The 112,206-nt window shown below is 67.6% G+C and carries 105 protein-coding genes and 1 pseudogene (1 of these 106 running past the window's edge); 62 read left to right on the plus strand and 44 right to left on the minus strand.

Features of this window, described 5'->3' with window-relative positions; genetic code table 11:
* Positions 1–88 precede the first annotated feature (88 nt).
* Positions 89–673 carry a glutathione peroxidase gene (locus QTH97_RS13975; protein WP_286568806.1) on the minus strand — a complete coding sequence of 195 codons (585 nt, stop codon included), beginning with the start codon at positions 671–673 and terminating at the stop codon, positions 89–91.
* 129 nt (positions 674–802) lie between these two features.
* Between QTH97_RS13975 and QTH97_RS13980 the strand changes: the two genes are divergently transcribed.
* On the plus strand, positions 803–1,660 hold the full coding sequence (locus tag QTH97_RS13980; protein WP_286568807.1) for a ferritin family protein: 858 nt from the start codon (positions 803–805) through the stop codon (positions 1,658–1,660).
* A 133-nt stretch (positions 1,661–1,793) separates the two neighbouring features.
* On the opposite strand, the gene QTH97_RS13985 is transcribed toward QTH97_RS13980, so the two are convergent.
* Positions 1,794–2,846: a septal ring lytic transglycosylase RlpA family protein gene (locus QTH97_RS13985; RefSeq protein ID WP_286568808.1), complete on the minus strand. Its 1,053-nt coding sequence runs from the start codon at positions 2,844–2,846 to the stop codon at positions 1,794–1,796.
* Positions 2,839–5,625: a bifunctional [glutamate--ammonia ligase]-adenylyl-L-tyrosine phosphorylase/[glutamate--ammonia-ligase] adenylyltransferase gene (gene glnE, locus QTH97_RS13990; RefSeq protein ID WP_286568809.1), complete on the minus strand. Its 2,787-nt coding sequence runs from the start codon at positions 5,623–5,625 to the stop codon at positions 2,839–2,841. The genes QTH97_RS13985 and glnE overlap by 8 nt, the downstream gene beginning before the upstream one ends.
* A gap of 25 nt (positions 5,626–5,650) precedes the next feature.
* On the opposite strand from glnE, the gene QTH97_RS13995 reads away from it, so the two are divergent.
* The 4 genes from QTH97_RS13995 to QTH97_RS14010 are packed head-to-tail and all read left to right on the plus strand — an operon-like array spanning position 5,651 to position 13,363.
* Positions 5,651–9,796 carry a YhdP family protein gene (locus QTH97_RS13995; RefSeq protein WP_286568810.1) on the plus strand — a complete coding sequence of 1,382 codons (4,146 nt, stop codon included), beginning with the start codon at positions 5,651–5,653 and terminating at the stop codon, positions 9,794–9,796.
* 34 nt (positions 9,797–9,830) lie between these two features.
* Positions 9,831–10,646, plus strand: a complete 816-nt coding sequence (locus QTH97_RS14000) for a carbon-nitrogen hydrolase family protein (protein ID WP_286568811.1) — start codon at positions 9,831–9,833, stop codon at positions 10,644–10,646.
* Positions 10,634–12,718 (plus strand): two-component system sensor histidine kinase NtrB, encoded by a 2,085-nt coding sequence (locus QTH97_RS14005; RefSeq protein WP_444813435.1) that lies wholly within the window; start codon positions 10,634–10,636, stop codon positions 12,716–12,718. Before QTH97_RS14000 ends, QTH97_RS14005 begins: the two co-directional genes overlap by 13 nt.
* Positions 12,719–12,736: 18 nt before the next feature.
* Entirely contained in the window at positions 12,737–13,363 is a 627-nt protein-coding gene (locus QTH97_RS14010) for a response regulator transcription factor (RefSeq protein ID WP_286568813.1), read from the plus strand.
* A 127-nt stretch (positions 13,364–13,490) separates the two neighbouring features.
* Here the strand turns inward: QTH97_RS14010 and QTH97_RS14015 are convergent, their stop codons facing one another.
* Together QTH97_RS14015 and QTH97_RS14020 are read right to left on the minus strand one after the other, a co-directional pair.
* Positions 13,491–14,138 carry a YiaD family glycine zipper/OmpA-like lipoprotein gene (locus QTH97_RS14015; RefSeq protein ID WP_286568814.1) on the minus strand — a complete coding sequence of 216 codons (648 nt, stop codon included), beginning with the start codon at positions 14,136–14,138 and terminating at the stop codon, positions 13,491–13,493.
* 206 nt (positions 14,139–14,344) lie between these two features.
* Complete coding sequence (locus QTH97_RS14020) at positions 14,345–14,509, minus strand: hypothetical protein (RefSeq protein WP_286569113.1); 165 nt, start codon at positions 14,507–14,509, stop codon at positions 14,345–14,347.
* On the opposite strand from QTH97_RS14020, the gene mltA reads away from it, so the two are divergent.
* On the plus strand, positions 14,502–15,647 hold the full coding sequence (gene mltA, locus QTH97_RS14025) for a murein transglycosylase A (RefSeq protein ID WP_286568815.1): 1,146 nt from the start codon (positions 14,502–14,504) through the stop codon (positions 15,645–15,647). The two genes, QTH97_RS14020 and mltA, sit on opposite strands and share 8 nt — an antisense overlap.
* Before the next feature lie 127 nt (positions 15,648–15,774).
* Here the strand turns inward: mltA and QTH97_RS14030 are convergent, their stop codons facing one another.
* From QTH97_RS14030 to QTH97_RS14040, 3 genes are all read right to left on the minus strand, one after another.
* Complete coding sequence (locus QTH97_RS14030) at positions 15,775–18,177, minus strand: PhoX family protein (protein ID WP_286568816.1); 2,403 nt, start codon at positions 18,175–18,177, stop codon at positions 15,775–15,777.
* Positions 18,178–18,207: 30 nt separating this feature from the next.
* Positions 18,208–18,567 carry an RNA polymerase sigma factor gene (locus QTH97_RS14035; RefSeq protein ID WP_286568818.1) on the minus strand — a complete coding sequence of 120 codons (360 nt, stop codon included), beginning with the start codon at positions 18,565–18,567 and terminating at the stop codon, positions 18,208–18,210.
* Positions 18,568–18,686: 119 nt separating this feature from the next.
* A complete protein-coding gene (locus QTH97_RS14040) occupies positions 18,687–18,962 on the minus strand; it encodes a metal/formaldehyde-sensitive transcriptional repressor (protein ID WP_286568819.1) in 276 nt (91 codons plus the stop codon).
* 49 nt (positions 18,963–19,011) lie between these two features.
* Between QTH97_RS14040 and dmeF the strand changes: the two genes are divergently transcribed.
* From dmeF to QTH97_RS14060, 4 genes are all read left to right on the plus strand, one after another.
* The gene (gene dmeF, locus QTH97_RS14045) at positions 19,012–19,989 is read left to right on the plus strand and encodes a CDF family Co(II)/Ni(II) efflux transporter DmeF (protein ID WP_286569102.1); all 978 of its coding nucleotides are present in this window, start codon (positions 19,012–19,014) and stop codon (positions 19,987–19,989) included.
* A 92-nt stretch (positions 19,990–20,081) separates the two neighbouring features.
* A complete protein-coding gene (locus QTH97_RS14050) occupies positions 20,082–21,002 on the plus strand; it encodes a DMT family transporter (protein ID WP_286568821.1) in 921 nt (306 codons plus the stop codon).
* Positions 21,003–21,053: 51 nt separating this feature from the next.
* Positions 21,054–21,359: an NIPSNAP family protein gene (locus QTH97_RS14055; RefSeq protein ID WP_286568822.1), complete on the plus strand. Its 306-nt coding sequence runs from the start codon at positions 21,054–21,056 to the stop codon at positions 21,357–21,359.
* 344 nt (positions 21,360–21,703) lie between these two features.
* On the plus strand, positions 21,704–23,080 hold the full coding sequence (locus QTH97_RS14060; protein ID WP_286568823.1) for a sigma-54-dependent transcriptional regulator: 1,377 nt from the start codon (positions 21,704–21,706) through the stop codon (positions 23,078–23,080).
* On the opposite strand, the gene QTH97_RS14065 is transcribed toward QTH97_RS14060, so the two are convergent.
* The 11 genes from QTH97_RS14065 to QTH97_RS14115 form a co-directional block, all read right to left on the minus strand.
* Positions 23,028–23,804 (minus strand): amidohydrolase family protein, encoded by a 777-nt coding sequence (locus tag QTH97_RS14065; RefSeq protein ID WP_286568824.1) that lies wholly within the window; start codon positions 23,802–23,804, stop codon positions 23,028–23,030. The two genes, QTH97_RS14060 and QTH97_RS14065, sit on opposite strands and share 53 nt — an antisense overlap.
* A 22-nt stretch (positions 23,805–23,826) precedes the next feature.
* The gene (locus QTH97_RS14070) at positions 23,827–25,125 is read right to left on the minus strand and encodes an OmpA family protein (RefSeq protein WP_286568825.1); all 1,299 of its coding nucleotides are present in this window, start codon (positions 25,123–25,125) and stop codon (positions 23,827–23,829) included.
* 24 nt (positions 25,126–25,149) lie between these two features.
* Entirely contained in the window at positions 25,150–25,890 is a 741-nt protein-coding gene (locus QTH97_RS14075) for a M15 family metallopeptidase (protein WP_286568826.1), read from the minus strand.
* 24 nt (positions 25,891–25,914) lie between these two features.
* Complete coding sequence (locus QTH97_RS14080) at positions 25,915–26,646, minus strand: hypothetical protein (RefSeq protein WP_286568827.1); 732 nt, start codon at positions 26,644–26,646, stop codon at positions 25,915–25,917.
* A 36-nt stretch (positions 26,647–26,682) separates the two neighbouring features.
* A complete protein-coding gene (locus tag QTH97_RS14085) occupies positions 26,683–27,615 on the minus strand; it encodes a GIY-YIG nuclease family protein (protein WP_286568828.1) in 933 nt (310 codons plus the stop codon).
* Positions 27,616–27,624: 9 nt separating this feature from the next.
* Complete coding sequence (locus QTH97_RS14090) at positions 27,625–28,731, minus strand: aminotransferase class I/II-fold pyridoxal phosphate-dependent enzyme (RefSeq protein ID WP_286568829.1); 1,107 nt, start codon at positions 28,729–28,731, stop codon at positions 27,625–27,627.
* 21 nt (positions 28,732–28,752) lie between these two features.
* On the minus strand, positions 28,753–30,882 hold the full coding sequence (locus QTH97_RS14095; protein WP_286568830.1) for a hypothetical protein: 2,130 nt from the start codon (positions 30,880–30,882) through the stop codon (positions 28,753–28,755).
* A 22-nt stretch (positions 30,883–30,904) separates the two neighbouring features.
* On the minus strand, positions 30,905–32,167 hold the full coding sequence (locus QTH97_RS14100) for a hypothetical protein (RefSeq protein WP_286568831.1): 1,263 nt from the start codon (positions 32,165–32,167) through the stop codon (positions 30,905–30,907).
* Between the two features lie 3 nt (positions 32,168–32,170).
* Entirely contained in the window at positions 32,171–32,875 is a 705-nt protein-coding gene (locus tag QTH97_RS14105) for a hypothetical protein (RefSeq protein WP_286568832.1), read from the minus strand.
* Positions 32,876–32,934: 59 nt separating this feature from the next.
* Positions 32,935–33,543, minus strand: coding sequence for a hypothetical protein (locus QTH97_RS14110; protein ID WP_286568833.1), 609 nt, complete (start codon positions 33,541–33,543; stop codon positions 32,935–32,937).
* Positions 33,544–33,702: 159 nt separating this feature from the next.
* Positions 33,703–34,251 carry a hypothetical protein gene (locus QTH97_RS14115; protein WP_286568834.1) on the minus strand — a complete coding sequence of 183 codons (549 nt, stop codon included), beginning with the start codon at positions 34,249–34,251 and terminating at the stop codon, positions 33,703–33,705.
* 123 nt (positions 34,252–34,374) lie between these two features.
* On the opposite strand from QTH97_RS14115, the gene QTH97_RS14120 reads away from it, so the two are divergent.
* Positions 34,375–34,812: a hypothetical protein gene (locus QTH97_RS14120; protein WP_286568835.1), complete on the plus strand. Its 438-nt coding sequence runs from the start codon at positions 34,375–34,377 to the stop codon at positions 34,810–34,812.
* A 139-nt stretch (positions 34,813–34,951) separates the two neighbouring features.
* Complete coding sequence (locus tag QTH97_RS14125) at positions 34,952–35,452, plus strand: VOC family protein (RefSeq protein ID WP_286568836.1); 501 nt, start codon at positions 34,952–34,954, stop codon at positions 35,450–35,452.
* A gap of 40 nt (positions 35,453–35,492) precedes the next feature.
* Here the strand turns inward: QTH97_RS14125 and QTH97_RS14130 are convergent, their stop codons facing one another.
* Both QTH97_RS14130 and QTH97_RS14135 read right to left on the minus strand, forming a co-directional pair.
* The gene (locus QTH97_RS14130) at positions 35,493–36,164 is read right to left on the minus strand and encodes a dihydrofolate reductase family protein (RefSeq protein WP_286568837.1); all 672 of its coding nucleotides are present in this window, start codon (positions 36,162–36,164) and stop codon (positions 35,493–35,495) included.
* Between the two features lie 37 nt (positions 36,165–36,201).
* Positions 36,202–36,690: an Lrp/AsnC family transcriptional regulator gene (locus tag QTH97_RS14135; protein WP_286568838.1), complete on the minus strand. Its 489-nt coding sequence runs from the start codon at positions 36,688–36,690 to the stop codon at positions 36,202–36,204.
* Positions 36,691–36,796: 106 nt separating this feature from the next.
* Here QTH97_RS14135 and mdeB point away from each other — a divergent pair, with 106 nt between their 5' ends.
* From mdeB to QTH97_RS14170, 7 genes are all read left to right on the plus strand, one after another.
* Positions 36,797–39,454, plus strand: a complete 2,658-nt coding sequence (gene mdeB, locus QTH97_RS14140) for an alpha-ketoglutarate dehydrogenase (RefSeq protein ID WP_286568839.1) — start codon at positions 36,797–36,799, stop codon at positions 39,452–39,454.
* 173 nt (positions 39,455–39,627) lie between these two features.
* Positions 39,628–40,530 (plus strand): L-threonate dehydrogenase, encoded by a 903-nt coding sequence (gene ltnD / locus QTH97_RS14145; protein ID WP_286568840.1) that lies wholly within the window; start codon positions 39,628–39,630, stop codon positions 40,528–40,530.
* Positions 40,527–41,792, plus strand: a complete 1,266-nt coding sequence (gene otnK / locus QTH97_RS14150; RefSeq protein ID WP_286568841.1) for a 3-oxo-tetronate kinase — start codon at positions 40,527–40,529, stop codon at positions 41,790–41,792. Before ltnD ends, otnK begins: the two co-directional genes overlap by 4 nt.
* Positions 41,793–41,877: 85 nt before the next feature.
* Positions 41,878–42,552 (plus strand): class II aldolase/adducin family protein, encoded by a 675-nt coding sequence (locus QTH97_RS14155; protein WP_286568842.1) that lies wholly within the window; start codon positions 41,878–41,880, stop codon positions 42,550–42,552.
* Positions 42,553–42,691: 139 nt separating this feature from the next.
* Positions 42,692–43,516: a 2-oxo-tetronate isomerase gene (otnI, locus tag QTH97_RS14160; RefSeq protein WP_286568843.1), complete on the plus strand. Its 825-nt coding sequence runs from the start codon at positions 42,692–42,694 to the stop codon at positions 43,514–43,516.
* On the plus strand, positions 43,513–44,703 hold the full coding sequence (locus tag QTH97_RS14165; protein ID WP_286568844.1) for an amidohydrolase family protein: 1,191 nt from the start codon (positions 43,513–43,515) through the stop codon (positions 44,701–44,703). Before otnI ends, QTH97_RS14165 begins: the two co-directional genes overlap by 4 nt.
* Positions 44,700–45,158: a RidA family protein gene (locus tag QTH97_RS14170; protein ID WP_286568845.1), complete on the plus strand. Its 459-nt coding sequence runs from the start codon at positions 44,700–44,702 to the stop codon at positions 45,156–45,158. Before QTH97_RS14165 ends, QTH97_RS14170 begins: the two co-directional genes overlap by 4 nt.
* A 12-nt stretch (positions 45,159–45,170) precedes the next feature.
* Here QTH97_RS14170 and QTH97_RS14175 read toward each other — a convergent pair whose 3' ends face one another.
* From QTH97_RS14175 to QTH97_RS14205, 7 genes are read right to left on the minus strand one after another with little or no spacing between them, the layout of a single operon-like run.
* The gene (locus QTH97_RS14175; RefSeq protein WP_286568846.1) at positions 45,171–45,836 is read right to left on the minus strand and encodes a TetR family transcriptional regulator C-terminal domain-containing protein; all 666 of its coding nucleotides are present in this window, start codon (positions 45,834–45,836) and stop codon (positions 45,171–45,173) included.
* A 37-nt stretch (positions 45,837–45,873) separates the two neighbouring features.
* Positions 45,874–46,833, minus strand: coding sequence for a PDR/VanB family oxidoreductase (locus QTH97_RS14180; protein ID WP_286568847.1), 960 nt, complete (start codon positions 46,831–46,833; stop codon positions 45,874–45,876).
* A 13-nt stretch (positions 46,834–46,846) separates the two neighbouring features.
* Positions 46,847–47,863 carry an ABC transporter substrate-binding protein gene (locus QTH97_RS14185; RefSeq protein WP_286568849.1) on the minus strand — a complete coding sequence of 339 codons (1,017 nt, stop codon included), beginning with the start codon at positions 47,861–47,863 and terminating at the stop codon, positions 46,847–46,849.
* A gap of 37 nt (positions 47,864–47,900) precedes the next feature.
* Complete coding sequence (locus tag QTH97_RS14190) at positions 47,901–49,298, minus strand: FAD-binding oxidoreductase (protein WP_286568850.1); 1,398 nt, start codon at positions 49,296–49,298, stop codon at positions 47,901–47,903.
* Complete coding sequence (locus tag QTH97_RS14195) at positions 49,295–50,176, minus strand: ABC transporter permease (RefSeq protein WP_286568851.1); 882 nt, start codon at positions 50,174–50,176, stop codon at positions 49,295–49,297. Before QTH97_RS14195 ends, QTH97_RS14190 begins: the two co-directional genes overlap by 4 nt.
* Complete coding sequence (locus tag QTH97_RS14200) at positions 50,154–50,954, minus strand: ABC transporter ATP-binding protein (protein ID WP_286568852.1); 801 nt, start codon at positions 50,952–50,954, stop codon at positions 50,154–50,156. Before QTH97_RS14200 ends, QTH97_RS14195 begins: the two co-directional genes overlap by 23 nt.
* Before the next feature lie 23 nt (positions 50,955–50,977).
* Positions 50,978–51,799 carry a creatininase family protein gene (locus QTH97_RS14205; RefSeq protein WP_286568853.1) on the minus strand — a complete coding sequence of 274 codons (822 nt, stop codon included), beginning with the start codon at positions 51,797–51,799 and terminating at the stop codon, positions 50,978–50,980.
* Between the two features lie 275 nt (positions 51,800–52,074).
* Here QTH97_RS14205 and QTH97_RS14210 point away from each other — a divergent pair, with 275 nt between their 5' ends.
* The 8 genes from QTH97_RS14210 (at position 52,075) to QTH97_RS14245 (ending at position 58,959) form a co-directional block, all read left to right on the plus strand.
* Positions 52,075–52,458: a VOC family protein gene (locus tag QTH97_RS14210; RefSeq protein ID WP_286568855.1), complete on the plus strand. Its 384-nt coding sequence runs from the start codon at positions 52,075–52,077 to the stop codon at positions 52,456–52,458.
* Positions 52,442–53,683: an NAD(P)/FAD-dependent oxidoreductase gene (locus QTH97_RS14215; protein ID WP_286568857.1), complete on the plus strand. Its 1,242-nt coding sequence runs from the start codon at positions 52,442–52,444 to the stop codon at positions 53,681–53,683. Before QTH97_RS14210 ends, QTH97_RS14215 begins: the two co-directional genes overlap by 17 nt.
* 96 nt (positions 53,684–53,779) lie before the next feature.
* Positions 53,780–54,295, plus strand: coding sequence for a DUF1269 domain-containing protein (locus QTH97_RS14220; protein ID WP_286568858.1), 516 nt, complete (start codon positions 53,780–53,782; stop codon positions 54,293–54,295).
* Between the two features lie 55 nt (positions 54,296–54,350).
* Positions 54,351–55,514, plus strand: a complete 1,164-nt coding sequence (locus QTH97_RS14225) for a c-type cytochrome (RefSeq protein WP_286568859.1) — start codon at positions 54,351–54,353, stop codon at positions 55,512–55,514.
* Positions 55,511–57,313: a cytochrome c oxidase subunit I gene (ctaD, locus tag QTH97_RS14230; RefSeq protein ID WP_286568860.1), complete on the plus strand. Its 1,803-nt coding sequence runs from the start codon at positions 55,511–55,513 to the stop codon at positions 57,311–57,313. Before QTH97_RS14225 ends, ctaD begins: the two co-directional genes overlap by 4 nt.
* Complete coding sequence (locus tag QTH97_RS14235) at positions 57,310–57,930, plus strand: cytochrome c oxidase subunit 3 family protein (protein WP_286568861.1); 621 nt, start codon at positions 57,310–57,312, stop codon at positions 57,928–57,930. Before ctaD ends, QTH97_RS14235 begins: the two co-directional genes overlap by 4 nt.
* Positions 57,931–57,940: 10 nt before the next feature.
* On the plus strand, positions 57,941–58,636 hold the full coding sequence (locus QTH97_RS14240; RefSeq protein ID WP_286568862.1) for a heme-copper oxidase subunit III family protein: 696 nt from the start codon (positions 57,941–57,943) through the stop codon (positions 58,634–58,636).
* A gap of 8 nt (positions 58,637–58,644) precedes the next feature.
* Entirely contained in the window at positions 58,645–58,959 is a 315-nt protein-coding gene (locus tag QTH97_RS14245; protein ID WP_286568863.1) for a cytochrome C oxidase subunit IV family protein, read from the plus strand.
* A gap of 121 nt (positions 58,960–59,080) precedes the next feature.
* Here the strand turns inward: QTH97_RS14245 and QTH97_RS14250 are convergent, their stop codons facing one another.
* Together QTH97_RS14250 and QTH97_RS14255 are read right to left on the minus strand one after the other, a co-directional pair.
* On the minus strand, positions 59,081–60,706 hold the full coding sequence (locus tag QTH97_RS14250) for an MFS transporter (RefSeq protein ID WP_286568864.1): 1,626 nt from the start codon (positions 60,704–60,706) through the stop codon (positions 59,081–59,083).
* A 6-nt stretch (positions 60,707–60,712) separates the two neighbouring features.
* Positions 60,713–61,207, minus strand: a complete 495-nt coding sequence (locus QTH97_RS14255; protein WP_286568866.1) for an Lrp/AsnC family transcriptional regulator — start codon at positions 61,205–61,207, stop codon at positions 60,713–60,715.
* A gap of 171 nt (positions 61,208–61,378) precedes the next feature.
* Here QTH97_RS14255 and QTH97_RS14260 point away from each other — a divergent pair, with 171 nt between their 5' ends.
* The 5 genes from QTH97_RS14260 to QTH97_RS14280 all read left to right on the plus strand — a co-directional run bounded on the left by QTH97_RS14260 (position 61,379) and on the right by QTH97_RS14280 (position 71,465).
* Entirely contained in the window at positions 61,379–64,996 is a 3,618-nt protein-coding gene (locus QTH97_RS14260) for an indolepyruvate ferredoxin oxidoreductase family protein (RefSeq protein WP_286568867.1), read from the plus strand.
* Positions 64,997–65,394: 398 nt separating this feature from the next.
* Positions 65,395–65,727, plus strand: coding sequence for a preprotein translocase subunit YajC (gene yajC, locus QTH97_RS14265; protein ID WP_286568868.1), 333 nt, complete (start codon positions 65,395–65,397; stop codon positions 65,725–65,727).
* A 271-nt stretch (positions 65,728–65,998) separates the two neighbouring features.
* Positions 65,999–67,879, plus strand: a complete 1,881-nt coding sequence (gene secD / locus QTH97_RS14270) for a protein translocase subunit SecD (RefSeq protein ID WP_286568869.1) — start codon at positions 65,999–66,001, stop codon at positions 67,877–67,879.
* Between the two features lie 12 nt (positions 67,880–67,891).
* Positions 67,892–68,845 carry a protein translocase subunit SecF gene (gene secF / locus QTH97_RS14275; protein ID WP_286568870.1) on the plus strand — a complete coding sequence of 318 codons (954 nt, stop codon included), beginning with the start codon at positions 67,892–67,894 and terminating at the stop codon, positions 68,843–68,845.
* A gap of 208 nt (positions 68,846–69,053) precedes the next feature.
* Positions 69,054–71,465: a DUF1631 family protein gene (locus QTH97_RS14280; protein WP_286568871.1), complete on the plus strand. Its 2,412-nt coding sequence runs from the start codon at positions 69,054–69,056 to the stop codon at positions 71,463–71,465.
* Between the two features lie 125 nt (positions 71,466–71,590).
* Here QTH97_RS14280 and QTH97_RS14285 read toward each other — a convergent pair whose 3' ends face one another.
* The 3 genes from QTH97_RS14285 to QTH97_RS14295 form a co-directional block, all read right to left on the minus strand.
* Positions 71,591–72,106, minus strand: coding sequence for a Smg family protein (locus tag QTH97_RS14285; RefSeq protein WP_286568873.1), 516 nt, complete (start codon positions 72,104–72,106; stop codon positions 71,591–71,593).
* A 76-nt stretch (positions 72,107–72,182) separates the two neighbouring features.
* Positions 72,183–73,322 (minus strand): DNA-processing protein DprA, encoded by a 1,140-nt coding sequence (gene dprA / locus QTH97_RS14290; protein WP_286568874.1) that lies wholly within the window; start codon positions 73,320–73,322, stop codon positions 72,183–72,185.
* A 15-nt stretch (positions 73,323–73,337) separates the two neighbouring features.
* Positions 73,338–74,561 (minus strand): LysM peptidoglycan-binding domain-containing protein, encoded by a 1,224-nt coding sequence (locus tag QTH97_RS14295; protein ID WP_286568875.1) that lies wholly within the window; start codon positions 74,559–74,561, stop codon positions 73,338–73,340.
* Positions 74,562–74,722: 161 nt separating this feature from the next.
* Between QTH97_RS14295 and def the strand changes: the two genes are divergently transcribed.
* From def to QTH97_RS14340, 11 genes and pseudogenes are all read left to right on the plus strand, one after another.
* Positions 74,723–75,256, plus strand: a complete 534-nt coding sequence (gene def / locus QTH97_RS14300) for a peptide deformylase (protein ID WP_286568876.1) — start codon at positions 74,723–74,725, stop codon at positions 75,254–75,256.
* Positions 75,256–75,750, plus strand: a complete 495-nt coding sequence (locus QTH97_RS14305) for a hypothetical protein (protein WP_286568877.1) — start codon at positions 75,256–75,258, stop codon at positions 75,748–75,750. Before def ends, QTH97_RS14305 begins: the two co-directional genes overlap by 1 nt.
* Before the next feature lie 7 nt (positions 75,751–75,757).
* Complete coding sequence (gene fmt, locus QTH97_RS14310; RefSeq protein ID WP_286568878.1) at positions 75,758–76,708, plus strand: methionyl-tRNA formyltransferase; 951 nt, start codon at positions 75,758–75,760, stop codon at positions 76,706–76,708.
* Positions 76,708–77,448, plus strand: coding sequence for an AzlC family ABC transporter permease (locus QTH97_RS14315; RefSeq protein WP_286568879.1), 741 nt, complete (start codon positions 76,708–76,710; stop codon positions 77,446–77,448). The genes fmt and QTH97_RS14315 overlap by 1 nt, the downstream gene beginning before the upstream one ends.
* Positions 77,445–77,789: an AzlD domain-containing protein gene (locus QTH97_RS14320; RefSeq protein WP_286568880.1), complete on the plus strand. Its 345-nt coding sequence runs from the start codon at positions 77,445–77,447 to the stop codon at positions 77,787–77,789. The genes QTH97_RS14315 and QTH97_RS14320 overlap by 4 nt, the downstream gene beginning before the upstream one ends.
* A gap of 276 nt (positions 77,790–78,065) precedes the next feature.
* Positions 78,066–79,826 (plus strand): ShlB/FhaC/HecB family hemolysin secretion/activation protein, encoded by a 1,761-nt coding sequence (locus QTH97_RS14325; protein ID WP_286569105.1) that lies wholly within the window; start codon positions 78,066–78,068, stop codon positions 79,824–79,826.
* Entirely contained in the window at positions 79,823–80,293 is a 471-nt protein-coding gene (locus QTH97_RS14330) for a hypothetical protein (RefSeq protein WP_286568881.1), read from the plus strand. The genes QTH97_RS14325 and QTH97_RS14330 overlap by 4 nt, the downstream gene beginning before the upstream one ends.
* Positions 80,268–80,510, plus strand: coding sequence for a DUF596 domain-containing protein (locus QTH97_RS37220; RefSeq protein WP_506555385.1), 243 nt, complete (start codon positions 80,268–80,270; stop codon positions 80,508–80,510). Before QTH97_RS14330 ends, QTH97_RS37220 begins: the two co-directional genes overlap by 26 nt.
* Before the next feature lie 290 nt (positions 80,511–80,800).
* Positions 80,801–81,121: pseudogene (locus QTH97_RS36975) on the plus strand (EndoU domain-containing protein); the annotation flags it as partial.
* A gap of 45 nt (positions 81,122–81,166) precedes the next feature.
* Positions 81,167–81,517 (plus strand): hypothetical protein, encoded by a 351-nt coding sequence (locus QTH97_RS14335; RefSeq protein ID WP_286568882.1) that lies wholly within the window; start codon positions 81,167–81,169, stop codon positions 81,515–81,517.
* 31 nt (positions 81,518–81,548) lie between these two features.
* Positions 81,549–82,058 (plus strand): hypothetical protein, encoded by a 510-nt coding sequence (locus QTH97_RS14340; RefSeq protein WP_286568883.1) that lies wholly within the window; start codon positions 81,549–81,551, stop codon positions 82,056–82,058.
* Positions 82,059–82,220: 162 nt separating this feature from the next.
* Here the strand turns inward: QTH97_RS14340 and QTH97_RS14345 are convergent, their stop codons facing one another.
* From QTH97_RS14345 to QTH97_RS14370, 6 genes are all read right to left on the minus strand, one after another.
* A complete protein-coding gene (locus tag QTH97_RS14345; protein WP_286568884.1) occupies positions 82,221–83,192 on the minus strand; it encodes a Bug family tripartite tricarboxylate transporter substrate binding protein in 972 nt (323 codons plus the stop codon).
* Positions 83,193–83,345: 153 nt separating this feature from the next.
* The gene (locus QTH97_RS14350) at positions 83,346–84,305 is read right to left on the minus strand and encodes an MBL fold metallo-hydrolase (RefSeq protein ID WP_286568885.1); all 960 of its coding nucleotides are present in this window, start codon (positions 84,303–84,305) and stop codon (positions 83,346–83,348) included.
* On the minus strand, positions 84,302–84,520 hold the full coding sequence (locus QTH97_RS14355; protein WP_286568886.1) for a DUF2783 domain-containing protein: 219 nt from the start codon (positions 84,518–84,520) through the stop codon (positions 84,302–84,304). Before QTH97_RS14355 ends, QTH97_RS14350 begins: the two co-directional genes overlap by 4 nt.
* 17 nt (positions 84,521–84,537) lie before the next feature.
* Positions 84,538–86,178, minus strand: coding sequence for an FAD-dependent oxidoreductase (locus QTH97_RS14360; protein ID WP_286568887.1), 1,641 nt, complete (start codon positions 86,176–86,178; stop codon positions 84,538–84,540).
* Between the two features lie 17 nt (positions 86,179–86,195).
* Positions 86,196–87,317, minus strand: a complete 1,122-nt coding sequence (locus tag QTH97_RS14365; RefSeq protein WP_286568888.1) for an alpha/beta hydrolase family protein — start codon at positions 87,315–87,317, stop codon at positions 86,196–86,198.
* Positions 87,310–87,864, minus strand: a complete 555-nt coding sequence (locus tag QTH97_RS14370; protein ID WP_286568889.1) for a VOC family protein — start codon at positions 87,862–87,864, stop codon at positions 87,310–87,312. Before QTH97_RS14370 ends, QTH97_RS14365 begins: the two co-directional genes overlap by 8 nt.
* Positions 87,865–87,957: 93 nt before the next feature.
* Between QTH97_RS14370 and QTH97_RS14375 the strand changes: the two genes are divergently transcribed.
* From QTH97_RS14375 to QTH97_RS14405, 7 genes are all read left to right on the plus strand, one after another.
* Positions 87,958–88,866 carry a LysR family transcriptional regulator gene (locus QTH97_RS14375; RefSeq protein ID WP_286568890.1) on the plus strand — a complete coding sequence of 303 codons (909 nt, stop codon included), beginning with the start codon at positions 87,958–87,960 and terminating at the stop codon, positions 88,864–88,866.
* Between the two features lie 85 nt (positions 88,867–88,951).
* Complete coding sequence (locus QTH97_RS14380; RefSeq protein WP_286568891.1) at positions 88,952–90,142, plus strand: phosphoglycerate kinase; 1,191 nt, start codon at positions 88,952–88,954, stop codon at positions 90,140–90,142.
* Between the two features lie 175 nt (positions 90,143–90,317).
* Positions 90,318–91,766: a pyruvate kinase gene (gene pyk / locus QTH97_RS14385; protein WP_286568893.1), complete on the plus strand. Its 1,449-nt coding sequence runs from the start codon at positions 90,318–90,320 to the stop codon at positions 91,764–91,766.
* A gap of 583 nt (positions 91,767–92,349) precedes the next feature.
* Entirely contained in the window at positions 92,350–93,414 is a 1,065-nt protein-coding gene (fba, locus tag QTH97_RS14390) for a class II fructose-bisphosphate aldolase (protein ID WP_286568894.1), read from the plus strand.
* Positions 93,415–93,517: 103 nt separating this feature from the next.
* Positions 93,518–94,423 (plus strand): phosphoribosylaminoimidazolesuccinocarboxamide synthase, encoded by a 906-nt coding sequence (locus QTH97_RS14395; protein WP_286568895.1) that lies wholly within the window; start codon positions 93,518–93,520, stop codon positions 94,421–94,423.
* Positions 94,424–94,537: 114 nt separating this feature from the next.
* Complete coding sequence (locus tag QTH97_RS14400) at positions 94,538–95,203, plus strand: helix-turn-helix transcriptional regulator (RefSeq protein WP_286568896.1); 666 nt, start codon at positions 94,538–94,540, stop codon at positions 95,201–95,203.
* 49 nt (positions 95,204–95,252) lie between these two features.
* Positions 95,253–95,903, plus strand: a complete 651-nt coding sequence (locus QTH97_RS14405) for a Crp/Fnr family transcriptional regulator (protein WP_286568897.1) — start codon at positions 95,253–95,255, stop codon at positions 95,901–95,903.
* Positions 95,904–95,913: 10 nt separating this feature from the next.
* On the opposite strand, the gene QTH97_RS14410 is transcribed toward QTH97_RS14405, so the two are convergent.
* A complete protein-coding gene (locus QTH97_RS14410; RefSeq protein ID WP_286568898.1) occupies positions 95,914–96,381 on the minus strand; it encodes an META domain-containing protein in 468 nt (155 codons plus the stop codon).
* 57 nt (positions 96,382–96,438) lie between these two features.
* Complete coding sequence (locus QTH97_RS14415; protein ID WP_286568899.1) at positions 96,439–97,359, minus strand: tetratricopeptide repeat protein; 921 nt, start codon at positions 97,357–97,359, stop codon at positions 96,439–96,441.
* A 36-nt stretch (positions 97,360–97,395) separates the two neighbouring features.
* On the opposite strand from QTH97_RS14415, the gene purE reads away from it, so the two are divergent.
* From purE to QTH97_RS14430, 3 genes are read left to right on the plus strand one after another with little or no spacing between them, the layout of a single operon-like run.
* A complete protein-coding gene (gene purE / locus QTH97_RS14420) occupies positions 97,396–97,938 on the plus strand; it encodes a 5-(carboxyamino)imidazole ribonucleotide mutase (RefSeq protein WP_286568900.1) in 543 nt (180 codons plus the stop codon).
* On the plus strand, positions 97,935–99,101 hold the full coding sequence (locus QTH97_RS14425; RefSeq protein WP_286568901.1) for a 5-(carboxyamino)imidazole ribonucleotide synthase: 1,167 nt from the start codon (positions 97,935–97,937) through the stop codon (positions 99,099–99,101). The genes purE and QTH97_RS14425 overlap by 4 nt, the downstream gene beginning before the upstream one ends.
* Positions 99,102–99,106: 5 nt before the next feature.
* Positions 99,107–100,108, plus strand: coding sequence for an L-threonylcarbamoyladenylate synthase (locus QTH97_RS14430; protein ID WP_286568902.1), 1,002 nt, complete (start codon positions 99,107–99,109; stop codon positions 100,106–100,108).
* Positions 100,109–100,124: 16 nt separating this feature from the next.
* Here QTH97_RS14430 and QTH97_RS14435 read toward each other — a convergent pair whose 3' ends face one another.
* Positions 100,125–101,678 (minus strand): alpha/beta hydrolase family protein, encoded by a 1,554-nt coding sequence (locus QTH97_RS14435; RefSeq protein WP_286568903.1) that lies wholly within the window; start codon positions 101,676–101,678, stop codon positions 100,125–100,127.
* A gap of 107 nt (positions 101,679–101,785) precedes the next feature.
* Positions 101,786–103,180: a D-alanyl-D-alanine carboxypeptidase/D-alanyl-D-alanine endopeptidase gene (gene dacB, locus QTH97_RS14440; RefSeq protein WP_444813436.1), complete on the minus strand. Its 1,395-nt coding sequence runs from the start codon at positions 103,178–103,180 to the stop codon at positions 101,786–101,788.
* 173 nt (positions 103,181–103,353) lie between these two features.
* On the opposite strand from dacB, the gene QTH97_RS14445 reads away from it, so the two are divergent.
* From QTH97_RS14445 to QTH97_RS14485, 9 genes are all read left to right on the plus strand, one after another.
* The gene (locus QTH97_RS14445) at positions 103,354–104,370 is read left to right on the plus strand and encodes a DMT family transporter (protein WP_286568906.1); all 1,017 of its coding nucleotides are present in this window, start codon (positions 103,354–103,356) and stop codon (positions 104,368–104,370) included.
* Positions 104,363–105,052 carry a tRNA (adenosine(37)-N6)-threonylcarbamoyltransferase complex dimerization subunit type 1 TsaB gene (gene tsaB / locus QTH97_RS14450; protein WP_286568907.1) on the plus strand — a complete coding sequence of 230 codons (690 nt, stop codon included), beginning with the start codon at positions 104,363–104,365 and terminating at the stop codon, positions 105,050–105,052. The genes QTH97_RS14445 and tsaB overlap by 8 nt, the downstream gene beginning before the upstream one ends.
* Positions 105,049–105,630 carry a ribosomal protein S18-alanine N-acetyltransferase gene (rimI, locus tag QTH97_RS14455; protein ID WP_286568908.1) on the plus strand — a complete coding sequence of 194 codons (582 nt, stop codon included), beginning with the start codon at positions 105,049–105,051 and terminating at the stop codon, positions 105,628–105,630. The genes tsaB and rimI overlap by 4 nt, the downstream gene beginning before the upstream one ends.
* A gap of 99 nt (positions 105,631–105,729) precedes the next feature.
* On the plus strand, positions 105,730–106,518 hold the full coding sequence (locus QTH97_RS14460; protein WP_286568909.1) for a uracil-DNA glycosylase family protein: 789 nt from the start codon (positions 105,730–105,732) through the stop codon (positions 106,516–106,518).
* Between the two features lie 46 nt (positions 106,519–106,564).
* Positions 106,565–107,389, plus strand: a complete 825-nt coding sequence (gene pyrF / locus QTH97_RS14465) for an orotidine-5'-phosphate decarboxylase (protein ID WP_286568910.1) — start codon at positions 106,565–106,567, stop codon at positions 107,387–107,389.
* 179 nt (positions 107,390–107,568) lie between these two features.
* Complete coding sequence (locus QTH97_RS14470) at positions 107,569–109,410, plus strand: DUF1800 domain-containing protein (protein WP_286568912.1); 1,842 nt, start codon at positions 107,569–107,571, stop codon at positions 109,408–109,410.
* Between the two features lie 10 nt (positions 109,411–109,420).
* Positions 109,421–110,887, plus strand: a complete 1,467-nt coding sequence (locus QTH97_RS14475; RefSeq protein ID WP_286568913.1) for a DUF1501 domain-containing protein — start codon at positions 109,421–109,423, stop codon at positions 110,885–110,887.
* A 72-nt stretch (positions 110,888–110,959) separates the two neighbouring features.
* Positions 110,960–111,310, plus strand: coding sequence for a GFA family protein (locus QTH97_RS14480; RefSeq protein ID WP_286568914.1), 351 nt, complete (start codon positions 110,960–110,962; stop codon positions 111,308–111,310).
* Positions 111,310–111,816 (plus strand): GFA family protein, encoded by a 507-nt coding sequence (locus QTH97_RS14485; protein ID WP_286568915.1) that lies wholly within the window; start codon positions 111,310–111,312, stop codon positions 111,814–111,816. Before QTH97_RS14480 ends, QTH97_RS14485 begins: the two co-directional genes overlap by 1 nt.
* On the opposite strand, the gene QTH97_RS14490 is transcribed toward QTH97_RS14485, so the two are convergent.
* Positions 111,758–112,206, minus strand: the 3' portion of a protein-coding gene (locus QTH97_RS14490) for an IclR family transcriptional regulator (RefSeq protein WP_286568916.1). 382 nt of this gene lie beyond the right edge of the window; only the last 449 of its 831 coding nucleotides appear in the window; the start codon falls outside the window, past its right edge; it ends in the stop codon at positions 111,758–111,760. The genes QTH97_RS14485 and QTH97_RS14490 overlap by 59 nt on opposite strands.

The raw sequence follows: 112,206 nt of genomic DNA on the forward strand, positions 1-112,206 counted from the left end.
GGGCTTTCCATGCCCGAACCCATAAGAGCGAACCCTGAGCGGCCCGGTTCCCGCGGCAGTGGTAAGCGTTTGTGACGTCTTGAGCGGCTCAGCTCGGACCGAGCGCGGCTTCGACCGCGCGCACGAAGGAGCGATCGTCCGGCGCCGTCATGCTCGAATACGAATCGATGACCTTGCCGTCGCGGCCGATCAGGTACTTGTAGAAATTCCATTTCGGCGTCGTGCCCGACACGTGCGCCAACTCCTTGAACAGCGGATTCGCGTCGACGCCTCGCACCGAGGATTTCGCGAACATCGGGAATTTGACGCCGAAGGTACTTTCGCAGAATTCGGCGATTTCCTTGTTGGAGCCCGCCTCCTGCGCAAAGTCATTGGAAGGAAAACCCAGCACCACCAACCCGCGCGGGCGATATTTGCGGTCGAGCGCCTCCAGGCCCTTGTACTGCGGCGTGAATCCGCAAAAGCTCGCGGTATTCACCACCAGCACCACCTTGCCTGCGTACTGGCACAGTGGCTGGGGCTTTTCGTCCTGCAGCCTCGGGAAAGTGTGTTGCAGGATGGCCGGGCAGCCCGGCGGAGCCGTCTGCGCGCTGACCGCGGAGGGAAGCAAGCAGGCGATCGAAATCGCAACGGCCGGGAGAAATGGCACTGTTGGCCGGATGGGGATTCGCATGGCGGTCTTTCCCTCTGAAAAAGGCGCAGGAAGTCGCGCGGTCAAGGCAAGCGTATACGCATCGGCGCACCCTTGTCACAGGCGCGCCAAACCAGCCGACTAAAATCCGTCGGCTCAAGAAAGACACTAATGCTGTACCCGGAACTCTTCAGACAACTCGAATCCGTCCGTTGGGACATGGACAAGGATATTCCGTGGCAGTCTTTCGATGCGACCCGGCTCTCCGAGGAGCAGGCCAAGACCATCAAGATGAACGCGATCACGGAATGGGCGGCCCTGCCCGCCACCGAAATGTTCCTGCGCGACAACCGCCATGACAGCGATTTTTCCGCGTTCATGTCGATCTGGTTCTTCGAGGAGCAGAAGCACTCCCTGGTGCTGATGGAATACCTCAAGCGCTTCAGCCCGGAGCACGCGCCGACCGAGCAGGAGCTGCACGAAGTGCGCTTCGACTTCGATCCCGCGCCGCCGCTCGAAACCCTGATGCTGCACTTCTGCGGCGAGATCCGCCTCAACCACTGGTACCGCCGTGCGGCCGAGTGGCATACCGAGCCGGTGATCAAGCACATCTACACCACGCTCAGCCAGGACGAAGCCCGCCACGGCGGTGCCTACCTGCGCTACATGAAGCGCGCGATGGAAAAGTTCGGCGACGAAGCCCGCTCGGCCTTCACGAAGGTCGGCGTGCTGATGGCGAGCGCGCGCCGCACCGCACAGGCGCTGCATCCGACCAACCTGCACGTCAACAAGGCGCTGTTCCCGAACGACACCATCCAGAGCCGCGTGCCCGATCCGGACTGGCTGGAGCACTGGCTGGACAAGCAGATCAAGTTCGACTCCGTCTGGGAAAACAAGGTCGGCGATCGCATCCTGCACAACCTGAGCCTCCTGATGAACAGGAGCTTCAAGACCGTGCAGGAGCTGAACCGCTATCGCAAGGAACTGGCGGCTTCCCTGGGGCCCAGGCCCGAATACCAAGGCGCTTGAATAGGCTCGCCCCCAGGCTTCGCGCACTTCGTGTCGCTTCGCCTGCCCCCTGGCCGGGGGCAACACCGGCGGCCCGGCGGAGCCGGTTCCGTGGTGTTTCTGGAATGGGGGGCGCCGTTCGCGAGTGAACGACCTAGCGGCGTTCGACGATGACGGGCGTCAGTTGAAGGCCGTTGCGGACTTGCTCTGCCGTGTTGCGCGCCAGTTCGCGTGACGCGTAGGGGCCGGCTTGCAGGCGGTGCGTGCCGCGCTCGGTAAATACATTCAGGGACGGCGCCAGGGCGGGTAGGTCGCGTGCCACTTGCTGCTGGAACCTGGAGGCGCCATCGCGTTGGCTGAACGCGCCGAGTTGAACCCAGAATCCCGACTGCGCGGCGGATGCGATGCCTTCGGACGATGGCTGTGGTGAAGCGCCTGGTGGCGGCGCTGCCGGCGCCGCGAGCGGTGCCATCGGCGGGAGTGCGACGACTTCCATCGTCTCGATGCGCGGAACCGCCGCGACCGGGGCGGTCCAGGCGGCGGGGACGGAGACGCTGTCCGCGGCTGAGGCCGGTGGGACGGGGGCTGCGGATGCGGCAGGCTGCGTACGCTGCGCCAGTTGCGTCGCATCCACGTTGCCGCGTCGCCATGCGCCGGTGCGGATGTCCTCGTTGGTGATGCGTTCGATCTCGACCGGCGCGACGCCTCGCAACAGGTCCAGCTTGAGCGCCGCGGTGTAGCTCAGGTCGATCACGCGATCGTCGTGGAAAGGGCCTCGGTCGTTGACCCGGACGATCACCTCGCGCCCGTTGGCCGGATTGCGCACGCGCACATAGCTCGGCAGCGGCAAAGTCTTGTGGGCGGCCGTCATTGCATACATGTCGTAGGGCTCGCCGCTCGCGGTGGACTGGCTGTGGAACTTGCGGCCGTACCAGGACGCGAGGCCGCCTTCGCGAAAAGGCCGGTCGTCGACGATCGGCACATAGGACTTGCCGAGCACGACGTAGGGCTTGCTCGTGCCTCCGCTGCTGCGAATCGACTCGACGCGCGGCTCGGCATCCGGCACCTGGCTGAGGCCCGAAGGCGGATTGGCGTCGGCACCGTCGCGGCCACCCCGCGGACCGCTCGCACAGCCTGCCAGGAAAAGGAGCGTCGCACCCGCGATGCACGCGAGGGCGCGTTGCGAAGACAGGCCCCGCTTAGCCAAACACCGCCTTCCACAAAGCCAGCATGGCCTCGCGCTCGGCCACGAGCGAGTCCATGGGCACCTGCGTGGGCTCTTCGTTGAGCCGCGCGCGGTGCTGGACGCGCCGCAGCTCGCGATAGGCCGATGCCGCGTTCTGGCCGATGCCCTCGGGCAGCAGGCGTGCGGCCTCCGCACGCAGCAGCAGGGCGATGTTGCCGACATTGGGTATCAGTTCCGGATGCGTCTTCGCCTCCGACAGCACGAGGAACTGCACGGCGAACTCCGCATCGACCATGCCGCCTGCACTGTGCTTGACGTCGAAGCGTTCGGGCTTGACCGGCCGTGCGGCGCGCACCTTCTCGCGCATCGCGACGATCTCGGCCTTGAGCGCCTCGCGATCCCGCGGCGCGGTGATCACCGCGTCGCGAATGCGGTCGAAGCGATCGCCCAGCGACGCATCGCCCAGCACGAAACGCGCGCGGGTCATGGCCTGGTGCTCCCAGGTCCATGCCGTGTTGCTGCCGCGGCCGAGCTGGTATTTCTCGTAGGCCTCGAAGCTGGTCGTGAGCAGGCCCGAGTTGCCGTTGGGGCGCAGCGCGGTGTCGATCTCGAACAGGTCGCCTTCGCGTGTCTTCACCGTGAGCCAGTTGATCAGCTTGCGCACGTAGGCAGCGTAGACCTCGCCGGCGCGCTCGTCGTCGTCGTCGTACACGAACACGATGTCGAGGTCGCTGCCGTAACCGAGCTCTTTGCCGCCGAGCTTGCCATAGCCGATGATCGCGAACTGCGGCTGCTCCCGATGCGGGTTGCGCAGGTGCGGCCAGCACCAGCGCGCCGTGACGCGCAGCACCGAATCGGCCAGGGCGCTCAGGTCGTCGGCCACCTGCTCGACGGTGATGCGGCCGTCGACGTCGCGCGCCAGCGTGCGGAAGAGTTCCGCATGGTGCGCGTGGCGCAGCAGGTTGAGCAGGCGCTCTTCATCGGCCTCGCCGGTGCGAGTCAGCGAGACATGGCGGCTTTCGAGTTCGTTTTCGAACTCGGCCGCGACGAAGCGGCCGGACAGCATCTCGTCGCTGGCCAACTCGTCGATGACGCCCGGATGCTGCATGAGGTAGCGCGCGGGCCACTTGGCGGAGCCCAGCAGGCGCAGCAGCCGCTCCTGCACCGCCGGCCGCTCGACCAGCAATGCGATGTAGCTGTCGCGGCGCAGCAGGGGCTCGATCCAGTCGGCCCAGCGCAGCGCGGCGTCGACATGGTGGCCGACCTTGCCCGGCGCTTCGCTGTCGGGTTCGCGCAGCCACTGGCCGGTGCGCAGCACCAGTTGGCGCAGGCGCGCGCGCGTTTCGTCGCGCAGGGCCAGCACGCGCGGGTTGTCGCACCAGGCCTTGATGCGTTCGGCGAAGGGTTCCGGCAGTTCCTCGATCAGGTCGGCCAGATCGATCACCGGCGCGGCCGGGGACTTGCCGTTGCAATTCGTGCAGGGCTTCTTGCCGCCGAGCAGCTTGTCGAACTCCTGTGCCACGAATTCGCGATGCGCATCGAGCTGCGCCAGGAAGGCGCAGCAGTCGGCGAAGCCCATCGACTGCGAGATCCAGCGCACGTCGTCGTCGTTGACGGGCAGCACGTGGGTCTGCTGGTCGTCCAGGTACTGGATGCGGTGCTCCACGCGGCGCAGGAATTCATAGGCCGCGGCCAAGGCATCCGCCGTTTCCTGCGGCATGAGGTTGGCGCGGGCGAGCCGCTGCAACGCATCGAGCGTAGGGCGCGTGCGCAGCTCCGGAAACTGCCCGCCTCGCACCACCTGCAGCAACTGCACGGTGAACTCGATCTCCCGGATGCCACCGCGCGAGAGCTTGACGTCGTTCGCGCGCTCGGGCCGGCCCGCGCTGCGGCGCGCCGCCTGCTCGCGGATCTGGCGATGCAGCGTGCGCAGCGAATCGAACACGTTGTAGTCGAGGTAGCGCCGGAAGACGAAGGGCAGCACCACGCCACGCAGCGCCTGCGCCGAGCGGTCGGCCACGACGGAAGAGGGCGCGACGACGCGGCTCTTGAGCCAGGCGAAACGCTCCCACTCCCGGCCCTGCACCTGGAAATACTCTTCCAGCGCATCGAGCGAAACCACGCTCGGCCCGGAATTGCCGTTGGGCCGCAGTGCCAGGTCCACGCGGAACACGAAGCCGTGCTCGGTGGTGTCGCCCACCAGCGCGTAGATGCGCTTGACTGCGCGCGCGAAGAATTCCTGGTTGGACAGCCGCGCACGCCCATCGCCATCGCCCGCGGTTTCGCCGTCGTGGTCGTACAGGTAGATGAGATCGATGTCGCTCGATACATTGAGCTCGCGCGCACCGAGCTTGCCCATGCCCACGACCCAGAGTTGCGCGCGCTGGCCCTGCTCGCCGAGCGGAGCGCCATGCACGGCCTCGAGTTCGGCGCATGCCTCGCGGCATGCGACGTCGAGCGCGAATTCGGCGAGCTCGGTCACGGCCGTGGTCACGACGGCCAGCGGTGCCTGCGCATCGCAATCGAGCGTGATGAGCCGCTCCATCACGAGCTGCCGCACGGTGCGCAGCGCATCCGCCACATTGTCCCCGCGCGTGCGAAGGGCATCGTAGGCTTCGGCCATGTGCGCCTTCACCGGTTCACCCGGTGGCAGCAAAGACAATTCGCCCGCATAGCGACGCCTGAGGCGCTGCATGAAGCGCGAATAGGCCGATAGCGGCGTGGGCAAGTTGGATGCCGGTGACAACCGATGCGCCGTGGCGCTGGCGTCGGTGGAACCCGTATGGGAGCTGGCGGTCATAATTCCTGCCACAGCGCGATCCTCAATGAACGACACGACGTCTTCCCCTTCACGTCTGCTCAAGATCACCGCTGTGACGGCGCGCTGGTTGTTGGGTTTGCTGCTCGGTGCATGGCTCCTGCTGGCGCTGTCAGTCCTAGTCCTACACATTTGGATTGTGCCGCGAATCGGCGAGTACCGCGTCGCGCTGGAAGCGCAGGCCTCTCGCGCCATCGGCGTACCGGTCCTGATCGGGTCGATCACGGCCCGGTCCGGCAGCTTCTTTCCCACCGTCGAACTGCGCGACGTCGTGCTGCAGGACGCCGGCAAGCAGGCGGCGCTGCGGCTCGAGCGGGTCGTCGCCAGCGTCTCGCCCCGATCGCTGTGGAAGCTGAGCTTCGAGCAACTCTATATAGAGGGGCCCCAGGTCGAGGTGCGGCGCGATGCGCTCGGCAAGCTCCATGTGGCGGGGCTCGACATGTCCACCGACACCACCGGCGGAGGCGACGGCGCCGACTGGTTCTTCGCCCAGCGCGAAGTGGTCGTCGAGGGCGGCACGGTGCGCTGGACCGATGACCTTCGCAAGACGACCCCCTTGCTGCTGACCAATGTGCAGTTCGTCGCCCGCAACGGCAGCCGGAGCCACGCGATGCGGCTCGACGCCACGCCGCCGGCCGGGTGGGGCGAGCGCTTCACCTTGCGCGGCAAGTTCCGCCAACCGCTGCTGTCGGTGCGCAGCGGCAACTGGCGCACGTGGGACGGCCAGCTGTACGCCGACCTGCCGTACATCGACGTCACGCGGCTCGGCCGCTACGTGGATCTGGACGCGCGGATTCGCGAAGGCAGCGGCGGCATGCGCATCTGGGCCGATATCGACGACGGCAGGCTGACGGGCGGGGTGGTGGACCTGGCCTTGTCGAAGATCGACGCTTCGCTGGCGAAGGGGCTGCAGCCGCTGGTCCTGCGCGGCGTCACCGGGCGGCTCGCCGGGAAGATGACGGACCAGACCCTGGAGTTCTCGACGACCAAGCTGCAGTTCGACACCTCCGATGGCATGCGCTGGCCTGGCGGCAACCTGTGGTTCCAGCACACGCCCGCCAAGGAGCGCGTGCCCGAACGCGGCGCGGTGCGCGCGGACCGGCTCGATCTCGCCGCGATCGCGCTGATCGCCGACCGCCTGCCGCTCGGCGACGCCACGCGCAAGCTCATCGAGTCCTACGAGCCGCACGGACTGGTCGAACACATCGACGCGAGCTGGCAAGGCTCCCCCGGCGCGCCCGACAAGTACCAGCTCCGCGGCCGCATGAGCAATTTCGGCATCGCCTCGCAGCGCGGCGAGCATGTCGCAGCCCCGCCGCCCGTGGCCGAAGCGCCCGCCGCGGGCCGGGGGGGCCCGCGCCCGGCCGCGCCGCCGGAGCCACCGCCCGTGCCGGTGGGAACCCCCGGCGTGCGCGGCGCCACCATCGACTTCGAAGCGAACCAGGCCGGCGGCAGCGCGTCCTTGTCCATCGCAAAGGGGGCGCTGGACCTGCCTGGCGTGTTCGAGGAGCCCGTGGTTCCGATCGACCAGCTCTCCACGCAGCTCCAGTGGAAGCTCGACGGCGAGGCGGCGCAACTCCAGGTCTCGAACCTGCGCTTTTCCAACGCCGATGCCGAGGGTGAGGCACAGGCCAGCTGGCGCACGAGCGACCCGGCCGTGTCGCGCAGCGCTTCGCGCCATCCGGGCGTGCTCGACCTCCAGGGCAAGCTCATGCGTGCCGACGGAACACGCGTGTACCGCTACCTGCCGTTGAGCATCCCCAAGCACACCCGCGACTACGTGCACGATGCAGTCACCAAGGGCACGGCGAGCAGCGTCGACTTCAAGGTCAAGGGCGATCTGCACGACATGCCCTTCATGGACCCGAAGCATGGCGACTTCCGCATCGCCGCGCGGGTCGCCGACGTCACCTTTGCCTATGTGCCTCCCACGCTCGGCAACAAGGTGGCATGGCCAGCGCTGAACGGCCTCTCCGGCGAGCTCGTCTTCGAGCGCGCCGGCATGCTGGTGCGCAATGCGCGCGGCCGCATCGTCGGCGCGCCGGGCATCGAGGTGACGAAGGCCGAGGCGCAGATCGCCGACATGTCGCACCACGCGCCGCTGCTCAAGGTCGACGCCCAGGCCAAGGGGCCGCTCAACGAACTGCTCCACGCCGGCGCGCCGCTGACGGGCGAGGCCGAATCCACCCTCGCGGCCATGCGCGCGACCGGCAATGCCGACTACAAGCTCCGGCTCGAACTCCCGCTCTCGTCCCTGGAAAAATCCAAGGTGCAGGCCAGCGTGGCACTGTCCGACAACGAGGTCCAGCTCTCGCCGCAGGCGCCGACGCTCTCGCAGGCCAAGGGCACGTTGAGCTTCACGGAAAGCGGCTTCTCGCTCGCGGGCGTCCAGGCCCGTGCGCTGGGCGGCGCGATGCGCGTCGAAGGCAGCGGCCGCTTCGGCAGCGCCGCGCAGGACCTGAACTTCCGCGTCCAGGGCACGGCCACCGCCGACGGCCTGCGCGCCGTGCGTGAAGTCGACTGGCTTTCCCGACTTGCCGGCAAGGCGACCGGCAGCACGCCCTACGCGCTCAACTTCTCGGTGCGCGACGGTGCGACCGAGTTCCTGGTCACCAGCACCCTGCAAGGGCTCGCGCTGGAACTGCCCGCGCCGCTGGCCAAGACTGCCGACGAATCGATGCCGCTGCGTGTCGAGAAGAAGCTGGTGCAGCGCGAGGCACGGCCGGGGTCGGCGCCCTCGCTGCTCCACGACCAGATCTCGCTCGATCTCGGCCGCGTCGCGTCGGTGGTCTATGTGCGCGACATCTCAGGCGCCGAAGCGCGCGTGCTGCGCGGCGGCATAGGCATCGGCCTGGCGGCCGGGGAATCCGCGGCACCGCCGGAGCGCGGCGTGTTCGCGAACCTGCGGTTCACGCGGCTCGACGTGGGTGCGTGGCAGTCGACTTTCGGCTCGGCGACCCGCAAGGCGCCGGAGACAGCCGCCGCAACGGATGGCGCGATCGACGTGCTTTCCTACCTCCCCACCATCATCGCAGTGCGCGCGCAGGAACTCGTGCTGGGCGGCCGCACCCTGCACAACGTGGTGCTCGGCGGCACGCGCGAGGGCCAGCTCTGGCGCGCCAACGTCGACGCCACCGAACTCAGCGGCTACGCGGAATACCGGCATGACCAGGCGGGGCGTCTCTACGCCCGGCTTGCGCGGCTCAAGATCGCACGCAGCGAGGCGACGGCGGTCGAATCGCTGCTGGACGAGCAGCCCAGCACCCTGCCCGCGCTCGACATCGCCATCGACGACTTCGAGCTGTTCGGGCATCGTCTCGGGCGCGCCGAGATCGATGCGGTCAATCGCGGCGGCGCCGGTCGCGAATGGCGGCTCAACCGGCTGGCCTTCATCAATCCGGACGCGACCTTCACTGCGCAGGGCACCTGGGCCGCGCCGCCCGGCAGCACCCCGGTGGCGGGACGCGACCAGCGTCGCACCAGCATGGATTTCAAGCTCGAGATCGCCGACGCGGGCGCGCTGCTCACGCGCTTCGGCATGAAGGACGTGGTGCGGCGCGGCCGCGGCCGGCTCGAAGGCGACGTGCAGTGGACCGGATCGCCCTTCTCCCTCGACTACCCGAGCTTGGGCGGACAACTGCAGATCAACATCGAATCGGGGCAGTTCCTCAAGGCCGACCCGGGCATGGCCAAGCTGCTCGGCGTGCTCAGCCTCCAGGCCCTGCCGCGGCGGCTCACGCTGGACTTCCGCGACATCTTCAGCCAGGGCTTCGCCTTCGACTTCCTGCGTGGCGACGTCAAGATCGACCAGGGCGTGGCGACCACCAACAACCTGCAGATGAAGGGCGTGAACGCCGCCGTGCTGATGGACGGCTCGGCGGACCTCGCGCGCGAGACGCAGAATATCCGCGTCGTCGTGGTGCCCGAGATCAGCGCCGGCACGGCCGCACTGGTCGCGACGGCGATCAACCCGGCCATCGGCATCGGCGCCTTCCTCGCGCAGATGGTGCTGAGCCGGCCGCTGATCGCCGCCGCCACGCAGGAATTCCAGATCGACGGCACCTGGACCGACCCGAAGATCACCAAGGTCGCGCGACGGTCGACGCCGCCCGAGGCGCTGGGCACGCCGCCGGCCGTGCCCACCTTGCGCTAGAACAATCACAAGCACGAAGACAAGGAGATTCGCCATGAGAGTCGCAGCGATCCAGATGGTGTCGGCCATTGCGCGCGAGGCCAACCTGGCGCGCGCCCACGCGCTGCTGGCCGAGGCCGCGTCGGCAGGGGCCGAACTTGCCGTGCTTCCTGAGTACTTCTGCATGATGGGCGCGCGGGACACCGACAAGCTCTCGCTGCGCGAGACCGCTGGCGCGGGCTCGGTGCAGAGCTTCCTGGCCGATGCGGCGCGCGAGTTCGGGCTGTGGATCGTCGGCGGCACCTTGCCGCTGGAGACGGACGACGACAACCACGTCTTCAACAGCTCGCTGGTCTATGCGCCGGACGGCGCCTGCATCGCGCGCTACGACAAGATCCACCTGTTCTTCTTCGACAACGGCCGCGAGCGCTACGACGAGCGCCGCATGATCGCGCCCGGGTCGCAGCCCGTGTGCTTCGACCTGCCGTCGCGCGACGGTCACCGCTGGCGCGTGGGCATGAGCGTGTGCTACGACCTGCGTTTTCCGGAACTCTATCGCGCGCTGGCGCGGCAGGGCGCCGAGTTGATGCTCGTGCCCAGCGCCTTCACGCGCACCACCGGCGCCGCGCACTGGGAAGTGCTGCTGCGCGCGCGTGCGATCGAGAACCTCGCCTGGGTCGTCGCGCCCGCGCAGGGCGGCTCGCACGAGAACGGGCGCCACACCTGGGGCCAGTCGATGGTGGTCGATCCCTGGGGCACGGTGGTGGCGCAACAGGCCGTCGATGAAGCCATCGTGCTGTTCGATATCGATGCGCAGCAGGTCGAGCGTGCGCGTGCGCAACTGCCGGCGCTTTCCCATTGCGTGCTCTGACGCCGGTGTCCTCGCCTCCGCTGCCTGTCGCCCGCGTTCTCCGTCCCGCGTTCGCGCGGCTGCGCTTCCTGCGCTCCGTGTGGCGGCGCTGGTTCCTGTGGGTGCTGCTGGCCGTGCTCGTGCTGGTGCTGCTCGTCACCGTCGTGTGGCTGGCCGGGCGGCACGAGGTCGAGCAGACCCAGAACGTGCTCGACCGCGACACCGCCGATGCGGTGTCCGACCTGCGCGTCGGCCTGCAGCGCAATGCGCAGACGCTGCGCGCATCGCTTGGCGAGGGCGTGGACCGCGAGCGGTGGGAAACCCGCGCAGCCGACCTGCTGCGCGAGCACCGCGAATGGCTGAGGCTCGAATGGCGCGATGCGGCCCTGCAAGTGCGCGGTGCAGTCGATACGCCCTACCGCAGGCACGCGTTCGAGGACACCCGCCGAGGCGCCGACCAGCCCGACGTGCTGCTCGCCTGCGCTGCCGCGCGCAAGCTGGGAGCGCCGGCCTATTCGCCCAGCCACTACGTCCCGTTCTCCCAGGGCACCGGCTTCGAAGTGATGGAACTGTGTCTGCCGGTGGAAGGCGGCGCCTACCTCGTCGCGTCCTATTCGCTACGCGACACGCTGATCGAACTCGTGGCGCCCACGCTCAGCCGCGGGCAGGAAGTGGCCTTCACCGAAGTCGACGGCACGCGGCTCGTGGCCATCGGGGCGCCGCGCCGCGTGGGCACGCGCGTGTTCACGGCCCAGCAACTCATCGACCTGCCGGGCGCGCCCATGATGCTGCGCGTCGACGGCTGGCGAGCGGTGCCCGATCTCTTCCCGAACATGCTGACCGCGCTGGTCACGGCGATCTCGATCGCGCTGGTGTCGGTGCTGGTGCTGCTCGCCCGCGACACGCGAAAGCGACAGCGCGCCGAACGCGACCTGGCCGATGCGCTGGCCTTCCGCAAGGCCATGGAAGACTCCGTCATCACGGGGCTGCGCGCGCGCGATCTGCAGGGCCGCATCACCTACGTGAACCCCGCGTTCTGCGAGATGGTGGGCTTCGGCGCCGACGAGCTCATGTCCACCGATGGCGAGGCGCCCTACTGGCCGACCGAGCTCGCGCACGAATACCAGCGCCGGCAAGCCGTGCGCCTGGCCGGCGCGGTGCCGCCGCGCGAAGGCTTCGAGTCGGTCTTCATGCGCAAGGACGGCACCCGTTTTCCGGTGTTGATCTTCGAGGCGCCGCTGATCAATGCGCACGGTTCCCAGACCGGCTGGATGAGCGCCTTCATCGACATCAGCGAGCAGCGCCGCATCGAGGAACTCTCGCGCGCCAGCCAGGAGCGCCTGCAGGCCAGCGCGCGGCTCGCGACGGTCGGCGAAATGGCATCGCTCCTCAGCCACGAGCTCACGCAGCCGCTGGCCGCGATCGCCAGCTATGCGAGCGGTTCGCTCAACCTGCTCGGGGCCGACCGTTCGCAGCAGCGCAGCCGCGATCATGACGAGGTCGCGATGGCGGTGCGCCGCATCGCGGAGCAGGCCGACCGTGCCGGCCAGGTGATCCGCAGCGTGCATGACTTCGTGCGCCGGCGCGACCGCACGCGCGAGGCCGTCGCGCCGCATGCGTTGATCGATGCGGTGCTGCCCCTGGTGCGCCTGCAGGCGCGCAAGCTCGGCGTTCGCGTCGAAGTGGCGCTCGAAGAGCGGCTGCCTGCCGTCTTCTGCGACCGTACGCTGGTCGAGCAGGTGCTGCTCAACCTTGCGCGCAATGGCATGCAGGCGATGGACATGCCCGAACTGACGGACCGCGTGCTGCGCCTGAAGGTCGTGCGCGCCGGAAGCGTCGGGCGGGATGGCGACGGCGCCACAGCCGCCGATGCGCGCCGATGGTTGGAGTTTTCCGTCGCGGATGTCGGTTGCGGCATCAGCCCGGAGGTCGCCGAACGTCTCTTCACCCCCTTCTTCACCACGCGGCCCGACGGAATGGGCCTCGGTCTGAGCCTGTGCCGCACGGTGGTCGAACAGCACGGCGGCGTGCTGATGTTCGAGCCACAGCGGCCGTGCGGCACGATCTTTCGTTTCACCCTACCAGTAACATGACGGCCGGCGAGCCACAAGATGCAACCATTGATAGACGCGCTGATTTTCATTGTCGACGACGACGCCAGTGTTCGCGAAGCGCTTGCGTGGCTGCTGCGGTCGCGGCGGCTGGTGAGCGAGAACTTTGGGAGCGCCGAGGCGTTCGAGGCGCGGCTGGCGGATGAACCGTTGCGCGATCAGCCGCATTGCCTGCTGCTCGACGTGCGCATGCCGGGAACCAGCGGGCTGGTGCTGTTCGATCGACTCCAGGAGCGCGGGTTGCTGGAGACGATGCCGGTGATCTTCCTGACCGGTCATGCCGATGTGCCGACCGCCGTCGATGCGGTGAAGCGCGGCGCCTTCGACTTCTGCGAGAAGCCGTTTTCCGACAACGCATTGGTGGACCGCATCGAGCATGCGCTCGGGGCTTCATTGCGCGCGATCGAGGCGCAGCGCACGCGGCAACTGCTCAAGCACCGCATCGATGAGTTGACGGAGCGCGAGCGCGATGTGATGCGCTGCGTGGTCGAAGGGCTGCCCAACAAGCTGATTGCCGAGCAACTCGCGATCAGCGTACGCACGGTGGAGGTTCACCGTGCGCGTGTGTTCGAGAAGATGGAAGTCAAGTCGGCCGTCGAACTGGCCAACCTCCTTCGGGGCATGTGAACCCGCGGCGTTGAGCGCACAGAGGAACGCGCTCCGCCGCCTCATGCGAAGCGCAACGCACGCCCTGCTTCCCCCCAAGGGCAGACCAGGCAGCACCAGTGCGCCAAGCCTGCGGGCAAGTTCAATCTCAGGCCGGCGAACGCTCGCCGACGAAGATTTCGACGCGCCGGTTCTGCGCACGCCCCGCATCCGTGTTGTTATCCGCAATCGGTTCCCGCGACCCACGCCCTTCAATACGGAATGCAGTCGGCGACACGCCACGCGCCACCAGATAGTCACGCGTCGCCGCAGCACGCTCCACCGACAGCGGGTTGTTGATCGCATCGGTGCCGGTGCTGTCCGTGTGGCCAATGATGCGCACGTCGGCATTCGGGATGTTGCGCAGGCCGCTCGCGAACTGGTCGAGGATCGGCGAGAAGTTCGGCTTGATCGCGGCGCGGCCCACGTCGAAGCTGATGTCGCTCGGGATCGCGAGCTTCAGTTCGTTGTTCGGGGTCTGGGTCACGGCGACACCGGTGCCCTTGGTGGCGGCCTCCATCTGACGCTTCTGGTTCTCCATGCGCTGGGACCACAGGTAGCCGCCCGCCGCACCAGCCAATGCACCGATCGCCGCACCCGTGCCGGCCTTGCCGCCGGCCACGCCGCCGATCGCCGCGCCAGCCAGTGCGCCACCGCCGGCGCCGATGGCCGTGTTGCGTTGCGTGTCGGTCATGCCGCCCGCGCAGCCCGAAAGCACGATCGCTGCAGCACACGTGGCGAGTACGAATTTTTTCATGTCAGTCCCTTTCGACTATGCAAAACAAAAGAGCGCCGATTATCCCGAGCGAGCAAGGCGAATTGCCTCGATCCGGGGTTTCCGCATGTAACGTTCGATTTCGGCGCTACGCTCGGAAGGCGTGTGAAATCTCACACTGCTGCTATGAAATCGATAGCTCGCAAGTTATTGGCCGACATGTCGACGCGGTACCGGGCTACGCGAATTCAATCGCGCCGCCGCGGTTCCCTGGATGCCGTCTCGTCGTCTTCGGCATCGTCCTCTTCCTGCAACTCGCCGCGCTTGCGGCCGGAAAACATGGTCCACCAGATGATCAGGACGAACACGATTCCCGCGCCGAGTGCTTCAAGCAAAATCAGACCCATGAACAAAGGACTCCAGTGGCTGGTTGGGCTCGCGATCGTAGCAACGCTCGCCGCCTGCTCCACCGGCACACGGCAGCCCGACCTGCCTGCCACCGCGCCGACGGCACCGGGCACCAGCCCTTCACGCGACCTGGGTCCGCTGACCGGCTCGCTCGCGCATCCCAAGAGCCGCTGGGTGCCGGTCGCATGGTCCGAACTGCCGGGCTTCAACGACGACGCGTTGCATGAAGGCTGGGTCGCGATGTTGTCGAACTGCACGCGCCCCAATGCCGCTTTCGCTCCGCTGTGCCGCGAAGTGCGCCAGCTCTCGCTCGCGGAGACCGCAGAGCAGCGCGATTGGATGATGCAGCGCCTGCAGCCGTATCGGGTCGAGTCGCACACGGGGCCGACCGACGGCAAGCTCACCAGCTACTACGAGCCGGTGTTCGACGCGACGCGGCGGCCGACCGCGACGAACACGGTGCCGCTGTACCAGGCGCCCGTGGGTCTGGTGCCGAAGCGCCCGTGGTTCACGCGGCAGGAGATCGACACGCTCCCGCAAGCGCAGGCCGCGTTGCGTGGACGCGAGATCGCGTGGCTCGCCGACCCCATCGATGCGCTCATGCTGCACATCCAGGGCTCCGGGCGCCTGCGCATCACCGAGCCCGACGGCTCGCAGCGCATGGTGCGCGTGGCCTTCGCCGCGACCAACGAGCAGCCCTATCGCAGCGTGCAGCAGTGGTTGATCAGCCAGGGTGCGACCAAGGTCAGCCTGTGGCCCGACGACACCAAGCAGTGGGTGGCGCAGAACCCGCAGCGGCTGCAGCCGCTGCTGTGGAGCAATCCGCGCTACGTGTTCTTTCGCGAGGAACCCTTGAGCGAGGTCGACGCATCTTCCGGGCCGGTCGGTGCGCAGGGCGTGCCGCTCACCGCGGGCCGCTCGATCGCGGTGGACCGCGACAGCATTCCCTACGGCACGCCGGTGTGGCTCGCCTCGCCGGGCCCCACTGCGTCGCTCGCCAAGCTGGTGGTGGCGCAGGACACGGGCAGCGCCATCGTCGGGGCGGTGCGGGCCGACTACTTCGCGGGCACGGGCGCCGATGCGGGCCGCTTCGCGGCGCGCATGAACCAGCCGCTGCGGTTGTGGGCTCTCTGGCCTAAGTAGGCTCGCCCCCCAGCCTCGCCCACTTCGTGTGGCTCGGGCGCCCCGCTGCCGGGGGGCAACACCGGCAGACCGGCGGAGCCGGATCTGCGGTGTTTCGCGTGGGGCCGGGCTTCGCCGGCCCTTGCCGTTAGAGGCCGATGATACCGCCGTCGTTCTTGGTGATCATCACCGTCGCTGAACGGGGGCGTGCGGTGCTGCCGCCTGCGCCGTAAGCCGTCACGCCGGCACCGTTGCCGGGCCAGTGGCTTTCGTACTTCGTCGGGTCGGCGATGTTGGCGGCGGCGGTGTTCTCGCCTGGATGCTGGATGTTGATGAACAGCGCCTTGCCGTCAGGGGATTCGGCGAGGCCGGTCACTTCCGAGCCCAGCGGTGCGGTGAGGAAGCGCTTGAAGATCGTGTCGTTCATCTTCTTGCCCGCATAGGTGCTCACGGTCACCGGGCCGGTGCCAGCCGCGCCGGGCTTGCCGTTGGCCTGGTTGACCACGTCGATCTTGCCGCCGTCGCCGTACTCGCCCGGGATCGCCGCCAGCAGCATGCAGTTGGTGACGTCGGTGTAGGCGTTGTCGTCGGTCTCGATCCAGAGGATGCCGCTCGCGCGCGAGAACCAGCAGCCGTCGGGCTTGGAGAAGTCGTTGAAGTCCGAGAGGCCCGACAGGTTCACGTTCTTCTGGTAGTTCACGTCGTCGAGGCCAGCATCGGCCTTGGCCTGGCTGCCGAACAGGAAGATGTCCCAGTTGAAGGTGGTGGCCGATGCGTCGTTGCCGGTTTCGCGGATGCGCATGACCTGCCCGTTGACGTCGCCCTTCAGGGTCGATGCAGCGGCGTTCTGCGTCGAGACGCCCTTGTTGTCGAGCCAGTAGCGCGGGAAGGCCGGGTCCACGTCGGGATTCGGCACGTTGTTGCTGCTGGTCGTACCGACGGCGCCGCGGTCCGGGTTCTCGGTCATCGTGATGTAGATCTCGCCGTTCTTCGGGTTCACGGCGGTCCACTCGGGTCGGTCGCACTTGGTGGCGCCAACGGCATCGGCGGCGAGCCGTGCATTGACGAGCACGTCGGCGAGGTCGGCGAAGGCGTACGCGCTGTTGCCCGAGATGGCGGTGTTGCTCAGGTCGAGCGGGAGCCAGGTGCCCGAGCCGTCCGCATTGAACTTCGCCGCGTAGAGCGTGCCTTCGTCGAGGTACTTGCTGCCGGTGGCGAGGCGGTCCGCAGGATTCGCGTCCGCTGCGCTCCATACGGCCTTGGACACATATTTATAGACGTACTCGCTGCGCGAATCGTCCCCCATGTAGAAGGCCAGGGGCTTGCCGACCACCGGGTTGCTCGGCCATGCGCCTTCGTGCGCGAAGCGGCCGAGCGCGGTGTGCTTGACCGGGGTCGATGCCGGGTTGTACGGGTCGATCTCCACGACCCAGCCGAAGGTGTTGGCAGTGTTGCGGAAGTCGTCCGTGCCGTCCGCCGATGTGCCGATGCTGCTCGCGTCCCAGCGTGCGTACTCGGTGCTGGTGCTGTCGGCCGGCACGACGGTGGCCCAGCGCTGACCACCGGGGGCGTTTTGCGCGAGGCCGATGCGCTTGAAGGCGACCAGTTCCTTGGCGCTGCGCTTCGCGTCATCGGCCGAGCCGCGGCGGAAGAAGCCTGCGAAGTTCTCCTCGCAGGTGAGGTAGGTGCCCCAGGGCGTGTAGCCCGACGCGCAATTGCCGATCATTCCGCGCGTGGTCGTGCCGGCGGGCGAGTAGGCCGTCTTGAGCAGCGCCGAGCCGCGCGCCGGGCCGCCGAAGTCCATCGGCGTGCGCGGCGTGACCCGGCGGTTGAAGGTCGAGTTCCTGACGATCGCGAACTTGCCGCCCGACTTGGCGATCTCCACCACCGACGCGCCGTGCGCTTCCACTTCCTTCAGCGCTTCGGCTTCGGGACGCGGGCCGGCCGTCGAGCCGATGTTGGTCTGCCCGTTCGGATGCATGAACATCACGGTGCCGTTGATGGCTTCGTGGTTGATGCACATCAGCGCGCGTTCGGTGCTGGAGAGGGACGGCTTGCTGTCGGGGGTCAGGCCGAAGTAATGCATGCCGTCGTGCTGGTCGCCGCTGCGGCGGCCGAAGGTGTCGTCGGTGCCGTCGTTCTTGTAGTCGGTGATGGCGGGATCGATCGAGTCGCCCGTCGCGTAGATCACCGTGGCGGTGTAGCCGGCCGGCACGGTGATGCGGTCCGCGAGGTCCTTGCCCACGGCGGAGAAGCCGAGCTTGGGTTCGGCCCCAGGCGCCGGTGCCGGAGCCGGGGCGGGAGCCGGCGCTGGTGCGGGAGCAGGCGGCGTGACGGGAAAGTTTCCGTCGCTTCCGCCGCCGCAGGCACTCAGCGCCAGCGGGCCGAGCGTCGCGGCCGTCAGCGCGCCGACGCCGCCGCGCAGCAGATGGCGGCGGTGCATGCGCGAGGCGATGACTTCGTGGAGGCTGGTGTTGGAGGAGGGGTTGTTGTCCAGGTCGTCCGGATCGATGAACTCGTTCGGAGCGGGAGGCGTGGGCAGGTTTTTCATCGTGATGGCTTGGCTATCGGGAGCCCGACCTTAGCGATGCAAGATGAAACTTTTGTTGCAGAGCCCTCGCTCGCTCGACCGACTGCTACGGCCCCGGCAGTGTCCCGTGGGCTGCTGCCAGGTCGCGCCGGACAATCTCGCGCACCATCGCCGTGAACTGCCTGGACAGCAGGTTGCGCACGCGTCGTTGAGCAGCTCCTCGACCAGTCCGGGCCGCCGGGTCACGCGGTCCAGGAAACGCGTGAGCCGCGGGTGGTAGGCCCGGTAGAGCTGCTCGAATGCCCGCAGCTCGCCATGGGCGGTCCGGTCGACCAGATGCGCCTCGGCGCGTTCGGCCAAGGGCAGTCCCGCTTCCTGCGTCCGTAAGGTGTCGCGGGGCATGCTCGGCATGGGAGGCTCGTGCATTGGGGGGCGTCCAGTCGACTGTACTCCGGGCTACTGGACGGTTCATGCCCGAAAACGGGCGATCGGTTCAATGGGCGCGGCTGCGCCCACAGCCATCGGCCCCGCTACTTGAGGTAGGACCTCAAGGCGGCGACCACGGCATCGACATCTTCGGCCCGCCGCGCCTCGCTGGCTTCCGGCGCTCCGAGGTGCTCGCGGATGTGGCCTTCGAGCACCTCCGCCATCAGTCCGTTGACCGCGCCCCGGATGGCGGCGATCTGCTGGAGGATGGCGAGGCAGTCCGATTCCTCGCCGAGCGCCCGCTCCAGCGCTTCCGCCTGCCCCTTGATGCGGCGGACCCTCGCCAGCAGCGGCTTCCTGCCATGAATCGTATGTGCCATGAAGGGCATTCTAGGCTCGGGCGACATACTGGGGTACAGTATCCAGACCATGCCGCAGACGATCATTCATCCTCACGCAGCACCCGCGCCATGGCAGCACTCGCACGTCTTCGACGAGGGCAATCCCCTCGCCGAACGCAATACGCGCTGGGCCGTCGCACTCACCGCCGTGATGATGGTCGTCGAGATCGCCGGCGGCTGGTACTTCAATTCCATGGCGCTGCTGGCCGATGGATGGCACATGAGCTCGCACGCGCTGGCGCTGGGCCTGTCCGTCGTCGCGTACGTTGCGGCCCGCCGGTTCGCGCATGACGGCCGCTTCGCCTTCGGGACATGGAAGATGGAGGTGCTCGGCGGGTACACGAGCGCGGTCCTCCTGATGCTCGTGGCGGGTCTGATGGCCTTTCAATCCGTCGAGCGCCTGCTGTCGCCGACGGCCATCCACTACAGCGAAGCCCTCGTCATCGGCGCGGTCGGGCTCGGGGTCAACCTGGCGTGCGCCTGGCTGCTGCGAGGCGGCCATGAGCACGGCCATGAACACGGCCATGGCCACCACGGTCACGGCCATGGCGGCGACGAGCATGCGCACCACGACCTGAACCTTCGCGCGGCCTACATGCATGTGCTGGCCGATGCCGCTACATCGGTTCTGGCACTGGCCGCCCTGGCGGCCGGCAAGCTCTGGGGCGCCGCGTGGCTCGACCCGGCGATGGGCATCGTCGGCGCGGGGCTCGTGGCGATGTGGGCGCTCGGCCTTCTGCGCGATTCCGGCCGGGTCCTCCTGGATGCCGAGATGGACGCGCCGGTGGTGGCCGAGATCCGGGAGGTCATCGACGCCAGCCCCATCAAGGCATCCATCTGCGACCTGCATGTCTGGCGTGTCGGCAAGGGCAAGTACGCCTGCATCGTTTCGTTGGCAACCCACGCCGCCGTCGAGCCGGACTACTTCAAGCGGCAGCTCGGCATCCACGAAGAGCTGGTCCATATTTCGGTGGAAGTGAACCGACTTCCCGTCGCCGTCCCCTGAGCGACGTTTCCGCGCGGTGGGCGACGCCCCATGTGGCAGGATTCGAGCAGGCGCGGTCCTCGCGCATGCCTCGACACACCTCCCCGCTTGCCATGACCTCGCAGTCCTTGTCCTCAAGGCCCTCGTCCCGCGCCAATGGGCGCGCCATTGCCACGATGATCGGCGCCATGGGCTGCTTCGTGCTCAACGACGCGCTGGTCAAGCACGTCAGCCAGTCGATGCCTTCGGCGCAACTCATCTTTCTGCGCGGGCTGATGGCGTCGGCGCTCGTGCTGCTGGTCGCGCACCGGCTGGGCGCACTGCGGCAGGCGAGCGCGGTGCTGCATCCGCGGGTGGCGCTGCGTGGCGCCGTCGACGCCTGCGCGACCATGATGTACCTGCTGGCGCTGTTCCACTTGCCGATCGCCAATGCCACGGCCATCAACCTCGCCGCGCCGCTGTTCATGACCGTGTTCGCGGTGCTCTTCATGGGCGAGCGTGCCGGGCTGGCGCGCTGGTCCGCGGTGGTGCTGGGCTTCGCGGGTGTGCTGTGCGTGGTGCAGCCGAGCGCGGAAGGGCTCAACGCGTGGGCCCTGCTGTGCCTGCTCGGCACGCTGTTCCATGCCGCGCGCGACCTGATGACGCGGCGCATCGATCCGGCCATCCCGTCGATCATCATCACCCTGGCCACGGCCCTGGCCGTCACGCTGCTGTCCGGTTGCGTGACGCTGCTGAGCGGCTGGCAGGCGTTTGCGCTCGCCGACCTGGCCTTGCTGGGGGTGGCGGCCGCCTTCCTGGCGTCAGGCTATTTCCTGCTGGTGCAATGCATGCGCGCCGGCGAGGTGTCGCTCACCGCGCCCTTCCGCTACACGGCGGTGCTCTTTGCCATGGTGCTGGGCTATGCCGTATGGAACGAGATCCCCACCGGATGGGCCTGGATCGGCATTGCGCTGCTCGTCGGGTCCGGGCTCTACATGCTGCACAGCGAGCGCGGACGCACCCGCGCTGCCGCGTTGGACGCCCAGCCGGAATGAAGGGCGCGCCATTCGAAGCTGCAGCAAACCTTGAACATCCCGGAACTACCCATGGTCACCTGCTACCTGCGCTATGTCATCGATCCGTTCAAGCTCAAGGAATTCGAGCACTACGGAAAGATGTGGATCCCTCTCGTCGAAAAGTTCGGAGGGCAGCACCATGGCTACTTCCTGCCATCGGAAGGTGCGAACAACATCGCGCTTGCCTTGTTCACGTTCCCGAGTCTTGCGTCGTACGAGGAATATCGCGCGTCGTCTGCGAACGACGCAGAGTGCCAGGCGGCGTTCAAGTACGCGGAGGACACCCGTTGCATCTTCAGCTACGAACGCAGCTTCTTCCGGCCTGTTTTCCGGTGACGCTTCCAGCCCGTCAATAGCCCGAACCGGCTGCAGTGCCGGCTACCTACGGCGTAGACCAAACGCCAGATCGAACGGCGCTGTCCAAAGCCGCGAGCACCGAATGCCTGGGGCTTGATTCCGGCCTCGCGGAGGACTAGGAAAGCACCCCGCACTTCGACGCCGGCCGCCGCTGCGCGGACGAAATGAAAACTTTGGACCCAAGTCCGCCGTGGGCCCAGGCACTCGCGTAACAAGCGCTCACGCCTCTTGCGATCTGCGTCTGCAACGCATCACAGGCTTCCGTCGTATTTCGCACGCCGCAGCGAATGCTCACACTGTCTCCCCGCTCGACAGGAGGAGACATGCATCGAGCCGACGCGTCGCCGACTGCGTGGATCCACTTCTTCGATCCGCTGCCCGCGGCTGTGCGCGACGCGGTGCTGGCCGTCCTGCATCGGTCGGGACTGCGGACGATGCCGATGCCGGCCGACGCGCAGGACTACGGGCTGATGGTGCTGTGCGCGGTCGACGAGCGGATTCTCGACGCGTTGCGCCAGGCCAGCCGCCGCGCAGTGGTGCTGGTGCTGGTGGTCGCGCCTTGCAGGCTGTCGGGCGCCGAGGCCTGGTCCCTGTTGCGCGCTGGCGCGGCCGACGTGATGCGGTGGGTCCCTTTGCCGGACGATGCCGCGCAGGTGTGCGCCCGGCTGACGCGGCTGCGCACGGTGCAGGCGCTGATCGACAGCCCGCGCGTGCGCGACGTGCTGGTCGGCGACAGCCCGGCCTGGCGGGCGCTGGTGCGGCAGGTAGTGGAGGTGGCGGTGTTCTCCCAGGGGCCGGTGCTGATCACCGGCGAGAGCGGCACCGGCAAGGAGCTGATCGCGCGCCTGATCCACGACCTCGACCACCGCGACGACAAGGGTGCGATGGTGATCGTCGACTGCACCACCATCACGCCGGAGCTCTCCGGCAGCGAATTCTTCGGCCACGAGCGCGGCGCCTTCACGGGCGCCATGAACCCGCGGGAAGGCGCCTTCGCGCTGGCCCATCGCGGCACGCTGTTCCTCGACGAGATCGGCGAACTGCCGCCGCCGCTGCAGGCCCAGCTGCTGCGGGTGGTGCAGGAAGGCAAGTACAAGCGGGTCGGCAGCAACGCCTGGCAGCACACGGAATTCCGGCTGGTGTCGGCAACGCATCGCGACCTCGATGCGGGCGTGGCCGACGGCACTTTCCGCGCCGACCTCTACTACCGCATCGCCGGATCGATCTGCCGCACGCCGCGACTGGCCGAGCGCAAGGAGGACGTGCTGGCGCTGGCGGCGCACTTCCAGGCCGGCTTCGAGGGCGACGAGGGCGGCGACGGCTTCGACGAGCCGGTCTGCCAGTACCTGCGCGCGCGCGACTACCCGGGCAACGTGCGCGAGCTGCGGCGGGTGGTGTCGTGGCTGTGCCACCGGCATGCGGGTGGCGGGCCCATCACCATCGGCGACGTGCCGGAAGACGAGCGGCCGGAAACAGCCGAGCCCTCGCGCGACGCGCTGCAGGGCTGCTTCGAGCGCGCGGCGCGCGATGCGATCGATCTCGGCCTCGGCCTCAAGGAGATCGGCCAGACCGCGACCGACTGCGCGATCCGGCTGGCCATCGAGCGCGAGCAGGGCAACCTGCACCGGGCCGCGCAGCGGCTCGGCGTCACCGACCGTGCGCTGCAGTTGCGGCGGGCGCAGCAGCGCCCCTTGCATTGAGGCCCAGCAGCCGCGACAGGTTGCCGCCCAGCACCAGCGCCTCGTCCTCGGGCGTCAACTGCAGCAGGCGAATCTTCTCGAGCTCCAGGCCCGGATGCAGCCACGGGCCGTCGGAGCCGAACAGGATCTTGTGCGCGCCGGCCCGGCGCACCGCCTGCAGCAACAGGTCGAAGCGCCGGATGCCCGCGGTGTCGGCATAGACATTCGGATGGCGCTCCAGATGATCGATGAGCGCGAGCTGGGCCCGCCAGTCGTCCGCGAAGCTGCCCAAGTGCGGAATGATGAAGACGACGTCCGGGTACTGCTGCGCCAGCAACTCGACCACCCAGGACTCGCCGACAAGGTCGTAGAGCACCGGCAGCCGCAGCCGGCGCGCGGCGTCGCAGATCTCGCGGTTGATGGCGGCGTCGTGCCGGTGCACCTTGATGCCCGCGAAGCCGTAGCGCTGCACGGCGGTGGTCAGCATCGGCAGGATCCGGCCGCGGTCGCGCTCCGCGTGCACCATGGCGAAGCCGATGAATCGCTCGGGCTTCGCGGCGACGATGCGCGACAGTGCGAGGTTGGCCTGCGCGTAGTCCGAATGAAAGGCCGGCAGCAGCACGCTGCGCCCGATGCCGGCGCGGGCCGCGCGACGCAGGTAGGCGTCGAGCGGCGCGTCGGTATCCCAGGGCCCGGTCAGGCCGTCACCCTGGCCGGCATGGCAGTGGCAGTCGATGCGGAGCATGGGCGGTCGCGCTCGATACGGATCAGGGCATGCATTGCGCGCGCTGCAGGTTGGCCTGCGCGTCACGCTGCAGCGCCGCCAGGTCCTTTGCCGCGTACTTGGCGGCCAGCGCCCGGCGACGCGTCGGCGAAGACTGGCCTGCGCCGACGGTGGGCGACGCACCGGTCGCCTTGAAATTGCTGTTGCGGAAGCTGTCCAGTCGGCGCCGCGCCTGCGGCCGGCCCTGCCGGTTGCGCGGGCAGGCGGGCAGCGCAGCGCCGACCGCCGGCGGCGGCGACACCGGCCGCGGCCGGTACACATGCATGAAGATCTCCTGCGCCTTCACGAAGGTGCGCAAGGCGCGGGTCCACAGCGCCCGCTCGATGCCCGAGTCGATGCACAGGAAGGCGAACTCCGCGAACAGGAAGAAGAAGTCGCCGTTCGGCTCGCCGACACCTGCAGTGCGGTCCGCGGCGATCGGGCTGCGCAACTGGCCGTTGGCGAAACGCTCGAAGCAGGTCTGGAAGGCGCCGAACTCGATGCCGCCGCGGCCGTCCTCGAAATACTCCCGGAAGAGCGCCAGTTGCCCCGCCGACAGCCGCAGCGCGCTGTTGCGCAGTCCGCCCGGCGGCAGCGCCTTGGGCGGTGGCACGCGACCCGCCAGCGCTTCGCTGGCGCGCAGGTTGCGGCGCGCCAGCAGCTCGGGTACCAGCGCGCCGACGTCGGCGCTGCGCTGCGCCTTCTGCGCCGCGTTGAGGTTGGGGTACGCGGGAATGCCGAACTTCGGGTCGCCCGGAAGGAAGCGCAGGTCGTACTGCGCGAAGAAGGCATTGCAGCCGGTGCCGAGGAAGACCTCCACGCGCCGGTTCATGGCGCGGCCGTCGGCCGTCGCATTGGACACCTTGGGCCTCGACTCGCCGAGCGTCTGGGGCACGATCGAGAGCGCGCCGGCGGGCACCGGGCCGAGCGCGGCAAGGGCCGCGCGCAGCTTGGCCTCGACCGCCTTCGCGCGGCGTTCGGCGAGGCCGAGGTTGTAGTTGTCCTTGCCGGTGGGGTCGGTGTGGCCGACCAGTCGCACGGTCCGGATCGGATCGCCCGAGACCCGACTCGCGACGATCAGCCGCGCGATGCGGTCGATGATCGCGTCGTGCACCGCGGGCACGGCCGGGCCGTCGAAGGCGAAGCGGTCGAGCACCACGAAGGGCCGGTCGCGGATCGTCAGCGTCGGCAGCACCACCGTCGGCGCCGGCTTCTTCTTTTTCGCCGGCCCCGATTCGACCTCGAACGCGAATTCCGCCTCGCCGGCGGGCGCGAGCATCTCGAACATGGCTTCATCGTTCATGGTGTGTCTCCTCGCACCCGGTGTTCAGGTGCCGGTGGTGGACCAGTGCCAGGGCTCCTTCGCGTAGTTCTTCAATCCGAAGCGCGCCGCGTTGCGCTGCAGCCAGCCGAAGCCGGGCGTGTCCTTGAATTGCCCGGCCATCTGCGAGCCGTACTTGAAGTCGATCGCCAGTCCGCGCTCGTGCATCGAAGTGCCGGGCCTGGCGGTCGGCGGCGTGCACTGGCTCGGCGACTTGTCGTAGATGTCGTAGTGCGTGGTGCCGCAGTTCTTCTTGCGCACCGCGATCTGCTCGTCGGGCGAGCGGAAGCCGCTGCCGCCGAGCGGCACGCCGTCGGCCTGGGCGGCGGCCAGCAGGGCGTCGACCTGCGGCGCGATCTGGCGCGCCACCAGGATGCCCCGCACGTTGACGATGTCGGGGGCGCCCGGGGGCGGTTTGGCCGGCGTCGCGGGTGCGGAGGGCACCGGCGGGCGCGGCGTCGCGCGCACCAGGCGGTCGCGGATCGATACCCACTCGGAGGCCAGCGCAGTGAAGCCCGCCTCGCTGCTGCGCAGCGGCGCCCCATTGCGCTCCGGATGGCGGGAGAAGAACACCAGGTCGGTCAAGGTGTTCTCGTCGCGGAAGCCCGCGTCGGCGGCGCGCTGGATCGCCAGCGGCTCGTTCCGCGCGCTCAGTGCATCCATCACCGGCTTCGGAAAGCCGACGAAGCTGAATTCCTCCTCGAACTCGGCCGAGCGGCCGGCGAGCGTCGGGATCGGGCGGTACATGGCGGTCTCCGGCTGCGGCGCACGTCAGGTACCGAAAAGCACGATTTGGCGGCCGCGGCGCTGCCAGCGGCCGGACAGTGCGCGGCCGTACCCGGCGGCTTCGCCTTCGTACTCGAACTCGCCGCCGTAGCCGCCCTCGTCTTCGCCCTCTCCCTCTCCCTCATATTCGTACTCGGCCTCTGCCTGGGCTTCGCTCATCAGCTCGGCCTCGTTGGCCGCGAAGCTCGGCACGTGGGCGCGGGCGGCAGCCAGCAGCGCCTGGCGCACCGCCGCTTCGGGCGGCGTGCCGGGCGCCGCGGCGCTGGCCTGCTGCGCCGCGCTGGCGGCGACCCGCACGAAGCGCCGCGCGATCTCGAACTCGGCTTCCTCGGCCTCCATCTCGCCGAATTCCATCTCCAGCGCCTTGCTCACCGCGCTGCCGAGCGCACTGCCGATCGCGGTCCCGACGCCCGGGATCGGGATGAAGGAGCCGAGCGCACCGCCGACCAGCGGCAGGGCCTTCTTCGCCAGCCCCTTGAGCGCCCCGCCCAGCGGCTTGAGCACCTTGCTGCCGACGAAGGAGCCGACTTTCTTGAGGCCGCGGCCGATGCCCTTGAAGAGCTTGCCGAGGAATTGCTCCCACTCGGCTTCGTTCGAGACGGAGAGCAGTTCCATCGCGAGTTCGACCTCCTCGGATTCGCTGATCGGCGGGCTGGCCGGCAGGCCGCGCTGGCGGCGCGACTGGCACGTATGACAGGGGCAGGAAGGCGTGTGCATGGTGGTCTCCTTGGATTCATGGCTTCGCGAAGGGCGTCAGAACACGGCTTCGAAGGCCTGTTCGAACTCGCGCGACTTGACGTTGGTCAATGGGCCGCCTTGCGAGCGGCGTCCGTGGCGGGCGATGGTCGCGGCCTCGGCGCGGCCGAGTTGCGCCGGCGTGGCGCCGCGCATCGGTCTCAGCTTGACGCTGTAGCGACCGACACCCAGCTTCAAGTGCGTGAGGCACAGCAGGTGCTGCTGCAGCCGCCGCTTCAGCCAGTTGGCGCGGCCGACGTAGATCCGCTCGCCGTTCTTGTAGATCGTGTAGATGCCGGGGCCGGCCGCGCGCGGATCGTCGATCGCCTGTGCGAGGCTCAGGGCTCCCGGCGCCAGTTCGCCCTCGGGCGCGCCGGGCCACGCCGGCATGCCGTTGCGGCCGAGTGGCCGGAACTCGAATTCCTCTGCCGGCGCGTCGGCGGGGGTGTCGGCCGGTGCGCTTGCCGATGGTTCCGTCGGCGCGTCTGCCGGTGCGCCCGCGCCGGCGTCGGGAGGCGCGTCCGGCGGCGCGGCCTCGGGCGGTGCCGCACCGCCGGCGGAAGGCGCTCCCGTCGCAGGGCCGCGCTGCAGGCATTCCTGGACGCAGCGCCAGGTGTCCGACCCCGGCGGCACGCCGAAGGGCTCTGCGACGAATGGCGCCGGGTAGCCGCCGCCGCCCGGCGGCCAGGGCATGGGCGGGCGCGGCACGCGCGGGCGCGGGCGAGGTCGCTGCGGCGGCCGCGGGGGTGGCCGGCGTTGTGCCACGCGAGGCGCGGGCCTCGGCGGGCGCCGTGGCGCGGCCCTTTGCGGGCGAACGCGGCGCGGCTGCATCCGGCCGCGGCCGACCTCGCCGGCGAAGGCTTCATCGAGGATCTCGAACGCTTCCTGCGAAGGTCCGGCGGCGAGCATGCCGGTGAAGGGCTGCTCGGCAAAGATGGCGGGGTGGTCCATGACGGCTCCTCAATGGATGGCGTGGGCCAGCGGCGCGAAGGGCGCCGCGGCATGGCCGGCGCGGGCCAGCAACTGCGCCACGCCGTCGATGTGCGCCTGGCGATGCAGGGCGGTGACGATGAAGGTCAGGCGCGGCGCCAGTTCCTGGCAGCCGCGCGTCAGCAGGGCGCGCACGCCGCTCGCCTGGAGCCGGCGCCACAGCAGTGGTGCCAGTTCCGGGCCCTGGTGCGATACGAAGGACTGCACCGGAAACGGCAGCCGGCCGACCGGCACCAGCCCGGCCTGCGCCAGTGTTTCGCGCAGCCGCAGCACCAGCCGCAGCAACCGGGCCCGCCAGCCGTCGCCGTAGCGCGCACCCAGCGCCACGGCCTGCCGCGCGGCCGCCACCGCCGCGCTCGATGGCGGGCTGCAATGCAGCCGGGTCTCGCTGCGGTCGAGGAAGCGCCCGATCAGCGCATCGCTGCCCGACAGGGCCGCCACCGGCGCGCCGAATCCCTTGGCGAGCGAGGCGCCCACGGCAATGTGCGCGCCGCCCACGCCTTGCCAGCGGAGCGATCCGCCGCCGCCATGGCCGAAGGGGCAGGCCGCCGAGGGTTCCGCGCCCAGGATGCCGAGCGCCTGGGTGTCGTCGAGGACCAGCGTGCCGCCGCCCTCGCCCGCGATGCGCGCATAGGCCGCGAGCGGCGCCGGCCGGTTGCATCCCGGGCAGAAGCCATCGCAGACCACCACCGGCCGCAGGCCGTCGCGCACTGCGCCGCGTGCCAGTCGCTCCAGCGCGGCGCTGTCGTGATGCGCGAAGCGGCGCACCGCGGCACCGGCTGCGGCCGCGCCCTCGGCACTCCAGCGCAGGATGGGATAGGCGCCGGCGTCGAGCAGCAGTGCCGATCGCGTCTCGCGCGCCAGCTGCCGCAGCAGGTCCCAGAACAGGTGCAGTGTCGACGGCAGCAGCGTCGCGGCGGCCAGCCCCTGCAGCCGGGGCAGCGCGGCGGCGGCGGCTTCGGCACCCTCGGGCTCCGCGAGCGCCGCCGGCTGTCCGCGTGTCAGCGCGGTCCAGGGCGGCAGTGTGGCACTCGCATGCCGCAGCCCGAGGTACAGCGCGCTCGTGAAGTCGGCCATGGCATCGCTCCGGCCGTGGTCTCAGGCGACACGCTGCTGCGTTGCCAGTCGCCGCTGCAGCAGCACCGAGGGCAGGGTCGCGTCGATCTTCGCGTCCGGCGACTCCAGCGCCAGCTCGACCCCGGTGACGGAGCGGTAGGCGTGGCTGTACCCCTGGATCTGCGGCCGGAAGAAGCGCGCCCAGTTGAAGGCCTGCAGCGGGTCCTGCACATCGCTCCAGTGGCCCCAGCGGATCGACAGCAGGATCTGCTCGCCGAAGATCGCCAGGTTGCGGAAGTGCAGCACGCTGGTGTCGGTCCAGCCCTGCACCTTCTTCATCGCATCGACGCGATCCATCCAGGGCTCGGGGTAGGCGGTCATGATGCGCGTCGGCAGGAACTCGCGGAACTCCGGCCGCGCCAGCAGCCACTGCTGCATCAGCATCTCGATGCGGGCGGTCGACGGCAGGTCGCCGAACTGGTTGTGCGCGCCCTGCGACAGGATCAGGTGCACTTCCTTCAACGCGTTGAGCACCGGGAAGGCGTCGGCCTTGACCGTCGTGTCGTCGTCCTGCTTGAAGAAGCTGGTGCAGTAGCGCAGCAGGTTGTGGAAGGCTTCCAGGAAGCGCGAGCGGCTGTCGGCCGTCTGCATGCGCCGCACCGCCTTGCCCTCGAGCCGCAGGCCGTAGTGATGGTCGTACTCGTAGTTGCGACGCACGATGCTCAGGCGGTGCTGCTCGTCCTGCACGTAGCCCCACAGCACGTTGTTGAGCGGGCGCAGCGGGTCGATCTCCAGGTTGACCAGCGGGTCGCGCTCGCCCGAACGCACGTTCTGGAAGCGGCGCGCGATGCTGTTCATGGTCTGCACTAGCATCCCTTCCTCGTGCCAGTAGGACCAGATCAGTTCGAGCAGGCAGGGGTTCGTCAGCTTTTCCTGCAGGAGGCCGGTGCACTGGCCGACGCTTTCGAGATCGGAGTCGAGCCCCTGCAGCTTGATCCCGATGTCGGGCAGCTTGGAGCGGATCACTGCCAGGTAAGGCAGCGTCCGGTCCTGGACCCTCCCGCCGCGGAACGGCACCAGGTACTGGTCGGTGAACACCATTTCCACCTCCGCGAGCCCGGGCGGCGGCAGGTCGCGGCGCTTCAGGTAGGCGAGGTCGCCGTCCCTGTCGAACGGCCGTGGCGGCCGCAGCACGCCGCAGTTGACCATCACGAAGGCTTCGGTCGCCGCCTTGACCACACGGTAGGCGTCCGAGTCCGTGAACGGCAACAGCCGCTTCGGACGGAGTTCCTCGCGGAAGGTGCGGCGCTTTTCCTGGAAGCGAGCCTGCTCGAAATCAGGCAGGTCCGGCGAGTCCGTCTCCCCGCAGAACAGCGTGTCCATGTAGTGCAGGTAGTTGTTGAACGCCAACTGCCCGGTGCTGTTGAGGATGCCTTGCCAGAGCGACAGGTCCGACGTCGTCGCGGTGGCGGTGCGCTGCAGCGCGACGCCGATGTCACCCGTGACCGGCTGCGGTGTCTTCTCGCTGCCCTCGAATTCGGCCGAGACGCCGAGACCGGCCTTGTTCCTTCCGCCCGGCACCTCGGGAACGGTGGACACGGCGACGAAGGGCACGAAGGTGTCCAGGCGAAGCTGTTGCAAGCCCGCCGAGGCAACGTGATAGCGCCAGGCGTTCGGCACGCCGGGGATGGGGCGCAGGCTCGCCGGCGCATCGACCTCGAGCTCAATCCGGTCCGAATAGTTGTGCACCATGCGAATCTCGACATCGTCGCCGACCTGTGGCGAGCGGCATGGATTGGGCGTGCAGTCGGGATTCAGCAGCATGGCTGTTGCCGTGACGTCGAGTCCGAGCTCGAAGCAGACGTCGTGCACGCCACCGGGCTCCACCGTCACGTGCGAAGGATTCTGGATCGGGTCCGGGACGTGATGGCAGATCACGTGGTAGTTGCCCGCGGGCTGCTTGGGAAACACGCCGCGCCCGTCTCCTTGCGTGCTGGCGGTGGTCACGTAGTGATCCACGTGGCCCACCTTCGCGCTCTTGCCTGCCGGCGGAACGGGTTCGATGCGGAAGAGGCTGCAGCTCGCATCGGACAGCGGCCTGCCGTTGTCGTGAACGCTGAAGCAAATGATGCCGGGGCGGTCGGTGCCGGTGGCAAAGGGGGTGGTGGTCATCTGAGTTCTCCTTGAACAACGGTCATGCCGGATTCGCGTCGCGCAGCGCGCCGCGCAACGCCCAGTGCGTCAGCAGCTTCGCGAACAGGTGGCTTTCTTCCTCGGGCGTGAGCTGCCCATTGGCACGGGCCTGGCCCAGCACGGCGAACACCAGCGTCGGCCCCGCGCGGTACATGGCCGCCGGTGCGCCGCGCCAGGTCTGGAACAGTGCGAAGAGCCGGGCCGGCTGGTGTTCGGCCACGCCGAGCGCTTCCTTCAGCGAACGACCGCGCAGGCTGCGCGGACGGTGGTCCACCAGCAGGCCGACGAAGCCCGGCATCGCCGTCAGCAGTTCGTCGAACAGGCGGCGGGTGCCGGCGTCCAGGCCGTCGAGCGGGTAGTACGAATCCCACAGCGCAGCCAACCGCGCCCACTGCGGATGCGGATACATCGCCTGCCCCATCGCGCAGGAGAGCCGCACGCGGATCCACGGCACGGGATGCGGATCGTCCAGGTTGAGCCGGAACATGAAGGCGCGCGGCAGGCTCACCACGCCCATCAGCCCCATCGTGGCGGTGATGCCCAGACGGGCACAGGACCAGAAGTCGCTGAGGATCTCGCCGATCCAGCGCTCGAACAGCCGCCAGGCATTGCCGCCGCTGCGCTGCATGCCCTGCAGCAGCGGCCGCAGCGAGTTCGCGAGATCGAGCAACGCCGAGGCCTGGTGGCCCACCTCATGGATCAGCGACGAGGCAATGCCGCTGCCCACCATGCGCTCGCGCGGCACGCGGATCACCGCCACCGGGCTTTCGCCACCGCCCGGCAGGCGGGTGCGCGCGCGGCGGATGGCCGCGCCGACGCCTCGGTCCAGGTAGCACATGAGGGGCGGGACCTCGTAGTAGCCCGGAAGCGCCAGCGCATCGGCGGCGACGATGTCGAGCCCGCAGAGCCAGACGCCCGTGTCGTGTTCGCTGCGCTGCGAGATGACGTCGTTGAAGAGATCGAACTGCGTCAGCACCGCGTTGAACTTGAGGCGCAGGATCGTGAAGCGGCGCTGCGCCTCCGCCGCGGTCGCCCGCCGCGCCGGCGCACCGTGCAGCCAGGCGAGGAAGCCCAGCACCATCGCGCGCATCTCGCGCCGGCCGGCCACCAGGTAGCGCTCGGTCGCGGCCTGCGCGCCGGGCTGCAGCGCGGCGGCCGGCAGCATCGGTTCGAGCAGCGCGAAAGGCTTGACCCGGGCCAGGCGCGTCAGCAGGGCGCGCGCCTCCTGGGCGAGCATCCATGCGGCGAAGGGGCTGATGGTCATCGCTCACACCCCGTAGAGCACGATCTTGTTGCCGCGGCGCATCCAGCGGCCGCTGCGGGCGCCGCCCATGCCGGACGAGCCGCCGGCGGCGCTGCGCGCGGCATTGAGCAGTCCGGGGGCCAACTTCTGGGCGGCCGAGATCGCTGCGCTCTGCGCGACCGCGCGCGGGTCCGCGCCTGCAGGCGCAGAGGTGGCCTGCTTCACGGTGTCCGCGGCCAGCCGCACGAACTGCTTGGCGCCTTCGAACTCGCGCTCTTCCTGCTCCAGCGACTCGGCCTCCAGGCCGAGCGCGCTGCCCGCCGCCGATGCGAGGCCGCTGCCGATCTTGGCGCCGAGCGGTCCGCCCAGGTAGGCGCCGACCGCGCCGCCGGCCAGCGGCAGCGCCTTCTTGGCCACGCCCTTGAGCACGCCGCCCACCGCCTGCCCGATCGGAGAACGCACGGCAGAGCCGACTGCGCGCGCGGCACGGCCCAGGAGATTGCCGAGGAAGCGGTCGAGCTCGGCCTCGTTCGTGACCTCGAGCAGCTCGCTCGCGAGCTCGGCTTCTTCCGCTTCGCCGAGCACGGTCTCGCCGTAGCTCTCGAAGCTCTCGCCGTAGCTTTCGCCGTAACTCTCGCCCGACCATTCCTGCTGGCCGAACTCGTAGGCGCCGGATTCGTAGCTGGACTCGGGGTTGTACTCCAGCTGGGTGCGATCGATGTCATGCATAGCGGTCTCCTTGGGTGAAGCGGAAGAGGCGCGAGCGCCTCGGCGGTGATCCCTGCGGATCAGGGGTTCAGCACGGTCACGCACGCGCCGTGGCGAGCCCATCGGCCTGCGGATGCGGAAGGCGCCGCGCCGGGCGCGTCGAGCACTTGCGCCCAGCCTGGCGCGAAGCGGCGCGCGGCACGCCGGGCGGCCCAGCGCGCGGCGGCGGCGGGCGACAGGCCGGCGGGCGCCATGGCGAGCTGGTGAGCGGCTTCACGCGTCAATTGCGCGAAGCGGCGCGCCAACTCGAATTCCTGGTCCTCGGGCGACAACCCTTCGAGCTCGATGCCGAAGAAGCGGCCCATGCGCTTGTAGGTCGTGCCCGCCTGCCGGGCGGTCGCGCCGGCCACCAGCGGCAGCGACTGCCGGGCCGCGGTGCGCAGCAGCGAGACAAGCTCGGCTGCTGCCGGGGCGACTGCATCCCGCGGCGCGTGGGCACGCACCATGCGCCCCAGCGTCGTGGACAGGTGCTGTCCGCTGGCGGCATTGAGCAGTTCGGCGGCAAGGCCCGCGGACTCGGTGTCGAACACAACGGCCTTGCGGCTGGCGCGACCCGTCGCGGGCCCTGTGGCGCGGGCGTCCTCGAAAAGATCGAAGTCAGGGCTGTAGCCCAGCAGCATCCGGTTCATGGTCGGCCTTTCTGGCGGAACTGGCCTTGCTTCCGCATAGGCCATGCCAGCCGGAAAGTGCCGTTTTCAGGCGGTGCGGGGCGGGTCCGCGCGAAGAGCGCTTCGTCTTCGGCCGTTCAGAGTCCGTGGCAGGCGAAATCCGCTTCGCCGCCGGCCGCCTCAGCGGTAGATGACCGCGCGTCGGTACGAGCGCCGCGCAACCCCGGCATAGGACAGGGGAGTCAGCGGCATGCCGATGACGTCGATGAAGACGGAGACCTCGGCGCCCTTTGCAGGAACCTTGCCCTTCAGGACCCTGATCGTGTAGGACAGCGTGTCGCCCCTGAGCACGGGCGACTGCAGCACGGCCACCACCTGATGCAGGGAGTCGCCCTCCACCATCGAGATGTCGGCATTGGGCGGGTCCGAAAGGAAACTCTCCTTGCCCTTGCTCCAGAACGGGATGAAGTCCGCGGTCTTCATGTTTCCGGCGATCCGCTCGGGTCGATCGGTGAAGAACACGGTGACCGGGCTGACCGCCTTCAGCTTGAGAAGGCCGGTGGTCCTGTCGTAGGTCATGCTCCTGGCTGTCTGCACGAACAGGAAGTCGGCCTCCTTGGGAGCATCGCCCTTCTCCTTCTCCTTCTCCTTCTGTGCCAGCGCGGGCCTCAGCACGGACGCGGGGGCGAGGAAGGCTGCCGAGGTCACGATGGTGCGACGAGTGGTCATGAAGATCCCCTGTGCGTGGATGCGTCCGTGTACAGCATTGTGGCGGGGCCTGCCCTTGCGTGCGTCGTCCTACAGAACTTTAGGCCTAGTGTTGAAATCCCGCTGCCCGGTTAGATTTTGCGGATGAACCGGCACACCGCGACTGCGCTCTTCGTCCATGCGTCCGATCTCGATGTCGTTTCACTTCTCGCCCTGTGGCCGAAGAGCATCACAGGGAAGGTCATTCCGCTCGGCGCCTCCGCCTTTGGCGACCTGTTCTTTCAAAGGCCCGAAGGCGGGGTCGAGAAGCTCGACGTGCTTCGCGGAGGAGTCCACTACGCCGCGTCCAGCCTGGAGGAATTCAAGCTGCTGATGAACTCCAGGTACTGGCGCGATGCCAACCTGATGAGTCATGGAATCCACCTGGCGGCAAAGAGGGGCATCGCCAGGAAGCGGGGGCACTTCTTCGGCTTTGGCAAGCACCCTTCGCACTCGGGCCGGATCGATTGGACGTCGTTGATGTCTCTCGAAGCAACGGCATGGCACGCCATCTGTGCCAAGGCGCTGGACTGCGCCCGTTGAGTTCCGGGCCGGCGGCGAATCGGCAGATGCCGACAATGGCATCAGTCCCATCCGACAAGCCCAGGCCACGCGATGAGGACGATGGGCGTGGTCTGGACCGCGGCGCACGCCGGTTGCTCAACTCTTCAGGAGATATCCGATGACCAGCAAGAACACGATCTGCCTGTGGTTCGACGGCACCGCCGTCGATGCCGCCAACTTCTATGCCGCAACCTTTCCCGACAGCGCTGTCGGCGCCATCTACCGCGCACCGGGCGACTATCCGGACGGCAAGCAGGGTAATGTGCTGACGGTCGAGTTCACCGTTGCGGGCATCCCCTGCATCGGGCTGAACGGCGGCCCGCAGTTCAAGCACAGCGAGGCTTTCTCCTTCCAGATCGCGACCGACGACCAGGCGGAAACGGACCGCCTGTGGAATGCCGTCGTCGGCAACGGCGGACAGGAAAGCGCGTGCGGCTGGTGCAAGGACCGCTGGGGGTTGTCATGGCAGATCACCCCGCGCGCCCTCATCGAGGCGATCGCCGACCCCGATCCCGCGGCGGCCAAGCGCGCGTTCGACGCGATGATGACCATGGGAAAGATCGACATCGCGGCGATCGAGGCGGCACGCTCGGGACGAAGCCGGTCCTCGGATGCCTGAGGCCATCGGCGGCGCGATTCCTTGACGTGGTGTGCCCAGGTCACCACGTGCCATCCGCCATCCTCTTGCGGCGAACCAGTTCCTTCTCGCTCGGCACGGTGCTCGCGAACGCGCCGGGCCGGATCTCGCCACTGGGTGCATAGGTGCTCATCACGACGCCGCCGGTCGAGACCTTGGAGCGAACGAGCCGCAGCGCGGATGGCTTGGCCGTCTCGTCGAAGAGGCGCTTGCCCCGCCCAAGCACCACCGGAAAAGTCCACACGTTGTACTCGTCGATCAAGGATGCGGCCTGCAGCGTTTGAATCAGGTTGCCGCTGCCGATGATCTGCAGGTCCAGGCCCGGTTGCTCCTTGAGAGCGCCGATTGCCGAGACGACATCGCCCTGGAGCAAGGTCGAGTTGTTCCAGCCGAGCGTGGTCTTCAATGTGCGCGAGGCAACATGCTTCTTCGCCGCGTTGAGGGTCTTCGCGATCAGCGCGTCGTCGGGCTGGTACGGCCAGTACGCCTCGAATATTTCATAGGTGCGCCGACCCAGCACCAGCTCTCGATCCTTGCCGTCGAAACCCGACGCCGAGAGGTCCATGCCTTCGTCCTGGTGGCCGAACATCCAGCCGCCAAAGGCAAATCCGCCGGTCGGGTCTTCTTCCGGGCCGCCGGGTGCTTGCATGATGCCGTCGAGCGACGCAAACGTGGATGCGATGAGCCTTCTCATGGGAACACTCCTGCAGCTCTGGAGAGCCGGGTTGCGGTCAGGCGCGCTGGCCTGCCAAGACCTGCCGCGGCAGCGGAAGCGCCGTCTTGTAGCGTACCTGCTTGAGCGCAAAGCTGGAGCGGATCTTCTCGATTCCGGCGATCGGCGTGAGCTGTTCGAGGATAAATTTCTCCAGCGCCCCGATGTCGGCCACGGCGACGCGAATCAGGTAGTCGCTGTCGCCCGTCATCAGGTAACACTCCATCACTTCGTCGTGCTCCGCGATGCGCTGCTCGAAGTCGGCCAGCGATTGCTTGCTCTGCGTCTTGAGGCTGATCGAGATGAACACGTTGAGGCCCAGACCCAGAGCGCTCGCACTGGCCAGCGCGACGTAGCGCTGGATCACGCCGGCGCTTTCGAGCGCCTTCACGCGCGCGAGGCAGGGCGAGGGCGACAGGTGCACCCGGCGCGCCAGCTCGACGTTCGACAGCGCGCCGTCGCGTTGCAGTTCGTCCAGGATGCGGAGATCGATCGTGTCGAGTTGCATGAAATGCTGCGCAAGAGCCAAATCGCGGCATTCTATGTGGCCGAGGGCCGCTGGATCGGGTTCAAACAGCATCTCATTCCATCAGTCACGGCCTAAAGTGCGGTTCATGAACGCCCCGATGTCACCCGATCAGTTGCGCGCATTGCTCGACATGTCCCTTCACGATGCCGACCCCGTCGAAACCGCCGAATGGCGCGATGCCTTCGTCGCGCTGGCCGAGACGCACGGCCCCGAACGGGCGCGCTGGATGCTGGACGAACTCGCACGCATGGCGCGGGCGCAGCGCATCGGCTGGCAGCCGGAGCTGTCGACGCCGTACGTCAACACCATCGCCGCCGATGCCCAGCCGGCCTTTCCCGGCGATCTCGCGATCGAGGAGCGTCTCGCATCGCTCATGCGCTGGAATGCGCTTGCGATGGTCGTGCGCGCCAACCAGGCCTATGGCGAACTCGGCGGCCACATCGCGAGCTATGCCAGTGCGGCCGACCTGTTCGAGACGGGGTTCAATCACTTCTTCCATGCGCGCACCGACGCGCATCGTGGCGACCTGGTGTTCTTCCAGCCGCACAGCGCGCCGGGCGTCTATGCACGCGCCTTTCTCGAAGGCCGACTCAGCGAGGACGACCTGACGCACTACCGACAGGAACTGACCGCGCCCGCCTTCACGGAAGGCAAGGGTGCGCGCGGGCTGAGCAGCTATCCGCATCCGTACCTGATGCCGGACTTCTGGCAGTTCCCGACCGGTTCGATGGGCATCGGCCCGATCAGCTCGATCTACCACGCCCGCTTCATGCGCTACCTGACGCACCGCAACCTGCTCAACTGCGACGGCCGCAAGGTCTGGGGCGTTTTCGGCGACGGCGAAATGGACGAGCCCGAATCGATGAGCGCGCTCACGCTCGCCGCGCGCGAGAAGCTCGACAACCTGGTGTGGGTGGTCAATTGCAACCTGCAGCGGCTGGACGGGCCGGTGCGCGGCAACGGCCGCATCATCGACGAGCTGGAGAAGCTCTTCGCGGGCGCCGGCTGGAACGTGATCAAGCTCGTGTGGGGCAGCGACTGGGACGGCCTCTTCGCGCGCGACGTGAACGGCGCGCTGGTGCGCGCCTTCGCGAACACGGTCGACGGCCAGATGCAGACCTTCGCAGCCAAGGACGGCCGCTACAACCGCGACACCTTCTTTGGCCAGGACGAGGAACTCGCGCGGCTCGCTCAGGGCATGACCGACGAGCAGATCGACCGCCTGAAGCGCGGCGGCCATGACCTCGTGAAGATCCACGCCGCCTACGCGGCCGCTGCGGCGCACCAGGGCCAGCCCACGGTGATCCTCGCCCACACCAAGAAGGGCTATGGCATGGGCAGCGCGGGGCAGGGCAAGATGACCACGCACTCGCAGAAGAAGCTGGACGACACCGACCTCATCGAGTTCCGCAACCGCTTCAACCTGCCGCTCACGGACGAGCAGGCGACGAAGGCGGCCTTCTACAAGCCGGCCGACGACAGCGCCGAGATGCACTACCTGCTGGGCCGTCGCGCCGCGCTCGGCGGCAGCATGCCGCGCCGGGAGACCGCGTGCGAGGTGGTTGCCAAGCCCGGCATCGCCGCCTATGCGCAGTTCGCCGTGGCCGCTGCCGGCAAGGAGATGAGCACCACCATGGCCTTCGTGCGCATGCTGGGCAATCTCATGAAAGACCCGGCGCTCGGCCCGCGCGTGGTGCCGATCGTCGCCGACGAGGCGCGCACCTTCGGCATGGCCAACCTCTTCAAGCAGGTCGGCATCTATTCGAGCGTGGGCCAGCGCTATGCGCCGGAGGACATCGGGTCGGTGCTTTCGTACCGCGAGGCGACCGACGGCCAGATCCTGGAGGAAGGCATCAGCGAGGCCGGCGCCATCGCGAGCTGGACGGCTGCAGCCACCAGCTACAGCGTGCACGGGCTGGCGATGCTGCCGTTCTATATCTACTACTCGATGTTCGGCTTCCAGCGGGTGGGCGACCAGATCTGGGCCGCCGCCGACCAGCGGCCGCGCGGCTTCCTGCTCGGCGCCACCTCGGGCCGCACCACGCTGGGCGGCGAGGGCCTGCAGCACCAGGACGGGTCCAGCCATCTCATCGCGGCCACCATTCCGAACTGCAAGGCGTACGACCCGGCGTTCGCGGGCGAGATGGCGGTCATCGTCGACGCGGGCATCCGCGAGATGCTGGTCGAGCAGAAGGACGTGTTCTATTACGTCACGCTCATGAACGAGAACTACGCGCAGCCGGACCTGCCCGACGGCGCGCAGGCAGATGTGCTGCGCGGCTGCTATCGCTTCGACGGCTGGAAGGGCGCGCAGCCGAACTCCGCTGGCGCGACGGTCACGTTGCTCGGCTCCGGCGCGATCCTCACCGAAGTCATCAAGGCTGCGCAGATGCTGGCCGAAGAGGGCATTGCCGCCGAGGTCTTCAGCGTCACGAGCTGGAGCGAGCTGGCCCGCGATGGCAGGGACTGCGAAGAGCGTGCACTGGCGGGCGAGGCGAACCCGGGCACGCCATTCATCGCGCAGCAATTGGCTGGCGGCAGCGGCCCGGTGGTCGCCGCGACCGACTACGTGCGCGCCGTGCCCGAGAGCGTCCGCGCCTTCCTGCCCGAGGGCCGCCGCTACATCACGCTGGGCACCGACGGCTTCGGCCGCAGCGACACCCGTGCCGCGCTGCGACAGTTCTTCGGCGTCGACGCGTCGAGCATCGTGCGGGCCGCGCGGCACGCGCTGGCGCCACGCTGAGCACCTGCGCCTCCAGTGGCGCCGAGTCGCCAAGAGGGGTTAGTCCCGTTGTGACGCGGACTCGTGAATTTCTATGATGGCCCCCTGACCCCGCGCGGCCAGCCAGGCTGCCGGCGCGGACGCCAGCGCGTTTCTTGCGTGCCGGCCTTCCTTCGAACCCCTCGGGAACATCCATGAACAAAGCAGGACTCATCGGCCTGGGCGCCATGGGCGCAGGCATTGCGGGCACGTTGCGCAGCAAGGGCTATGAAGTGCATGTGTGCGACGTGCGGCCCGGCGCGGCGCTGCGCTTCGCCGAACAGGGCGGCGTCGCCTGGGCCACGCCGGCGCAGGTGGCGGCCGCGTGCGACGTGGTCGTCTCCGTCGTGGTCAATGCGCAGCAGACCGAGGACGTGCTCTTCGGCGCAGGCGGCGCGGCCGCGGCGATGAAACCCGGCAGCGTGTTCGTGATGTGCTCGACCGTCGACCCCAACTGGTCGATCGCGCTCGAAGAACGCCTGAACGCCGCGGGCATCCACTACATCGACGCGCCGATCTCCGGCGGGGCCGCCAAGGCAGCGAGCGGGCAGATGACCATGATGAGCGCCGCCCGGCCGGAGGCCTATGCGAAGGCCGACCCGGTGCTCGACGCCATGGCTGGCAAGGTCTACCGCCTGGGCGACCGCGCGGGCGCCGGCAGCAAGGTGAAGATCATCAACCAGCTGCTTGCCGGCGTACACATCGCGGCCGCGGCCGAAGCCATGGCGTTGGGCCTGCGAGAAGGCGTCGCCCCGGATGCGCTCTACGAAGTCATCACGCACAGCGCCGGCAACAGCTGGATGTTCGAGAACCGCATGGCCCACGTGCTGGCGGGCGACTACACGCCGCTGTCGGCGGTCGACATCTTCGTGAAGGACCTGGGACTGGTACTCGACACGGCGCGGGCCAGCAAGTTTCCGTTGCCGCTCGCGTCCACCGCGCACCAGATGTTCATGCAGGCGTCGACCGCGGGCTTCGCCAAGGAGGACGACAGCGCCGTGATCAAGATCTTCCCGGGCATCGAGCTGCCGGCTTCCAGCAAGGCGGGCAAGCCATGACGATCCTGCTCGGCTGCATCGCCGACGACTTCACCGGCGCGACCGATCTCGCGAACAACCTGGTGCGCGCGGGCATGCGCGTGGTGCAGACCATCGGCGTGCCGGCTTCGCCCCTGGGGGCGGACGTGGATGCGGTGGTGGTGGCGCTCAAGTCGCGCACCATCGCGCCGGCCGACGCGGTGGCGCAATCGCTCGACGCGTTGCGCTGGCTCAAGGCGCAGGGCGCGCAGCAGGTCTATTTCAAGTACTGCTCGACCTTCGACAGCACGGCCGAGGGCAACATCGGGCCGGTCACCGAGGCGCTGATGGATGCGCTGGGCTGCGACTTCACCATCGCCACGCCCGCCTTTCCAGACAACAAGCGCACGGTGTTCAAGGGCTATCTGTTCGCGGCCGACGTGCTGCTCAACGAGAGCGGCATGCAGAACCATCCGCTCACACCCATGACCGACCCGAACCTCGTGCGCGTGATGCAGGCGCAGACCCGGCGCAAGGTCGGGCTGATCGACTACGCGATCGTGGCGAAGGGCGCCGCCGCGATCGGCGAGCGCATCGCGCAATTGCGCCGGGAGCGCGTGGGCGTCGCCATCGTCGATGCGGTTTCCAACGATGACCTGATGCGCCTCGGGCCAGCGCTCGCCGACATGCCGCTCGTCACCGCGGGCTCGGGTGTGGCGATCGGCCTGCCGGCGAACTTCGGCATCGCGCCTTCGTCCGCCGCCAGCGTGCTGCCCGCGGCGGGCGGCCTGCAGGCGGTGGTTTCGGGCAGTTGCTCGCTCGCGACGAACCGGCAGGTGGCGGATTTCATCGCATCGGGCCGGCGGGCGCTGGCGGTCGATCCGATGCAGATCGCCGCCGGCACTGACGTCGTCGCGCAGGCGCTGGCATGGGCGGGGCCGCTCGTCGGACAGGGCCCGGTGCTGATCTACTCGACGGCGGACCCCGAGGCCGTCAAATCGGTGCAGGGGCGTCTCGGCGTGGCGGAGGCGGGCGCGATGGTCGAGGAAGCCATTGCCGCGATTGCTCGCGGACTGGTCGATCGCGGCGTGCGGCAATTGGTCGTGGCGGGTGGTGAAACCTCCGGTGCGGTCGTGCAAGCGCTCGGCATCGCGCAATTGCAGATCGGCGGCCAGATCGATCCAGGCGTGCCGTGGTGTCACGCGCACAGCGATGCGGCCGGCGGCGCGGGCCTCCACATCACGCTCAAGTCGGGCAACTTCGGCAGCGACGATTTCTTCACCAAAGCATTTACAGTTCTTTGATGCACTGCCCCCACGCTCATCACTTCGTGTATCGCCGCCCCTCGAGGGGGCGCTCAGTGCCCTTCGGGCGGCCGGGCGGGCACTGATGAACGAGAGCCACGCGCGAGAGGAAATCTGCCGCATCGGCCGCAGTCTCTTCGAGCGCGGCTACGTGCACGCCACCGCCGGGAACATCAGCATCCGGCTCGACCACGGCTACCTGATCACGCCCACCGACGCCTGCCTGGGCTTTCTCGACCCGGCGAAGCTCGCACGGCTCGACGCCCATCTGCACCAGACCCACGGCGACCTCGCCAGCAAGACCATCGCCCTGCACGCACGCATCTACGGTGCCGCCACCCAGTTCGATCCGGGCACGCGCTGCGTGATCCACACGCACAGCACGCACTGTGTCGCGCTGTCGCTGAACGCGCCGGGCGCGGAGCTGCTCCCACCGGTCACGCCGTATTTCGTGATGAAGGTCGGCCATGTGCCGGTGATTCCTTACCACCGCCCGGGCGCACCCGAAGCCGCGGCGCTGGTGGCGCAGACCATCGAGCGCTACGGTGCGCAAGGCACGCCGCTGCGCGCCGTGATGCTCGACCGTCTCGGCCCCAACGTCTGGCACGACACCCCCGCTGCCGCGATGGCCGTGCTGGAAGAACTGGAAGAAACCGCCAGGGTCTGGCTCGTATCCAGCCAGGCGAACAAGAGCCCGCCCGAACCCCTGGGCCCATCCCAGATCAACGACCTGCGCCGCAACTTCGGCAGTAGATGGTGAATACCGCCCAGCCTCGCCCACTGCGTGTGGCTCGGGCACCCCCCTCCGGGGGGCAACGCCTGCGGACTGGCGGAGCCGGGTCCGCGGCATTTCTGGAATTGTTGGCGCCGCGGTGCCTTTGATCTTTTGGAGTTCTTGAATGCCTCGATTTGCTGCCAATCTTTCGATGCTCTATCCGGAGCTTGATTTTCTGGATCGCTTTGAAGCCGCCGCCAAGGATGGGTTTCAAGCGGTCGAGTACCTGTTTCCCTATGCCCATGAACAGCGGGAACTGACGGCGCGGCTGTCGGCCAATGGGTTGCAGCAGGTGCTGTTCAACGGGCCGCCCGGCGACTGGGAGCGCGGGGAGCGCGGTCTGGCCTGCCTGCCTGGGCGCGAAGCGGAGTTTCGCGAAGGCATCCTGAAGGCGATCGACTACGCCGCGGCGCTGTCGTGCCCGCGCATCCACGTGATGGCGGGGCTCGTGCCGGACGGCATGGAGCGTGACGCCGTGCAGCCGACCTACCTCGACAACCTGCGCTGGGCCGCGATCGAGGCTGCGAAGGCCGGCCTCGATGTGCTGATCGAGCCGATCAACACACGCGACATTCCCCGCTTCTTCCTGAACCGGCAGGACCACGCGCACGAGATCGTCGAGTCCGTCGGGGCACTGAACGTGCAAGTGCAGATGGACCTCTACCACTGCCAGATCGTCGAGGGCGACGTGGCGATGAAGATCCGCAAGTACCTGCCCACGGGCCGTGTCGGGCATTTCCAGATCGCGGGCGTGCCGGACCGCAACGAGCCGGATATCGGGGAGCTGAACCATCCCTTTCTCTTCGACGTGATCGACGAGGTTTCCGCGCAATGCGGCTGGGAAGGCTGGGTCGGCTGCGAATACCGGCCGCGGCGTGGCGCCGTCGCCAACGGAACCTCGGACGGGCTGGGCTGGCTGCGATCGTTGCCACGCACATCGGGCGCATGAAGCTCGAAGCAGTACGCATCCCGCCGTGCCTGCAGGGTTTCGCGACGGGCGCGGCCGATGTGTTCGACGTGACGCTGGCGGGCGCCAGCGTCGCGGCCATCGAGCCAAGTGCGCAACCTGCGCGGGGCATCCTGCTCAGCGGCCTGGTGGACGCGCACGCCCACATCGACAAGAACTACACCGTGCGCGACGTCGGCGCTGCCGAAGGCAATCTCTTCGCCGCCATCGAACGCATGGCTGCGCACCGCGCGCACTGGACGGCCGACAGCCTGCGCACGCGCATGCAGCGCGCCCTGCGGGAAGCCTGGTTCGCCGGCACGCGCGCATTGAGAACGCACCTGGACTGGGGCGGCGCCGAGGCTCCGGTGTCGCTCGCGGTCTTCGAGGCGCTGCGCGATGAATGGCGCGGTCGTGTCGAACTGCAGTTCGTCGCGCTCACGCCGCTCGACGTCTTTGCCGACCCGGCGGCCAGCGAACGGGTCGCGCAGACGGTGAAGCGCGCCGGCGGCGTGCTCGGCGCCTTCGTCTATCGCAACGACGGCATCGTGCCCAAGCTGGGGCGCGTGTTCGATCTGGCGCAGGAATACGGGCTCGCGCTCGACTTCCACGTCGACGAAGGCCTCGACGTGGAGGCGACGGGACTTCGCACCATCGCGCAGCTCGGGATCGCCCGGGGGCTGCACGGTCGCGTCACTTGCGGGCACGCGTGTTCGCTGTCCGTGCAGGACGAGGTGGCTGCGGACGAAACCCTGGCGTTGTGCGCGCAAGCGGGCATCCACCTCATCGCCCTGCCCACCACCAACCTCTACCTGCAGGGCGCGTGGGATCGCACGCCGGTGCAGCGCGGCATCACGCGCATCCGCGAAGCCGCAGCGCATGGCGTGCGCGCGAGCCTCGCCACAGACAACGTGCAGGATGCTTTCTATCCCTACGGCAGCTACGACCTGGTCGAGACCTTCGGCCTCGGCGTGCAGATGGGGCACCTGGCGCCTGCCGTCGACTGGCTCGACACCATCACCGTCAACCCCGCCCGGGCACTGGGCCTGGCGTGGGACGGCCGCATCGCGCCCGGCTGCCCGGCAGACTTCGTGCTGCTGGCCGCAACCGACGAATACGAACTTCTGGACCCGCGAGGACGGCGACGCACCGTCGTCCGCGCGGGCCGCACCTTGGAGCCGACCGAATGAGCATGGGCAAACCGATGGCCAACTACGCAGCCGCCAAGCGCGTCGGCGACTTCGTCTTCATGAGCGGCGTGGTGGCGGTCGATCCGTCGACGCGCCGCGCTGTTTCCAGCTACGAAGACATCCCCGAATCGGCGCGCGAGGCCCTGCGCGGGCTGGGTTATGCGACGGGCCAGATGTCGGTCGACATCTTCGAGGCCGCGATCGTGGCGCAGAGCTGGTTCGTGCTCGAACGCGTCCGCCAGATCGCGGCCGAGCACGGCGGCACGATGGACGACGTGGTGAAGCTGGTGCAGTACTTCCGCCGCCTCCCCGACTACGCGCCCTACAACCGCGTGCGCGGCCTGTTCTACCCGGGCGAGCCGCCGGTCAGCACGGTCGTGGAGGTGTCGCGCTTCCTGCCGGGGGACGAGGTGCTGGTCGAGGTGGAAGGGACGATGTATTTGCCGCAGCACTGAGCGGCAGGCGGGCTACTTGACCCCAGCCCCCTTCAACAGGAACTCCGTCACTTCCTCGATCAGGTAGCGCCGATCCTTCTCGTCGCTCTCGGCCACGTTCCGGAAGAACGCCACCTGCGTCGCGTGGTCGGCATAGAACTGCGTCACCGCCCACAGGTGGAAGAGGAACAGCATCGGGTCGACCGGGTCCATCAGTCCCTGGTTGATCCAGTTCTGGATCACCGCCGCGGCCTGGTCCGTGCGCTGCTTGCTCGTGCCCATCATGGCCTTGAGCACGGGCGCGCCACGCATCATCTCGGCGGTGAAGATCCGCGATCGCAGCGGGTGCTCGAAGGAGAACACCATCTTGCGCCGGATCAGGTCGCTGAGCACCTTGCGCGGCCCGAAGGCTTCGTCGCTGAAGCCGAAGACGCCGATCCAGTCATTGATGATGTCCTGCAGCACCTGGCGGTACAGCGCTTCCTTGCTCTCGATGTAGTAGTGCAGCTGGGGCTTCGACAGGCCCGCCTTGTCGGCGATGGCCTGGGTCGATGCGCCGGCGAGGCCTTCGCTGGCGAACACTTCGATCGCAGCCTGGTAGATCACGGCCAGCACCTGCGTGTATTTGCGCGCGCGGCCTCGGGTGGCCGGTGTGTCGGGGCCTTCCTCGACGGTGCTCGTGCTCGGTGTGGTCGTCATCGAATATGCATGGTGCCAGAGCGGATGCCGCCGTGGCTCAAAGCGTGATCACCAGTTCGTCGCCTTTGGCGCGCGAACAACACAGCGCCACCTTGTGCGTGCGTTCGCTGCGGGTGAGGCAGAAATCGCGGTGCTCGGCACCTTCGCCCTCGCAGCCCACGACGCAGGTGCCGCACAGGCCCTGTTCGCACGACACCGGAATGTCGATGCCGAAGGCGTGCAGCGCATCGACGGCCGTCTGGTCGCCCGCCACGGGCACGCTGATGCCGCGCTCCGCCAGCCGCAGCACGAAGGGCTTGCCGGTGCCGCCGGCCGCGTCGGCGGGTGCGGCGAAGTATTCGGCATGCACCACGTCCTCGGGCCAGTGCGCAGCGGCCGCGCGCACCGCCTGCATGAAGCTGCCGGGGCCGCACACGTACAGGTGCGTGCCAGGCCTGCGCTCGGCGAGCAGCTGGCGCAGGTTGATCTTTCGCGAGGCGTCGCCGTCGTCGAAATGCACGCGCACGTGCGGCGCGAGCAAGGGTGCGCGCAGGGCGTCCGCAAAGGCCAGGTGCTCTTCGCTGCGCACGAACAGGCAGAGTTCGAAGTCGGCGCCTTCGCGTGCCAGCGCCTGCGCCATTGCGAGCAGCGGCGTCATGCCGATGCCGCCGGCCAGCAGCAGGTGCCGCTTCGCCTCCGCACGGATCGGAAAGGTGTTGCGCGGCGCGCTGATCGGGAGCAGATCGCCTTCGCGAACCCGCGCATGCATCGAGGCCGAGCCGCCGCGGCTCGCCACCTCGCGCTTGACGCCGATGAGGTAGGTCGACGCATGGCCGCCATCGGCGCGCGCCAGCGAGTACTGGCGCGAGAAGCCGCCGGGCATGTGCACGTCGATGTGCGCTCCGGCCTGGTAGCCCGGGAGGGGCCGGCCCGCCGGATGCGCGAGCTCGAAAGAAAGGATCTCCGGCGTCTGGCGCGCGATGCGCGCCACCCGCACGGTGAGGGTGCGTTCGGCCATCTTCGTTCGCGCGCTACTTGGCGAGCCCCTTCTTGACGTCCAGGCCGGTGCCCTTGTTGACGAACTGCGTCGTGTACGCGTCGCGGTAGTTGAAGTCGGTCGGCTTGTAGAGGCCGGCTGCCACCGTCTTGTCGTAGAAGTCCTTCATTCGCTCGTCGCTGATCGCGCCGATGCCCTTGGCTGGCGCGTCGCCCACGTCGATATGCGCGCGCAGGATCGGGATCGACTTCTCGATGTAGTCGTCGCTGATGTCCGGGTTGATCTTCTGGATCAGCGCATCGGCCGCCTTGCGGTCGCCGTACAGGTAGTTGTAGTAGCCGATGTTGGTGGCCTCGACGAAACGGCGCACCACGTCCGGCTTGGTCTTCACCAGGTCCTGGCGCGTCTCGATCACCATGCCGTAGGTCGACCACCCCGCGTCGGCCAGCGACAGCACCACGGGCTTGAAGCCGGCCTGCTTCTCGACGGCGAGAGGCTCGGAGGTCGCGTAGGCCTGCTGCACCGACTGCTTGTCCGCGAGGAACTGCGAGAGGCTGTAGTTGTAGGGGCGCACCTGCTCGTCGCGCATGCCGTAGGCCTTCTTCATCCACTGCCAGTAGCTGATCTGCCCGTCCTTGGCGAGCAGCACCGTCTTGGCCTTGGCGAGATCGGCGAACTTGTCGAAGCCCTGGCCCGGGTGGGCGATGATGGCCTGCGGGTCCTTCTGGAAGTAGGCGGCGACGACCACGGTCGGCACCTTCTGCTTGATGTTGTCGAAGGCCATCAGCATGTTGCCGGTCATCAGGAAGTCGATCTTGCCGGCCGGCAGCATCGGGCGGTTGTTGACTTGCGGCCCGCCCTGCTGGATGTCGACGTCGAGCCCGAACTTCTTGTAGGTGCCGTCGGCCAGCGCCTGGTAGAAGCCGCCGTGGCCGGGCTGGGCGCGCCAGTTGGTGGCGAGCACGACCTTGTCCTGCGCGATGGCCGCGAAGGCGGTGCCCGCGAGCAGCGCGGCGAGGAGGGTGCGGGCGAGGAAGGGGACTTGTCGCATCGTGGTTCCTTGGGTGGTGTCTCTGGGGGGGTGGGGATCAGGCGTCACGGGCCATGTCGGCGTGCCAGCCGCGTGTCTTTCCGGGGTTCATGAGGCCCATCGGATCGCTGCGCTTCTTGAAATCGATCTGTTGGGTGTCGATGGTCTTCATGCCGCCGTCCTCGATGGTCACGACATGCGGGTTGAAGATCTGGCAGCCGCCTTGCGACTCGATCTCGCGCATCACCTCGTACTGGTGCGCCTCGCCTTTCCAGCGGACGAGCAGGATCGAGAAGGTGCCGTACTCGCCGCCGGCGCGTGCGAACTCGTGGTGCTGCAGCACGTCGTCGCCGAAGATCGCGATGTGGCGGTCGACCACCGCGGGATCGAAGGGCTGCGCATAGGCGACCTGCAGGTAGGTCCAGCTGCGATCGACCTTCAGCGCCTGCAGCGTCGTGTGGTTGTAGGCGCACTCGTAGGCGGGCGGCAGGCCGGCTGCATGCAACTCCGCCTCCGTGCCTTCGAGCGAGAGCGTGCCGCCGTGCGCGGCGACCAGCGCGCGGAACGCGGCCATCGAGCCCGGCGCCACCATGGCGAACATCGCGTGGCGGTCTGGCGGAAAGTGCTCGCCCAAGGTGGCGTAGTAGGGCGAGAAACGCGCATCGACGGCCGAGAGCAGGAACAGCTCCAGCTCGGGCGTGCTCGCCGCGACGCCGAAGTCCATCACGCGCCGGTAGCTCTCGAAGAGCGCGATGCAGTGCACCCACTCGACGGCCGGGGTCAGTGCCACTTCGACTTCGGTGATGACGCCGTTGGTGCCATAGGCGTGATGCACCTGCTGGATCTCGTCGCCCTGCAATTCGATGATGCGCGGTTCGCGCTCCACCGTCATCACGCGGGCGCGCAGCAGGTTGCCCGGGTCGCGCAGGATGCCGTGGCGGATCGAGCCGATGCCGCCGAAGCCGCCCGCGATGAAGCCGCCGATCGAGGCCACGTGCCAGGTCGAGGGCCACATGCGCAGCGCCTGACCGGTCTCGGCCACGGCGAGCTCGATGTCGTGCATGCGCGCGCCGGCCTGCACGCGCACGCGGCCGTCGCCGATCTCCAGCACGCGGCTCATCTGCGTGACGTCGAGCACCAGCCCGCCTTCGAGCGGCACGCACTGGCCGTAGTTGCCGGTGCCGCCCGCGCGGACGGTGAGCGGCAGCTTCCACTTCGCGGCCACCGCGGCGGCCTGGCGAACGTCCTCTTCGGTCGATACCTTGACGACGAGGTCGGCCACGCAGCCGGCGAGCTGCTCGGTCAGGATCGGGCTGTACCAGTAGAAATCCTTGGAGAGCTGCTTGCGCTGGCCCGGCGAGACGATCACGTTCAGGCCGTGCAGGTCGCGCGCGACTGCGTCCCAGTCGATCGTCTCGGCGGCAGGGCGGTCGCGTTCCATCAGTGCCGAGTTCATCGCTCTCTCCTCATTTCACTTTCGTGCCAATGGCCAAGGACCATTCGAGAGAGCGCGGCGAACACGATGAAGATCACGATCCCAAGCAAGGACACCAGCAGCAGTGCCGCGAACATCATCGGGATCTCGGTGCGGAAGCTCGATTCGAGGATGCGCGATGCCAAGCCCGTCTCCCGCCCCGCCGTGCCGGCCGTGAACTCGGCGACCACCGCGCCGATCAGGCTCAGCCCGCCGGCGATCTTCAGCCCCGCCATGAAGAAGGGCAGCGCGCTCGGCACCAGCAGGTAGCGGAACATCTGCCAGGGCGAGGCCTTGTAGAGATGGAACAGGTCGCGCAGGTTGCTGTCGGCACTCTTGAGGCCGATGACCGTGTTCGACAGGATCGGGAAGAAGGCCACGATCCACGCGCACAGCAGCAGGGCCGCCGTCGTGCTCGACACGTAGATCAGGATCAGCGGAGCGATCGCGATGATCGGCGTGACCTGCAGGATCACCGCGATCGGGAACAGGCCGATCTCCACCCACTTGAACAGCGCAAAGGCGATCGCGAGCAGCACGCCGCCGACGATCGCCGCCACCAGCGCCAGCAAGGTGAGCTTGACGGTGAACCACAGCGCGCTCGACAGCGTGTCCCAGTTGTCGATCAGCGTGGTGAAGATCAGCGAGGGCGCGGGGATGATGTAGTGCGGCACGTTGTTCACCCGCACCAGGACTTCCCACAGCAGCAGCAGGCCTGCCACGATGGCCGTGGGCACCGCGATGCGCAGGAGCGAATCGCGCCGCCGCAGCCGGTCGTCGCGCGCCTGCAGCTCGGCGGCCGAGGGCGCATCCTGCAGTTCGGCGAGCGCCGGGGTGTCAGTGATCGATGTCGATGCCATGGAGGGCTCCGTGCAGGGACTGCGACACCGCCGTGCAGTGGGCGTTGTAGCGGGTGGAGGTGCGGAATGCTTCGCCGCGCGGGTAGGGCTCGTCGATGCGGATCTCGTCGACCACGCGGCCCGGCCGGGGCGCCATCACGACGATGCGGTTGGACAGGTAGACCGATTCGTACACGCTGTGCGTGACGAAGATGATCGAGAAGCGATGCTCCCGCCAGATGGCGAGCAGGTCGTTATTGAGCTTGATGCGCGTCATCTCGTCGAGCGCGGCGAAGGGCTCGTCCATCAGCAGCAGGCGCGGGCGCGTGACCAGGGCGCGCGCGATCGACACGCGCATCTTCATGCCGCCCGACAGCTCGCGCGGGTACACGTCGGCGAAGCGCGAGAGGCCGACCATCTCCAGCGCCTGCGTCACCACCGGCGCGGCGGCGTCGCGGCCCATGCCGGCCAGCTTGAGCGGCAGCCAGACGTTGTCGAACACCTTCGCCCAGGGCATGAGCGTCGGTTCCTGGAACACGAAGCCCAGGTCGCGATCGCTGGTGGATGCGCCGGTGTTGGTGCGCGACCATGCGACTTCGCCCGAGCTGATGCGCGTCAGGCCGGCGATCAGCCTCAGGGCCGTGCTCTTGCCGCAGCCCGAGGGGCCGAGGAAGCTGATGAAGTCATGCTCGCCGCAGTCGAGGGTCATGCCCTGCAGCGCGAGCGTGCCGTTGGCGAAGCGCTTGCTGACGTGGCGCAGGCTGACCAGCGGCGGGGTGGATGGCGTGGGGCTTTCCATGGTTGCTCCGGTGGGGCCGGCCTTCACTGCCAGGCGGGCACGTTGGCGAGGCGTTCGAGCGGGAAGCGATCGACTTCCTGCAGCAACTCGACGAAGCGCCGGCCGACGTGGTCGAGCACCGCCTCGCCCTTGGCGGCGGTGGCGCGCGTGGCGTCGCCGGCGGCGCCGGCGGGGTTGATGTCGTGCATCTGCCAGCCGAGCTTGCCGCTGGGCGTGATCGAAAGGAACTTGTTTTCCTTCGCCAGTTCTTCCGTCATCGAGTGGAAGTTGCGGAAGTTCTCCGGCCGCACATGGTCCGGCGTGAGGTGCAGCATCACCGAGCTTTCGAGGTCGCCCGCATGCACGCCGTGCTTGCCTTCGTGCGCGGTGAAGAGCCCTTCGGGCAGGCCGAGCGTGTACCAGTTGGCCGCGACGACCATCATGTCGTGCGCCTCGCGCAGGTCGCGGGCGACGATGTCCATCACCGACATCTGGCCGCCGTGGCTGTTGTAGAGCACCAGCTTGCGCACGCCGGCCTTGGCGACGCAGGCGCCGATGTCCTTCCACAACGCGATCAGCGTGGAGGCCGACACCGTGAGCGTGCCGGGGTAGCGCGAATGCTCGTTGCTCTTGCCGTAGGCCACCGTGGGCAGGAAGAGCACGGGAAGGTCGTCCGGCAGGTACGGGATCGTTGCGCTCACCATGCCGTCGATGGTGGCCGTGTCGGTGGACATCGGCAGGTGCGGGCCATGCTGCTCGGTCGCGCCCACCGGCAGCACTGCAATCAGCCGGGAGCGATCGAGGCGGGAAAACTCTTCGCTGGTCAGGTCGGACCAATAGCGGCTGCGCGGGCGTGCGGAAGTCATGAAGCAACCTCGTTCGTCGTGAAGGGTGGCTAAATTATCCACTCGGTCAAAAAAGGTTGACTATCGTTTACCCGGAATATTTCACCTCAATCTGCAACGAAGGGTAATGACGGTGGGGGGTGGCTTGGGATACCCACGCAGATGTGATCGATTGGTCAATAGAACAGGTGTGGCGATTCATTCCCCCATGCTGCGGTCCGTCATTCGCCGTCTACGCGTTGCGCCCGCCGGACGCGGTAGTAATACTTGTGGCTTGCATTCGAGGGTGCCTCACCATGTCCGTCCAGTTGAATCACACGATCGTCAAGGCCCGCGATCCGCAGGCTTCGGCGGCACTCCTGGCCGCATTGCTCGGTCGCGGCGCGCCGGTGCGCTTCGGGCCGTTTCATGGCGTGGAGATCGACAACGGCGTCACGCTCGATTTCATGCGTGTCGATGAGGAGTTCGACTGGGCCCACTACGCCTTCCTCGTGAGCGAAAGCGAGTTCGACGAGATCTTCGGGCGGATTCGCGCACGCGGAATTCCCTATTGGGCCGACCCCGGGCACCACCAGCCCGGCGAGATCAACCATGGCGACGGCGGCCGGGGCGTCTACTGGGACGACCCCGACGGGCACGTCCTCGAGATCCTCACCCGGCCCTATGGCAGCGGCGGCTGATCCGGTGGCGTCGGCGCCAGCCCCTGTCGAGTGCGAGGTGCTGGTGATCGGCGCCGGCCCGGCCGGGAGCGCCTGCGCCCAGGTGCTTGCACGCGCGGGTTTCGATGTGGTGCTGGCCGACCAGCAGGCGTTCCCGCGCGACAAGGTCTGCGGCGACGGGCTGATTCCGGACGCGCACCGGGCGCTCGATCGGCTCGGCGTGCTCGACGAAGTGCTGGCGCGCGCGCGGTCGGCGACGCACGTCGGCTGCGTCGGCCCGCGTGGCGGCCGGGTCGAGTTGCCGGCACATCTCGCGGTGATGCCGCGCCGCGAACTCGACGAGATCCTGCGCCAGGCGTCGCTCAGGGCGGGTGTGCGCTGGCTGGCGCCGGCCCGCTTCGAGGCGCCGCTGCTCGACGGCGATCGACAGGTGATCGGTGCACGCCTCACGCGACCGGACGGCGTCATCCAGGCGTTGCGCGCCCGCTGGACCGTGCTCGCGACCGGTGCGGCGTCGGTGCCCCTGGAGGCGGCCGGCCTGTGCACGCGCCGCACGCCGAGCGGCATCGCGCTGCGCGGCTACGTGCGGAACGACGCGATGGTGCACCGGGTCAAGGGGCTCGACGTGGTGTGGCATCGCGCATTGCGGCGCGGGTACGGCTGGATCTTTCCGTGCGCCGGGGGCGTGTTCAACATCGGTGTGGGGATCACGCACAGCCGCGCCGACGCACCGGACGTCAACCTGCGCGAACTGTTCGCCACTTTCACCCGCGTGTACGCGCCGGCGCGCGAGCTGATGGAAGGCGGCGAGCCGCTCGGTCCGCTGAAGGGCGCGCCGCTGCGCTGTTCGCTCGACGGCGCGACGTGGTCGCGGCCCGGGCTGCTGGTGGCGGGCGAGGCGGCCGGCAGCACCTACCTCTTCACCGGCGAGGGCATCGGCAAGGCGCTCGAGACCGGCATGCTCGCCGCGCGGTCGATCGCGGAAGGCCGCGACCAAGGGCTGGCCGAAGCGCAAGTGCGCGCACGCTACGAAGCCGCGCTGCATGCGCTGAAGCCGCGCTTCGACGCTTACGAGCAGGCCAACCGAATCAACAACCATCCGTGGCTGGCCGACTTCCTGATCTGGCGCGCGCGCCACAGCGAGAGCGCAAGAAAACGGCTGAGCGGCGTGATCGAGGAAACCCACACGCCCCGCGCGCTCGTGACGGCCCAGGGCCTGCTCCGCATGCTCCTGCCGTCCGCTTGACCCGCGTCGGTGGTTGCCGACTTGATAACGATCGCTCATGGGCATATAAGTCGTCCATGGTTCCTTGTCTCGTCGCAAGACGGAAAGGAGGGTGCCATGAGGAGACGCATTTACTGGCTCATGCCGGATCTGGCGAGCGCCAGGCAAGCGATGCACGATCTCGTGCAGGCGCGTGTCGACGTTGCGCGCATTCATTTCGCCGGGCCGGAAGGCATGGACATGACCGGCCTCCACGCGGCCAACGTGTGGCAGACCTCGGATGTCGTCCACGCGGCAAAGACCGGGTGGGTGATCGGCAGCGCCTGCGGCATGGTCGCCGGCCTCGTGGCCGGCTTGCTTTTTCCGGTCATGGGCGACGACCCCGAATGGGAAGTGGCCGTCTTGCTCGGCGTGCTGGGAGGCGTGGTCGGCGCCTGGTCCGCCAGCATGATCGGCATCTCCATTCCGAGCATCCGGTTGCGGCGCTTCGAGGGCGCCATGGCCGAGGGCCGGATTCTCCTGATGGTGGACCTGCCGCGATCGCGTGTGCAGGACATCGAGGCACTGTTGCAGACCGCGCATCCTGAAGCCCATTTCGAGGGCGAGGAGCAGCAGGTCCCGGCGTTCCGCTGAAACGCCGCCGAATCGATGAGTCGCGGACCGCCGATGCACAGCCAGGGAACCACACATGATCATGGCCATCGCCCTGCTGATCATCGTGGTCGCCTCGGTGGTCTTTCACGTCGTCAATCCGTGGTGGCTGACGCCACTGGCTTCCAACTGGCAGGAGATGGACCACACGCTGACCATCACGCTGGTCATTACGGGCGTCTTCTTTGTCGCGATCAATCTCTTCGTCGTGTACACGCTGGTGCGCTTCCGCCACCGCGAAGGCAGCCGCGCGGCGCATGAGCCCGAGAACAAGAAGCTGGAACGCTGGCTGATCGGCGGCACGACGGTCGGCATCATCGCGCTCCTGGCGCCGGGGCTGGTGGTCTACGCCAACTACGTGAGGGAGCCGCGCGACTCGCTCGTGCTGGAGGTGGTGGGCCAGCAATGGCAGTGGCGCTACCGCTTTCCCGGCGCGGACGGCAAGCTGGGCGCGAGCGATGCGCGCTTCTACAGCGCAAGCAACCCCTTCGGGCTCGATCCCGCCGACCCGGCCGGGCAGGACGACATCATGGTCGCGGGCGACGAGGTGCATCTGCCCCTCGGCAAGCCGGTGCTGGTGCTCGTGCGCTCGCACGATGTGCTGCATGACTTCTACGTGCCGCCGTTCCGTGCGCGCATGAACACGGTGCCGGGACAGGTCAGCCGCTTCTGGTTCACGCCGACCGTCGTGGGCCGCTACGAGGCGCTGTGTGCGCAGCTCTGCGGCGTGGGCCATCCGAACATGCGCGGCTTCGTGGTGGTGGAAGATCCGGCGCAGTTCCAGGCCTGGCAAATGGCGTTGCCGACCTTCGCCAGGACGCAGGTCAAGGCGCTGCCGCCCCCGTCGGGCGAGGCCGCGGCCGGAGGCGCAGGCGCGCGCGTCGAGCAGGGGCGGGTGCTCTCGGAATCCAAGGGTTGCGTGGCCTGCCACACCATCGACGGGACCGCCCGCGTGGGGCCGACGTGGAAGGGCCTCTACGGCAAGACCGAGAACATGCGGGATGGGTCGACCGCGCTGGTCGATGAAAACTACCTGCGCAGCTTCATCCGCGATCCGCAGGCGCGCGGCGTGAAGGGCTTCCCGCCCGTCATGCCCAAGATCGACCTGACCGAGGAAGAACTGGCCGCGCTGGTGGCCTACATCCAGTCCCTGGGCAGCCCGCCGGCGCAGGCTGCCACCGAACCGAAGGTGCAGCGATGAACCCTGACGCGCCCACGGCGCACACCCTTGCGCACGACGACGACGCCGACCACCACGCACCGAAGAGCTTCCTGACGCGCTACATCTGGAGCCAGGACCACAAGGTGATCGCCGTGCAGTACGCCTGCACCGCCATCGCCGTGGGCGTGGTGGGGCTGGTGCTGTCGAACCTGATGCGGCTGCAGCTCGGCTACCCGGGCCATTTCGAGTTCATCAACCCCGAGCGCTACTACCAGTTCGTGACCATGCACGGAATGATCATGGTGATCTACCTGCTGACCGCGCTGTTCCTCGGCGGCTTCGGCAACTACCTGATCCCGCTGATGGTCGGCGCGCGGGACATGGTGTTCCCCTATCTCAACATGCTGAGCTTCTGGGTCTACCTGCTGTCGGTGGTGGTGCTGATGGCGAGCTTCTTCGTCACGGGCGGGCCCACCGGCGCCGGATGGACGCTGTACCCGCCGCAGTCGATCCTGCCCGGCACGCCAGGCCATTCAGGCGGCATCGTGCTGATGCTGGTGTCGCTGGTGATCTTCATCGTGGCGACCACCATGGGCGGCCTCAACTACGTGACCACCGTGCTCCAGGCCCGCTGCCAGGGCATGACGCTGATGCGCATGCCGCTGACCGTGTGGGGCATCTTCGTCGCGACCATCCTCGCGCTGCTGGGCTTCCCGGCGCTGTTCGTCAGCGGCGTGATGCTGCTGCTCGACCGCACGCTGGGCACCAGCTTCTTCATGCCGGCGCTGGTGTCGATGGGTCAGGTGACCAACTACAAGGGCGGCAGCCCGCTGCTGTTCCAGCACCTGTTCTGGTTCTTCGGGCACCCGGAGGTCTACATCGTGGCGCTTCCGGCCTTCGGCATCGTCTCCGACCTGATCAGCGTGCACGCGCGCAAGTGCATCTTCGGCTATCGGATGATGGTGTGGGCCATCGTCGCGATCGGCGGACTCAGCGTGGTGGTGTGGGCGCACCACATGTTCGTGAGCGGCATGAACCCGTACTTCGGCTTCTTCTTCGCGACCACCACGCTCATCATCGCGGTGCCGACGGCGATCAAGGTCTACAACTGGCTGCTGACCCTGTGGCGCGGCGACATCCACCTGTCGGTGCCCATGCTCTTTGCGCTGGCCTTCGTCTGCACCTTCGCCATCGGCGGGCTGACCGGCCTCTTCCTCGGCAACGTGAGCGTGGACATTCCGCTCTCGGGCACGTACTTCGTGGTGGCGCACTTCCACATGGTGATGGGCGTGGCGCCGCTGCTGGTGGTGTTCGGCGGCATCTACCACTGGTTCCCGAAGGTCACCGGCCGGATGCTCGACGACCGCCTCGGCCACTGGCACTTCTGGATCACCTTCCTCGGCACCTACCTGATCTACTTCCCGATGCATTACCTCGGCGTGCTCGGCATGCCGCGGCGCTACTACAACTTCGACGGGTACAAGTTCATTCCGGAATCGGCGCTCACGCTGAACACCTTCATCACCGTGGTCGCGCTGATCGTCGGGGCGGCGCAGTTCCTGTTCATCATCAATCTGGCGTGGAGCGCCTGGCGCGGCCGGCCGGCGAATGCCAATCCGTGGCGCGCCGCGTCGCTCGAATGGCAGACGCCGGCGACGCCGCCGGCCCATGGCAACTGGGGGCCGCGGCTGCCGGTGGTCTATCGCTGGGCCTATGCCTACGGGGTGCCGGGCAAGGTGGAGGATTTCATTCCGCAGAACGCGCCGCCCGAAGCCGGCGGCGTGGAGCCCGAGGCTTATCCCGACAAGGGCGGCGAGGCCCGAGGAGCAACGGCATGAGCGCCTCGCTGGTCGTCAACGGCATCGACCGCGACGCCCGGCTGCGCGATGCGCACGCGAGCGCGGCCGGAATCGGGTTGTGGGTCTTCATGGGCGTCGCGACCACCTTGTTCTCGCTCTTCATCACGGCCTACGTGATGCGCATGAACAGCAGCGACGCGGTGACGCTGTCGCTGCCGTGGCAACTGTGGCTCAGCACATCGCTGCTCGTCGCCGGCAGCGTGGCCTTGCACCTCGCCCTGCGGGCGGCGCGCGGGGCCGACGTGATCCGCACGCGCCGCCTGCTGAGCGCCGGTGGTCTCTGCGCGGCTGCATTCCTCTGCGTGCAACTGTGGGCCTGGCAATCCCTGTGGAGCGCCCAGGTGATGCCGGCAGGCAACCCGGCCGGGAGTTTCTTCTATCTGCTGACTGCGATGCACGGGCTCCACATGGCCGGTGGTCTCGCCGGCTGGGCGTGGACGATGCGTGCCGCCCGGCGCGAACCTGCCGAGGCCGCGTGGCGCATCGCGCTGTGCGCGCGCTACTGGCATTTCATGCTCGCGGTGTGGATCGTGCTGTTCGCCACGCTGGGGTGGGTGACGCCCGAGGTGGCGCGCTTCATCTGCGGCACCGCCTGAGGAGGCATCCATGAACACGGCAACCGTCGCGGCACCTCCCCTGAATCCGGCCATCGTCGCGGACGGCTGGCGCGGTCTGATTTCCGACTGGTCTTCCGATCGCCAGGCCTTCCACGTCTCGTGGGGCAAGGCGATGATGTGGATCTTCCTGCTGAGCGACACCTTCATCTTCAGCTGCTTCCTCACCGGCTACATGACGGTGCGCGTCTCGACGACCGCCACATGGCCCAACCCGAGCGAGGTGTTCGCGCTGCATGTGGGCGGCGCCAACGTGCCCTTGCTGCTGATCGCGATCATGACCTTCGTGCTCATCAGCAGCAGCGGCACGATGGCGATGGCCGTCAACTTCGCCTATCGCCGGGACAAGGTGAACGCCGCCACGCTGATGCTCGTGACCGCCACCTTCGGCGAACTCTTCGTAGGCATGCAGGCCTTCGAGTGGTCCAAGCTGATCATGGAGGGCGTGCGGCCCTGGGGCAATCCGATGGGCGCGGCGCAGTTCGGCTCGACCTTCTTCATGATCACCGGCTTCCATGGCCTGCACGTGACCGGCGGCGTGATCCTGCTGTTCATCGTGTCCTTCAAGCTCATCCGCGGCGACTACGACCGCACCGGCAACTACCAGATCGTCGAGATCGCGGGCCTGTACTGGCACTTCGTGGATCTCGTGTGGGTGTTCATCTTTGCGTTTTTCTATCTCTGGTGAGGACGATCATGACCCCAGGCACAGGCCAGCAACATCCGATCAGCCTCTACCTCAAGATCTGGGGGCTGCTGTTCGTGCTCAGCGCGATGTCGTACATGGTCGACTACCTGCACTTCCAGGGCTACCTTCGCTGGGGGTTGATCATCACCTTCATGCTGATGAAGGCCGGCTTGATCGTGGCGATCTTCATGCACATGGCGTGGGAGCGGCTGTCGCTGGTGTATGCGATCCTGCTGCCGCCGCTGTGCCTGCTGGTGCTGGTGGGGCTGATGTTTGCGGAGGCGGGCCATACGTTCCTGACGCGACTCCTGTTCTTCCACTAGAAGTCCTTCACGCCCATCTGCTTGGGGGCCGACGCGGAACCGGCTTTGCCGGGCCGCTGGCGGCGCCCCCGGCAGGGGGTGGGCGGCCACACGCAGTGGGCAAGCCTGGGAGGAGTCCTGGCTAACGGTGCACGATGTATCGCGTCACAACGGGCAGCGATTCCCCTTGATGGAACGTCAGCCGCCGCTCCCGCAACGCCATGTCCGCCGCCGTCGCGCGATGAAAGCGCCGCAGATGCTCTGTCCATGACTCGTCGACGATCTGCTCGACGTACCGGCTTGGGTCGGTGATGTCATGCAGCAGTTCCCACGCGATCGCGCCCTGGCTGAGCCGTGCGCGGCGCGTCTGGTGCATCACGATCAGGAAGGCGGCCGCGCGAGCAGGGTCGATCAGGTATTCGACCGTGATGACCACGCGGCCTTCTTCGCCGGGCGCGCTTTTCGGCGGGCCGGCGGCCCAGCCTTGCTTGGCGGGGCTGGTGTCATCCTCTTCGCCGGCGCCGTCGGTCACGTAGCGCAACGCGGCGAACATGCACAAGCTGCCGGTCACCGCGGCGATGCCGAGGCTGATGTAGAGCGAGGTGAGTTCCGCCACCTGGCCCCAGAGCGCGGCACCGAAGGCGCTCGCGCCCATGATGGCCATCTGGTACATCGACATGCCGCGGGCACGCACCCAGTCGGGCAGCGCGAGCTGGGCCGACACCGACAGCGAATTGGCAACGGTGATCCAGGCCATGCCGCCGAGGAACATCGCCGGCACCGCCACCCAGGCATTCGGCGCCACCGCCATCACCGCCGTCGCGCCGGACTGCAGCAGCGCGCCGCGAATCACCAACTGGTCGCGCACCATCGCCTGGCGCAGCCGCGGCAGGAACAGCACGGCCACGATGGCGCCCGAACCCATGGCCGCGAGCAGCAACGTGAAGGTGCCGGCGCCGCCGCCGCGGAGGTTGCGCGCCAGCAGCGGCAGCAGTGCCAGCAACGCCGTGGAATGCAGGAAGAAGAGCGCCACGCGCGTGAGCACCGCCCGCATGCGCTGCGACTGGCGCACGAACTGCACGCCGACGCGCATCGCGCTGATCAGTTTCTCGCGGCCCAGCGGATTGGGCGTGTGCTCGCGCCTCCAGCGCAGCACGACGAAGCCCGAGGCCACGCACATCACCGCGTTGAGCCCGAACACCCACACCGTGCCCGCGCTGGCGATCAATGTGCCGGCCAGCAGCGGGCCAATGATGCGCGAGGCGTTCATCGCGATGCCGTTGAGCCCGAGCGCCGCGGGCAGGTGCGTGCGCGGCACCAGTTCGGGGACGATGGCCGAGAACACGGGCCAGCGCATCGCCAGGCCGATGCCGTTGGCGAAGGTCAGGGCCAGCAGCAGCGGCGCGTTCATCACGTCCATCACGACCGCGACGCACAGCACGATCGCGGTGCCCGCCAGCCAGAACTGTGTGACGACCAGCCAGCGCCGCCGGTCCAGGATGTCGGCCAGCGCGCCGCTGGGAAGCCCCAGCAGGAACACGGGCAGCGTGGAGGCGGACTGCACCAGCGCGACCCAGATCGGCGAGGTGGTGAGCGAGGTCATCATCCAGGCCGCCGCCACGTCGTTCATCCACATGCAGACGTTGGCGATCAGCCAGGTGCTCCACAGCATGCGGAACACGGGGAGCTTCAACGGTTCGAGAGGTCCGACGCGAGTGGGCTGCACGCGTGGCGCGGTGGGAGTTTCCTGAGGCGAGATCGGTGGCATCGGCGCCTATTGTCGGCGCGTCGCCTGCTGCGCCAGGTGGTCGAGCGGCAAGGCGTGGCTCGCCTTCACTTCGCCGAGAGAGAAGCTGGTGTGCAGGTCCTTCACGTTCGGCAGGTTGAGCAGGTGCTGGAGCGCGAAGCGCGAGAAGCTGTCGAGGTCCTGCGCCACCACCTGCAGCTCGAAGGTGCCGGTGCCGCTGATGTAGTGGCAGGCGACGACTTCCGGCAGCTTGCGGATCGCGTCCTCCAGCTTCCGCGTGACGTCGCCGGTGACGCGCTCGGCGTCCACGCGCACGAACGCGAGCACGCCGAGCCCGATCTTGTGGCGGTCGATCTCCGCGTGGTAGCCCTTGATGAACCCAGCCTCCTCCAGCGCCCGGACGCGGCGCCAGCAAGGTGCGGCCGACAGGCCCACGCGCAGGGCGAGTTCGGCGTTGGTGAGTCGGCCGTCGGCCTGCAGTTCTTGCAGGATGGCGAGGTCAAACTTGTCAATGCTTTCCATTCGAGTGGATATTAAGCAAGATTCTTTCAGAATGGGGCATTCCGCGGGCAAAGAACGCAAACACCTGTCAGGACAGCAGGCATACACTTTGCGTCATGATGGCCGAGGGGTATCCGACCCGGATGCCCTGCAAGCCACGCCCACAAGGCACAGCCCACTGGAGACAGCACGATGAATGCACCCCTGCCCGAGCACATTCGCAAGGCCCTCGAAACGGTCACGCTCGACGACAAATACTCGCTGGACTACGGCCGCGCCTTCATGAGCGGCGTGCAAGCGCTGGTCAAGCTGCCGATGCTGCAGCGCCTGCGCGACCAGCAGCAGGGCCGGAACACGGCGGGCTTCATCAGCGGCTACCGTGGCTCCCCGCTCGGCGGTTACGACCAGGCGCTCTGGAAGGCCAGCAAGTTCCTGAAAGAGCAGAACATCGTCTTCCAGCCCGGCGTGAACGAAGAGTTGGCCGCCACCGCGCTCTGGGGCACCCAGCAGCTCGGCTTCTCGCCGGCCGGCACCAACAAGTTCGACGGCGTCTTCGGCATCTGGTACGGCAAGGGCCCGGGCGTGGACCGGTGCTCCGACGTCTTCAAGCACGCCAACATGGCCGGCACCACCGAGTTCGGCGGCGTGATCGCGGTGGCCGGCGACGACCACATCTCCAAGAGCTCGACGGCGGCGCACCAGAGTGACCACATCTTCAAGGCCTGCGGCACGCCCGTGTTCTTCCCGGCGAACGTTCAGGAAATCCTCGACCTCGGCATCCATGCCTTCGCGATGAGCCGCTTCGCCGGCATCTGGTCGGGCATGAAGACGATCCAGGAGATCGTCGAATCGAGCGCCACCGCGATGATCGACCCGGAGCGCGTCGAGATCGTCATGCCCACCGATTTCCAGATGCCGCCCGGCGGCCTGCACATCCGCTGGCCCGACCACGCGCTGGAGCAGGAAGCGCGTCTCATGCACTACAAGTGGTACGCCGCGCTGGCCTACATCCGCGCCAACCGGCTGAACCACAACGTGATCGAAGGGCCGAACGACCGCTTCGGCATCATGGCCAGCGGCAAGGCCTTCAACGACACGCGCCAGGCGCTGATCGACCTCGGCCTGGACGACGCGGCCTGCCGCCAGCTCGGCATCCGCCTGCACAAGGTGGCCGTGGTGTGGCCGCTCGAAGCGCAGCTCACCCGCGAATTCGCCACCGGCCTTCAGGAAATCCTGGTGGTCGAGGAAAAGCGCCAGGTCATCGAATACCAGCTCAAGGAAGAGCTCTACAACTGGCGCGCCGACGTGCGGCCCAACGTGGTCGGCAAGTTCGACGAGGGCGAGGTGCACCAGGCCGAGGGCTACTCCGGCGGCGAATGGTCGATGCCCAACCCGACCTCGCACACGCTGCTACGGGCCAACGCGGACCTCAATCCGGCGCTGATCGCCAAGGCGATCGCCCAGCGCCTGAAGAAGACCGGCCTGCTGGCCGCCGCCGGCGCCGACATGGCCGCGCGCATCGACGCCCAGCTCGCCATCCTCGAAGCCAAGGAACGTGCGATGGCCGCGCCGCAGGCCACCGGGGTTTCGGACGCGGGCCGCCAACCCTGGTTCTGCTCGGGTTGCCCGCACAACACCAGCACCGTCGTGCCCGAAGGCTCGCGCGCGATGGGCGGCATCGGCTGCCACTTCATGGCGACCTGGATGGACCGCTCGACCATCGGCTTCACGCAGATGGGCGGCGAGGGCGTGCCATGGGTCGGCCAGCAGCCCTTCACGACCGACCAGCACATCTTCGCCAACCTCGGCGACGGCACCTACTTCCACAGCGGCCTGCTGGCGATCCGCCAGAGCATCGCGGCCGGCGTGAACATCACCTACAAGATCCTCTACAACGACGCGGTCGCCATGACCGGCGGCCAGCAGGTCGGTGAGCGGCCCGAGGGGCACTCGGTGCTGCAGATCGCCGAGAGCCTGCACGCCGAAGGCGCGGTGAAGGTGGTCGTCGTCACCGACGAGCCCGAGAAATACGAGGGCGTGAACGTGCCCGGCGAGAACGTCAAGGTGCGCCACCGCGACGAGCTGGACGAGATCCAGCGAGAGTTCCGCGAAATCAAGGGCACGACGGCGATCATCTACGACCAGACCTGCGCGACCGAGAAGCGCCGCCGCCGCAAGCGGGGCACGGCCGTCGATCCGGCGAAGCGCGTGGTCATCAACGAACTGGTCTGCGAAGGCTGCGGCGACTGCAGCGTGCAGAGCAATTGCCTGTCGGTCGAGCCGCTCGAAACCGAGTTCGGCCGCAAGCGCACCATCAACCAGAGCACCTGCAACAAGGACATGAGTTGCCTCAAGGGCTTCTGCCCGAGTTTCGTGACCGTCGAAGGCAGCCAGCTCAAGAAGAAGTCGAGGAGCAAGGGCTCCACGCCAGCGGAACTGGGCGCGCTCGACGAGCCGGCCCTGCCGTCGCTGGCGGGCGGCAACGTCTGGGGCGTCGTGGTCGCCGGCGTCGGCGGCACGGGCGTGATCACCATCGGCCAGTTGCTCGGCATGGCGGCGCACATCGAAGGCAAAGGCATCGTCACGCAGGACGCGGCGGGCCTGGCGCAGAAGGGCGGCGCGACCTGGAGCCACGTGCTGATCGGCGACACGCAGGACGACATCCGCACCACGCGCGTCGGCACGGCGGCGGCCGACCTGATCCTGGCCTGCGATCCGCTGGTCAGCGTCAATGCCGAGACCATGGCGCGCATGCGCGAGGGCCGCACGCACGTGGCGCTCAACAGCCACAGCAGCCCGACGGCGTCATTCGTGCGCAATGCCAACTGGCAGAACCCGCAGGACGCCTGCGCCGTCGAGATCGCACGCGCGGTCGGCGCCGATGCCGTCGGCGCCTTCGATGCCGACGCGGCCGCGACCTCGCTGATGGGCGACTCGATCTACGTCAACCCCATGATCCTCGGCTATGCGTGGCAGAAGGGCTGGATTCCGCTCGAGCATGCGTCGCTGATGCGCGCGATCGAGCTCAACGCCGTGGCGGTCGACAACAACAAGGCCGCTTTCGAATGGGGCCGCCAGGCCGCCCAGCGGCCCTTGGAACTGCAAAAGCGCGTCCAGCCCGGCCAGATCATCGAGTTCAAGAAGCGCGACACGGTCGAAAGCCTGGTCGCGCGCCGCGTCGAATTCCTGACCGGCTACCAGAACGCAGCCTACGCCGACCAGTACAAGGCCTTCGTCGCCAAGGTCCAGAAGGCGGAGTCGGCGCTGGGCAAGACCAGCCTGACCGAGGCCGTCGCGCGCTACCTGTTCAAGCTGATGGCCTACAAGGACGAGTACGAAGTGGCCCGGCTGCACACCGACCGCAGCTTCCTCGACCGGGTCGAAGGCATGTTCGAGGGGCAGGTGGGCAAGGACTTCAAGCTCAACTACCACCTTGCGCCGCCCATCATCGCCAAGAGGAACGCCAAGGGCGAACTGCAGAAGCAGAAGTTCGGCCCCGCGATGCTGACGGGCTTCAAGGTGCTCGCGAAGCTCAAGGGCCTGCGCGGCACGGCGCTGGACGTCTTCGGCCGCACCGAGGAACGGAAGACCGAGCGCGCCCTGATCGGCGAATACCGCACGAGCATCGAGGAAGTGCTGGCCGGCCTGAACGCCGGGAACCACACCACCGCCCTGGAAATCGCCAGCCTGCCCGAGCAGATCCGCGGCTACGGCCATGTCAAGGAGCGCAGCCTGGCCGCGGCCCGCGTGCGCTGGACGGAACTCATGGCGAAGTGGCGCAATCCTCAAGCAGCCCGCGCTGTAGCGTAAGGCCAGGCCGGCGAAGCCAGACCCGTTGGTGAAACACCGCGGACCGGCTTCGCCGGGCCGCCGGTGTTGCCCCCGGTGGGGGTAGGCGGCTACACGAAGTGAGCAAGCCTGGGGGTGAGTTCAGAACCACCGCGGACCGGCTTCGCCGGGCCGCCGGTGTTGCCCCCGGTGGGGGTAGGCGGCTACACGAAGTGAGCAAGCCTGGGGGCGAGCAAAAGGACCCGACGCGGAGTGCGGGAAACCCGGGGGCGAGACGATTCCTTACTAATACAATGCCCGGTGCTGTGCGCGGCCAGGTACCGCGCTGCGTGGCCGGTTTTGCACCGCTGCGGATCTGCGGGCCCCTCTTGTTTTTGGAGGCCTGCGTACTTATTTCTTCCCCTCTGCTGGAGACTCCCTTGTTCATTTCCTCTGCTTACGCCCAGACCGCGCCCGCTGCTGCCGGAGGCGGCGACATGATGTCCTCGCTCGGCAGCATGCTCCCGCTGGTGCTGATGTTCGTGGTCCTCTACTTCGTGATGATCCGCCCGCAGATGAAGCGCCAGAAGGAAGCCCGCGCCATGATCGAGGCGCTGGCCAAGGGCGACGAGGTCGCGACGGCCGGCGGCGTGCTCGGCAAGATCACCCAGATCGGCGAGCAATACCTGACCATCGAGATCGCCAAGGGCGTCGAGGTCCAGATCCAGCGCAGCGCCGTCGTGCAAGTGCTCCCCAAGGGCGTAATCAAGTAATGCCCCCCCCCAGCCTCGCTCACTTCGTGTGCTCGGGCACCCCCTGCTGGGGGCAACACCAGCGGCCCGGCCAAGCCGGTTCCGCGGTGTTTCACTAACGGGCCGGGCTTGCCGGCCGAATATCAATGAGCAATGACTTTTTTTCCCGGCAGCCGCGAGTAGCGCGCTGCGTTCGTGGGCTGCTGTGGAACCGGCTTGGCCGGGCCACCGGCAGCGCCCCCGGTAGGGGGGTGGCGAAGCGACACGAAGTGCGCGAAGCCTGGGGGCGAGCATGAACAGATATCCGGTTTGGAAGTACGCGATCATCGTGATCGTGTTGCTCGTGGGGCTGATCTACGCCCTGCCCAATTTCTTCGGCGAAGCGCCTGCGGTGCAGGTGTCGTCGGCCAAGTCGACCGTCAAGGTCGACGCAGGCACGCAGGCCCGTGTCGCCGAGGCGCTGAAGGCCGCCGGTGTCACGCCCGACCTGTTGACGCTCGACCCCACCTCGGTGCGCGCGCGCTTCACCAACACCGACGACCAGCTCAAGGCGCGCGACGTGCTGCAGCACGCGCTGGTTCCGGACCCGAGCGATCCGCCCTATGTGGTGGCGCTCAACCTGCTGTCGCGCTCGCCGTCCTGGCTGACCGCGCTGCATGCCTTTCCGATGTACCTGGGCCTGGACCTGCGCGGCGGCGTGGACTTCCTGCTGCAGGTCGACATGAAGGGCGCCATCGACAAGAAGGCCGAGTCCTTCGCGAGCGACCTTCGCACCGGCCTGCGCGACAAGGGCGTCCGCGGCAGCGCGGTCAACCGCGTCGGCCAGACCATCGAAATGCGTTTCCGCGACGCCGCGGGCGTGACGACCGCCAAGGCGCTGCTGCAGGACCAGTTCCAGGACCTCACCGCGGTCGAAAGCCAGGATGGCAACGACTTCAAGCTGACGGTCTCGATCAAGCCCGAAGCGGCGCGGCGACTGCAGGACGCGGCGCTCAAGCAGAACATCACGACCCTGCACAACCGGATCAACGAACTCGGCGTGGCCGAGCCTGTGATCCAGCAGCAGGGTCTGGACCGCATCGTGGTGCAACTGCCCGGCGTGCAGGACACGGCCAAGGCCAAGGACATCCTCGGCCGCACCGCCACGCTCGAAATGCGCCTGGTCGACGAAAGCGCGGAAGCCCGCGCCGCCGAGCAGGGCGGAGGGCCGGTGCCCTTCGGCTCCGAGAAGTTCCTCGACCGCCAGGGCCGCCCGGTGATCGTCAAGAAGCAGGTGCTGGTGACGGGCGAGAACCTCACCGACGCCCAGCCCGGCTTTGATTCGCAGACCCAGCAACCCAAGGTCGACCTGACCATGGACTCCAAGGGCGGCCGCATCATGCGCGACGTCAGCCGCGAGAACATGCACAAGCGCATGGCGATGCTGATCTTCGAAAAGGGCAAGGGGGAAGTGCTCACTGCGCCTTCGATCAACGGCGAACTGGGCAACCGCTTCCAGATCTCGGGTTCCATGAGCGTGGTCGAGGCCAATGACCTCGCGCTGCTGCTGCGCGCCGGCTCGCTTGCGGCGCCGATGGAGATCATCCAGGAACGCACCATCGGCCCGAGCCTCGGCGCCGACAACATCAAGAAGGGCTTCGACAGCGTGATGTATGGCTTCATCGCCATCATGGTGTTCATGTGCCTGTACTACGCGCTGTTCGGCGTGTTCTCGTCGATCGCGCTGGCCGTGAACCTCCTGCTGCTCGTCGCGATCCTGTCGATGCTGCAGGCCACGCTGACCTTGCCGGGCATCGCGGCCATGGCGCTCGCGATCGGCGTCGCCATCGACTCCAACGTGCTGATCAACGAGCGCATCCGCGAGGAACTGCGTGCGGGCGCCTCGCCGCAGGCCGCCATCCATGCTGGCTACGACCGCGCCTGGGGCACGATCCTGGACTCCAACGTGACCACGCTCATCGCGGGCATCGCGCTGCTGGCATTCGGCTCCGGCCCGATCCGCGGCTTTGCGGTGGTGCACTGCATCGGCATCGTCACCTCGATGTTCTCGGCCGTGTTCTTCTCGCGCGGGCTGGTCAACTTCTGGTACGGCAGCAAGAAGAAGCTCAAGACCCTGTCGATCGGCACCGTATGGAAGCCACCGGCCAACCCGGCCGAGGCCGCCGCGAAATAAGGGACACGCCAAATGGAATTTTTCCGGATCCACAAGACCATCCCGTTCATGCGCCACGCACTGGTGCTGAACGCGGTGTCCATCGTGACTTTCCTGCTCGCGGTGTTCTTCCTGTTCCATCGCGGGCTGCACCTGTCGGTCGAATTCACCGGCGGCACGGTGATGGAGGTCGCCTACCAGCAGTCGGTCGATATCGGCAAGGTGCGCGAGACCATCGGCAAGCTGGGCTACACGGATGTGCAGGTGCAGAACTTCGGCACCTCGCGCGACGTGCAGATCCGCCTGCCGGTCCATAAGGGCCAGACCTCCGCGCAGCAGAGTTCACAGGTCATGGAGGCGCTCAAGGCGGCCGACCCGACCGCCACGCTGCGCGGCACCGAGTTCGTCGGACCGCAGGTCGGCGACGAACTCACCACCAACGGCCTGAAGGCGCTGGGCATGGTGGTGGTCGGCATCATGATCTACCTGGCCTTCCGCTTCGAATGGAAGTTCGCGCTCGCCACCGTGCTGGCCAATCTCCACGACGTGGTGATCATCCTGGGCTTCTTCGCCTTCTTCCAGTGGGAGTTCTCGCTGGCGGTGCTGGCGGCGGTGCTGGCGGTGCTGGGCTATTCCGTCAACGAGTCGGTCGTGATCTTCGACCGGGTGCGCGAGAACTTCCGGCGCTATCGCAAGATGACCACCCGCGAAGTCATCGACAACGCGATCACCTCGACCATCAGCCGGACCATCATCACGCACGGGTCCACGCAGCTCGTGGTGCTGTCGATGTTCTTCTTCGGCGGTCCGACGCTGCATTACTTTGCGCTCGCCCTGACCATCGGCATCCTGTTCGGCATCTACTCGTCGGCCTTCGTGGCGGCGGCCATTGCGATGTGGCTGGGCGTCAAGCGGGAGGACCTGGTCAAGGGGCCGATCAAGCGCGAGGGTGACCCCGACGATCCGAACGCCGGCGCGACGGTGTGAGGCTGGTCTCCACTCTCGGTCAACGCGTGGACTCACTGCCCCCGAGGGGGCAGCAGGCCGCCTTGGGGCGGTCCGGCGTCGGCCTGGCCCGGCGCTTGCGTTCAGGGTCAGGGTTGGGGTTGCCGAGCATTGCGGGCTCTTGTGCGGTTACGCTTCCCGATGCAAGCTCGTGCTTGTCGAACTGATTCAACTGCCGACCTGACCATCCATGCCCACGCGGTCCCATGCCTCCTCCCTCCAACTGTCCCGCGAGACGCGCGAGCGTTTCGTCGCCGCCACCGAGGGGATGATCGCGCCGGTCGCTCACGCGATCCGCGAAAGGCTCGTCGCACTGGCCGCACAGACCGGCAACGCGCGGGACATGCAGGAGAACCGCGACGGCTTCCTCGCCTTCCAGGCACAGGGTTCCAACTGGGTGCAGTTGTCGCAGAACGCGTGGCGCAAGGCACTGGCTGCCAGCACGGCCATGGGGTCGACTTCCAATTCACTGTCGCGCCTTGAGCTGATCGGCGACGAAGTGGTGGAAACCAGCATCCTGTCGTCGAGGCTGGCCCAGGCGATCCAGGACAAGGCCAACTTCGAGCTCAATGACCTGCGGCTGCGCATCCAGCATCTCGAAGGGACGAACGAACTCGAGGCCAAGGACATCCTCAAGCCCGAGGCGCTGGCCAAGGTGCTGGTCGACCAGTGGCTGGCCACTGGCCTGAGCCGCGCGCTCTGGACCAAGGTCCAGGACCAGGTGCAGCACGAGATGGTCGACGTGATGGTCAAAGCCTACAAGGACGCCAACGCCTTCCTGGTGTCCAAGGACGTGATGCCCGAGATCGACCTCAAGAGCTTCGTGCGGCGCACGGGCTCGACCAACACCGGCAACGGGACGCTCGGCGGCAGCTTTGCGGGCGGCCACGCCGGCAGCAGTGCCGCCATGGGCATGACCGTCCAGCAGCCGGTCATGCGTGGCGGCTTTGGCGCTCCCCCTGGGAGTTTTGCGCCGGCGGCCATCGGGGTTGGCGTGGGGCGCGGCGTGACGGGCGGCGCCGGGTATGCGGGCGGCGACACCATGGTGGCCACCGGCGGCTCGCCCTTGTTGCTGGCGCGCCAGCGCGCGCAGGGGGTGCTGCTCAATCTCAAGCGCTTCGTGAGCGCGCGCATCGGGGGCGACATCACGCAGCATCGCCCGGCCGCTCCTGGCGAGGTGGTCGGGGGCGCAGGGGTGCAGGTCGGGGGCGCCGGCGGCGCACCTGCGTTCGCCGCGGCCATCGCCGATGCGGAAGTGGCCTACCAGGTGCACGCGTCGCAATACGTGGTCGGTGACGAAGCCACAGCCATTCACAACGCGTCGGCCGAACTGCGCCGCCGCACCACCGAACTGAAAAAGAAAGCGCCGACGACCGCCGACAAGGCCACCGTCGAGATCGTGGCGCTGATGTTCCAGGCCATCCTGGCCGAGGAGCGCATTCCCTTCTCCGCACGCGTCTGGTTCGCGCGGCTGCAGATGCCGGTCCTGCGCGTGGCGATCGCCGAGCCGGAGTTCTTCGGCACCCTGCAGCACCCCGCGCGCATGCTGATCGACCGCATGGGCTCCTGCGTCATGGGCTTCGATGCCGCCGCCATTTCCGGCAGCGCGCTCGAAGGCGAGATCCGCCGCGTCGTGCAGGTGATCGAGCAATACCCTGAAACCGGGCAGCGCGTCTTCAAGCTGGTGTTCGACGAATTCGTCGCCTTCCTCAACAAGTACCTCACGCAGAGCGACACCACGCAGAAGGTGATGAGCGTGGCGCAGCAGGTCGAGCAGAAGGAAACGATGGCGATCCAGTACACCATCGAGTTGCGCAAGATGCTCAACGACATGCCGGTGCGCGAGGAGATCCGCGAGTTCCTGTTCAAGGTCTGGGCCGAGGTCCTGGCCATTGCCGCCCTGCGCTATGGGCCGCAGGACGAACAGACGGTGACCTTGAAGCGCTCCGCCTCCGATCTGGTGTGGGCCGCGAGCGCCAAGCCCAACCGCAACGACCGCACCCGCGTGATCCAGGACCTGCCCAAGCTGCTCCAGCGCCTGCGCCAGGGCATGACGCTTCTTGGCATCGTCGGCGAGCCGCAAGAGAACCACATCAAGATCATCGGCGCGACCTTGTCCGACGCCTTCCTGTCCAAGACCGAGGCGATTCCGCAGGCCAAGATCGAGGCCATGGCCAAGCGCCTGGCCAACCTCGAGGACTTCGTCGCCGACGAAAGTGCGACCGACCTGCCGCTGGACGCCGCGAGCATCGAGCTTCTGCTCGGCGTCGATGCCGCGTCGATCGAAGTGGTGCCCGATACCGGCACCAAGGTCGGCGAAGACATGCTTGCCTGGGCGCACGAACTCCAGGTCGGCACCTGGTTCATGCTCGACCACAACGACCGCGTGAGCCAGGTCCAGTTCGTCTGGCGCAGCGACCGCAAGCAACTGCACCTGTTCGCGTCCAGCGACGGCCGCAGCTTTCTCATCCAGGTCGGAAGACTGGCGTCGTACCTGCAGGCAGGCCTGCTCGTGCCTGCCGAAGAAGAAACACTCACCGTCCGAGCCACCCGCGAGGCGCTGGCCAAGCTCGACGCCAACCCCGAACGCCTCCTGAACTGAGCGAAACGATCGCCCTGGCCGGCGCAGCGCGGCCACGTCCAAAAAATACCGCAGAGCCGGCTTCGCCGGTGTTGCGCCGCGGCCGGGGGGCCGAGCCTACGAAGTAAGCGAGGCTGGAAGGCGAGCTAGTGAGCCAGCCGGCCAGCGGTGTCGTCGCACAGCTCGTCGAGCACCAACGCGTCGGGTTCGACGCCGGTGCTCCAGTGCACCATCAACACGATGATCTTGAGTTCATCGAGGCCCAGAGGGTCGCCTGGCGTCGCCATGGCGCGTTCGACCACGATCTCGCGCATGCCGCCCGGCAGGACGCCGGACGATTCGAGAAAACTGATGAAGCCCAGGCACTCGGCGCCGATGTGCTCCTGCTCGGCGCTCGAGTAGACGCGCATCGAGCCCGGTGACTGCGCGATCGCGGCATCACCCGCGCTGCGAAGGCTCACGGTGGCTGAAACGCCGTCGGCATGCCGGGTGAGCTGGATGCCCTGGGTGGCGAGGCTCAGGCCATCGAGCCACTGCAGCGCGTCGCGGATCTCCTCCGCATCGAACCCCTGCGCACTGAGCTTGCGGCCCAGCTGTTCGGGTTCGGGGCAAGCATCGCCGCGCCAGTAGTTTTCGTAGACAAACACGAGCACTTCGAACATGGACCCAATATAGCCCACTCGAAGCGTCGCGCCCTGAGAGTTGCGCGAACACGACGCCGCGTGTTTCGCCCGATGGTCAGCCGAGCGCGACGCGCTGGAACAATCCGCCCGGCAGGCGGGCGACGCTGCCGTCCAGTTCGAGTTCCAGCAATTTCGCCTGCAGGTCGGCGGCGCTGTAGCCCGTGCGTGCGCACAGCACCTCCAGACTCACGGGATCGAAGCCCAGTTCACGCAGCAGCGCAGGCTCGTTCGCAGCGTCGACCTCCGCGGCGGATGAGCGCGCCGCAGCGGGCGCAGTCGCGCCGAAGCGCAACTCTTCGAGCACGTCGTTGACCGATTCGACCAGCTTCGCGCCCTGGCGAATCAGCGCATGGCAGCCGCGCGCTTGCGGCGAATGGATCGAGCCCGGGATCGCGAACACCTCCCTGCCTTGTTCGGCGGCGAGGCGTGCCGTGATCAGCGAGCCGGACTTGAGCGCCGCCTCCACCACGAGCGTTCCACTGCAGAGCCCCGAGATGATGCGATTGCGCTTCGGGAAGTTCTGGTTGAGCGGCGGCGTGCCCAGCGCGTACTCGCTCACGATCAGCCCCTGCGCCGCGATGCGGTGCGCGAGGTCACGGTGCTTCGCCGGGTAGACGCGGTCCAACCCGGTGCCCACCACGGCGACCGTGGCCAGTCGACCGGAGCCTCGCGCCGCTTCCAGCGCACCTTCGTGCGCAGCGCCGTCGATGCCGAGCGCGAGGCCCGACACCACGCTGATCCCCGCTTCGCCGAAAGCCCGCGCGAAGGCACGTGCGTTTTCGGTTCCCTGCGACGTGGGATTGCGGCTGCCGACCATCGCGATGCTGCGATCCAACTGCGTCAGGTCGAAAGCCGGCGCGCCCAGCAGGTAGAGCATCAACGGCGGATCGGCCGTTTCGAGCAACGACGACGGATAGCCCGGATCGCCGAGGGTCAGGATGCGTCGCGTCGCGCCGTGGCTGTCGGCGCCTTGGAGCCATTCGAGCGTCTGCTCGATCAGCCGAGGCAGGTCCGCGGGCGCTTGAAGCAGGGCCCGTACCTGCGCATCGGTCGCGACCTGTCTGAGCGCGTCTGGCGTTTGCCGGAAGACATCGGCTGGCAAGCCGAAGGCCGCGAGCAGCTTGCGGCCCGCGGTGTTGCCGATGCCTGGCGTCAGCGACAGTCTGAGCCAGCTCGCGAGTTCCTCACCCCCCACGCGAAAGCGAAGCCGTCAGGGATTGACCAGCAGGTCGCCGGCCTTTGGCGCGTCGCTGATCTCGAGCACCAGGGCGTAGGATGCCTTCTCGAACGGGCGGAACACCATCAGGAGACCGATGCGCTCATTGGGCAGCTTCACGACCTGCTTGCCGGTGTAGTTGGGGTTGGACGCCCGGTCGACGACGGTTTCGCCGTTTTTCAGGATGGCAAGCACATGGCCGCTTTCGATGCCGTCGCGCGTGCCCTTGTTGATCACCACCACCTGGTTCTGCGCCACGTACTGCACGGCATTGCCGTACACCGAGACGATGCGGCCGTTGATCACCTGTTCCGGCGCTCGTGGCGTGTAGCTCAGCAACTGGCGCTGGGGTTCCGGCAGGAGCCGGTCGCCGGCGCGCATTTCCTCGCGCGCGGCGGTGATGTCGAGGGTCGCCGGGATCACGTTGATCACTTCCTTGCCCTCGACCAGCTGGCCTTCGACCGACTGGCTGCGCTTGAGCTGTGCCCGGCCGAGGTACGCCGCCTCGTAGCCGAGGAGTTCGCCCGTGGCCGGGTCGCTCAGCGGCGTGGCATTGCGGAAGACGCGGAAGGTCTGGATCGGGCCGGCCGTCTCGATCAGCTGCGAGTTGGCATCGCCCAGCGCATAGGCGCGATCGCCGCGCGCCAGGAGCACGCGGCTGTCGTTGCCCGCCACGATATGCGGCGCTGTCCTGAGCGTGTCCTCGTCGATGATGATCGGCTCGCTCAGGAAGGGTTCGATCAGGCTGGGATTGAGCGTCGGCAATGCCATGCCGGACAGCGATTCGTAGCGTGTGCGCGGCGACAGCTTGATCGTGCCGTCGGGCGCACCGCTGCCGCGGCGCGTGCTCAGGCGGGCGCGACCGCCGGTCTTGTCGAGGTAGAGCACCTGGCCGGGGTAGATCCGGTGCGGATTCGAGATCTCGCTGATGTTCATGCCCCAGAGCTCGGGCCAGCGCCACGGGCTGCGCAGGTAGAGGCGGGAGATCGCCCAGAGCGTATCGCCGGGCTTGACCGTGTATTCGTCAGGCGCGTTCGGCGCGAGCTCGCTCACCGGAATGCCAGCCTGCGCCGTCTGCTGGGCCGTGGTCCGCTGCTGCGGCGTGACAGGATAGTTCTGCGCCAACGCTGCCGTGCCACCCATGCTCGCGACGGTGATCGCCGCCAGCGTCGCGACGAGGCTCGGACGCAGGCCCTTGTTGATTCGGAGTTTGTTCATGGTTTATGGTGTGCACGCGCTGCGCCGAGCAGTTGGTACGAATCCTCACAATTTGCTACGAATTTTGCGCTGAAGCCCTTGATTGGGCAACGACTATGACCCCGCAGCGCCTCGGCGCGTCGCGGAAATGGCGAAAATAGCGACAACTTTTCCTCGCTTTCATGGCCAAACGAACCATTTTGAGTTACCCGGACCCACGCCTGCATACCGTCGCCAAGCCGGTGCAGGGTGTGGATGCTCGCATCAAGACGCTGGTTGCCGACATGCTCGAGACCATGTACGACGCCAACGGCATCGGCCTGGCCGCCACGCAGATCGACGTCCACGAGCGACTGGTGGTGATCGACGTGTCCGAGGATCGCGACAAGCCGATCGTCCTGATCAATCCCGAGATTGTGTGGGCGAGCGACGAGAAGGTGCTCAACGAAGAGGGCTGCCTCTCGGTCCCCGGGATCTACGACGGCGTCGAGCGTTCCACCTCGGTCCGCGTGACTGCCCTCGACGGCGCCGGCGAGCCGCAGACCATCGAGGCCGAAGGCCTGCTCGCCGTCTGCATCCAGCACGAGCTCGACCACCTGCTCGGCAAGGTGTTCGTCGAATACCTTTCTCCGCTGAAGCGCAACCGCATCAAGAGCAAGCTGCTCAAGCAGCAGCGCGAAGACCAGAAGCTCGAACAGCGCGAAGGACGCCGCTGATGTCCCGGCGCCTGTGGCCTCTGATCGTCGCGTTGGCGGCGATCCTGGCCGGCTGTGTGAGCGAGCCGACCTGGCTACCGCTCGGCACCGATCGCGCGACGACGCTGCAGCGCCTGGGCACCCCGACTTCCACCTATCCCTTGCCCGGCGGCGGAGAGCGGCTCCAGTACTCGCGGGCGCCCGCAGGCGTCGCGGTGAACAACGTCGACATCGACGCGAGCGGCAAGGTCTTCTCCATCCGCCAGGAACTCTACGAAGGCCTGTTCGACAGCACCATCAAGCCCGGAGAGTGGCGCGTGGAGGACGTGTTGCGCACCTATGGCCGGCCTTTCGAGATTTCGCGCGTGACCTCCTTCGACGGCGAAGTCTGGGCCTGGCACTACAAATCGCTCAACAACCGCCGGCTCCTCTATATCTATGTCGATCCGGCAGGCGTCGTCGACCACTATCACACCGCGGACGAACTGTTCCGCGACATGGACTCGTCCCGGTGAGCCGCGCATGAGGGTGGTGTTTGCGGGTACGCCCGAGTTCGCGCGCGTCGCGCTGGAGTCGCTGGCCGAAGCCGGCTTCGAGATCGTCCTCGTGCTGACCCAGCCTGATCGGCCCGCCGGCCGCGGCATGAAGCTGCAGGCCTCGCCGGTCAAGCAGTTCGCCGCCAGCCGCGGCTGGCCGGTGGCGCAGCCGCGAAGCTTGCGGCTGGACGGCAAATTCCCCGAAGACGCCATCGCCGCGCGCGACGCGATCGCCGACGCGAAGGCCGACGTGATGGTGGTCGCGGCCTACGGCCTGATCCTGCCGCAATGGGTGCTGGACGCGCCGCGCCTCGGCTGCCTCAACATCCACGCGAGCCTCCTGCCGCGCTGGCGCGGCGCGGCGCCGATCCACCGCGCGATCGAAGCCGGCGATGCCGAAACCGGCGTGACCATCATGCAGATGGATGCCGGCCTCGACACCGGCGACATGCTGCTGCGCGAATCGCTGCCCATCGGCGACGACACCACCGCCCGCCTGCACGACCGCCTGGCCGCAATGGGCGGACGAATGATCGTCGACGCGCTGCACCAGGCCGAAGCCGGCACGCTGCACGCTGAACCGCAGCCAGCCGAAGGCGTGACCTACGCCCACAAGGTCGAGAAAAGCGAGGCGCAGGTCGACTGGACGCAGGACGCCGCGACGATCGTGCGCCGCATCCGCGCCTTCGACCCCTTCCCCGGCGCCAGCAGCGCGCTCGGCGGCGAAACCGTTAAGCTGTGGGCGGCGGACGCCCCGCACGGCGCGACCGCGGAAGCGCCCGGCACCGTGCTCGCCGTCACGCCGGCCGGCATTGCCGTGGCCGCGAAGGGTTCCATCGCCATGCTCACCGAATTGCAGCGCGCGGGCGGCAAGCGGCTGCGGGTCGCCGACTTCCTGCGGGGTTTTGAAGTCAAGCCCGGCCAGGTCTTCGGCTGATGTTTCTTTCGTCCTCGATCCGTCGCCAGCCGGAGTTCGGCCAGGGCGTGCGCGAGATGTCCTCCGCCGCCATCGGCATCGGCGCCTGGGGCCTCATGACCGGCGTCGCCATGCTCAAGTCGGGCATGAGCGTGTTCGAGGCCATCGCGATGACCTTGCTGGTCTACGCGGGCAGTTCGCAGCTGGCGGCCATTCCGCTGCTGATCGCCGGCGCGCCCGCGTGGGTCGTGCTGGCGACGGGCTTCTGCGTCAACCTCCGCTTCGTCGTCTTCAGCCTGCACCTGCGTCCCTACCTCATGCACATGCCGCGCTGGCGCCGCATGATGCACGGCTACCTCACGGCCGACATGAGCTATGCGCTGTTCACCCGCCGATATCCGCAACCGCCGACCACCGAGGCCGAGAAGCGCTCGCAGGAGGCCTACCTCACGGGCAACTACTTCGTGACCTGGTGCGCCTGGATGGGCATGAGCCTGATAGGGATCGTGCTCGCGAACATGATCCCGCAGAGCTGGGGGCTGGGCTTTGCGGGCGTGCTGAGCCTGGTCGCCATCGTGTGCTCCATGGCGACGACGCGCCTGCGCATCCTGGCCGCGTTGATCGCGGGCGTCACGGCCGTGGCCGCGTACGCATTGCCGCTCAAGCTGAACATCGTTGCCGGCATCGGCGTGGCCGTGTTGTTGTGCTTCTGGCTGGAGAAGCAGTTCGGGCTGGACCCCGATGCGGAGGACGACAAGTGAGCCACGGCGGCGAGACCGATCTGTGGACCCTGGCCGTGATCATCGGCCTGGCCGGCGTCACCGTGCTCACGCGCTGCTTCTTCTTCATCCTCGACCGCCCGTGGGGCCTGCCCGAGTGGGCCCACCGCGCGTTGCACTACGCGCCCGTGGCGGCGCTGGCGGCGGTGATCATTCCCGAGATCGTGATGACGCAGGGGCACCTGATCTCGACCCTGCACGACGCCCGCCTCTACGGCGCGGCGGCCGGTGCCGCCTACTACTTCTGGCGCCGCGGCGTGCTGGGGACGATGCTGGCGGGGATGGCGATCTACCTGCCGTTGCACCTCGGGCTGGGCTGGTAGGCGGACGCGCGAGACGCGTCTTGAATTGACGCGAATTTTTCCTGTTCCCTGGAGCGCTCAGATCAATCTGATGGCTCAGTGCTTGTTGCGTCCGTAGATTGTCGGACCAGGCGGCGTCGGCTCTTCCGAATGCCGACACGTTTGACATTCGCGTCTTCTGGCGCTGCACCCATGAAATTTTTCTCCCGCCGGCGGGCACGGCCCGTGGCGGCGGTTCGCCTTGCCGCGCGAAAACCGCATCCCGTTCTCTCCTGCACTGTTCTGACGGGCTTGGCCATGTCGTTCGGGGCGCAAGCGCAGGTTGCATCGACGCCCCGCCCGATCGTCGAGGAGCAGCGCCAGCAAGAGCGTGAACGCGCGCTGCGCGAGCAGCAGGAGAGCACGGTCGATGCACGCCTCCCCAGGCAGCAGACCACTGAATCTCAGCGCCTCCCCGACGCGGAAACGCCGTGCTTTCGCATCGACCGCGTCGTGCTCTCCGGTGAGCGCTCCGACGAGTTTCAATGGGCGCTCGCTGCGATCGACGGCGAGCGGGGAGACGATTCGCCCATCGGCCGCTGCCTCGGCACGGAGGGCGCCAACATCGTGCTCGCGCGCGTGCAGCAGGCCGTCATCGAGAGCGGCTACGTCACCACGCGCGTGCTCGCGGACTCGCAGGATCTCACCCGAGGCGTGCTCACCCTGACGCTGATACCCGGGCGCATCGCCGCGATCCGCTTCGACGGCGAAGCCACGCCGACCAGCCTGCGCACCGCCATCCCTGCACGCGCCAACGAGCTCCTCAACCTGCGCGACATCGAACAGGGATTGGAAAACCTCAAGCGCGTGCCCACCGCCGAGGCCGACATCCAGATCGAGCCATCGACTGCGCCCAATGCGCAGCCTGGGGACAGCGATCTCGTCGTCAAGTATGCGCAGACGAGACAGGTTCGTGCGTCCCTGAGCCTCGACGACAGCGGGACCGAAGCGACGGGCCGCTACCAGGCGGGCGCCACGGCCTCTGTCGACAATCCCTTCGGGTTGAATGATCTCTTCTACGTCAGCGCCCATCACAGCATCGACGGCCATTGGTTCGGCAGCGCGGACAAGGGAACCGCTGGGCAGATCGTCCACTACTCGGTTCCCTATGGCGATTGGCTGTTCAGCGCCACGGCATCGCAGAACGACTACCACCAGAACGTCGCGGGCGCCTTCCAGAACTACGTCTATGGCGGCGAGAGCAGCAATGCCGGGACCAGCATCTCGCGGTTGCTGTATCGCGACCAGCACCGCAAGACCATTGCCAGCGTGCGCGCATTCCGGCGCTCGTCGCACAACTTCATCGACGACACCGAGATCGAAGTCCAGCGCCGCGTCGTCGGGGGCTGGGAACTCGGCCTGAGCCACCGCGAGTTCATCGGCCCGGCCACGCTCGACGGCAATCTCGTTTATCGCCGCGGCACAGGGGCCTTCGGAGCCATTCCAGCGCCCGAGGAGCCATTCGGCGAAGGCACCTCCCGCATGCGAATCATCACGGCGGACCTGGGCGTGAACCTGCCGTTCCAACTGGGCTACCAGAAGCTGCGCTATTCCGGCTTGTGGCGCGCGCAGTGGAGCCGCACTCCTCTCACGCCGCAGGACATGTTCTCCATCGACGGGCGTTTCACCGTGCGCGGATTCGACGGCGAGTCGAGCCTGATGGGCGATCGGGGCTGGCTTGTGCGCAACGACGTCGGCTGGGCACTCGGAGCGAGCGGCGCCGAGTTCTACGCGGGCATCGACTACGGCGAGGTCGGCGGTCTGTTCGTCGATCAGTTGATCGGCAGCCATCTCGCGGGTGGTGTGGTCGGCATCCGCGGTGTCGTCCAGGGCCTGAGCTACGACTTCTTCGTAGGTGCGCCTATCAGCAAAACGGCAACGCAGGCGGAGGATGTGCCGGCGGCGCCGTCGGCGCCACGCTCGGCGAGGCGGCGGCGATTTTCTACAACCGCGATCGGTCTCCCGAAGACATCCTGCTCAATGGCATTCGGCCGGACACCACGCAGTTCGCCGCCATGATCGCCAGCATCGGCGTGGCTGTCGGCGGGGGCAATGCGGACGAGATCAATCTCGGAGCGAATGCTGGTGCGAATGCGGCGGCGAACAATTTCAGAGGCGCGGTCGTCACTGCAGCCGTGAAGGCATGCATCACCAACCCTGGGTGCATGGGCTTGGTTGGAATTACGGCGGTCGCGGTCGAGGGACTGCCACGCCGCACGGCCGAGTTGATGGCGCAAAACGGCACTCTGACGCAGCCGGCTGCGGAAGCGATCGCGATGAGCGAGATGCTGAGCAATGCGCTTCTTGGCCGCAGCACCACCACTTCCGGTTCTTCGGAGCCTGTGAGGCCTGTGGGTCCGACTGTACTTCCAACCCCAGATCAAGCAACGCAAGAGTACGGACCACCGCCGCTCGAATCTCCAAGTGCCTTGCAACGTTGGTTGGGGAACGTCCTCGAAGGTGCGGCATGCTTACTGCACTTTTGATGAACGGAAAGAGGTATTTTTGTGGGTTCTTGAGCGATTGCTTGAGGAGCAGCACGTCGTCCTCGTGAATATGCAGACTCACGAACCTATCGAAGGTACGACCAAACAACAGATCGACCGGTTTAGAGAGGCGTTACCCGACGACGAGTCTCAGATGTCTGGCGGAATTTGGTTTTTCTCGGAAGCGTGCCCTGGCGGCTCAGCGTGGCAGCGGTGACTCGATTGAGAACGGCTGTGTACCACAGACGGATTGCTTAGCGCGCTTCGGAGCGGCAGCCGCCCAAGGGGCGAACTGGATCAGCAAGACCGCGGTACCCGGCAATGGACGTGATCACGCAAAGATTGAAAAAACCAGGGTCAATGGAAAATTGATCTCGAGACGGTATGCGATCGAACACAGCCTTCGAGATAACTTCAAAGCAACCGCAGGCTCGAGCGGCAAGGCGGTCGGATGTCACCATATAGTGCAGGAGCTTCCTGAATCGGGGCTAGACGAAACCGCCAGATGCAGCCGGGGTCTATGAAGCGACTGTGCAAGTGAAAAATTCGACAGGGCAGTGGATCGACAAAGTCAAATCATCGACGTTCTTTCCGCAGATTTGGTCGGAAGCTAGGCTTAACTTTGAGTTGGCAGCAGCATTCGCGAAGCAGCCATCGGGCGTCACAACTCCATTTGTCGCGACTACACCAAGCGGCGTACAGGTGCAATTTGTCCCCCCACCGGTGCGGAAGACGCGGGCGACATCCTCAATCGGGCGCCATCGCCAACGGCACCTTGGTCGACCTGAAAGCTATCAACGGAGCCAACCTCGATGGCGAGCGCTGTAGCTCAGATAATATTTGGCAGTATCGTCGGTCCTGGAGGATTTTTGTATGCAGTTAAAGAACGATTTGCAGGGGCGTCAAATGCTTGATGAAACGGTATTGAACTACTACAAGGCGCATGGAAATCGATTCGTCAAGCGGTTTTTATATTCCGAGGATGAAGAGTGGGGATGGTGGTATTCCCACTACCTGGTCGATAGAAAGCATGTGATTCGCTATGGCATCGGGCAGGACCGCCAAGCTTGGGTTGGCGGCGTGGAGTTGGGAATCGGCGCCCACTATTTCGGCGCTGCAGAATTTTGGTCATCCGAGGATTTTTGGCGTTTCGGCAACCAAGCTACCACCGAAGAGGTAGAAAGGAACTTGGCCTTATTGGATGAGTTTCTGGGCTACAAGTGATCTGTGAGATACACGGTGCCTCAGGAACGAAATGAAAACTCCAACGATAGAAGAAGTTATCAGTGACTTCACCCTACACGACGCGCTTGGTAATTCCATGCTCGACAAGGACTGGCCCAAATGGATTCAAGAACACAATGGGCGTGGCTTTGGGCCCACGGTTTCTTATTCTTGGCATGTTGGTAGCCAACGGATCGAGGTTCTCGCGAGGGATAAAGAGGTTAGAGAAATTCTCCCTGATGCCACGGGCTTCATCTGCTTCGAGAGGGATTGGAGGCCCGACAACTGCCTCTTGCTTGACGCCTTTGGCAAGCACCGAGTACGTCTAGCGGTGCCCTGGCAACTCACGCGCCCTCAGAACCCCGAATCCGCAAAGCCGCCAACGTCATTTACCAGCGTCAGTGCGCCCTACGTCAATCCTGCTGACGGCAAGCCGGGTGAGTTTGGGGTAACAGCATGGGTTGAACTCGCGGGCCAGTATTACTTTGAATTGGACTATCACATTGGGCAGTTTCTTTGGGGTAGAGAGATCAGGGGCTGAATACGCCAGCTACCAGTGGGGCTGGCAGCGATCGGTTGAACGCGAGCCTGTGCATCCGCGGTTCTGCTACGGCGTGAGCACCGTGGACGGCCGGCCCCGGCGGCAGTGCCGGCGGCAGCAGCCCTGCGCTGATCGGTAGGCCGGTTTGTACGTGCAAGGCCCTTAATCCAACTGCACCCCAGCCGTCTTGATGATCTTCCCCCACCGATCACTCTCCGCCCGCGACAGCGTGTAGAAATCCTGCGGCGTCCCCGGCAGCGCCTCGAAGCCGAATTCCGAGAACAGCTTCACCACCTTCGGCGACTGCATCGCCTTCTTCAGTTCACCGTTGATGCGGTTCACCGCTTCCGGCGGCATGCCGGCCGGGCCGATGAGGCCGTGGAAGGCGTAGGCGTTGACGTCCTTGTAGCCCAGCTCGGCGAAGGTCGGCACGTCCGGCAGCGCACTGGCCCGCTGCGGCAGCGCGATCGCCAGCACCCGCACCTTGCCCGACTTGATGATCGGCAGGCCCGATGCGAGGTCCAGCATCATGGTCGGCACCTGGCCTCCCATGATGTCCGTCATGGCCGGTGCGGCGCCCTTGTACGGCACATGCTGGATGCTCACGCCGGCCTTCTGCTTGAAGAGTTCCATCGCCATGTGGTGCGGCGAGCCGTTGCCGGGCGAGGCGTAGCTCACCTTGTCGGGGTTCGCCTTCACATAGCTCACGAATTCCGCAACCGTCTTGGCCGGAAAGTCCGGATGCACCACCAGTGCCACCGGGAAGCGGCCGATGGTGCCGATGTAGGTGAAGTCGGTCGCCGGCTTGTAGGGCAGCTTGGCGAACATGTGCTCGTTGAACAGCAGCGCCGCGTTCTCGGCCTGCATGATGGTGTAGCCGTCGGGCTTGGCCTGCATCAGCACCGACACGCCGATGTTGGTCGACGCGCCGGGGCGGTTGTCGATGACGATCGGCTGGCCGAGCGAAGGCTGCATCGCCTCGGCCAGCGAGCGGGCCAGGTTGTCGGTTCCACCCCCGGCCACGTAGGGAACGATCCAGCGCACGGGTTGGCTGGGGTAGCTGGACTGGGCCGGCACATGGTTGGCCATGGTGATCGCAAGGCCAGCGGCCAGCAGTTTCAGAAATCGTCGCATAGGTTTGTCTCCGTTTGAAATTCCAATATCAGTGAGCCGTCACGGTTCAACCAGAAATACCGCGGAACCGGCTTCGCCGGGCCGCAGGTATTGCCCCCGGTCAGGGGGAAGGCGAAGCGACACGAAGTGCGCGGAGCCTGGGGGCGAGCCCATTCATTCGCGCAGGACCTGCCACAACTCGCGGTCGCGCTCGGCGGTCCATACGACGGGATGCTCGATGCCGCGCAACTCGTCATAGGCCCTCGACACGTCGAAGGGCAGCACGTGCTGGAACACCGGCCACTCGCCGAAGCGCGGCTTCATCGCCTTCTCGGCGCGCTCGAAGCAGCCGCGCAGGCTGTCGCCCGCGTCGATGCCGGAGCGCACGCTGGCGATCAGGGTCGAGAGAAAGGCTTTCGTGAGCTCGATGGCTTCGGCGCATGCCGCCGCGCCCTTCAGCACCGCGCCGCGTCCGGGCACGAGCACTTCGGGCTTCAGCGCTGCGACGGCGTCGAGCGTGCCCGCCCAATCCTGGATGTAGGCATCGCCGGCATAGACGCCGCAGCGGTTCTCGACCACGTCGCCCGAGAACAGCACGCCGCAGTCGGGCAGCCACGCCACCGTGTCACCGCCCGAGTGGCCGCGGCCGAGGCACATCAGCCGCACTTCGCGCGCGCCGAGCCACAGGCTCATCTCGCGCTCGAAGCTCAGGGTCGGCACGGTGAGGCCGGGGATTTCCTCGACGCCGGCGAAGAGGCGCGGAAAGCGGCCGACCTCCGAATCGAAATCGGCCTGCCCGCGCTCGCGCACCCAGTCGAGCGTGCCCTGGCTGGCGATGATGGCCTGCACATCGTCGAAGGCGCTCGCGCCCATCACGCGGACCGCGTGGTAGTGCGTGAGCACGATGAACTTGATCGGCTTGTCGGTGACGGTGCGGATGTCGGCCAGGAAGTCGCGCGCCATGCGCGGCGTCGGCCGGGTGTCGATCAGCACCACGTGCTCGTCACCGACGATGAAGCCGCAGTTGGGGTCGAAGTCGCTGATGTAGCCGTACACGTTGGGTGCGAGTTCTCGCACTTGCGGCTTCTGCTCGCGGGTGTCGGAGGCGGAGGCGAAGGAGACGGATGCGTTCATGCGGGGCTTTTTGTCGTGGGGTGGGAGGGCTCGCCGCTCTCGCGCGCGGCGGCGATGCAGTCCAGCAGCACGGTCTGGTCGCCGCACTGGTTGGCCAGCAGCAGCACGAGGCGGGCGTTGAAGTCGGCGCTCCGGGCCTCGGTCAGTCCTTCGATGGCGCTGAGCCAGGCTGCGTAGAAGCCGTCGGGGTCGGGGATGTGGGGCTCTGTGATCATGGTTTCGTGTCCGTTCTTCAGCGATGCGTCAGCGCGGCGTGGACCGCTGCGGAAATCGATGCCGGTGTCGGGTCGCGCAGCAGTGCCGCGCGGTAGGCGTCGGGGCGCACGAGGCACAGGCTGCCGGGCGTCGCGTCGCCGAGGTGATGCGCCAGCACCTCGTCGGGCTGCAGCGTGGGCAGGCCGCTGTCGCCGCCGACGGCGACGAGTCGCAGCGGTAGTGATGCAACGGCCGCTGCCGCAGCCGCTACTTGGGCGCGAGTCGGCGCGAACCACAGGCCCAGGCACTGCGTGCCATCCGACAGCAGTTCCATCAGCGTGGTCGTCGTTCCGTCGAGATGCCGCAGCGGCAGGTTCTGCACGGTTCGTCCGCCTTCGGGCAGATGCGGCGCCGGAGGATATTCATTGGCGACCGACATGCGGCCCGTGTTCACGAGCGCTCGTGCGAACGGATGCCGCGATGCGAGCGCGACGACCGCACGCCGCAAAGTGTGCTCGGCCGGCGATCGCGGTGCGAGGAATCTCGCGGACCGGCTGGTGACGCGCAGGTTCTCGACCGCCGCGGGCCGGCGCTCCGCGTCGTAGGTATCGAGCAGCGCATCGCCGGCCAGCCCTTGCGCGACGAGCGCGAGCTTCCAGCCAAGATTGGCCGCGTCCTGGATGCCGCTGTTGCCGCCGCGCGCCCCGAAGGGACTCACCACATGCGCCGAATCGCCGATGAACAGGATGCGCCCGTGGCGGAACTTGTCGAGCAGGTGGTCGCGATAGCCGTACGGCCCGATCCACACGAACTCGAACTCCACGCCCGGCCCGAGTTGCTCCCGCAGCCGCGCGCCAGCCACTTCGGGCTTGCTGATATGGGCGGTGTCGCAGTCCTCGGGCATCTGATAGTCGATGCGCCACACGCCGTCGCCCATCAGGTGCTGCCAGACCGCGCGGCCTTCGTTGAAAGATGCATCGACCCAGGTCCAGCGCTCGGTGGGCAGCGGCTTCTTGAAGCGCACGTCGCTGATGCACCAGCGGTCGGTGCTGCGCGAGGGATGCGCGTCGATGCCGAGCTGCGTGCGGATCGGGCTGTTGGCGCCGGTGGCGTCGATCAGGTGATCGGCTTCGATCGTGTAGCTGCCGGCGGGCGTCTCGACGTCGACACGAACGCCGTCCGCGAGCGGCGTCACCTGCGTCACGCGGTTCTTCCAGCGCAGGTCGGCCACGCCCAGTTCGAGAATGCGGTCGACCAGGAACCACTCGACGTAGAACTGCTGCAGGTTGATGAAGGGCGGCTGTACCGAGACGCTGTCGGTCTTCAGGTTGAAGTTGTAGACCTCCTGCTCGTTGGAGAAGGTGCGGCCGAAAGACCAGGTGATGCCCTTGTCGGCGATGCGCTCGTAGATGCCGAGCCGCGCGAAGATCTCCAGGCTCTTTTGCGCATAGCAGATGCCGCGCGACGAGGCGCCGCGCACGCCGACCGTGTCGTCCTCGTCAAGCAGCACGGCGCGCACGCCGCGGCGCGCGAGGTCGCAGGCCAGCGTGAGCCCGGCCGGGCCGGCGCCGACGATCACGATCGGATGGCGCACGACGGTGTCGTTGCCCAGCTCGGGCGGTGGCACGAAAGGCCAGTGCGGCAGCTGGTACTCGGGGGCGAAGGTGTAGCTTTCCATCGGTGTCTTTAGCGTGGTCACAGCGCGTGCGCCCACTCGGCGACCGCATCGGCGGCGCGCAGCACGAGTTCAGGCTGGCCGGCGAGGTAGTGGTTGCCGCCGACGATGTCGACGTTGCGGATGCGCTCGCCGCCCGCGGCCATCCACGCGTCGCGCGTGCTCGGAAAGGTCGACTGGTCGCCGGTGTAGGTCAGCAGCAGCTTCGGCACCGTCGTGCGCGCCAGATTCGACGGCCCGTCGGCCTGCGAGCGCGAGGACCACTGCGAGAGGAAGGCCGTCAGCGAGGTGGTGCGGCCCATCGCATTGGCTGAATAGTTCACCTGCCGCGCATCGCCCCAGACGCTGCCGGGCTGGCGGTCGTTGGCGTCGATCGACAGGTCCACGCAGCGCGGATCGGCATGCGTGCGGTAGACGATGAAGGCTTGGTCGCGCGGCGCGCCGGGCGTGCTGCGCAGCATGCGAAGCCGCTCCAGCGCCCAGTGCTCGATGCGGTCGAGCCGCGCCTTCTGGGCCGCGCTGAAGCGGGCGAGGAACTCGGCGCTGTAGGGCATCGCGTGGCGAGCGTCGTACATGTCCAGGTCCGGGTCGACCGACATCGGATCGTGTTCGTCGGTGACGGAAGGATCGATCCAGTCGCGCATCAGCTTCGATCGACCCTGGTGCGCCGCGCACAGCGCGATGCCGTCCACCGGCGGCAGGTCGTCGGGGTGGAGGTGCGTCGGGTCGCCATCGGGGAAGTGGTGCGCCGTCAGGTTCTCGGCCTGCGACTGATAGAAGCTGGCGAGCGCGGCGCCGCCCGAATTGCCGATCAGCACCACCTTCTCGTAGCCCGCCGCGCGCAGGAACTGCACGCCGGCGCCCAGGTCCTGGATGGCGCGCTCCATCAGCAGCACCGTGTCGTTGCCCATGTAGCGTGAGTTCAGGCCCATGCAGCAGATGCCGCGCTCGGCCAGCGGGCCGATCAGGTAGTGGCCCATGAAATTGCTCGTGGGGTGCATCACGATGGCCGCGACCTTCTTCGGGCCGCCCGGCGCGCGGTACGCGCCGTAGATGCGCGGGCGCAGCATCTGCAGGCCCGACTGGCTCTCCAGCGCGGCGCCGGGCTTGACGTCGATGACGGCGAGTTGCAACTCAGCCATGGTTCGCGGCCTTTCGGAGTCCGGCCTTGCGCTCGGTCCAGGCGTCCAACTCGGCGCGGGCGCGGCGTGCGTGGGCGTCCATCTCGGCCTTCGGCACCGTGGGCGTGGTGAGTTCGAGCCGGATGCCGTTCGGGTCGAAGAAGTAGATCGACTCGATGATGTGGTGGTCCGTCGGACCGAGCACTTCGACCCCGGCCGCTTCGAGGCGCGCCTTGGCTGCCATCAACTCCGCTTCCGAATCGACGCGCAGCGCGATGTGGTTGACCCAGGCCGGCGTGTTGGGCGAAGGCAGGGCAGCGACATCGTCGCCGAGGTCGAAGAACGCGATGTACGAGCCGTCGCGCATCTGGAAGAAGATGTGGACGTAGGGGCAGTACTCCCCGGTGCTCGGCACGTGGTCGCTCTTGATGACGTGCGTCAGCGGCAGGCCCAGCAGGTCCTCGTAGAAGCGGCGCGTTTCTTCACTGTCGCGGCAGCGCCAGGCGAAGTGGTGCAGGCCCTGCACGGGCACAGGGGGCGAGGCGGCAGGCGAGTTCTCGGCGGGCATGGCTGTCTCCATCAGGGGGCTTGGGTAGGGATTGGGCCGCTGTTCTTCTTATGATTCAATCGAAATAAATTCATTGATTGATGAACTGAGGCCATGAATCTGACCCTGCGCCAGTTGCGCGCCTTCGCCGCGGTCGCCGAGACTGGCAGCTTCACGGCAGCCGCCACGACGCTGCACCTCACGCAATCGGCGCTGAGCGTGCTGGTTCGCGAGCTGGAGCGCGAGATGGGCGTGCAGCTTTTCGACCGGCATACGCGCCGCGTGCTGCTGTCGGAAGCGGGGCGGGAGTTCCAGCCCGCGGTGCAGAGACTGTTGGGGGACCTCGCCGGCGCCGTGGCCGATGTGACCGACCTGCGCGACAAGAAGCGGGGCGTGCTGCGCCTCGCCGCGCCGCAACTCATGGCCTGCACGCTGATGCCGCGCGTGATCGCGGCCTACCGCGAGCGCCATCCGCACATCGACGTGCGACTGGCCGATACGCTGCCCGAGCACCTGCTGGACGGCGTGCTCTCGGGTGAGGTGGAACTGGCGGTGGGGCAGGATGTGGCGGTCGATGCCGCGATCGAGCGCCGCACGCTGTTCCGAGACCGCCATTGGCTGATCTGTCTGCCCTCCCATCCTTTCGCGCGACGCCGCAAGGTGCGCTGGAGCGAACTCGGGCCCTACACCTTCATCGCGCCGACGCGGGACTTTCGGCAGCGAGTGCTGCCGGAGCTGGAGGCCGACGCGCGCGAATTCATGCTGCGGGCGACGACGCAGGAGGTTTCCTACATGACGACCGCGCTGGGCATGGTCGCTTCCGGCCTGGGGATCACGGTCTGCCCGACCTACTCCGCATCGCTGGTGCGCGCGCACGGCTTGCAGATGGTGCGGCTCGACCAGCCGGACTTCCACCGCGAGGTGTGTGTGTACGGTGCGTCGAAGCGTTCGCTGTCGCCGGCCGCGGCGAGCTTCGTGGAACTGCTCGAAGGCTTCGTGCAGAAGCCAGGCCTGGGCGGCTGACATTCGCCTGAAGGCAGGCGAAACCTACAATGTGCCGCTGCTGCCCGTCGAGGCACTTTCGTCCGCATCCAATCTGGTTATTCCCATGAACGTTCTTCGATTCACCGACCTCTGTGCGCAAGGCAAAGTCTCCGGCCAGCGCGTGTTCATCCGAGCCGACCTCAACGTGCCGCAAGACGATGCCGGCCGCATCACCGAGGACACGCGCATCCGCGCCTCCGTGCCGTGCATCCAGCAGGCGCTCGATGCGGGCGCTGCCGTGATGGTCACCTCGCACCTCGGCCGTCCGACCGAAGGCCAGTTCAAGCCCGAGGATTCGCTCGCACCCGTCGCGGCGCGCCTGGGCGAGCTGCTGGGCCGCGAGGTGCCGCTGGTGTCCGACTGGGTCGATGGCGTGCAGGTGGAGCCCGGACAGGTCGTGCTGCTGGAGAACTGCCGCCTCAACAAAGGCGAGAAGAAGAACGACGAGGCGCTTGCCCGCAAGCTGGCCGCGCTGACGGATATCTACGTGAACGACGCCTTCGGCACCGCGCACCGCGCCGAAGCCACTACCTACGGCATCGCGCAGTTCGCCAAGGTGGCCTGTGCCGGCCCGCTGCTGGCGGCCGAGATCGACGCCATCACCAAGGCGCTGGCGCAACCGCAGCGGCCGCTGGTCGCGATCGTCGCGGGTTCGAAGGTCAGCACCAAGCTCACCATCCTCAAGAGCCTGGCAGACAAGGTCGACCAGCTGATCGTCGGGGGCGGCATCGCGAACACCTTCATGCTGGCCGCGGGCCTGAAGATCGGCAAGTCGCTGGCCGAGCCCGATCTGCTCGACCAGGCGAAGGCCGTCATCGAGGCCATGCGCGCGCGCGGCGCCGCTGTGCCGATCCCGGTGGATGTCGTGACGGCCAAGACTTTCGCCGCCGATGCGCCCGCGACGGTGAAGGATGCAGGCGACGTGGCGGACGACGACCTGATCCTCGACATCGGCCCCAAGACCGCCGACCTGCTGGCCGCGCAACTGCGCGAAGCCGGCACGGTGGTGTGGAACGGGCCCGTGGGCGTGTTCGAGTTCGACGCTTTCGCGAATGGCACCAAGACCATCGCCCGGGCCATCGCGGAGAGCAAGGCTTTCTCGATCGCGGGCGGCGGCGACACGCTGGCGGCCATCGCCAAGTACGGCATCGAGGACAAGATCGGCTACATCTCGACGGGCGGCGGCGCCTTCCTGGAAGTGCTGGAGGGCAAGACGCTGCCTGCCTTCGAAATCCTCTCCAAACGAGCTGGATAGGGCTCGCTCCCAGGCTGCGACGCACTTCGTGTCGCTACGCCAACCCCCTGCCGGGGGCAATACCAGCGGCCCGACGGAGCCGGCTCCGCGGTATTCCTGGAGAACGGGCCGGGATATATCGCTGGCGGTTGGGCGGCAAAGTGTATACAGTGTGGAATACAAACTGGAGACTTCAATGAGCACGCCACGCCTTCCCCGCCATGCCACCAAGATCGTCGCCACGCTGGGACCGGCGTCGAGTTCGCCTGAGTTGGTGGAGCAACTGATCAACCACAAGGTCAGCGTGGTGCGGCTCAACTTCAGCCACGGCACGGCGCAAGACCACATCAATCGGGCTGCGATGGTGCGTGAAGCGGCTCGCCGCAGCGGGCGCGAGGTGGCGATCATGGCCGACCTGCAGGGTCCGAAGATCCGGGTCGGCAAGTTCGCCGAGGGCAAGGTCTGGCTGGAGGCGGGTGCGAAGTTCGTGCTCGACGCGTCGCGCACCGAACCGGGCGACATCGACGCCGTGGGCCTGGACTACAAGGATCTTCCGCGTGACGTGAAGCCCGGGGACAGCCTGCTGCTGAACGACGGGCTGATCGTGCTCACGGTCGATGCCGTCAAGGGCGATGCCGTCCACACCACCGTCCGGCTGGGTGGCGAGCTGTCCAACAACAAGGGCATCAACAAGCAGGGCGGCGGTCTCACGGCCCCGGCGCTGACGGCCAAGGACATGGAGGACATCAAGACCGCGATGACCTTCCAGGCCGACTATGTGGCCGTGAGTTTCCCGAAGAACGCGACCGACATGGAAATGGCGCGGCAGCTCTGCAACGTGGCGGCTGCGGAGTTCGGCCACAAGCCGGGGATGATCGCGAAGATCGAGCGCGCCGAGGCGATCCCCAAGCTGGAGGAAATCCTGCGCGCGAGCGACGGCATCATGGTCGCGCGCGGCGACCTGGCCGTCGAGGTCGGCAATGCCGCCGTGCCGGCGCTGCAGAAGAAGATGATCCGCATGGCCAGGGAGATGGACAAGGTCGTCATCACCGCCACGCAGATGATGGAATCGATGATCACCAACCCGGTGCCCACGCGCGCCGAGGTCAGCGACGTGGCCAACGCGGTGCTCGACGGCACGGATGCCGTGATGCTCTCTGCCGAGACCGCCTCCGGGCGCTACCCGCTGGAGACGGTGCAGGAGATGAGCCGAATCTGCGAGGCGGCCGAAGCGGCCGAGGACCTGCAACTCGACGCCGATTTCACCGGCCAGAAGTACAGCCGCATCGACCAGTCGATCGCGATGGGGGCGCTGTTCACGGCCCACCATCTCGGCGCCAAGGCGATCGTCGCGCTCACGGAGTCGGGCTCGACGCCGCTGTGGATGAGCCGCCACCGGGCGCACATCCCCATGTACGCGCTGACCTCGCGGCTGTCGACGCAGCGCAAGATGGCGCTCTACCGCAACGTGCGGCCGCTCCTGATGGACTCGGAAAGCGACCGCGACACGGCGTTGGAGCAGGCCGAGGCTCACCTGAAGAAGCGTGGGATCGTCCAGAAGGGGGATGTCTACGCGATCACCTGCGGCGAGCCGATGGGTGCGCCGGGCGGCACGAACATGCTCAAGATCTGCAGGGTGACCTGACTCGCCCCCAGGCTTGCTCACTGCGTGTAGCCGCCTACCCCCCTACCGGGGGCAACACCGGCGGCCCGGCGGAGCCGGTTCCGCGGTGTCACTGAACTCGCCCCCAGGCTTGCTCACTGCGTGTAGCCGCCCGCCCCCTGCCGGGGGCAACACCTGCGGCCCGGCGGAGCCGGTTCCGCGGTGTTTCTGAACTCGCCCCCAGGCTTGCTCACTGCGTGTAGCCGCCTACCCCCTGACCGGGGGCAACACCGGCGGCCCGGCGGAGCCGGTTCCGCGGTGTTTCTGAACTCGCCCCCAGGCTTGCTCACTGCGTGTAGCCGCCTACCCCCTGACCGGGGGCAACACCGGCGGCCCGGCGGAGCCGGTTCCGCGGTGTTTCTGAACTCGCCCCCGGGGTTGCTCACTGTGTGTAGCCGCCCGCCCCCTGACCGGGGGCAACACCTGCGGCCCGGCGGGGCCGGTTCCGCGGTGTTTCCCGAATTGGGGGCGGTCTCTGGGGCGGTGGGGTGATGTTGGCGGGGGTGGTTAGTAGAATCGTTGGAGTTTTTTCCGATCCATCCCTAGATTCCCGCGAGGTATTTCCATGGCACTCGTCTCGATGCGCGAACTGCTCGACCACGCCGCCGCCAATGGCTACGGCATCCCGGCGTTCAACGTCAACAACCTCGAACAGGTGCAGGCCGTGATGGAGGCCGCGAAGGAAGTCGGGGCACCGGTCATCCTGCAAGCCAGCGCCGGCGCCCGAAAGTACGCGGGCGAGGCCTTCATCAAGCACCTGATCCAGGCGGCCATCGAGGCCTATCCGACCATCCCCCTGGTGATGCACCAGGACCATGGCCAGAGCCCGGACGTGTGCAAGGGCGCCATCGACCTCGGCTTCAGTTCGGTGATGATGGACGGCTCGCTCGAAGCCGACGGCAAGACCATCGCCAGCTACGACTACAACGTCGACGTGACCAAGAAGGTCGCGGACATGGCGCACAAGTACGGCGTGACCGTCGAGGGCGAGCTGGGCTGCCTCGGTTCGCTCGAGACCATGAAGGGCGACAAGGAAGACGGCCACGGCACCGACGCGACGATGACGCGCGAGCAGCTCCTGACCGACCCCGAGCAGGCCGCCGACTTCGTCAAGCGCACCCAGATCGACGCGCTGGCCATCGCCATCGGCACCAGCCACGGCGCCTACAAGTTCACCCGCAAGCCCACCGGCGACATCCTGGCGATCGACCGGATCAAGGAAATCCACCGCCGCATTCCCAACACCCACCTGGTGATGCACGGCTCGTCGAGCGTGCCGCAGGAGTTGCTGGCGATCATTCGCCAGTACGGCGGCAACATGAAGGAAACCTACGGCGTGCCGGTCGAGGAAATCCAGGAAGCCATCAAGCACGGCGTGCGCAAGATCAACATCGACACCGACATCCGCCTGGCGATGACCGGCGCGGTGCGCAAGTTCCTGGCCGAGAACCCCGAGAAATTCGACGCCCGCGAATGGCTCAAGCCCGCGCGTGAAGCCGCCAGGCTGATCTGCAAGCAACGCTACATCGAGTTCGGCTGCGAAGGCCAGGGCCCGAAGATCAAGGGCGACAACCTGCAGATCGTCGCCGCCAAGTACGCCAAGGGCGAGCTGATCCAGGAAGTGGTCTAAGCCTTTCGCCTCGACGCAGAAGCCACCTTCGCGGTGGCTTTTTTCTGACTGGCGCCGCGCGCACAATCTGCGACGTCCACCGCACCGCTCCACAGCCATCCCCATGACCACCGTCCACACCTCCTCCATCCAGAGCCTTCCGCTGCTCGCGCGCGGCAAGGTGCGCGACAACTATGCCGTCGGCGACGACCGCATCCTGATGGTCGCGAGCGACCGCCTCTCCGCCTTCGACGTGATCATGGGCGAGCCCATCCCGGGCAAGGGCGTGATCCTCACGCAGATGGCACTGTGGTGGTTCGAACGGCTCGGCCACCTGTGCCCCAACCACCTGACGGGCGAGGCGCCCGAGAGCGTGGTGAAGCCGGAGGAGGTGCCGCAGGTCAAGGACCGCTCGATGCTCGTCAAGCGACTCAAGCCGATTCCCGTGGAGGCGGTCGTTCGCGGCTACCTCGCGGGCAGTGGCTGGAAGGAATACCAGGAGAACCGCGCGGTCTGCGGCGTGCCCCTGCCTGAGGGGCTCACCAACGCGAGCAAGCTGCCGCTGCCGATCTTCACCCCCGCCGCCAAGGCGGAGGCCGGCGCGCACGACGAGAACATCAGCTACGACAAGGTGGTCGAGATCGTCGGCCCCAGGCTCGCGCAGCAGATCCGCGAGACCAGCATCGCGATCTACGAGGCGGCCGCCGAGATCGCGCTGGGCAAGGGGATGATCATTGCCGACACCAAGTTCGAATTCGGCCTGGACGAAGCCGGTACCCTGGTGCTGATGGACGAGGTGCTCACGCCCGACAGCTCGCGCTACTGGCCCGTCGAAGGCTACGAGGCGGCGCTCGCCGCCGGCACCAATCCGCCGAGCTACGACAAGCAGTTCGTGCGCGACTGGCTCGAAGCCATGCGCATCAACGGCAAGCCCTGGGACAAGACACCGCCCGCGCCGCGCCTGCCGGCCGAGGTGATCGAGAAGACCGCGGCGAAGTACCGCGAAGCCCTGCAACGGTTGACGGGCTGAGTCAAGCCCCTCGGCGACATTGTGAATAAGTCACAAAGTCGTTGGCAATAGTCACCGCACGTAACCGCGGCTGTCTTCCACACTGAGCGCATCCCTACAAAAGAGGAGAGCGACGTGGAAACAACAGCCGACCTACAGATTCGTTACGTTCAGGACTGGAATCCCGTCACGGCGAGTCCACCCGATGCGCTGCAGGCCGGCATGCTCGCCCGGGTCCTCGACGAGATCGATCACGGACTGCTGATGGTCGACCTGACCGGCCGCATCCTGCACGCCAACTATCCGGCGCGCCGCGAACTGGCGACGGGTCATGTGCTGCGCAACGGCGACGGCATGCTCTGCGCCGGCAATCCCGCCGCCCAGGCGAAGGTTCGCCAGGCGCTCAAGGATGCGGAGCGAGACTGCCGCGGCATCGTCGAACTCGAGCACGGCGGCGACATGGTGTCGCTGGCCTTCATTCCTCTGGCTGCGGTGCACGGTACTTCGACCATCGATACCGTGCTCGTCATGTGCAGCCGTCGTCCCGGTTGCGAGACGCTGACGATGCAGATGTTCGCGCGCGCCCGGCACCTGACGCGGGCCGAGCAGAACGTGCTGGCCCGGCTGTGCGCCGGCCACGGCGCCGAAGAGATCGCCTGCCTGGAAGGCATCCGGATGTCGACGGTTCGCACTCATATCAAGAACGTGCGGCAGAAGACCGGCAGCAGCAGCATCCGCGAGGTCGTCCACCGCGTGTCGCGCATGCCCCAGATCGTGTCCGCCTTGCGGATGGTCGAGTAGCGACTTACCCGAAGCGTGCGCGGCTCCGGCGCGCGCTTATATTCAATGGATGCCCCAAGCATCCATTGCCGACCTCCCGGTCGACGTGCTGCCGCCACCTTTGCAGAAGCTGGCGGAGCACGGCGTTCAGCGACGCTACCGGACCCACGCGATGCTGATCGAGGAGGGCGACACCGGCGGCGCCGTCTACATCGTGCTGTCCGGCCGGCTGCGGGCCTTCCTCGCCGATGCGCGAGGCCGCGAAGTCACCCTGGCCCTCCATGGTCCCGGCGAGTACGTCGGCGAGATGTCGCTCGATGGCGGTCCGCGCTCCGCCAGCGTGCAGGCGGTCGAGCCCACGGTCTGCGTCGTGGTCACGCGCGAGACGGTGCTGCAGCACATCGGCGCCGATCGGGAATTCGCGCTGGCGTTGATCGTGCGGCTGATCCGCCGTGCGCGGCTGGCGACCGAGAGCGCGCGCAGCATGGCCTTGCTCGACGTGTACGGCCGTTTGAAATTGCTGCTCGAGGAGCGCGCCAAGCCGCAGCCCGATGGAACGCGCTGCATCTTCGAGCGCCTGACCCATCAGGCCATCGCCAGGGAGATCGGATGCTCGCGGGAAATGGTCAGCCGGCTGATGAAAGACCTGGCAGCCGGCGGCTACATCGAAGTGAGCCAGGGACGGATGAACATCAAGGGGCCGTTGCCGAGCCGTTGGTAGGGCCGCGCATTCAGCGCGCCGAGGCGCTGCTCAGCGTCGCCACGGTCCGCCCGCTCGCATCCAGCAGCGAAAGACGCGAAGGCCCCTGCATCCGGTAGCTCGTCGTTGCCTGCAGGGCCGCAAAGAACTGCGTCTCGCTGGTGCTGCGTGCCGGATCGGCGCACGCCATGCGCGTCGAGGCCAGCTGGCTCATCTTGAGCGAGCTGCCGCTGCGCTCGAAGGTCCCGGACACGCGATTGCAGCCGCCCGAGCCGCTCACGCGGTTGTTGCGGCGGTCGAACTGGAGCTGCGCGTCGCGCTGGGGATCGCTGCTGGGCGCGACCGGCTCGCCGCCGAGCTGTTCGAGGCGCCAGACCGGCCCTTCGATCGCCTCGTCGAGGCTGATGCCGCTGCCGCAGCCGGCCACCAGTCCGGCGGCGAGAAGGGCAACGGCGTGGAGAGGAGTGGCGCCAAGTCGGGCAGCGGGGCGAAAACGCATGGCCTGTCTTTCCTTCTGCAACAGATTGTTCACCCCGGCATCGTATGCGAGCCGGCCCTAGCTCAGGACCACGCTGCTCAGGCGGCGCCTGTAGCTCGCCACCGTCGGATCGTCGGGCGGGATCTGGCCGTCCGCCACCTTGACCTTCGGCGGCTCGATGATGTCGAGGATGGCGATGTAGGTCTTGCGCGCGAGGTCTTCGTTCCAGCTCTTGTCGCGCATGAGGATGTCGAGCAGTTCGTCCATCGCGTCGGTCCAGCGCTGGGCGCTCATGAGCAGGCGCGCGCGGTCGAAGCGGGCGTCGAAGTCGCGCTTGTTGGCCGCGATCCGCGACTCCGCATCGGCCAGCGCGGGCGTGGCGCCCGTGGCCGGCATCGCGAAGTCGATCGCATCCATCCAGCGCTGCAGCGAGTCGAAGCGGCGCACCAGCGTGGTCTTGGCGATCACCGGGGCAAAGGCCACCTTGGCATCGTCGATGCGGCCTTCCTGCAGCAGCAGCTTGATGTAGTCGAAGCGCGCATCGTCGTTGGCCGGGTCGGTGGCGACCGCGTGCTGCAGCTTTTCGAGCGCGCCTTCAGTGTCGCCCTCGGCCAGCGCCGCCTGCGCGGACTCCTCCTGTTCGTGCGCCTCGGTCTCGTCGGCGCCGGGCACGTGCTTGTCGAGGAAGGTGCGGATCTGGTCGGCGGGGATCGCGCCGACGAAGCCGTCGACCGGCTGCCCGTCCTTGAACATCACGCAGAAGGGGATGCTGCGCACGCCGAACATCTGGCTCAACTGCTGCGAAATCTGCGGCACCTTGTCGGCATCGAGCTTGGCGAGCGTGAAGCGGCCGGCGTACTCGACTTCGAGCTTTTCGAGCACCGGGCCGAGCTGTTTGCAGGGGCCGCACCATTCAGCCCAGATGTCGAGCAGCACCGGTGTGGTCATCGAGCCATCGATGAGCTCGGTCTGGAAGTTTTCGAGGGTGATGTCGATCATCGCGGGAAGTTGGGGGTGAAACGTAAAATTCGAACCATGAAGCAAGCAATTCAGGTCGGTGTGGTGATGGGCTCGAACTCCGATTGGGAGACGATGCGCAACGCCGTCGAGATTCTCCAGCAATTCGGCATCGCCCACGAAGCCCGGGTCGTATCGGCGCATCGGATGCCCGATGAATTGTTCGCCTACGCCGAAAGCGCCGCCCCGCGCGGGCTGGCGGCGATCATCGCGGGCGCCGGCGGGGCGGCCCATTTGCCTGGCATGCTGGCGGCGAAGACCACGGTGCCGGTGCTCGGCGTGCCGGTCGCGAGCCGGCATCTTCAGGGGGTGGATTCGCTCTACAGCATCGTGCAGATGCCCAAGGGCGTGCCGGTCGCGACCTTCGCCATCGGCAATGCAGGCGCGGCCAACGCGGCCCTGTTCGCGGTCGCGATGCTGGCGGTGGGCAACCCGGCGCTGCGCGCCCAGCTCGATGCCTTCCGCGAGAAACAGACCCAGGCTGCGCAAGCCATGACGCTGCCGGTGGGGGAGGCCGAGGAAGTTTCGCCCTTCTCGCCGCAGGGCGGGGGCGCACTGTGAGCACCATCCTCCCGGGCGCCACGCTGGGCGTGATCGGCGGCGGCCAGCTCGGCCGCATGTTCGTGCATGCCGCGCAACGCATGGGCTACTTCACCGCGGTGCTCGACCCCGATGCCGACAGCCCCGCGGGGCGAGTGAGCCATCACCATATCCATACCGACTACACCGACGTCGACGGGCTGGCCCGGCTCGCCGGACTGGCGGACGCGATCACCACCGAGTTCGAGAACGTGCCCGCTCCCTCGCTCGAACACCTCGCCATCGCGCGCCCGGTCGCGCCCGGCGCCGACTCGGTGGCGATCGCGCAGGACCGCATCCGGGAGAAGGGCCACTTCGTGCGCTGCGGCGTCGATTGCGCCCCTTATGCCGTCATCGAGACTGCCGACCATCTGGCTGCCGTGCAGCCGGACCTGCTCCCCGGCATCCTCAAGACCGCCCGGCTCGGCTACGACGGCAAGGGCCAGCGGCGCGTGGCGACGCACGCCGAGCTGGTCGCGGCCTGGGAAGATGCCGGCGGCGTGCCGTGCGTGCTCGAGAAGCTGCTGCCGCTCGATTTCGAGTGCTCGGTGATCGTCGCGCGGGGCGCGGACGGGCACATGGTCAACTTCCCCGTGCAGCGCAACCTGCATCGTGACGGCATCCTCGCCGTCACCGAAGTCCATGCGCAGAACATGCACGAATCGACCGCGCGCCGCGCCGTGGCAGCGGCCCGTTCGATTGCCGAAGGCCTGGGCTACGTCGGCGTTCTGTGCGTCGAATTCTTCGTGCTGGCCGATGGCGCGCTGGTCGTCAACGAGATGGCGCCGCGCCCGCACAACAGCGGCCACTGGTCGATGGACGCCTCGGACGTCTCGCAGTTCGAGCTCCAGGTGCGCACGCTCGCGGGCCTGCCGCTGAATCCGCCGCGCCAGCACAGCGTCGCGATCATGCTCAACCTGCTCGGCGACCTGTGGTTCATCGACAGCGAGGTGCAGGAAGAACCGCGCTGGGCCGACGTGCTCGCCCTGCCCGGCACGCACTTGCACCTGTATGGCAAGACCGAGGCGCGTCGCGGCCGCAAGATGGGCCACCTGAACATCACCGGGGATGACATCGAAGCGGTTCGCAGCACGGCGGACTTCGCCGCGGCGCTGCTGGGCCTGCCCATCCCCCTGTCGGAGTGAGCGGGATGATCCGCGACGGCCTCACGCCCGAAGCCATCGACGAAGCCGCCCGGGTCCTGAGCGAAGGCGGGCTGGTCGCCTTTCCGACCGAAACCGTCTATGGCCTCGGCGCCGATGCGGGCAGCGACACCGCCGTCGCGAAGATCTTCGCGGCCAAGGGCCGGCCGAGCGACCACCCGCTGATCGTGCACGTGCCGGCTGGGGCAATGGGCACCGAGGCCTTGGCGCGATTTGCCCAGCCGCTGCCGCTGTTCGCGCAGAAACTGGTGCAAGCCTTCTGGCCCGGGCCCCTGACCTTGATCGTCGCGCGGCAGCCGGGCGTCGGTGCGGCCGCTGCCGGGGGGCAGGACACCATCGGCCTGCGCTGCCCTTCGCATCCCGTGGCGCAGTCGCTGCTGGTGGCCTGCGCGCGGCAGGGCGTGTTCGGCGTTGCGGGGCCGAGCGCCAACCGCTTCGGGCGCGTGAGCCCGACGACCGCGCTGCACGTGCAGGAAGAATTCGGCGACGAGCTGCTGGTGATCGATGGCGGCCCGTGCGAGGTCGGCATCGAATCGACCATCGTGGATTGCAGCCGGGGCGCACCCGTGCTGCTGCGCCCCGGCGCCATCACGCGTGCGCAGGTCGAGGCGGCCTGCGGCGAAGCGCTGCGCGACAAGGAAGAACTCGCCGCACCCGATCCGCGCGCCTCCGGAACACTCGAGGCGCACTACGCGCCGAGCGCCAAGGTGCGCCTGATGGACGCCAAGGCGCTGCAGACGGGGCTCGACGTGCTTGGCGCGAATGCCGCATACATCGCCGTGTGGTCGCGCACCGCGCTCAAGAGCCGGTCGCAGCGCGTGCTGCAGCGTCGCATGCCTGACGATGCGGCAGCGACCGCGCAACAGCTCTTCGCGGTGTTGCGCGCCTTCGACGCCGAAGGCGTCAAGCTGATCTGGGTCGAGACGCCCCCCTCCGAGCCCGAATGGGAAGGCGTGCGGGACCGCCTGCAGCGCGCAGCCGCGGCCTGAATTGCCCAGTTCCGCTTCAGAGCCCTGAAGCGAGCACGCCCTGGAAGAAGCCCCGCGCCGACGCCAGGCAGAACGGCATCACCAATGTGCCGTGATATGCCAGCGTGACGGCCTGCGCCTGGTCTGCCGGCGTGCCGGGCGTATTCGCGACCAGGCTCGCCCGCGCGGCCGCGAAACCGGTCCGGGCGGACGAGAAGGCATCAACCGTGGCGGCGTCTTCGAGGTCCACCACCGTCAACGCTGCGGCCGGCACGCCGCGGGCGCGGAAGTAGCCGGCGGTTGCGCGCGTGCTCAGGAAGTTCACGGTCGGATCGTTGGCGCCGCCGCACATCATCATGGGCCGGACCGGCAGCCAGTTGCGCAGGTCGTTGGCCACCGCCGCCTTCCGGAAGCCGAGCAGCGGCTGGCAGTTGAGCGGCACCGCGGTGCCAAGGGACGAAGCCGTCGCCGGCAGTGCGTTGCCTGGGCACGGATTGGCCTGGATGTCGTTGGCTGCCTGCGTCAGGTAGCTTTGTCTCACCAGGTTGTTGGGGCCATAGAAGATCGCGAGCGAAGGACTGACCGGCCCCGGCACCGCATTGGCCGGATAGAGAGCGAGCGGCGGCAGCTTTCCGGTCTGGTACAGGGTGTTGATCGGTGTCAGGCTCGGCAGCAGCGTGTCGATGCCCGGTGCGTACTGCGCTTCATAGATGTCGCTGGTCGCCGTGTAGACGTTGCCGAACTGCTTCTGCCAACTGGTCGAGAGCAGCGGCGTGAAGACCGTGGACCCCAGCGCCGGCCAGCCGCTGAAGCTGTAGTCCGCCAGCAGGCTGATGGCCGAGGGCGCGGACAGCGGCGCGGAGGCAGTGACCGTCTTTCCGGTCGCTTGCATCTCGCGGTGCGCCGCCAGGGCCACGTAGCCGCCCTGCGAATAGCCCGTGATCAGCAGCGTGCCGGAGTCGGAGGCACTGATCACCGAGAAGGTCTTGCGCGCCGCGGTCAGCGCATCGACCATATCCTTGCCCTGCTGGTCACCGTTGAGATACGGGTGGTAGGGCAGCGTCGACTTGTCGTAGCCGGCGTAGTTGGGCGCCACCACGAGGTAGCCCTGCGCAGCGAACATGGCCGCGACGATCATGCCTTCGCTGGCGGCGGGCTGGTTGGCTTCGGTCCACTTGGCGAGGTTGTAGTCGCGCGCAGCGGTGGTGCCATGGGCGTACAGCACCGTCGGACGCTGGCCGTTGCAGGCGGGGTCGCTGCCGGTGGGCACCATGATGGCGGCCGTGGCGTTGGTTTCCTCGCCTTGGCCGCCGACGGTGCGGTATTCCAGATAGCGAACATCGACGCCGCACTTGGCAGCCCCGGCGATCTGCTGTATTTGCGTGCCCTGCGGCGTCGACGCCAGCAGCGCCGTGAAATCATTGACCGACAGTTGCTTGGTCCGCTCGGGCGGAAAGGTCACGACCGAACCACGTCCCGAATCGACCGCGGACGGCACGTTGAACACGAACCCGTTGTGGTCGCCGCCTCCACAGCCTGAGAACAGGAGCGCGATGCCCGTGAGGGCGAGTGCGGCGGGCAATCGGGTCATGGGCTTGTCTCCTGCTATGGCTGGAATCGGTTTGCGCTCGATTCTGGGCAGGGGTGGCACTCCGCGCAAGCGGTGTTGACCTACACGGTGTCGAGGTCAGCGTGCAGTCAGTTGTCCTGCGCGGCCCAGTCCACCAGCGCGTCGAAGGCGGGCCGTGCCGCCACGGCATTGGCGTGGTTCGCAATGGCGATGACCACATAGCGACGGCCGCTCGCGGCATGCACGTAGCCGGCTACGCCCGCGGCATCCCGCAAGGTGCCGGTCTTGAGGTGGGCCGCGCCCCCCGAGCGCAAGCCGCGCTTGCGCAGCGTACCGTCGACGCCCGAAGCAGGCAGTGAGGACACCAGCTCGGGCATCACCGGTGAGCGCCAGGCGGCTTGCAGCATCTTCGCGAGCGCGGCGGCGCTGATGCGCTCCTCGCGCGAGAGGCCCGATCCGTTGTCGAACACCGGCTGCCCTTCGCCAGTGCCGATGCGGTCGTTCCACCATTGGCGCATCGTCGAGCGCGCGCTGTCGAGCGACCCGCGCTTCTTCTGCTGCAGGCCCAGCGTGAGGAAGAGCTGCTGCGCCATCACGTTGTTGCTGTACTTGTTGATGTCGCGGATCACCTCGGCCAGCGGCGGGGAGGGCAGCTCGAAGGCCGGCTTGAGCTCGGCGGGCACGCGGCCGTCGCGCACCACGCCCCTGATGCGGCCGCCCATCTCGATCCACAGGCCGCCGACCGCGCGTGCCGCGTAGCTGCGAGGATCGGCGTAGGCCACGGGCCAGACCTTCTCGCCGCAGGCGGCCGGGAAGCTGCCCGTGAAGCCGAGACGCGCGGGATCGGCGAAGTCGGCAGCCAGCGTCGTGCGCCAGTCGCCGCACTCGCCGGCCGACAGCGGCACCGAGGCTTGCGTCGTCACCCCGGCCAACGCGGGTTCGAAGCTCACCTGCGCCGTCTGCGTGGCGCGGTTGGGCACGAAAGTCATGACGACCGACTTGAAATTGATCAGCAGCGCGTCCGGCGCGGCGTTGTAGGGCCGCAAGCCTTCACCATCGAAGGCGGAGGGGTCGGTGTCGGCGACCTCGAACGCGCTTCGGTCCAGCACGATGTCGCCGTTGATGCTCTGGATGCCCAGGCCCTGCACACGGCGCAACAGCAGCCACAGCCGTTCGAGCACGAGTTTGGGGTCGCCCTGGCCTTTTATATAGAGGTTGCCTTCGAGCACGCCGTTGCGCACCGGGCCGTCGACGTACACCGGCGTGCTCCACGTGAAGGCAGGGCCCAGCAGGTCGAGCGCCGCATAGGTCGTGACCAGCTTCATGATCGATGCCGGATTGACCTGCGTCTGGGTGCGCCATGCGAGCCGGGGCGGGCGGATGCCCTCGGCATCGGCCACCAGCATCGTCACCGCATCGCGCGGCACCTTGGCGCGGACCAGCGCGGCATCGACTTCCCCGGGAAGCGCTTGCGCCCCGACGTGAAACGGCGCCAGCGAAAGCACAAAAACAACCGGAAGCACGCGACAGAAGCGCCGCCAGACAAGATGCAAACAAGACATCCCCGCGATTATCCCGCCCGCCCACCCCAGAAACACCGCGGAACCGGCTTTGCCGGGCCGCTGGCGTTGCCCCCGGCAGGGGGTGGGCGGCCACGCCAAGTGGGCAAGCCTGGGGGGGAGTCGATAATCCTTCGATGCCCGCTGCTCCCCGTTTTTCTCCCCGCACCATCGGCATCGGCGCAGCCATCGTCACCGTTCTGGTCTGGACCGCCTTCATTGTGATCGCACGAGCCTCCGCCGGCCGGTCGCTGAGCCCCTTCGACATCACGTTCGCCCGCATCTGCGGCGCCAGCCTGGTGCTGATGCCCTGGGGCGCCTGGCTGGTGATGCGCTCGCGCGCGAGCGACCCGGCCGCGCAAAGCTCGTTCTTCGGCCTGTCGCCGCTTCCGCTGCGCCTCACCGCCGTCGCCGGCATCTTCGGCGGCCTGGCCTATGCGCTGCTGGCCTACACCGGCTTCGTCTTTGCGCCGGCCACCCACGCCTCCGTGCTGATGCCCGGCAGCCTTCCGCTGTGGACGGCGGTGCTCGCGGCCATCGTGCTGCGCGACCGCATCACGCCGGGGCGCGCCCTGGGCCTGGCGCTGATCGTCGTGGGCGATCTCTTCGTCGGCGGGGCCAGCCTGCGGCATGCGCTGGAAGGCGGCGCCATCTGGAAGGGAGACCTGCTCTTCATGAGCGCGGCCTTCTGCTGGGCCTGCTACAGCGTGGTGGTGCGCAAGCACGGGCTCGAAGCCGTGCGCGCGACCATCGCCATCACGGTCTTCGCCTTCATGACCTACGTGCCGGTCTATGCGCTGCTGGCGGCATCCGGCGCCGTGGCAAGCCGGCTCGACACCGCGCCCGTGGGCGAAATCGTCTTCCAGATGCTGTTCCAGGGCGTTGGCTCGGTCGTCATCTCGGGCATCGCCTTCACTCGGATGATCCAGTATTTCGGACCCGTGCGTTCCACCATGATCACGGCCCTGGTGCCGGGGCTCTCGGCGCTCGGCGCCGTGATCTTCCTGGGCGAACCGCTGCACTGGAACCTGATCGCAGGCCTGCTGCTCGTGACTGCGGGCATCCTGTTCGGCGTGCAGCGCAGTCGTGCCGCTGTCGTGAAGTCGACGGCCCCTGCGGTGCCCGCCGCGGCGAGGGGAGGCATCGATGCCTAGGTTGCTCGCCTTCGACACCAGTACCGAGGCGCTGTCGATCGCCGTCCAGCACGGCGACACGCTGCTCGAACACAGCGGCATCGGTGGCGCGCAATCGTCGTCGACGCTGATCCCGCTGATCCAGCAACTGCTCGCCGAAGCCGGCCTGACGCTCGGCGAACTCGATGCGATCGCCTTCGGCCGTGGGCCCGGGTCATTCACCGGTCTGCGCACGGCCTGTTCGGTCGCTCAGGGCCTGGGCTTCGGTGCCGGCGTGCGGCTGCTGCCGATCGACACGCTCCATGCCGTCGCCGAGGAAGCCCGGCATCGCTTCGGCGTCGAGCGGGTGGTCGCTGTGCTCGATGCGCGGATGGAGCAGGTCTACACGGCCTGCTACGACCTCGGCCTCGAAGTCACCGCGAGCGAAGCCGAACTGCTGGCGCCCGAAAGCGTGGCCGTGCCCGCCGGCTGGGCGCTCGTGGGCAATGCCTTCGCGGCGTATGGCAAGCGCCTGCCGCGCGCGACGGCGCGGCACGACGTGCTGCCCACCGCTGCGGCCATGCTGCGCCTGGCGCCCGCGCTGCTGGCCGCCAACCGCACCGTCGCGCCGGCGGATGCATGGCCTCTCTACGTTCGCGATAAAGTGGCGCAGACTACCGAAGAGCGCGCCGCCATCAAGGCGGCGGCCACCCATTCACCATGAGCGCCGTCCTGCAACAGCCGCGTGAAGCCCGCCTCGAACCCATGACGGTCGAGCGCATTCCCGCCGTCTGCGCGATCGAGCAGACGGCGTTCACGCACCCGTGGACGCAGGCGAACTTCACCGATTCCCTGGTCGCCGGCTACCACTGCCAATGCCTCGTGGCGCCTGCGGCCGACAGCCAGGCCGCGCCGGCTCCGAGCGGCGTGCGCGCACTGTGGAGCCGGGCCGTGGGCCGAACCGAAGGCGAAACGCTGATCGGCTACTTCGTCGCCATGAAGGGCGTGGACGAAGTCCACCTGCTGAACATCACGGTAGCGCCTGCCTTCCACGGGCAAGGATGGGCGCCGCTGATGCTGGAAGCGCTCGCCGGATGGTCGCGCGGGCAGAACGCGCAATGGCTGTGGCTCGAAGTGCGCGCGAGCAATGCGCGCGCACTCGCGGTCTACGAACGCAATGGCTTTCGCCGCGTCGGCATGCGCAAGGGCTATTACCCCGCGAACGGCGGTCGCCGTGAAGATGCGGTGGTCATGAGCCTTCGCCTGCACGAATCGAACAGTGCCTGGGGCGGCTTGAAGTGAAGCACCCCCGGGGCAACACCCGCGGCCCGGCGAAGCCGGCTCCGCGGTGTTTCACGAACGGGCCTGGCGTTGCCGGCCTCGAATTCCGGGATTCTTGAAATGACGACGGGTGGTTTGATTCTTGATGCGCGGCAGCGCGCGATGCTGGACGAGATGGGCATCAAGCTCTTCTGGTGGCCAAAGGCGGAGCAGGTCGAAGCGCCGGCGGTCGCCGCGGCGGTAGCGCCCCCGGCCAGCGATGCCGTCGTGGACGAAGCGCCTGTGGTGCAGCGCGCACCCGCCGCGCCTGTCCGCGCCCAAGCGGCCCAGCCAGTGGCCGCACCTGCCATGGCGCCCCGCGCGCCGATCCCTGCGATCCATGGCGCTTCCATCCTCGTCGATGCACCACGTCTTCTCTATGGCGATTCGGCCGCGCCCCGGGGCGGCTGGCTCATCGTCGCGGACATGCCGCCCGAACTCGACGGGCGCCACGGCGAGCCCTTTGCCGGCGATGCGGGACGGCTGTTCGACAACATGCTGCGCGCCCTGCAACTGCACGACGGCGAGGCGCCCGTCCACCTGATGCGCACCCACCGCGGCGTGCCCTCGGGCCAGCCGGAGAGCCCGCGCCCGATCGCCGACGTCTTCGCGGAGCACGCTGCCGCGCTGGCGCCTCGGCTCGTGCTCGCGATGGGGCCGCTGGCGGCGCAGAGCCTGCTGCAAAGCGGCGATCCGCTCGGCAAGCTGCGCGGCCGCGCCGTGCCGGTCGCGATGCTGCCCGGCATGCCGGACGCGCCGCCGGTCGTCGCTACCTACCATCCGGCCTATCTGCTGCGCAACCCGGCCGACAAGGGCCGCGCCTGGGCCGACCTCTGCCTGGCCGCCGAGCAAGTCGCACGCGCAAGCTGAGGCCCGCGCCCGGAACCCTGGGCCGGCGCGCCTAAAATTCCGCCCCATGACCTTCCTGGACAAGCTGCGCGCCGCCGAGCGCCAAAACGGCTCGCTGCTGTGCGTCGGCCTCGACCCCGAACCGACGAAATTCCCGGCCCATCTGAAGGGCGACGCCAGCAAGATCTACGACTTCTGCGCCCGCATCGTCGATGCCACGGCCGATCTCGCGATCGCCTTCAAGCCGCAGATCGCCTACTTCGCCGCGCACCGCGCCGAAGGGCAGCTGGAGCAACTCATGGAGCACATGCGCCGCAACGCGCCGCACGTTCCCACGATCCTCGACGCCAAGCGCGGCGACATCGGCTCCACGGCCGAGCAGTACGCCCGGGAGGCGTTCGAGCGCTACGGCGCCGATGCCGTCACCTTGTCGCCCTTCATGGGCTTCGATTCGGTCGAGCCCTACCTGCGCCACGAGGGCAAGGGCGCCTTCCTGCTGTGCCGTACCAGCAACCCGGGTGGCGCCGACCTGCAGGGCCAGCGCCTTGCGGGCGTGGAGGGAGAACCTTTTCTCTACGAACACGTGGCCCGGCTCGCGCAGGGTCCGTGGAACCTGAACGGCCAGCTCGGGCTGGTGGTCGGTGCCACCTATCCGGCCGAGATCGAGCGGGTCAGGGCGCTGGCGCCCACGGTCCCCTTGCTGATCCCCGGCGTGGGCGCCCAGGGCGGCGATGCGGTCGCCACCGTGCGGGCGGGCTGGCGCGCGGATGCGCCGATCGTGGTCAATTCCTCGCGCGCCATCTGCTATGCCTCTTCCGGCGACGACTTTGCCGAAGCCGCCCGGCGCGAAGCGACGCGCACCCGCGACGGGCTCGAAGCCGCCAAGGCCTGAAACGACATTCCGCGCTGTCCTGCTTCACCTTGCCGGCCGCGATGTGACGAAAAAAGTCACACTTCTTAACAATAGTGTCTCGTTGACCCCCTCCTGAAGCCCTTCGGCCGTGGCAAGCGCCGGGCACGGCATTTGCCTGACCAGGAGCGGCGCCTCAGCGCCGAGGAGTGAGGAGTTCCATGGTGGAAGACATCGCAACCGGTCGCGCCGAAGCGACCGATGAGTTGGCGCGCGCGCGCCTGGCATCCTTGCCGGCCCCCGCGGCCGAGACGCGCAGCCCCCTGCCGCTCACGGCCGCGCTGGCCTCTGCCGCAGCCCTCGCGGCCTGCGGAGGCGGCGGAGGAGGCAGTGGAGGAGGCGCCATTGTCGCGCCAGGCACAGGCACCGGCTCCGGCGCGCAGGCTGGCTCCCTGAGCGCGCTGGCCGCCACGCCGACCGCGCAGACCTACGTCTACACGGAAGCCAAGACCGACGACGAAGCGGCGCGCTTCCTCCTGCAGTCGCAGTTCTCCGCGTCCGATGCGGAGATCGCGGCCGTGCGCAGCAAGGGCTACCTGGCCTGGCTCGGCGAGCAGGTGGACCGCCCGACCGCGCAGACCGGTTGGGACTGGATCGCGAGCAAGCCCTACAACACCGTCAACACCGACGACATGATCTGGAACCAGCTCATGACGGCGCCGGACGGCTTCCGCAAGCGCATGGCGCTGGCCTTGTCCGAGATCTTCGTCGTGTCCTCGACCGACATCGGCTCCGGCTGGTCCAACTACCTGATGGCCCAGTACTGGGACACGCTGGTCACGGGCGTCACCACCAACTTCCGCAAGCTGCTGGAGGACGTGACGCTCAATCCCGCGATGGGCTACTACCTCAACACCCGGGGCAACCAGAAGGAGAACGCCCAGGGCCGGCAGCCGGACGAGAACTATGCGCGCGAGGTCATGCAGCTCATGTCCATCGGGCTCTACCAGCTCAATGCCGACGGCACCCTCAAGACCGGTGCGGACGGCGCCCCGCTCGACACCTACACCCTGGACGACGTGACCAATCTGGCGCGCGTCTTCACCGGCTACGACATCGACATCCGCACCGACGAGAAACCCGGCGCTGCAAACGGCTTCGTCCGGCCGGACGGCTCCACCGCCGAGAGCAACCTGTGGACCACCCGGCCGATGGCGCTGACGGCCTCGCGGCATTCCACGCTCGAGGCGAAGTTCCTGGGCGCGACGGTCCCCGCAGGCACCGAGGGCAAGGCCGCGCTCAAGATCGCGCTGGACACGCTGTTCAACCATCCCAACGTCGGCCCTTTCATCGGCAAGCAATTGATCCAGCGCCTGGTGACGAGCAACCCGAGCCAGGCCTACGTGACGCGCGTGTCGGACGTCTTCGCGGACAACGGCTCCGGCGTTCGCGGGGACATGAAGAGCGTCTTCGCCGCCGTGCTGCTCGACAACGAGGCCCGCAGCCCGGCCGGCCTGAGCGACCCGACTTTCGGGCGCCTGCGCGAACCCATGCTGCGCTTCGTGCAATGGGCGCGCACCTTCGGCGCCGCATCGACCACCGGCAACTGGAAGATCGGCGACCTCTCCCAGCCGAACAGCCAGCTCGGCCAGAGCCCGCTGCGATCGCCCTCGGTCTTCAACTTCTTCCGCCCCGGCTACGTGCCGCCTTCGACCGCGATCGCCAGCGCGAAGATGGTCGCGCCCGAATTCCAGGTGGTCAACGAGACCAGCGTCGGCGGCTACCTCAACTACATGCAGGGTGCACTGCCGAGGAACACCAAGGACGTGAACGCGACCTACGCGAGCGAGCTGGCGCTGGTGCTGGACCCCGCGGCCCTGGTGCGGCGGCTGAACCTGCTGCTCACGGGCAACCAGCTGTCGGCGGCCACGCAGGCGCTGATCACGAACGCCCTGGGAACGCCGGCCGTGACGGCCAGCAGCACCGACACCGCCAAGCTCAACCGCGTTTACGCCGCGGTGCTGTTGGTGATGGCCTCGCCCTCCTACCTGATCCAGAAATAAGGACCGCGCGATGCACCTGATCGATCCTGCAGCCCACACCCGGCGCGCCTTCCTTCGGCGCTCCGGCCAACTGGCCATGGCCGGGACCGCCCTGCCCTTCGCGCTCAACCTGGCCGCCATGGGCGAAGCCGCCGCGCAAGCGGCGGACGACTACAAGGCGCTGGTGTGCGTGTTCCTCTTCGGCGGCAACGACTACGCCAACACCGTCATCGCCTATGACGACCCAAGCTACAACGCCTACAGCACCATCCGCGTTCCGCAGGCCTCGGGCGGCATCGCCATCGCCAAGAACGACATGGATGTGGCGAAGACGCTGCTGACGCCCACCACGCCATTGGCGGGCGGACGCCAGTACGCGCTGCACCCGGCGATGACCCAGCTCGCGAATCTCTTCAACGTCGACGGCAAGGTTGCGGTGCAGCTCAACGTCGGGCCGCTGGTGGTGCCGCTCAATCGCGCGCAGTACAACAACAGCAACAAGAAGCTCTACCCGCAGCCGCCGAAGCTGTTCTCGCACAACGACCAGCAGTCGACCTGGCAGTCTTCTTCGCCCGAAGGCTCGACGGTGGGCTGGGGCGGCAATATCGGCGACCTGGTGCTGTCGCAGAACACCAGCTCGTTGTTCACCTGCATGTCCGTCGCGGGCAATGCGGTGTTCCTGTCGGGCGACCAGGCGCTGCAGTACCAGGTGAGCACCAGCGGCGCGGTCGGCATCAACAGCGTCAAGGGCACGAGCGGGTATGTGTCGGCCTCCGTGCGCTCCGCGATGGGGCAGCTGGTGCAGGAAGCGCGCAGCCACGTGCTGGAGAACGAGTACAACCGCGTCACCAAGCGGGCGGTGGAGGCCGAGACGACCGTCACCGGCGCGCTCTCGGGCGCGCTGCCGGTGGATTCCTTCGGCACGCTGAACACCAATCTCTCGCGGCAGCTGAAGATGGTGGCGCGCCTGATCCACGGGCGCTCCGCGCTGGGCGTCAAGCGCCAGGTGTTCTTCGTGTCGATGGGCGGCTTCGACCTCCACGACAACCTGATCGCCAACCAGCCCGGGCTGATGCAGCAGTTGAGCGATGCGATGACTGCGTTCTATCGGCAGACGGCGGCGCTGGGCATCGCAGACAAGGTCACGGCGTTCACGGCATCGGACTTCGGCCGCACGCTGGCGAGCAACGGCGATGGCTCCGACCATGGCTGGGGCAGCCACCATTTCATCGTCGGCGGCGCGGTCAACGGCAAGCAGTTCTACGGCACGCCGCAGGTGGTGAGCATCAACAACGACGCCAAGCTCGCCGGCTACGAAGGCCATGTGGGGCAGGGCCGGCTGATCCCGACGACTTCGGTAGACCAGTACGGCGCCACGCTCGCCAGGTGGTTCGGCGTCTCCGAGGCCGACTTGCCGGGCATCCTGCCGAACCTCAGGAACTTCGGCGGCAACGCCAACGGCATCGACTACCCGAAGAACGTCGGCTTCATGGCCTGAGGCCGGTTGGAGTAATCTTCTTGCCGGGTGGGGGTGCGCGCCCGCCGGCTGCGCGGTGAAAGGAGACCTGCGATGAAACACAAGGGTAGCTGCCACTGCGGCAGGATCGCTTTCGAGGCCGAGGGCGACATCAAGGGCGCGCTGGCCTGCAATTGCTCGATCTGCCAGCGAAAGGGCTCGCTCCTGTGGTTCATTCCGCGCACGCAGTTCACGCTGCTCACGCCGGAGGACGACAACATGGGCACCTATCTCTTCAACAAGCACGTCATCAAGCACCGCTTCTGCAAGACCTGCGGCATGCACCCGTATGGCGAAGCGACCGACCCCAAGGGCGTCCCGACCATCGCGGTCAACATCCGCTGCCTCGAAGGCATCGACCTCGATGCGGTGCCGGTGCAGCACTACGACGGACGTTCGCGCTGATGTTCCCGATCGAAGGAGGATGCACCTGCCGCGCCGTGCGCTACCGCATGGCGACGAAGCCGCTCTTCGTGAACTGCTGCCATTGCCGCTGGTGCCAGCGCGAAACCGGCGCTTCGTTCGCGCTCAACGCGATGATCGAGAGCGACCGGGTGGAGCTGCTGCAAGGCGAGGTCGAGCTGGTCGATACGCCCTCGCTGAGCGGCAAGGGCCAGAAGATCGCGCGCTGCCCGCGGTGCCATGTCGCGCTATGGAGCCACTACGCGGGTGCCGGCGAAGCGGTGAAGTTCGTGCGCGTCGGCACGCTGGACACGCCCGACGTGCTGCCGCCCGACATCCACATATTCACCGCGTCGAAGCAGCCGTGGGTGGTGCTGCCGCCCGGCACGCCGGTGGTGGAGGAGTACTACAGCCGGTCGGAGTACTGGCCGGCCGAGAGCATCGAACGGTTCAAGGCCTTGAAGGGCCGGCCCCCAGCCGCCCCGACACCTGACCCGCGCAAGCCTTGAGCGCGCGCGCAATCTCGCCGTCCCATTGCGTGTCGAAGATCGCGGCCGGCCCGATCGCGGTGATGGCCAGCACGATGGCGCCCGTGTGATCGAAAGCCGGCGCCGACATCGCGCTCACCCCCGGCAGGATCTCGCCCTCGGAGCGGCTCAGCCCGTGGGATCGGACCTCGTGCAACTGGGCCTCGAAGTCCTTCCAGCTCGGTAGCGGTTGCACGGGCGGCATGCCCCGTTGCGGCGCCAGGGCGGCGGCACCCTTTTGCTCGCGCTGCCGTTCCTCTTCCAGCAACTGCCTGACCACCGAGGCATCCAGATAGGCGCCGAAGAGCCGCCCCGATGCCGTATTGGTCAGCGAGAACACCGTGCCGTGCCGCATGTTCACGTGCAGCGGCG

The sequence above is a fragment of the Variovorax gracilis genome, assembly GCF_030317115.1.
In the GTDB taxonomy this organism is placed as follows: domain Bacteria; phylum Pseudomonadota; class Gammaproteobacteria; order Burkholderiales; family Burkholderiaceae_C; genus Variovorax; species Variovorax gracilis.

Coding starts and splice junctions, on each gene's coding strand:
- QTH97_RS13975 (WP_286568806.1), bottom strand. CDS start 673: ATGCGAATCCCCATCCGGCCAACAGTGCCATTTCTCCCGGCCGTTGCG.
- QTH97_RS13980 (WP_286568807.1), top strand. CDS start 803: ATGCTGTACCCGGAACTCTTCAGACAACTCGAATCCGTCCGTTGGGAC.
- glnE (WP_286568809.1), bottom strand. CDS start 5,625: ATGACCGCCAGCTCCCATACGGGTTCCACCGACGCCAGCGCCACGGCG.
- QTH97_RS13995 (WP_286568810.1), top strand. CDS start 5,651: ATGAACGACACGACGTCTTCCCCTTCACGTCTGCTCAAGATCACCGCT.
- QTH97_RS14000 (WP_286568811.1), top strand. CDS start 9,831: ATGAGAGTCGCAGCGATCCAGATGGTGTCGGCCATTGCGCGCGAGGCC.
- QTH97_RS14010 (WP_286568813.1), top strand. CDS start 12,737: ATGCAACCATTGATAGACGCGCTGATTTTCATTGTCGACGACGACGCC.
- QTH97_RS14015 (WP_286568814.1), bottom strand. CDS start 14,138: ATGAAAAAATTCGTACTCGCCACGTGTGCTGCAGCGATCGTGCTTTCG.
- mltA (WP_286568815.1), top strand. CDS start 14,502: ATGAACAAAGGACTCCAGTGGCTGGTTGGGCTCGCGATCGTAGCAACG.
- QTH97_RS14030 (WP_286568816.1), bottom strand. CDS start 18,177: ATGAAAAACCTGCCCACGCCTCCCGCTCCGAACGAGTTCATCGATCCG.
- QTH97_RS14035 (WP_286568818.1), bottom strand. CDS start 18,567: ATGCCGAGCATGCCCCGCGACACCTTACGGACGCAGGAAGCGGGACTG.
- QTH97_RS14040 (WP_286568819.1), bottom strand. CDS start 18,962: ATGGCACATACGATTCATGGCAGGAAGCCGCTGCTGGCGAGGGTCCGC.
- dmeF (WP_286569102.1), top strand. CDS start 19,012: ATGCCGCAGACGATCATTCATCCTCACGCAGCACCCGCGCCATGGCAG.
- QTH97_RS14050 (WP_286568821.1), top strand. CDS start 20,082: ATGACCTCGCAGTCCTTGTCCTCAAGGCCCTCGTCCCGCGCCAATGGG.
- QTH97_RS14055 (WP_286568822.1), top strand. CDS start 21,054: ATGGTCACCTGCTACCTGCGCTATGTCATCGATCCGTTCAAGCTCAAG.
- QTH97_RS14060 (WP_286568823.1), top strand. CDS start 21,704: ATGCATCGAGCCGACGCGTCGCCGACTGCGTGGATCCACTTCTTCGAT.
- QTH97_RS14065 (WP_286568824.1), bottom strand. CDS start 23,804: ATGCTCCGCATCGACTGCCACTGCCATGCCGGCCAGGGTGACGGCCTG.
- QTH97_RS14070 (WP_286568825.1), bottom strand. CDS start 25,125: ATGAACGATGAAGCCATGTTCGAGATGCTCGCGCCCGCCGGCGAGGCG.
- QTH97_RS14075 (WP_286568826.1), bottom strand. CDS start 25,890: ATGTACCGCCCGATCCCGACGCTCGCCGGCCGCTCGGCCGAGTTCGAG.
- QTH97_RS14080 (WP_286568827.1), bottom strand. CDS start 26,646: ATGCACACGCCTTCCTGCCCCTGTCATACGTGCCAGTCGCGCCGCCAG.
- QTH97_RS14085 (WP_286568828.1), bottom strand. CDS start 27,615: ATGGACCACCCCGCCATCTTTGCCGAGCAGCCCTTCACCGGCATGCTC.
- QTH97_RS14090 (WP_286568829.1), bottom strand. CDS start 28,731: ATGGCCGACTTCACGAGCGCGCTGTACCTCGGGCTGCGGCATGCGAGT.
- QTH97_RS14095 (WP_286568830.1), bottom strand. CDS start 30,882: ATGACCACCACCCCCTTTGCCACCGGCACCGACCGCCCCGGCATCATT.
- QTH97_RS14100 (WP_286568831.1), bottom strand. CDS start 32,167: ATGACCATCAGCCCCTTCGCCGCATGGATGCTCGCCCAGGAGGCGCGC.
- QTH97_RS14105 (WP_286568832.1), bottom strand. CDS start 32,875: ATGCATGACATCGATCGCACCCAGCTGGAGTACAACCCCGAGTCCAGC.
- QTH97_RS14110 (WP_286568833.1), bottom strand. CDS start 33,543: ATGAACCGGATGCTGCTGGGCTACAGCCCTGACTTCGATCTTTTCGAG.
- QTH97_RS14115 (WP_286568834.1), bottom strand. CDS start 34,251: ATGACCACTCGTCGCACCATCGTGACCTCGGCAGCCTTCCTCGCCCCC.
- QTH97_RS14120 (WP_286568835.1), top strand. CDS start 34,375: ATGAACCGGCACACCGCGACTGCGCTCTTCGTCCATGCGTCCGATCTC.
- QTH97_RS14125 (WP_286568836.1), top strand. CDS start 34,952: ATGACCAGCAAGAACACGATCTGCCTGTGGTTCGACGGCACCGCCGTC.
- QTH97_RS14130 (WP_286568837.1), bottom strand. CDS start 36,164: ATGAGAAGGCTCATCGCATCCACGTTTGCGTCGCTCGACGGCATCATG.
- QTH97_RS14135 (WP_286568838.1), bottom strand. CDS start 36,690: ATGCAACTCGACACGATCGATCTCCGCATCCTGGACGAACTGCAACGC.
- mdeB (WP_286568839.1), top strand. CDS start 36,797: ATGAACGCCCCGATGTCACCCGATCAGTTGCGCGCATTGCTCGACATG.
- ltnD (WP_286568840.1), top strand. CDS start 39,628: ATGAACAAAGCAGGACTCATCGGCCTGGGCGCCATGGGCGCAGGCATT.
- otnK (WP_286568841.1), top strand. CDS start 40,527: ATGACGATCCTGCTCGGCTGCATCGCCGACGACTTCACCGGCGCGACC.
- QTH97_RS14155 (WP_286568842.1), top strand. CDS start 41,878: ATGAACGAGAGCCACGCGCGAGAGGAAATCTGCCGCATCGGCCGCAGT.
- otnI (WP_286568843.1), top strand. CDS start 42,692: ATGCCTCGATTTGCTGCCAATCTTTCGATGCTCTATCCGGAGCTTGAT.
- QTH97_RS14165 (WP_286568844.1), top strand. CDS start 43,513: ATGAAGCTCGAAGCAGTACGCATCCCGCCGTGCCTGCAGGGTTTCGCG.
- QTH97_RS14170 (WP_286568845.1), top strand. CDS start 44,700: ATGAGCATGGGCAAACCGATGGCCAACTACGCAGCCGCCAAGCGCGTC.
- QTH97_RS14175 (WP_286568846.1), bottom strand. CDS start 45,836: ATGACGACCACACCGAGCACGAGCACCGTCGAGGAAGGCCCCGACACA.
- QTH97_RS14180 (WP_286568847.1), bottom strand. CDS start 46,833: ATGGCCGAACGCACCCTCACCGTGCGGGTGGCGCGCATCGCGCGCCAG.
- QTH97_RS14185 (WP_286568849.1), bottom strand. CDS start 47,863: ATGCGACAAGTCCCCTTCCTCGCCCGCACCCTCCTCGCCGCGCTGCTC.
- QTH97_RS14190 (WP_286568850.1), bottom strand. CDS start 49,298: ATGAACTCGGCACTGATGGAACGCGACCGCCCTGCCGCCGAGACGATC.
- QTH97_RS14195 (WP_286568851.1), bottom strand. CDS start 50,176: ATGGCATCGACATCGATCACTGACACCCCGGCGCTCGCCGAACTGCAG.
- QTH97_RS14200 (WP_286568852.1), bottom strand. CDS start 50,954: ATGGAAAGCCCCACGCCATCCACCCCGCCGCTGGTCAGCCTGCGCCAC.
- QTH97_RS14205 (WP_286568853.1), bottom strand. CDS start 51,799: ATGACTTCCGCACGCCCGCGCAGCCGCTATTGGTCCGACCTGACCAGC.
- QTH97_RS14210 (WP_286568855.1), top strand. CDS start 52,075: ATGTCCGTCCAGTTGAATCACACGATCGTCAAGGCCCGCGATCCGCAG.
- QTH97_RS14215 (WP_286568857.1), top strand. CDS start 52,442: ATGGCAGCGGCGGCTGATCCGGTGGCGTCGGCGCCAGCCCCTGTCGAG.
- QTH97_RS14220 (WP_286568858.1), top strand. CDS start 53,780: ATGAGGAGACGCATTTACTGGCTCATGCCGGATCTGGCGAGCGCCAGG.
- QTH97_RS14225 (WP_286568859.1), top strand. CDS start 54,351: ATGATCATGGCCATCGCCCTGCTGATCATCGTGGTCGCCTCGGTGGTC.
- ctaD (WP_286568860.1), top strand. CDS start 55,511: ATGAACCCTGACGCGCCCACGGCGCACACCCTTGCGCACGACGACGAC.
- QTH97_RS14235 (WP_286568861.1), top strand. CDS start 57,310: ATGAGCGCCTCGCTGGTCGTCAACGGCATCGACCGCGACGCCCGGCTG.
- QTH97_RS14240 (WP_286568862.1), top strand. CDS start 57,941: ATGAACACGGCAACCGTCGCGGCACCTCCCCTGAATCCGGCCATCGTC.
- QTH97_RS14245 (WP_286568863.1), top strand. CDS start 58,645: ATGACCCCAGGCACAGGCCAGCAACATCCGATCAGCCTCTACCTCAAG.
- QTH97_RS14250 (WP_286568864.1), bottom strand. CDS start 60,706: ATGCCACCGATCTCGCCTCAGGAAACTCCCACCGCGCCACGCGTGCAG.
- QTH97_RS14255 (WP_286568866.1), bottom strand. CDS start 61,207: ATGGAAAGCATTGACAAGTTTGACCTCGCCATCCTGCAAGAACTGCAG.
- QTH97_RS14260 (WP_286568867.1), top strand. CDS start 61,379: ATGAATGCACCCCTGCCCGAGCACATTCGCAAGGCCCTCGAAACGGTC.
- secD (WP_286568869.1), top strand. CDS start 65,999: ATGAACAGATATCCGGTTTGGAAGTACGCGATCATCGTGATCGTGTTG.
- secF (WP_286568870.1), top strand. CDS start 67,892: ATGGAATTTTTCCGGATCCACAAGACCATCCCGTTCATGCGCCACGCA.
- QTH97_RS14280 (WP_286568871.1), top strand. CDS start 69,054: ATGCCCACGCGGTCCCATGCCTCCTCCCTCCAACTGTCCCGCGAGACG.
- QTH97_RS14285 (WP_286568873.1), bottom strand. CDS start 72,106: ATGTTCGAAGTGCTCGTGTTTGTCTACGAAAACTACTGGCGCGGCGAT.
- QTH97_RS14295 (WP_286568875.1), bottom strand. CDS start 74,561: ATGAACAAACTCCGAATCAACAAGGGCCTGCGTCCGAGCCTCGTCGCG.
- def (WP_286568876.1), top strand. CDS start 74,723: ATGGCCAAACGAACCATTTTGAGTTACCCGGACCCACGCCTGCATACC.
- QTH97_RS14305 (WP_286568877.1), top strand. CDS start 75,256: ATGTCCCGGCGCCTGTGGCCTCTGATCGTCGCGTTGGCGGCGATCCTG.
- fmt (WP_286568878.1), top strand. CDS start 75,758: ATGAGGGTGGTGTTTGCGGGTACGCCCGAGTTCGCGCGCGTCGCGCTG.
- QTH97_RS14315 (WP_286568879.1), top strand. CDS start 76,708: ATGTTTCTTTCGTCCTCGATCCGTCGCCAGCCGGAGTTCGGCCAGGGC.
- QTH97_RS14325 (WP_286569105.1), top strand. CDS start 78,066: ATGTCGTTCGGGGCGCAAGCGCAGGTTGCATCGACGCCCCGCCCGATC.
- QTH97_RS14330 (WP_286568881.1), top strand. CDS start 79,823: ATGATCGCCAGCATCGGCGTGGCTGTCGGCGGGGGCAATGCGGACGAG.
- QTH97_RS14335 (WP_286568882.1), top strand. CDS start 81,167: ATGCAGTTAAAGAACGATTTGCAGGGGCGTCAAATGCTTGATGAAACG.
- QTH97_RS14340 (WP_286568883.1), top strand. CDS start 81,549: ATGAAAACTCCAACGATAGAAGAAGTTATCAGTGACTTCACCCTACAC.
- QTH97_RS14345 (WP_286568884.1), bottom strand. CDS start 83,192: ATGCGACGATTTCTGAAACTGCTGGCCGCTGGCCTTGCGATCACCATG.
- QTH97_RS14350 (WP_286568885.1), bottom strand. CDS start 84,305: ATGAACGCATCCGTCTCCTTCGCCTCCGCCTCCGACACCCGCGAGCAG.
- QTH97_RS14355 (WP_286568886.1), bottom strand. CDS start 84,520: ATGATCACAGAGCCCCACATCCCCGACCCCGACGGCTTCTACGCAGCC.
- QTH97_RS14360 (WP_286568887.1), bottom strand. CDS start 86,178: ATGGAAAGCTACACCTTCGCCCCCGAGTACCAGCTGCCGCACTGGCCT.
- QTH97_RS14365 (WP_286568888.1), bottom strand. CDS start 87,317: ATGGCTGAGTTGCAACTCGCCGTCATCGACGTCAAGCCCGGCGCCGCG.
- QTH97_RS14370 (WP_286568889.1), bottom strand. CDS start 87,864: ATGCCCGCCGAGAACTCGCCTGCCGCCTCGCCCCCTGTGCCCGTGCAG.
- QTH97_RS14375 (WP_286568890.1), top strand. CDS start 87,958: ATGAATCTGACCCTGCGCCAGTTGCGCGCCTTCGCCGCGGTCGCCGAG.
- QTH97_RS14380 (WP_286568891.1), top strand. CDS start 88,952: ATGAACGTTCTTCGATTCACCGACCTCTGTGCGCAAGGCAAAGTCTCC.
- pyk (WP_286568893.1), top strand. CDS start 90,318: ATGAGCACGCCACGCCTTCCCCGCCATGCCACCAAGATCGTCGCCACG.
- fba (WP_286568894.1), top strand. CDS start 92,350: ATGGCACTCGTCTCGATGCGCGAACTGCTCGACCACGCCGCCGCCAAT.
- QTH97_RS14395 (WP_286568895.1), top strand. CDS start 93,518: ATGACCACCGTCCACACCTCCTCCATCCAGAGCCTTCCGCTGCTCGCG.
- QTH97_RS14405 (WP_286568897.1), top strand. CDS start 95,253: ATGCCCCAAGCATCCATTGCCGACCTCCCGGTCGACGTGCTGCCGCCA.
- QTH97_RS14410 (WP_286568898.1), bottom strand. CDS start 96,381: ATGCGTTTTCGCCCCGCTGCCCGACTTGGCGCCACTCCTCTCCACGCC.
- QTH97_RS14415 (WP_286568899.1), bottom strand. CDS start 97,359: ATGATCGACATCACCCTCGAAAACTTCCAGACCGAGCTCATCGATGGC.
- purE (WP_286568900.1), top strand. CDS start 97,396: ATGAAGCAAGCAATTCAGGTCGGTGTGGTGATGGGCTCGAACTCCGAT.
- QTH97_RS14430 (WP_286568902.1), top strand. CDS start 99,107: ATGATCCGCGACGGCCTCACGCCCGAAGCCATCGACGAAGCCGCCCGG.
- QTH97_RS14435 (WP_286568903.1), bottom strand. CDS start 101,678: ATGACCCGATTGCCCGCCGCACTCGCCCTCACGGGCATCGCGCTCCTG.
- QTH97_RS14445 (WP_286568906.1), top strand. CDS start 103,354: ATGCCCGCTGCTCCCCGTTTTTCTCCCCGCACCATCGGCATCGGCGCA.
- tsaB (WP_286568907.1), top strand. CDS start 104,363: ATGCCTAGGTTGCTCGCCTTCGACACCAGTACCGAGGCGCTGTCGATC.
- rimI (WP_286568908.1), top strand. CDS start 105,049: ATGAGCGCCGTCCTGCAACAGCCGCGTGAAGCCCGCCTCGAACCCATG.
- QTH97_RS14460 (WP_286568909.1), top strand. CDS start 105,730: ATGACGACGGGTGGTTTGATTCTTGATGCGCGGCAGCGCGCGATGCTG.
- pyrF (WP_286568910.1), top strand. CDS start 106,565: ATGACCTTCCTGGACAAGCTGCGCGCCGCCGAGCGCCAAAACGGCTCG.
- QTH97_RS14470 (WP_286568912.1), top strand. CDS start 107,569: ATGGTGGAAGACATCGCAACCGGTCGCGCCGAAGCGACCGATGAGTTG.
- QTH97_RS14475 (WP_286568913.1), top strand. CDS start 109,421: ATGCACCTGATCGATCCTGCAGCCCACACCCGGCGCGCCTTCCTTCGG.
- QTH97_RS14480 (WP_286568914.1), top strand. CDS start 110,960: ATGAAACACAAGGGTAGCTGCCACTGCGGCAGGATCGCTTTCGAGGCC.
- QTH97_RS14485 (WP_286568915.1), top strand. CDS start 111,310: ATGTTCCCGATCGAAGGAGGATGCACCTGCCGCGCCGTGCGCTACCGC.